Source organism: Acinetobacter sp. P37 (assembly GCF_057480965.1).
In genome coordinates this window covers 115,212-230,554 of sequence record NZ_JBLIYY010000001.1, presented here as the reverse complement: position 1 = coordinate 230,554, position 115,343 = coordinate 115,212, and the positions used below count along the sequence as shown (strand labels likewise).

Here is a 115,343-nt window from a genome sequence, read left to right as displayed (position 1 = left end):
AACGTATGGATGGTGCATCGCCAATGACAGCAAATCTATGCTTAGAAAAAGCCAAATGTTCTGCGATTAGTCGCCGGCCTTCAAAATTATTTGAAGACATTATTAAAGGCGGCCAGATGGGGTTTTTGACTATGGATACCTTTTCGGGAATGTTGGAAGGTGGTGAGCCGATTTTGTATGAAGGGCAATTGGTGGGTGCAATGGGCGTGTCTGGGGTAAAGTCATTTCAAGATGCAGAAATTGCACAAGTGGCGATTGAGAAGTTTTTCGCGCAGCAAAACTAAGCATGATCTTGAGTGAAATAGATAATTCAGCCCAATCGATATGTTGGGCTTTTTTTTATTTTGATTTAAAGGTCTAGGAACTTCGCCCATAGCATTAAATCGAAATTTTCTAAGATTGAGCCGAAGCATTCAGCATGAAATTGATAAATGCTTTGAGTTTAGAAGACTGATAGTTAGACTTTGGATAGAGTAAATAAAAAGGCCGAGTTGTTTGGCTATAAGATTTGAGAACTTCCACCAACGCGCCGCTTTGTAATTCTTGCTCCACTGAAAAGCGGTAGACCTGCATCAGTCCTGCACCAGATTTAGCTAAGATTAAGGTCGAGAGATAATCATCTTTACAGGTAATTTTTCCTTGGACATCAACCATAATTTTTTTGCCTGCATCCATGAGTGACCACGGTCCAGACTTACCTGAACTCGGTAATTCAAACAAAATACATTCGTGATGCTGTAAGTCTTGGATGTTCATAGGTGCAGGGTGCCTTTTCAAATATTCAGGTGTAGCCACAATGCATAATGCAGCATCTTCAAGTTTACGTGCAATTAAGCCAGAGTCGGTTAACTCATTACCGCGAATCGCAATGTCATAATCATCAGTCACTAAATTTACATTATGGTTGCTGACATGAATCTCGAGCTTAATATGTGGAAACAGTTCGGTAAACTTAGCCATTTTAGGCAGCAGACGATAATGTGCATAAGCTGTGGGCACGCTAATTTTCAGTAAGCCGATGGGGTGTTCCTGTTCACCGCTGATTTGCATTTCACCTTCGAGTAGGCTGTTAAGGGCTTGTTTGCAAAAATAATAATAATGCTGCCCAGCATCGGTAATTTTAAGTTGGCGTGTAGTGCGGACAAATAGCTTTACCCCAAATTTTGCTTCTAAGCGTGATATCGCTCTGCTGACTGCGGCAGGAGAAATGCCTGCTGCAATTGCTGCAGCAGAGAAACTTTTCTTTTCCACGGTTAAACAAAACAATTCAAGACTGCCGATTTGTAGATCATCATAGTGACGCAGCATAATATTTCTATTTATTAATTACACGATGTAATAAGTAAATTAAATTTGAAGGTCTTTTTCAAGAATTTATTTTCGATAAAGTGGGTTTAACAGCTGATTCAGCACTGGCTGAGAGCAATTATTTATACAACTCCACAACGAATATCGGAGATACATATGGCGATTCTCAACTACGAAACAGGCCCGATTCAGGCAGAAGCAGCGTTTACTTCAGACTTCCCAGTTGCAAGTGAAATCAAGATGCATGATTTAGTGAATATGCAGGAAATTGAACGTCGCACCATGGATGTGCGCCCGGGCATGCGCCACAAATATATGCCACTTGGTTTTGACCGTTTTAGTGGTGCGCTTTGGACTGGTGGACGCTACTTATTTGATACTTGGGAAAATGTAAAAGATTATGAGCGTTTCACCAGTGAAGAATTGGAATTTGAGCCGGATGTAAAGTTTTGGAGCCGTCCATTTTTCTTGAATGTACAGCGAAATATTTGGCGTGTTGCTGGTGCTCATGATTTTAAACCCTTAGCAACATCACATCATGTTGTGCGTTTTGAACGGTTTTCTACACAGCATGATCAGTTAGATCAGCTGCTAAAAGAGGTTTGGCCGACTTTGCGAGAGCAAGCGCAGGCGCTAGGTTTGTCCAGTGCTTGGCTGATGTTTAATCAAGATGAAAAGCAAGTCAGTATTGTGACTGTGGCTGCCAAAGTGGATACAGGTAATGCGGCTGAAGATAGCATTAAGGCTTTGGCTAAACTTGAAAGCATGAGCTCTTTGAGTGAATTGTTACCTTCTGAGTTAGAGTTAACGCCACTATTCGACCGAACCAATCCAATACTTGCACAGTGGCTGCCTCTATCTCGTGTTGCAGGCGGTGAACCTTCGGCACATCCGATGTCACCACCATTGGCGGCACCTACCGTCGAACCACAAAAATAAATACGATAAGCTGACAGGGGTCGTGCTCTTGTCAGCATTCATATTGTAGTAAAACAGTCTAGAAAATGTGGACGTTTGAAGTATCAGGGCTTATTGGAGTGCTAGCAGTGTGTTTTATAATGATCAGTTCTAGTTTGATATACTATGTAATATACAGATTTAGGAAATACATTAAAAAAATGTAATTCTTAATGCGATGTATACTAGGGAGGATCAGCTATACATATATTTTACAATTATGAGTATTGATGTATCTCGAATATTGTTTGTGAATGAAAAGAATATTAAAGAAATTATCGTAAAATAAAAAAATGATATTTGAAAATTTTTTATGTTCTTTTAAAAAGAATGGACGTTATACAAACTAAAATAAAGGGAAAGGTATGGACTCAAAAGAATTAGCATATTTACTCAAAATAGGAATTATTAACGAAAACCTAGAAATTTATAAAGGATTGTTCACAGACTGCTCACCATCAGAAATAAAAGATCCTTATTTTATTGATGCAATAAGTTTTTTTAATACTTTGCCAGACGAACATAAGAGAATTTTTTTCTCAATCTTACGACAAGTAATGATTGATTCAATTAGTAATGTATTAGGTGTTATTGATGGCAGCTCAAGTTTAGAAGAGCACGATGGTGATTTTTCTTTGCTGTATGAGGGTAAATCACTTGAATATTTACAAGATTATTTTTTATCCGAATTTGAATAAAACCAAAACTTAGGTTTATCTAATAAACTTAATAGAATTAAATAAATCTATAAGTTTAAAGTTGACCAAAAAGTAAATCATCAGTAGCCGAAAGTCACCTTCAGATATGATTCTGCGTTAGCATAACAGTTGTTCTAACATCAGTTTTGTGCCGAGCCCGTATGCTGTATCCCATGCCTAAAAAAATCCAATTTGCACCATCTCAAGCAAAATGGCAGCTGTCATCAACACAGTCAGTATTGGTACTGGTTGGCTTACAAAATTTACGCATGCAGCAGGGTATACAAGATACGCAGTTGATGGAAAATTTGATCCAGCTGACCAATAAAGCCAAAGCCTTAGAGATTCCTATTGTCGATTTATATGGCGATGATTTACTTCAAGGCATGCAGCAGCTCGGTGAATATGCAACCATACACCCTCAGCTCATCTTTGCAGGGCAAATCACGCCTATGCTGAAACAGATCTTGCTGTATCTATATAGGGTAACAGAGCAAATCTGTATTGTTGATGACGCAATTGTGCTGAATAATCAGGAACAGCATATTCAGTGGGTGGACTCCATGTCAGGCCAAGGTATTCATCATATGAGTAGTTATAATTTGATGCGGCTTTGGAATCTGTCAGCGCCAACGGAATTCGTTTTGTCAGCCAAAGGCATATTATTGGCTATTGCAGAGCAGCTAGATATGGAGGCATTGGAAATAGATCCCTTAACCGATTTACGCAGTTATGGGCTTGATTCCGTTGCCATGGTCAGCTTAATTGGTTTGTGGCGTGCCAATGGTGCAAACATCCGTTATGAAGACTTTTTAGATGATGCAAGTTTAAAAGCATTGCTAGAAAAATTGCTCAGTACAGACTAAACAAAGCCAATTGGAATTATTTTTGTTCTAAATCGGAAAATACGTCGGGAAATATGGCTTTGTGCATTGTAATTGTTGGCTAAGCTTTTTATTATTGCCGCCTTGTTTTTCGAGATCAGAACTGGATTGAACTTTGAGTAATTTTCTAACCGAACACCTGATACATCGTGACACTGACTTTATGGTGATCCATAAACCAGCAGGTTTACTCACAGTTCCGGGAAAAACAGCAGATTTACAAGACTGTGTTATCAATCGATTATTACAAATTGAGCCGAATACTTTGCTCATTCATCGTTTGGATCGTGATACCTCAGGTATTTTGGTTTTTGCATTAACCCGTCAAGGGCAAAATCGAATTTCACGCCAGTTCCAAGAACGTCAAACTTCAAAAACATATCAGGCATTGGTTGCGGGTACGCTTGAAGGTGAAGGTACTGTTGATGTACCCGTCGTGTATGACCCAAAACATCCGCCACTACATATTGCCGATCCTGCACATAATAAGCCTGCACTTACGCATTGGAAAGCCACTGAACATTTTGATATTCAGGGGCAAGCTGTAACACGCGTAGTATTAACTCCTATTACTGGTCGATCACATCAGCTTCGTGTTCATATGCAATATTTAGGTCATCCTATTGTTGGTGATACTTTGTATGCAACACCTGAGCAACAGCAGCTGATGCCGCGCTTATGTTTACATGCTGAGCGCTTGAGTTTTAACAATCCTGAAACTGAGCAAACAGTGGAATTTCACTGTCCTGTACCATTTTAGGAAAATCATTTAAATCCCTAAGAATTCTGCTCACTATTTAGTGGGCTTTATGTCAAAATATATTGCTTTATGGTCTAGATTTTTGCTCAAATAACGTTCACAGTTTGAGCATAATATTTTCAGACCGAACTTGAGAAAAAGGTGGAAAAATTGCAGCAGTTTGCTATTGGTCAACGTTGGTTATCAGATACAGAAACGGAACTGGGTTTAGGTGTTCTTATTGATGTTGATGAGCGATCGGTCAGCATTTTATTCCCAAAAAGTGATGAAACTCGTGTCTATGCCCGTCACAATGCACCTTTATCTCGTATTATTTTCAATGTAAATGACGAAGTCCAAGATCAAGAAGGTCAAATTTGGATTGTTGAATCTCTTGAAGACCGTGGTGGTGTGGTTCGTTATAACGCGGTACGTAAACTTGCCGATGGCACAGAAGAGCGTAAAGCACTGAATGAAACACGTATTGGTGCAAGTATTCAGTTAGCAAAACCATTAGATCGTTTGCTTGCAAGCCAAGTGGACTATAAAGAATGGTATGACCTGCGTATCGAAGCACTGCTTCTTCAAGCCAATATGAAGTCTAGCCCTCTACGTGGCTTGGTAGGTTCACGTGTGGGTCTCATTCCACACCAACTGTATATTGCGCATGAAGTGGGTAAACGTTTTGCTCCACGTGTATTACTTGCTGATGAAGTGGGTCTAGGTAAAACCATTGAAGCAGGTCTGATTATTCATCAGCAACTCAAAACGGGTCGTTCAGAACGTATCTTGGTCTTAGTACCTGATTCATTGCAATATCAATGGATGATTGAAATGCGTCGTCGTTTCAATCTTGAGTTCTCATTATTTGATCTAACACGTACAGCATCGATTAAAGAACACGATCCAGATCTCAACCCATTCTTAACAGAACAATGCATCATTGCGAGTGTCGATTTGATGATCGACCATGATGACTTGCGTGAACAAGCGCTTGAAGCTGGTTTTGATTTGCTTGTAGTCGATGAAGCCCATCATTTAATGTGGTCAGAAGAAGAAGGCGGCAATGACCGTTATGACCTTGTTGAAGAACTTGCTGAAAAAACGCCGGGTGTCTTGTTATTAACCGCAACGCCTGAACAATTAGGTGTGGAAAGTCACTTTGCACGTTTGCGTCTGCTCGATCCACAACGTTTTAGTTCGCTTGATCGTTTCTTGGATGAAGAAGAGCAGTATCACCAAACAGCTAAAATTGCTGAAGTGTTGATGTCTGATCTGCCACTCGAAGAAGGGCATTTGGCAGCGATTGAAAGCCTATTAGGTCATCGAATTACTGACGAGCCAGAACAACGCTTCCGTGCCATTCACGAATTATTAGACCGTCATGGTACAGGCCGTATTTTATTCCGTAATACACGTGAAGCGATTCAAGGCTTCCCAGGTCGTGACTGTCAGCCTGCGCCATTACCTGCACCAGAAAACTGGTCTAAAGATGGCAAGCTACGTGAACAAATGTGGCCTGAAGAAGCGCAGCTTGATGGCTCGTGGATGGAAACAGATCCACGTGTGATGTGGTTGATGGAACGTCTGCGTACAGACCTGAAACACAAAAAAGTGTTATTGATTGCACGTAGTGGTCCAGTGGTTGAGTCTTTAGAAAATGTACTTCGTTTGCATGCGGGTATTCGCACTGCGATGTTCCATGAAGGCATGAGCTTATTAGAGCGTGACCAAGCAGCAGCTTACTTTGCTGAAGAGTCATACGGTGCGCAAATTTTACTATGTTCAGAAATTGGTTCTGAAGGTCGTAACTTCCAGTTTGCATCGGACTTAGTTTTGTTTGACTTGCCTGCAAACCCAGATGTACTTGAACAACGTATTGGTCGTTTAGACCGTATTGGTCAAGAAAATCGTATTCAAATTCATGTGCCTTATCTGGTTGGTACTGCTCAAGAGCGTATGTTCCGTTGGTATAACGAAGCATTAAATATTTTCTGCAATATCTCGCCGACTGCGCAAACCTTACAAGAAAACTTTATCGTCAATCTGAAAGATTGTTTGTTGGCAGATAAAGGCCAAGAGTTTGAAGATCTGCTCGAAGCCGTAAGTGTGCAACGTGAAGCGCTTGAAGCTGAACTTCAAGAAGGTCGTGACCGTTTACTTGAGTACAACTCTTGCCGTCCAATCGTGGCACAAGAAATTGTGACTGCACTTGAAGACTACGACGACAATACTACTTTACCAATGTTCATGAAGCGCTTTATGGCGTCTACAAACATTGATTTTGATGAGCAAAGTAATGGTACCGTGATCATCAAGCCAACGGATCAAATGCAAGTTCAAGGTCTGACTTTGGACGAAGAAGGTATGACGGCGACGTTCTATCGTGACCAAGCACAGATCCGTGAAGATGCTCAATATTTAACACTTGAGCATCCATTCACTGAAAGTGTGATGGAAATGATTAATACGCAAGGCTTTGGTAGTACCAACGTTGCTGTATTGAAATCGGCCGCTTTACCGCAAGGTTCTGTGTTAATGGAAGTGTGGTTTAAAGTCGATGTCGTTGCACCGAAAGCATTGAATTTGCCGTCAAGTTTGCCACAACAGTTGGTTCGTGTATTACTGAGCGAAAAAGGTCAGGATTTATCGCAAAAAATTGCACCTGAAATTTTACGTCCTTATTTACATCATCTTGATGGCAACAGTTGCCGCCAAGTGGTTAAGGCGCGTCGTGATGTCATTGAACAGCGTTATACGCAAGCGCTTGAAATTGCTCGTGGTGCATTACCGGGCTTTAAACAACAAGCTAAAGAAATCTACGGTAGCAAATGGCAATATGAAATTGACCGTTTAACTTATTTGAAGCAGTTCAACCCAAGTATTCGTGAAGACGAAATTGCACGTTTACAAAAACTGCAAAAAGAAGGTTTAACACTGCTTGATGGTCTAGCGGTTACACCAGAAGCGATTCAAATTATGGTAGTGGTTAAGCCATAAGTTAAGAATCTTAAAAAAGCACCTTAGGGTGCTTTTTTTTATGGCTAAAATTATAACTGTAAAATTAATCACGACAGATTTACGCTAAATCAAAGTTTTGTATTGTTTATTTTTAATCTAAATTGTCGACATCGGCATAAAAAAAGTAACTATTCTTCAGCAATTCTACAGCTTGATCAAAATCTTCATTTTCATCCAACATATAAAATATGCCATCAAGCTTTGTATAGTCAGGATGATTTTTTGCTAACTGAATTTGGATCGTACTTCGTTCTGCTTGGCTGCGTGTTATATAATGAACACTAAGTAAATCAAAGTCGATGTCATTACATAGCGGCTGTTTTAAGGCAATGGCACCACAATAATCATGTATTTCAGGTAATAAGCGTAGAACTAAATCAGCCTCTTTGCTTTCCGCCACGATGAGCTCTGGGTCTGCAGTCTTACACAAGGCCAGTATTTCTGTTAATAGGGTTGTTTCATCTAGTGTATGGTCTAACACGATGACTTTTTGTGGTTGGGTTAAATCAAAGTCATTTATTAAAATCATAAAACCTCCTGAAAATAGAATGGTTATGCTTTATTTATCTGCGTTATAAAATGAAATGGTGCTACGTTTGGAATCTAAAATTTATAAAAATAGTTTTGAATAATGTGTTTAGTCTAAGAATGTTCTAAAGTTAATCATGGCGTAGAAAAGCACCATTTTCTGATTCGAAGCTCAGTTAAATACTGAAATTTTAAAATAGGGTCTACGCTTCATGGTCATTGCTAGACTCAATATACATGCTTTGATTAGTAAAAGAATCGGCATCGCGACATAAGCTGTCGTGATTGATGTCAATTGAATTATGAAAGTGAAATGATTAAATGTATTTGGACATATAGCGATAACATCATATTCAAATGATTGATCACGAACTGCCTTAATGTCGTGTTTTAATGCTTTAGTTAAGTAAAGTTTTGGCTTGGTTAAATTTATACGTCGATGCTAGCGAGTTGTGGGTAGTTCCGTTAAAATGCTTCAAATTTCAGCAGTTCGTTAGAAGAAAATAAAAATATGAAATCCTTAATTACCTTAGGTAGTAAAACGTCACACGGTGGTGTGGTTTCAGAATGTGAACCTTCATTTGTGATTAATGGTATTGCGGTGCATTTAAACGGCATGAAACATTATTGCCCGAAATGTAATTCGACTGTGGCTGCGATCGCGGCAGATCAAAGTACAACGGTAAAGGGGCGCGGTGTTGTGGTTGCTGGAGATAAAACCACTTGTGGCGCAACATTTTTACCGAATCAATCAATGGTCGGTTCACAAAAATAATCTGCAAACTGACTTTGGGGTCATATAGATAAACTCATTGAGTCCTGTTTAAATCGTATAGATCTCTTTATGATGGGTCATCATCAGCTGATTGGATGAGTTTTAGATGAAAAGCGCGATCCATTTTACCCATGCCAATGGTATTCCTGCTGCAAGTTATCGAAAGTTTTTATCCTACTTTACACCGCAATTTGATGTGAAGGCGATTCCGCTTATTGGTATGGATGAGCGCTATCCGATCACCAAAGATTGGCGATATTTGGTCGAACAAGTCATTGCAGATATTGAATATCAATTTCCAAAACAAAAAGTGATTGGGCTTGGACATTCTTTTGGTTCTTTAGTCACTCTTATGGCGGCTTATAAACGTCCAGATTTGTTTTCACAACTGATTATTATGGATCCACCTTTCGTAATCGGTCCTAAGTCCGCCATTTTTGAAGGTATGCAAAAATTAAAGCTCAAAGCTGTGGATAAAATTACCCCAGCGGCAATTACATTGAAGCGTAATGACCATTGGCCAAATTTGGATGAAGCCTATACGGCACTACGGAATAATCGTTTATTTAAAAGTTTTGATCCGCAATGTTTTGAGGATTATTTTGCACAAGGTGTTCGCACTGATGAAAAACGCGGTGGCGTGACCCTCAGCATTCCAAAAGCCGTGGAAGCGCAAATTTTCCGTACAGTACCTACATGGTGGTGGCGTACTCCACGTAAAGCCCCTCAAATGCCTGTACACCTTATCACCGCAGATAACAGCCATTTTTATAAACAAGGTTTGCCTGACGGAATGAAGAAAACCTATGGGATAGATTATAGTGTAGTTGAAGGTGGGCACATGTTTCCACTTGAGCAGCCGAAACAGACAGCGCTACACGTCATACAGTACTTACAGCATTAGAAAAATAAATTTTGTTCATAAAAAAGGAGACCTGAACGTCTCCTTTTTTTGACCATTAATTTTTAGCGAATCTGTGCTTCGTCTAAATGGCGAGCGCCTTCCAGGATCATACGAATCATAATCATGGTTTGTTCGGCAACTTCTTTGCGTTGTTCTGTCGGTAGATCAATGACTTTTGCACCCATGTTAAACACCAATTGGGTAATACCACGTGCCACGATGTCAGGATGAGCCAACTTGCTTTGATTTAAACGTTCAAGCACGATTAAATCTTCTCTTAATTCTTGTTGGAAATAGTTAAGTTGACGCTCAACTGCATTTTTATAGGAATGCGAACCAGTATAGCCTTCACGAAGTAAAAGGCTTAAGTTGCCTTCATCGGCATCTAGCTGCTGAATAAATACTTCAACTGAACTACGAATAATACTGCTTTGGCGTGATGCCTGAAGGCGTGCTTCATGCAAAATTTGACGTAACACACCACCAGCTCGATCAATCAACTCAATGGCTAATTCATCAATATCTTTGAAGTGACGATAAAAACTATTTGGAGCAATGCCAGCTTCACGTGCAACTTCACGCAAACTCAGTGATGAAATACTTTTTTGTGGACCAATTAAATTAAGCGCTGCCTGAAACAGTTCTTCCTTGGTAATTGTTGCTTTACGACCTACAGTGCGAACTGCAAGTGGAGTTTCAGCTTCAGAATGTAATTCTTCCTGGTACATGTTAACCATATTCGTCTGTGCAGACTGAGTCATATTTTTTAATAGATTAAAAACATTAACATATTATAGCGTCTGCTAATAGCTTTTGTGAAAATGTCGATTAAATGCACAAGCGTATATACAAATATATATACATATGTATAATAATTAAAAACCTCCCATGAGTTGTATTTGATTATGCATGTACTCGAAAAAGCGAAAAAGCCTTTAAACGCACTCAAAGACAGTGTTGTAGACGTCAATGCAGTAAATTTCTGGTTGCAGAAATTTAATCCGTTATGGTCTGGTAATCAGGCTCTCGGCAAAATTGTACAAAAAGAAAATGCAGCAAATGAGATGGTCAGCCTAACTATACAGGTGAACCGTTTGTTTAAAATGGGTGAAGCTGGTCAGCATCATCCTGTTTTTGCTCGTGTAAATGGGATCCGTTACGAACGTACTTATAGTTTGACTCAGTTAGATGATCAACACGTATTGCTAAGTGTAAAAAAAGTGAATACGGGTATTGTGAGTACTTGGCTGGTAGAACAAGCACAAGTTGGTGACATCTTAGAATTTGGTCAGCCTTTTGGTGATATGACTTTGGTGTCAAATTCTACACCGTTGCTACTATTGGCTGCGGGTAGTGGTATTACGCCAATGTTGAGTTTGTTGAAAGCGATGAGCAAAACTAAGCAAATTGCGGAGCAACCAATTCAGTTAATGTATTGGGTTAAGTATCACGATGATGCCGCATTCAAATTACGCTTCGAAGCTTTGGCAAATCAATATCCAAACTTTAAATTTCAAATTTTCTTTACCCAAGAAGAAGTTGCTGATCCACGATTAAATGCCGCTCACGCTGCTCAAATTGACGACATTGAGCACAGTACTGTGTTTGCATGTGGTCCATCGGGTTTCGTCACTCAGGCCGAAGCGTTATTTGATCATGCACAATGCTTTATGAGTGAAGCATTTAGCATGAGCCCAATTGCAACGGATGAAATTGGCTTTGTGAATGTCACGCTTACACAATCCAATAAAACCGTCAGTATCCCAAAAGGCCAATCAATTTTAGCCAGTCTTGAACAGCAAAATATCAAACCAAATCACGGTTGCCGTATGGGCATTTGTAATAAATGTGCCTGCAACAAAGTTGAAGGTTCGACTAAAAATATGGTCAATGGTAGCCAAAATACAGAACCGGGTAATTTACTCAAAATTTGTGTGAACTCAGCACAGTCAGATCTCGTTATTGATTTATAAGGTAGAAAAAAATATGAACATGCCTGTAAAAATTGAATATTTTAAAAATCCTAAAAACCGTGAGTTAACCCAATCGCAATTAGATGAACTTGCGCGTGAGCTTGACGCGATTAAGCAAGAAGTTTTAGATGACTTAGGTGAAAAGGATGCGAAATACATTCGTCGTGTGTATTCAACTATTCGATATTCATCTATGGCGGGTCGTGCATTATTGTTTGCAGGTTGGTTTCCGCCAGCATGGATTTTAGGCACAGGTCTTTTAGGTTTTGCCAAAATCATGGAAAACATGGAATTAGGTCATAATGTCATGCATGGTCAATATGACTGGATGAATGATCCTAAATTCAATGGTCAGACTTATGAATGGGATATCGTGGGTACTGCAGATAACTGGCGCCAAACTCACAATTTTAAACATCATACCTATACCAACATTAAAGGTATGGATGATGATATTGGTTATGGTCTCGTTCGTTTATTCCCTGAACAGCGTTGGAAGCCGGGCTATCTATTACAACCGATTTATAGCATTCCATTTTGTTTATTGTTCCAATGGGGTGTTGCCATTCAAAACCTTGAATTGGGTAAATACTTTAAAGGTCGCAAAACAAAACAGCAGACCAAAGAAGAATGGAAGCCAATGCAAGCCAAAATCGGCAAGCAATTATTTAAAGACTATGTGTTCTTCCCGCTTATTGCAGGGCCTGCAGCATTACCGGTGCTTACAGGGAACCTAGTGGCAAATGGTCTTCGTAATATTTGGACGTTTAGTATTATTTTCTGTGGTCACTTTACCAAAGATGTTGAAGTTTTCCCGAAAAAAGTACTTGAAAATGAAAGTCGTGGACATTGGTACATGCGCCAAATTCGTGGTTCTTCAAACCTTACCGGTTCAGAAGCATTTCATATTTTGACAGGGCATTTAAGCCATCAGATCGAACACCATTTATACCCAGATGTTCCTGCGCGTCGTTATCGTAAAATGGCGCCAAAAGTACAGGCCGTATGTGAAAAATATGGTTTGAACTATAACAACGCAAGTTTAGTGAAACAGTACGGCAGTGTACTAAAACGTATTGTGAAATATGCATTTCCATTTAAAAAGTAATAAACGCTACACTAAATTTACGGGAAAAAAAGCCATGCAATTGCATGGCTTTTTTATATTAACTTTGGGGAAAATATTTATTTCAATTTTTGATATGTAATTTGAGGATCTTAATCAAATTCATATAATTTCCTTTTTTAGCCATACGAATGACCAATTCAATTTCTTCTTTCGTCCACATCTGGCGAGTGGCTGAGAAGGCAAATTGAGCAAGGAGTACAAATGGATTTTCGCCAAATTTAATATGGAGGCCTTTGACATATTTCGGTGGATTGAATTGATTCATATTCTTTTCCCGCTTTTAATATTTGACCGCATTATTTCTAATTAATGAGAAAAATAGCACACTATAAAGTCAAAATAAAAGCAGAATTTTCAAAATTTAATCATATATTAGAGCGACTTAAATTTAAGTTTGTAATTGTTAACTTTGATTAATAAACCAAACTAAATCACTCGACTTTAGTCGAGTTCAGGTAGGCGTTTATCCTGTCCATTCATGAAATGGTGGGTGGCCAATTCAAACATAGCGAGGTCTTCATCGCTATTTCCATAGGCATAAACATGCTCATAGTCTTGAAGGTTAAATTGCTCCAAAACGCGAATTTTCTTTTGCTCGCCACTACAGTCTAAGGTTTGATACAAACCAGTCAGTATTTGGTCATTGGCTGCTGTTTCGGTACAAATCAGTTTGACCCCAAGCTTTTTGGCCACAGGTTTAAGATATAAATCGACGGATGCAGAAACCAATACGACTTCATGACCGCGTTTTTGGTGTTGCTGTAATTGTTCATACAGTGAAGGATTGAGTTCTGCCATCAAATGTTCAGCATATTGCGCTGCTTGATTTAAAACCTGCTCATGATTGGCTTGGCTAAACATTGCGGCATATAGGCGAGGACGCATTGCATGTGCAGGATATAGCTTGAGATAATAGCCTTGAATCCAAGGGAGAATTTTAATCCCTTGGCGCACGATATGCCTTTTAGGCAGGGAATAGAAGATGAACCCTGTAAAACTGTCTTTGTTACACAAGGTTCCGTCAAAATCAAATAAGGCTAGAGTTTTAGGTTTTTGATGCGGCGCATGCATGTTTGATAACGTCCATCGACTCGTGTGGCAAACCAATTGGTATTGTAATCACGGCTTAATTTCGGCCCAGAAATTACGACTTCAGGCATCATGGCATAAAATGGTTCTTTTCCGGTCTTTTCTTGGTACAACTTTTTGACCGCTTTATACGTCAAAGTATCTTCAAAGTCCTGATCTTTTTCTTTTTTAAGATCTGAACGAATTTGACGTGGAGTAGCGATCACATTATTTTCTGCAAAAACGGCAATCAGCGCGGTTTCAGACTGGCTTTTTGCTGAACGTGGAGAACCATCTTTATTATAAAGTAAGAGGTCACCATCTAAGCCGAGCTCAGCAGGGGTTAAGTCATTCAACATGCTTTGGAATGCCGCATTACGACTCGAATAACGACCCGAGTTATAATCTGCAAAACGATAAATCGGTTTGTCATATTCAGCTGGATACATCATTAAACGGTGAATGCCGTAATACAAACCGCCATATTGGCTATACATATCTGTACGTAGTGCCGCAATATTTCCACCTTGGCGTTTGTGGTCTTTGGCATAGCCTATATGGACTTGCATTGAACCCAAAGTGGTAATGGGGTTGAGCTTTTCACCAATATCTTGTCCAACCAGTTTCGCCGCGCCTGTTAATGCACTCACGTGATAATGTTTAGACATATAGTCAAAAATTTCACGATATAGCTCGTCTAGCTCACGTTCAGTTTGAACACGGCGCATTTGGCTGAGATAGTTATCTTCTGGACTCGGTTGATTTTTTAATACATCTTGGAAATAGCCAGCGACTGTACCACCGATGCCATCACCCAATTTATCTTTAAACTTTTCTTCAAGACGATCTTGAACTTCTTTGACGGCTTTTTCACCGAGTCCCGGCACATGTGGGTCAGCAACAAAATTGGACTCTTGATCGACCACAGCAACAATCGTACAGACATTTTCTTTCGTGGTCGGAATACCGAGCTGATCACTAATGTCGTAGATATCATTGGCCCATGACAGACGTTCATTCACGCGAGGTGGAATGGCTTTTTTAATCTGTTCTGCTTCCATAGTGGGTTCATCTTTGCTCCACCATGAACCATTACCACAGGCAGCCAAGCCAATGGATAAAGCCAGTACAGAAAGGGATTTAAAGCATAATGTGGTCGAAAAAGTTTTGTTCATATTTTCCAATAAACTCAGCCATATGGGGGCGACAAAGCAGGAGCAGTATACTATGCAAAATACATAAGTAATGAATAAATATGTATATGCCTCATAGGGGACTGTCAATCTATTTATGGAGATCTACGCGTGTAAAAACAAGCAGTTTGGTTGGGATGATTGGAAAAAGAATGCTTTTTGAGCTAAATAGATGAATATTCCAATATCATTTTCAACAGATTATAAAAAATGAAGGTATATACTAGTTGAAATCCATAATTTTTTAAGGGGATTGTTATGCCTGCTAAATTTTTCAGTCGTTTCTTAGGTTTGATTGCGTTAGTTATGGTATTGGGGGCAATCGTTATAAACTTTGTTGTGGCTAAACCAATGGTGGAATATTGGATCTTACTATTACTACCTTGTTTTGCAGTTCCAATTTTAACCTCAGTGATGATCACAAAGGATGAAAATCTTTAACATCATCGTTCAGTAAATTTATATTTCAATCCAATAGATGATGAATACTCAGTCTGTGCAAAAAAGCTCACATCGGGTGGGCTTTTTTATGAATTAGCCAAAAGTCTTTTATACTATGCAAATGAGAAGGTCAAAACGTCAGCAAAAATTAACAGCTTCAAAAGTTATTTGGTCAACTGAACAAGATGCCGAGTTGATCGAACATGCAGACTTAGCAATGCCTGAGTTAATCCAGCGCTTGGGATTTTGTGAAGAAGATATTTTGCAAAGAAAAGAAATATTAGGTTTAAACCGGCGGGCACGACAAATTCAACGTTTATATTTTAAATAATAGATGTCAAAGTGATTGTATACTGTGACAAACATAAAATGTCTGTGAATTTAAAAACCACACAAACTGTGGGTTTTTAAATGTTTACTCAATTATTTTGCAACGGCTTCAGAAGCAGGTGCCGCTTCAGTTGCGTCTTGAGCAACTTCAGTTGTTTGAGCTTCAGATGCAGCAGCTTCAACTTTTTGTTCTTCAGCAGCAAATGTAGTTGCAGCCGCCGTAGAGATAAGTGCAGCAAAAAGTGCTTTATTTAAAGTTTTCATGATTCAATCTTCAGTCTATTTTTGGAAAAAACAACTTAATGTATTAATCATGAGAAACGTGTAATTAAAATAGATTGTTCTGTGTCCAAATTGTGAATTTCAACGAAAAAATTATTAAAATAAATCAGTATTTTGAAGTCTATCACAAAATAATATGTGCCATTCAATTGCCGTTTATTATTTGAAAGCTTTAAAAAGAAAAACCCGAATAAATCGGGAAGTATATTTTACGTTGTTATTACAGCGAAACTTACCCACTTTTCGCTTAATTACAATTTATCGCACAATTATGACGCCATGATGAAACGGAGGTTATTCAGCAGGGCATTCAATTTTGAGTTTTTCTTTGTAATAGTCCTGTGCAATCTTCAAATCATTCAACATTTTATCTTGAGTATAGTCTTGGGCTGCGAGTTTGAGCATGGCAGGCATGTAGTTAGTTTTATATTCATGAGGGTAGTCATGACATAAGACTTGTGTTTTTTCCTTAATAGATGTGCTTGGGGCATCTAAAACATCAAGGTATTGACTGATTTGCGCATCTGACTGCTCAAATTGTTGAGTCGCTTGTTCCGTTGTTAAATCAGCGTTTTGGCTTTCAGCTGCAGCTACCTCGTCATTCGGTTGTTGGCAGGCAGTCAGAAATGTAGCGAAAAATATAAAAGAGAGAATTTTCAATTTTTTCATAAAGTTCAACTCACTCGTGTGAATTTATAGATTTAAGTTTTCAATCATTTTAGCAGTATCCCTCTATAGTAACACCTGTACAGGCAGATCTGCTGAAAGTCTGATGTTGAATCGATAGTGTGTTAACTACATGGCTGATGCATAAGTTTCAACGACTCTTAAGCAAAAGCGTAGAAATTTTTGTTTGGAATTACTAAACTATCGCATTGCAAATTTGCCGTCCAATTCCGAAGCTTCAAATTCCTCAATTCAATCGTTGAGCAATGTTGATATTCATTGTCATCATTCAATTGCATAATCATTGCCATGAAACGTTTTTACGCTCAACAGATTTTGCGAACATACATTTGAATTTAGCATTGTTAAAAGTGGCTTGGAAGATTTCGAATGTGGTTCAGGCATCATTTGCTAAATATAGCTAGAGGTTAAAACATTGAGTCAACATCCTGTCATTCAAGAATTATTCGATCGTCCCATCGAGAGAAAACTGTGGGTGGCACCTATGGCAGGTGGGTTAGATTACGTTACTATTTACAATAACATCCAATTTAATGAGTATAAATAGTGCATTATCTAACCAAAATTATTAACGGACTAACAATTTGCTTCCTAGCATCAGTGAATTGCTATGCTAAAGATGAACCATCAAATGCTAATAATGTAATTGAATTTAAGTGGTACGAAGCCAAAAATTATTACAACAGAATAATGAGAGAGTCTAGAGAAGCCAAAAGGAATGATAGTGATTGTGAGAAAAAACTGGATAGCTGTGATAAAGATATGAAAAGCTATCTTTATTACCCGAAAGCATTAGCTGACGCAAAAGCTCGCTTAGAAGCAGCTGAAAGTAAACTATATGAGAAAATATCATTAGAATTTAATGCAGAGAATGCTGGGGTTCAGAAAGATTAATACTTTTATAAGAAGCGGCGTAATCAGAAAAGTCTTGTCGCGTTAAATAATAGATATTCTTTTCAGAAATATCTAAACTAGCGATATGCTGTAGTGCTCCTGTTTTTGTCCTAGCAAAACTGTCCGCCTCATCCAAATACTGAAATATGAATTCTCTGAGTGTTTTTGTTTAAGTTGCACCTCAGGGTTCAACATTTTTTCAGGGTGCAATTCAATTTCTGCCTCTGCGCGTTTAATCCACTCATCAGCCAAAGACTTTTAGCTAAATGTTTTGGATTGCTTGAATTCTGGGTAGCCTTGAAGTTGTACGCGGACTTGAGCTCTATACCGAGTTGTACCGTCTTTTGTTTGTCGCTTAGTGACTGTACCTATAAATTTGCAACATTGAAATTTCGTGGTGCAAATAGGTTGCAACTAAAGAGCATTAAAAGTCAATACGAAGCGACTAAACGAAGTTAAACGAGGTTAAAAGATTTTGAGTAAAAACAATGTCATTCAAGAATTATTCGATCGTCCCATCGAGAGAAAACTGTGGGTGGCACCTATGGCAGGGGTTACAGATCGCCCATTTCGTACACTTTGCAAATACTTTGGCGCAGGTCATGCTGTCAGTGAAATGATGACGGCAGATAAGACCTTACGCATGAGTAAAAAGAGTCTTTATCGTGCCAATTTTGATGGTGAGATAGCACCTATCTCAGCTCAAATTGCAGGGTCAGATCCAGCTGAACTGGCTGAAGCCGCTCGCTATCAAGTGGCAAATGGTGCGCAAATTGTCGACATTAATATGGGATGTCCGGCGAAGAAAGTTTGTAATAAGTTGGCAGGTTCTGCGCTGCTCAAAGATGAAGATTTGGTGGCCCGCATTTTAGATGCTGTGGTTGATGCAGTTGATGTACCCGTGACTTTAAAAACCCGCTTGGGCTATCTCAATGGTCATGAAAACATTATGCGCGTTGCGAAACGTGCCGAAGAAGCTGGCATTGCTGCATTGGCACTTCATGGTCGTACACGTGAAGATATGTATCTGAATACGGCGCGTTATAGCTTAATTAAAGATGTGAAATCGTTGATCAATATTCCTGTGATTGCCAATGGTGATATTGATACACCTGAAAAAGCCAAATATGTACTGGATTATACTGGTGCTGATGCAGTCATGATTGGTCGTGCAGCTCAAGGTCGCCCATGGATATTCCGTGAAATAGGACATTACCTGACGACAGGTGAGCATATGGCGGCGCCAAGTATTATGGAGGTTCGTGACGTATTGCTTGGACATTTGTCTGAATTATATGGTTTTTATGGTGAATATTCAGGTTGTCGAATTTCACGCAAACATATTGCTTGGTACACCAAGGGTTTACGCTCTAGTAATGAGTTCCGCCAAAATATGTATAAAGTTGAATCTACAGCAGATCAATATAAAGTCGTCGAGGACTATTTCAATCACTTACTTGATCATGGTCAGATCATGAGTGATGTTCAGGTTGATCAGGTCAATTTGCTTGAAACCAAATAACTTAAAGCCAAACGAAATAGATCTGTGCAATTCGATGCAAAGTAAGTCGATTTAAGCTAGTTAGATTGATTTGAAATATGTAGATAATAAAAAGCCCTCAATGTTGAGGGCTTTTTTGTAAGCATTCATGTTTGAATGTCGCGTTGAGCGAGGCCTTAGTTAAAGCGCATTTCTAAAACCAATTGATTGATCAAGTCAGGTGCTTCCAATTCACGTATTTGAGAGACATTGGTTCCCGCCCAAAAAGCACCATATTCATGTACACCATGCTTGCTAGCAGCGGCATGTAATTGTTTGCCTAAATCATAGCTATATGGGTAAGCCGGGACGGTCGGGCGAGTCGGTGTGTCAATATCTGTGTGCCAGTTATTGATAATGCCACGAGCAGGGCGGCCTGAAATACTTGATGTAATCTGCGTGATGGGTGCATCAAATAATGCTTTGCGATAAGCTTCATTTGCATTTGATGTTTTGCATTGCACAAAAGCAGTGCCCAATTGAACAGCATCTGCACCTAACTCCATAATTTGATAGGCCTGATGTCCATTCATAATACCACCAGCCGCAACGATTGGACATTGAATATGGCGTTTCAAGAGCTGAACCAAGTCACGTGTCTTAACGCTACTATCAAAGTTTTCATTGAAAATGCCACGGTGACCACCAGCTTCAATACCTTGAGCAATCACGATATCAATGCCTGCAGCTTCGATCAGTTTAGCTTCTGCTAAGTTGGTTGCAGAAACTAGAGTCAAAATACCCGCTTGTTTCAAGGCTTGGATTTGATGTGGATGTGGAATACCAAAATGGAAGCTTACCGCTTTAGGGCGCGTTTCCAGTACGAGGTTTAGAAAATGGTCATTGTCTTTAAAGCTTGGATAAATACAGTTCAGTGCTTCTGGAGCTTCTGCATTATATTGAGCAAAGCGTGATTTAAATTGCATGATCCATTTGGCAGCAACTTGTTCATCGAGTTCTACTGTGTCATGACAAAAAAAATTGACCTGAAAGGGTTGTTCAGTGAGTTCTTGAGTTTGTAATATTTGTTGACGTGCATTCTCAACACTGCTTGCACCTAAACCCAGTGAACCAAGTCCACCTTGATTTGACACTTCTGCAGCAAGTTCAGGTGTAGAAACACCTGCCATTGGGGCAAGAAATATAGGGTGTTTGATGCCAAGTTTTTCTAATAAAGTCATGTGCATACTCCAATCACTCTAAATACTTTGCCCAAGCGAGTGAAATTAAGCAAATAATATTCGTTATTTCTTATCAAAATGGTCTTATTCTTAAACGAAAGTTGTACTTGAAATTAAGCGACACCTCGTGTCGTAGTAATGATGTATGACCCGACTTTTGAGGTGGATCCTTTTAAAATAATGCTGTGTTCACTTTAAATTTTATAATTCTCCCATGTCTGAACGGATCCGTGAAAAACTGCAAATTTTAGCCGATGCTGCCAAATATGATGTCTCATGTTCTTCGAGTGGTAGCAAGCGCCAAAATAAAGACAAAGGTCTGGGTAATACTGGAAACGGTATTTGCCATAGCTATACAGAAGATGGCCGCTGCGTATCATTGTTAAAAATTCTATTTTCCAATGTCTGTATTTTTGACTGCGCATATTGTGTGTCCCGTCGAAGTAACGACGTAAAGCGCGCAGCATTTACGGTACAGGAAGTGGTCGATTTGACTATGAATTTTTATCGTCGGAACTATATTGAGGGGTTATTTTTAAGTTCGGGGATTTTTAAATCGGCGGATTACACCATGGAACGTATGTTGCAGGTGGTAAAAAAACTGCGTTTAGAAGAAAATTTTAATGGTTATATTCATCTGAAGACCATTCCGGGGGCATCTCAGGAAATCATTACCGAAGCAGGTTTATATGTCGACCGTATGAGCATTAATTTGGAAATGCCGACAGAAGATGGTTTAAAAAAATTTGCACCTGAAAAAAGTCATGCCGAAGTCCAAAAAGACTTAGGTATCGTCCGAGACCGTTTGATTCAATTTAAAGATGAACGAAAAATTATACGCACAGTACCTAAATTTGTACCCGCAGGACAAACGACGCAAATGGTGGTGGGCGCACATCAAGAGTCTGACCGTGATGTCATACTGATGGCAGACCGTCATTACAAAGAGTTTAAGCTCAAGCGTGTGTATTACTCGGGTTATATTCCAATAAATGAAGAGGAGCGTGCGCTGCCAGCTGTGGGTTCTGCGCCACCGTTATTACGAGAAAATCGGTTGTATCAAAGTGACTGGTTGATGCGTTTTTATGGGTTTGAAGCGACGGAATTGGTCGATGAAGAACATCCAAATTTAGAATTGGATATTGACCCTAAATTAGCGTGGGCACTGCGTCATCCCGAGCAATTTCCCGTGGATATCAATCGTGCTGAATATCAAATGATCTTACGTGTGCCGGGCATCGGTGTGCGTTCTGCTAAAAAAATTGTTCAAGCACGACGTTTTGGTAAAATTCATATCGACCAATTAAAACGTATGGGTATTTCCTACAATAGGGCGCAGCACTTTATACGCTGTGAAGATTCACCCAAATTTATTCGTGAACAACAGCCTCATCAAATAAGACAGCAGATTTTGCAAAGTGGCCAGTCGAAATATACGCAGCAAATTTCTCCACAATTGAACTTCGGTTTTTAGGATACAGTCGTGAGTATCTATGTCTTTGATGGCACGATGACAGGACTGTTAAGCTGTGTTTTTCGGGCCTTTCAATTTAAGCAATTTGACATTCAGATTTGTACAGATGGGCAAGTGCAGGCAGGTCTTTTCGCCGATGTCATTGATGTGGCTAGTCATGATGAACAAGCACAGCGAGTATGGCAAGGATTAAAGCTTAAAGCATCTGAAAGTGCTTTAAAGCGGTTTTATTATGCGTTTTTATCCGAGCAGCAGCAGGCTTTTCAGCATTGTTTTAATTTTGCGATTTATGTGTTCCAGCAACAGCGTGATGTGTCTAAAAACTATGGCCATGCTGATGTATTAGGGATGAGCCAGTGGGCGAAGCAAGTGGGGCGTGAAAAGCACCGAATGGAAGCTTTTGTGCGTTTTAAAAAATGTCAGGATGGCTTGTTTATTAGTTTAGTCTCACCTGATTTTAATGTGCTGCCCTTGATTGAGCGGCATTTTAAATCACGCTATCAAGATCAACGTTGGCTGATTTACGATGAAAAACGAAATTATGGCTTTTATTATGATTTAAAACAGGTGCATCAAGTGGATATGGATGCCACAACTATAGATAGGCAAATACAATCAGGCCATAGTCAATCCTTTAATATCGAACTGGATGATGATGAGGTTTTGTATGATCAGCTTTGGAAAGATTATTTTAGAAGTGTCAATATTGAAGCCCGACGTAATATGAAATTACATGTGCAGTATGTGCCACGTCGTTATTGGCGTTATATGAATGAAAAAGCGATTTAGGTGCGAATCATCTAGCAATTTTCGGGCATAATGATTGCGCTTTTGATTGTTTAAGTGAGACTTTGATGAAATTATTTCTTGTTACAACCGTTCTGACGGCAATGACGCTCACGGCGTGTTCTGCAAATGAGCAAGAAAAGAAAACATTCGATCCAAAAAGTTATCAAGTTGCCGATGCTGCTGGATTACAACTACGCTTTGAACAATTAAATCAAACTCTAGCTATAGATTTTAGCCAACTGAAAAAAGTAGAAAGTTTGGCTTTTTCAGACCAATCCGCTTTAGATGTTCATAACTTAAAAACTTTAAATCAGCATTTTGTTGCCAACACCGCTTTAAAAAGCTCAAAAATTGCCTATTGCGAAGTAATGAATCATTATTTTGCCGAAATGTATCATCTCGGACATGTGAACTTGGCCTTGGTGAAAGACGTTAAACTACCAAATGCCGCAAACGAAGATTTGAGTCAGGTATTTGCGAATGCAGACCAATTTTATGATTTTATTATCAACCGCTATACTACATATAAACAGGCACAAGAAACCATGCAATATGGTTGTAATCTAAAAGCCGCACTAGCAGATTAAAAAAAGCCCCTCAATGAGGGGCTTTTTTTTACAGAAATTAGCAGCCTGTTAACTTTTCCGGTTGTGGACGTTCGCCAGGGAAGAAGATTGGACGTAGTTTGACGCCGATACCGTTCCCAATGAAGGCAAATACTAACCATAACCAGCCATGCAAACTACCTGAAGCAATACCACTGAAATATGCACCAATGTTACAGCCGTATGCTAAACGTGCGCCATAACCCAACATCAAACCACCGATCACAGCCGCTAGCAGTGAACGTTTTGGAATATTAAAGTTTGGTGCAAATTTACCAGCTAGGCTTGCTGCGAGTAAGGCACCGAGTATGATGCCGAAATTCATCATCGACGTGATATCAAACCATAATGATTCGGTCAGTGCCTTGGCATTTGCAGGTTGCTGCCAATATGCCCAAGATGCAACATCGATCCCCATAACACTTGCTGATTTTGCGGCCCAAACGGCTAAGGCAGAGGTCACGCCCCAAGGACGGCCCGCAAGTGCGAGTGTGGCAAAGTTCAGTAAAGTCAGGATAATTCCACCCCAAACCAATGGCCATGGACCACGTAGAAAGCGTTTCCAGCCGTGTTGGTTAGCTTGCGGCTCTACTTCAAGCTGACCATGGCGTTTCTTTTCAAAGTAAACTGTTGCTGCGGCAATCAATGCAAAGAGCACAAAGTTTAAAACCAGTGCAGGGACTACACCAAAGCTTTTGACTAAAGAAATCGGTTCAAAGTGGGGAAGGTCAAACCACCATTGAATATGTGAAGTTGCAATCAGCGAACCTGTACAGAAGAAGATCAGCGTTACAATCATACGTGCGCTACCTGCGCCCACAGTGTACAGGGTCCCTGATGCACAGCCGCCGCCAAGTTGCATACCAATACCAAAAATAAAGGCACCGATCATCACGGACATTGAAACAGGATTAACGTTACCTTTGACTGGGTTGCCAAATAATTCACCCGCACCTAAAGCAGGGAAGAAGAGCAATACAGCCAAAGCCAACATGATCATTTGTGCACGCAAGCCACGACCACGGCGTTCTTTAATGAAGACACGCCAACTCGAGGTAAAACCAAAAGATGCGTGATAAAGGGTCATACCCAAAGCACCGCCAATTAAAAATAGCAATGCTTGGTTAACGCCCACAACCAGATAAGCACCAATGGTGCCTAATATTAATAAAACAAAAGCCACCCAAATCGATACATTGGATCGATTGGCTGGCGCAGCAATAACAGACATGGGGAAAAAAGCTTAAAAAATGTATTTCTATTTTACGGTTTTTATATATTGTAAAAATTAATATTGTTTAGAATTCACACAATCATTGCTGTGAATAATTGATTTTCAATATTTGTAAAACTGATAAAAGAAACATTAAACTGGATTTACATTAAATAAAGAACCAATCCAACTTGAAAATAACATGGCTGCAATGCCCCACAGTGCAACACGTAGACTGCCTTTCAACATAGAAGTACCTGCCGCATAACTGGCTAAGGCACCGAGGAGTGCTAGGGAAATCACGCCAACGGCCATAACGGTTTTTTCAATATGCATGTCAGCACTGATCATGATCGCAACCATCGGAAATAGTGCACCAATTGAAAAGGCTAAAGCCGATGATAGCGCTGCTTGAACGGGTTTTGCTGCTGTATTGTCATGGATTCCAATTTCATCTCGGGCGTGGGCTTCAAGTGCATCATGTGCAGTTAATTGGACTGCGACTTCATGGGCCAGTGTAGGCTCTAAACCACGTTGAATATAAATTTGGGTAAGTTCTTTAAGTTCTAGCTCAGGGTTCTTTTGTAGTTCTTTATGCTCCATGTGAAGATCTGCTTTTTCGACGTCTTCTTGAGATTTCACAGAGATATATTCGCCCGCAGCCATAGAGGTTGCACCAGAAATGAGTCCTGCAATACAGGTAATGAGTAAGGTATGGCTAGAAGCACCACTTGCGGCCATGCCCATAATTAAACTGGTGACGGAAATAATGCCATCATTTGCACCGAGTACAGATGCACGTAGCCAACCTGTACGTTCCATAAAATGTTTTTCGGTATGATGTGAATAAGACATTCTTTTCTCTAAATTTGTTATTTATATGACGACATAAGATTGACCTGACGTCAGTTAAATTTCAAGTTAAAAATGGATTGAACCGACACGTTGAACAAAAGACAAATATAAAAAAAAGCACCCGAAGGTGCTTTTTTTATAAAATGCTTATTGCTGCGCTTTTTCTTTCACGTTTGCTGCACCTTGCTCAACAGCACCTGCTGTTGCAGCAGTCGCGTCTTTAGCTGCTTCTTTTGCATTGTGTGCAGCAGCTTCAGCATTTTCTGCAGCATTGTCAGCTGCTGTCGCAGTTGCAGTTGCAGCATTATCTACAGCAGTAGCTGTTGCAGTTGCTGCTTCTGAAGTTGCATCAGCGATGTCATGGCCTGCTTGGTCAGCAGCGTTTTCTAGGTGTTCACCAGTTGTTGCACCTGTTTCCGGCGCTTTGTCTTTATTACAGCCAACAAGTGCAACAGTTGCAGCCAAACCTAAAGCAACAAGTAATTTATTCATTTTGATCTTTCCTTTTTTTGTTATGCCCGTAGCATGGGCTGAATTTATATTAGCTGAAAAAATATTCAAAAATCGATCAAAAATTGTTGATTTAGTGTAATTTTATCCAGCTTATTTTGTAGTTTGAAAGGCGTTATATCTGCTTATGGCGTTAAGGGTTTTGACTAAATAATCCTTCAATTGAAGTCACAAGTAGATAGATAAATTCACTGTCTTCATGGCGCCATAAATATATTTCTTCCCCTAATTGCGTATCGTCTACCGTGCGCATCAATAAATAATCGCCATCGCCGTTATGCGCAATAGCAATGCTGTTTTCAGGGAAGTCTTCAATTTCACTTATAGTTTGATGTTCTGCGGCTAGATGATTCGTTGTACGTTTTATTCTTTTCACATCGCTGGTGTCTTGGAAGGGAAAAAGCCACCAAGCTTCGATGTCATCACCATCTTTAAATTCATCCGCGCTAGAAAAGCTAATGCCGAATTAGCCACCATTTTCAATTTGCATTTTGGCTTTATATTTTTGTGGAAACTTAAATCCTAATTGTTCTTCAGTTGCAGTAATAAATTTTAAGTCTAATGGAAAGGGCATGATGTTGTTCTTAAATTATTTTGGTGATTTATGAATAAGCTAGGCGTAAATTTTAGTCAATATTTTTTTACACTCGTTATTTTTATCCTAGATGTTTTTGTTATGGACATACGGGCCATAAAAAAGCCTGCAATCAATGCAGGCTTTTTTGAGAAATTAATCTACTAAGATTAAAGACCAGCAGATGCTTTAAGCGCTTCCACTTTGTCAGTTTTTTCCCATGTGAATGCGGTATCAGAACCTTCACGACCAAAGTGACCATACGCAGCAGTTTGTTGGTACATCGGTTGGATCAAGTTCAACATACGAGTAATACCGTATGGACGTAAGTCAAAGTGTTCACGTACAAGTGCAATAATCAAATCTTCAGATACTTTTGCAGTATTAAATGTGTTGATCGAGATAGATGTTGGTTCTGCAACACCAATCGCATATGACACTTGAATTTCACATTTGTCAGCTAGACCAGCAGCCACAATGTTTTTAGCAACATAACGGCCTGCATAAGCAGCAGAACGGTCAACTTTTGATGGATCTTTACCAGAGAATGCACCACCACCGTGACGAGCCATACCACCGTAAGTATCTACAATGATTTTACGGCCTGTTAAACCACAGTCACCTACAGGGCCGCCAATGACGAACATACCTGTTGGGTTGATGTGGAATTTAGTGTCTGCATGGAACATTTCAGCAGGAATCACTTTTTTCACGATTTCTTCAATTACCGCTTCTTTCAATTGAGCTTGAGTAATTTTTGGATCGTGCTGAGTCGAAAGTACAACTGCGTCTAAACGAACTGGCATGCCGTTTTCATAAGCAAATGTTACTTGGCTTTTTGCATCAGGACGTAACCAAGCAAGTTTGCCTTGTTTACGTAGTTCAGCTTGTTTTTCCATTAAGCGATGCGCATATGAAATAGGTGCTGGCATAAGCACATCAGTTTCACGGCTTGCATATCCAAACATTAAACCTTGGTCGCCTGCACCTTGATCTTCAGGTTTTTGACGGTCTACACCTTGAGCAATTTCAGGTGATTGTTTACCGATCATGTTGATCACGGCACATGTTGAGCCATCAAAGCCAAGATCTGAATGATGATATCCGATACCATTTACGGTATTACGAACAATCGCTTCAAAGTCAACATTTGCAGTTGTTGTGATTTCACCGGCAAGTACAACCGCACCCGTTTTTACAAGCGTTTCACAAGCAACCCGTGCATATGGGTCTTCTTTTAAGATTGCATCCAAAATAGCATCACTGATTTGGTCAGCCATTTTATCCGGATGGCCTTCGCTTACAGATTCCGAGGTAAATACAGCGTACTCGCGCATAAGTCCTATCACAGTTAAATTTAAAGACGCAATATGTTACATCGAGAAAGCGTTTAGGACTAGCTTAACATGACCAAATTGGATGAAATTAATTCATTTCAATGACTTTTTAATTGATATAGGCATCTAAAAAATTGATATGAGCAATGGATTTCTCAATTTAATTTTTTATGATGAGATAAAACTGAAATATTTTGTTTTGGCACAAGCAACAATGTGATTAGGCGTTAAAATGCCTAAAGTGGCATTTTAAGTGAATCAATTATAAGAAAAAATCAAATCAATATCCTGAGATTTATCAATAATGAATGTCATGAACTGCCAGAATATGACTGTAAACGACAATTATTCGTTTAATTTGAAAAATAAAACACAATAAGTATGGGCTTTTGAGACTTGGTACACAAATTGCCTATTTGTCATTACGTTGAATGGGGAAACGTAATGAAACAGTCTGGTTTTACACTCATTGAAATCATGATCGTGGTGGCAATTATCGGCATTTTGGCTGCAATTGCTACTGTATCTTACAATGGCTATGTCGCTCGGGCGCAAGTAGCTGAAGTATTAACAATGATTTCACCCTATAAATTGAAACTGATTGAAAATTATTCAGAGGAACAAAGCTGTGTAGATTTGAATACAGCGCTGAATGAAAGTATCAGTACCAAGTATATTGCAAGTAGTGAAATTACTGATGTGGCAGGAACGTGTTCAGTGGTATTTACGTTTGAAGCAGCAGATGTCAATTTTGCTCTTCGCTCAAAGCAGATCTATTTTAATATTCCTGATGGTTTAAATGGTGCTTGGAATTGTCAATCGGATGATATTTCGCAGCGAAATTTACCTGCTACATGTCGTGGTATATAAATATTGAATGTGAAACCGTGAATATATTGGATAAGTGCTGATTTCAAAGGGATGATTACGACGTTTGAGTTTCCCAAACCATAGTGGGTTTAATTATTGAAAGTATTTCATATTTCTAATGGCCATTTATCTGGATCGGCTTTGGCTGCTATTTATATTCACATTTTCCATTCGATGTATTGGACTTTTATCAATTACGAAGCGTTTGCTTTCGCCACTAAACTCTAAATATGCATTGCGCTGTCATTGATTCGCCATATAAAAGCGTCACTGTATACAAAATAAACGACATGCATAGGCTTGAAATTGAGCAATAAGCGCCCAAAATACAGGTGGTGCAGGAATAATTAGCGAAAATTTGCCCCTGAGGCTTTACCCATTCCGCTTTTTTTAAGACAATATGCGCAGCTTTGAATTCTTATTCATCTTACTCTTTTAAACCATTTGTTTGGACTCTGACCTATGACAACCCCGCTTAACGAACGTCGTATTGCAAACGCAATTCGTGTATTGGCAATGGATGCTGTGCAAAAAGCAAATTCAGGACATCCAGGTGCTCCAATGGGGATGGCAGATATTGCTGATGTGGTATGGCGTGAATTCCTCAACCACAACCCTGCAAACCCACAATGGGCAAACCGTGACCGTTTCGTATTGTCAAACGGCCATGGCTCTATGTTGCAATATGCGCTATTGCACTTAACAGGTTATGACCTGTCTATTGAAGATTTGAAATCTTTCCGTCAATTACATTCTAAAACGCCAGGTCACCCAGAATTGGGCTATGCACCGGGTATCGAAACAACGACTGGTCCATTGGGTCAAGGTATTGCAAACGCTGTAGGTTTTGCACTTGCTGAAAAAACTTTAGCGGCTCAATTCAACAAAGAAGACATCACAGTTGTAGATCACAACACATACTGTTTCTTAGGTGATGGCTGTTTAATGGAAGGTGTTTCTCACGAAGCATGTTCATTGGCTGGTACTTTGGGTCTGGGTAAATTAGTTGTTTACTACGATGACAACGGCATTTCAATTGATGGTGAAGTAGAAGGTTGGTTCTCTGACGACACAGAACAGCGTTTCTTGGCATACGGCTGGCAAGTACTTAAAGTTGACGGCCATGATGCAGACGCAATCCGTGCGGCAACTGTTGAAGCAAAAGCTGAAACTGCGAAACCAACCTTAATTATCTGTAAAACTATTATTGGTTTAGGTTCACCAAACAAACAAGGTAAAGAAGATTGCCACGGTGCGCCGCTTGGTAATGATGAAATCGCTTTAACTCGTGAAGCTTTGGGCTGGACAGAAGGTCCATTTGAAATTCCTGCTGATGTTTATGCAGCTTGGGATGCAAAAGCCAAAGGTACTGCTTCTGAATCTGCTTGGAACGACACATTTGCTGCTTATGCTGCTAAATATCCAGCAGAAGCAGCTGAACTAAAACGTCGTCTTTCTGGTGACCTTCCTGCTGACTTCGCAGCAAAAGCGGATGCTTATATTGCTGAAGTAAATGCTAAAGCTGAAACAATCGCTACTCGTAAAGCGAGCCAAAATGCCATTCAAGCATTTGCACCACAGCTTCCAGAAATTCTAGGTGGTTCTGCTGACCTTGCAGGCTCTAACCTGACTTTATGGAAAGGCGCAGAAGGCGTTGAATCTAACCCAGCGGGTAACTACGTTCATTACGGCGTACGTGAATTCGGTATGACTGCGATTGCTAACGGTGTTGCACTTCATGGCGGTTTCGTTCCTTATGTAGCAACATTCCTGATGTTTATGGAATATGCGCGTAATGCAGTACGTATGTCTGCATTGATGAAACAGCGTGTGATTCATGTGTATACCCATGACTCAATTGGTCTAGGTGAAGATGGTCCTACACACCAACCTGTAGAGCAAATTGCATCTTTACGTGGTACACCAAATCTGAACACTTGGCGTCCATGTGACACTGTAGAAGCGTCTATTTCTTGGAAATCTGCGCTGCTTCGTTCAGAAGGCCCTACAGCATTAATCTTCTCTCGTCAAAACTTGCCATTCCAAACTCGTACAGCAGATCAAATTGCTGATGTTGCGAAAGGCGGTTATGTACTTGCAAAAGAAAAAGGCGAATTGAAAGCAATCATCATTGCGACTGGTTCAGAAGTTTCATTGGCAATGGATGCTTACGCACAGCTTGACGGCGTACGTGTGGTTTCTATGCCATGTGCTGAAGAATTCGTAAAACAAGACGCTGCTTACCGTGAAGCGGTTCTTCCTGCTGCGATCCGTGCGCGTGTTGCTGTTGAAGCTGCGCATGTGGACTACTGGTGGAAATTTGTAGGTCTTGATGGCCGTGTAATCGGTATGACGACTTACGGTGAATCTGCTCCAGCAAAAGACTTGTACAAACACTTCGGTATCACAGCTGATGCTGTTGTTGCTGCAGTGAAAGAAATTACCGCTTAATCTATAAAGATTAACCGTAAAAAAGACGCCCCAGAGAAGGGGCGTTTTTTATTGCAGAGATTAAATATATTTTTTAATTGTGAAATAACGATTTGTAACGAATGAATTAAAGCATTGGTTTAAAATTAATTCATTCATGCAGTATTCAGCCACGGGTGCAATGTTGCCCCAAGTGAGGAAACGATGAGCCTTTACGATCAGATAAATGATGAAATTGTACTGATGGATGCTGGTGAACAGAAATGGATAGGCACGGACTTAGAGCTTGAAGCCATGGTTGCAGTAGAATTGATGTTGCAAGATTTGCAAGAAGACAAAGTGATTAAGATTCGCCGTAAGAACCATGAAAAGCATACAGGTTTAAAGCAGGTAGATCGGATCTTGGTTGAAAAGCTATAAGCTGAATGGTTAAAAAGTCCGAATCTTCGGGCTTTTTATTTGTCTATTGTATTTATAAAACAGATAAGAAAACGTTCTTTCAAGACTCATCATGTTTAAAAAGAGCGCATAAAATACAGTGTTTTCAACACAAAAAGCTTTATTTCAGTTATAAAAATCCAGTGATCATTTAAAAAAGACATTGAATGTGCAAATACAAATTAAAAATTTAACTGAAATTTCAAAAAGCCAATGGCAGCCGCTCTGGGAGCTGTATTTAGAATTTTATAAAAGTCAGGTGGCGGATGCAGTGACCGAGCGAACATGGCAAAGGTTACATGCTGCTGAGTGCGAACATATGTATGGCTTTGCAGCCGTAATTGAACATCAAGTGGTTGGGATCGTGCATGTCATTGAACATGAGAGCTGCTGGACATTGCAGCCTTATGCCTATTTGCAAGATTTATATACGCTTGAAGAATATCGCGGGCAGGGTATTGGCAAGGCGCTGATCGCGAAAGTGAAAGAATATTGTGATCAGCGGCAGTGTGACCGTGTGTATTGGCTTACGCATCAGGACAATGAAACAGCACAAAAGCTGTATGATCAAATCGCGAGAAAAACTGGGTTTATCCAATATCGCTGTCATTAACTTAATGTAAAAGGCCATTCCAAATCAACAGCAGCTCTTGCGTGAAGAGCTGCTGCATCTAAGTATTAAGCTGAAACTTTAAAGTTTTTAGCTGAGTCTGCATCTTGCTGAATGATCCATTCTCCGCCTACGCGGAAAGATGATGCTGAGGCATAGGTATCTTCCATGAATTGGAAATAGCTGATTAAACCATTTTGAACTTTGGCTTTAATTGAAAAAGGCGAGGTGAAAGTATTTTTTGCATAGACTGAGGTGTAGGTGAATTGACCAAATACAGCTACGGTTTCATCTTCAGCGATCATATCCGTGATTTGAAAGTCGTCGATATTCCAGTAGGTGCCGACGTTGGCAAAGGTATAAATATAGATGGCTCTGCCTGTGCCAGACCCAGCCCACGGCTCAATTTGTTTCAGTTCTGGGTTGCTGAAGTTTAGGGAAACATACGCTGCGTCTTCTGCAACCAGCAGTTGAGTTGCATTTTCGACGAGTTCTTTTGAAGTATTCATAAGAAATGCCAAAACGACATCTTTGGGCGTTTTAGTATTTAAGGCTTTTTCAATAGCCAGCGATTGTTCTGTCATTTTTGGGTACTCAGATTTTTATGATGTCTAAAAATCTTAAGTGGATTTGTATTGAAAACCTACGACTCTGATAGGTTGATGTTTCCTAAATTTAGGATAAATAACTCATGGATCAATTAAATTATTAATTATTTGAAATATATGGGAAATTTAATAATTGAGAGTAGTTGTGGATGCTGCTACAGATTTTACAAAACTATCGTTCTAAACATGCAACAAAACGTTTTATCTTTAAAGCTGTAATACGGCTAAAAATCTATAGACTTAATGGTATTCGAAAGTGAGATAAAAACATGAACTTTAAAGCATTAACAATCGGTTTGGCGGTAGCATCAGTTACAACAATTTCTATGGCAAAACCTGTTGCCTATCAAATTGATCCTACTCATACAGCAACAGTATTTACGTGGAATCATTTTGGTTTCTCAACGCCTTCTGCAAACTTTAGTGACATTCAAGGGACAATTAATGTCGATAATGCAAAACCTGCAAATTCGTCTGTGAATGTGACGATTCCATTATCGAGCTTAAATACCAATGTCAAAGCATTAGATGATCATTTAAAAACAGCTGATTTCTTTGATGCTGAAAAATATCCAAATATCACGTTTAAAAGTACAAAAGTTCAAGCGATCAGCAAAACTAAATACAAAATCACGGGTGATTTAACAGTTAAAAATGTGACTAAACCAGTGGTATTGGATGCTGTATTGAACAAGCAAGCCGTTCACCCAATGACTAAGGCGGAAACGATTGGTTTCAATGCAACGACTTCTTTTGATCGTTCAGCATTTGGTGTCGGTGCATATGTACCAAATGTAGGCGACAAAATTACGGTAAATATTACGACTGAAGCGGCTGTATCTACAGCAAAGGCAGCAGCGAAATAAGATTTAGCTCCCTCAGCTAAGTTAAGAAAGCACCCATTTGGGTGCTTTTTTATGTCTTATTTAACTGGTGTGTGATCAACTGCGATTGAGCAGCAATAGGCAGCCAAAACTGATGAAAATTCCACCGGTAATGGCGTCAATTTTTTTACTAAATTTTTGATAGTAATGGGTCATTTTAGGTGCTGAGAATAAGACCGCAACCAATGCAAACCAAATCAAACTTTCAATAAAGACTAAAGCCAATAAAGAGCTTTGATCAAAAAAGCTGACCTTTGCACTGATCCCAATGGAAAATACACTAGTGAAATAAACCAATGCTTTAGGATTGGCCATATTGGTCAAGAAACCTTGGAATAACAGCGTCAAAGGCGATTTTTTCTGTACAGCTTGCTCGGTTGGTTTCGTTATTGTGCCGAGGTCTTTACTCCATGCAGATTTTAATAACTGAGAGCCTAAATAAAAAAGATATAAGCCACCCAAAATCATGAGGCATTGTTGTAACCAAGCCATTTTTTGAAATAGAAAATGTAAGCCACTTATTGCACAAATTGACCAAACTAAAATACTAAGTGAAATACCTAATGCGGCAAATAATGCATGTGATCTGGATTGTCGAATAGCACTTTGAGTGACAAAAAAGAAGTCTGGGCCTGGGCTGATGAGAGCAAAAAAGTGGATGAGTGCAATGCTGAGTAAGGGAGTCATTCTAATGGCTTATACGTTTTGAAGTGCAACTGTTATAAGCCATTTAGCTTTAAATTAATAGCTGTTTTAAAGCTCAAGCTGTTGTAAAAATTGTTGCAAAATAAGGGGAGCAACACGTTCTAAATGAGGTGTATGTTGTTGGCTTTCCATGCGCAAATTTGGAATGTTAATTTGTGCTTTATGCAGTTCACATGTATGCCCAATTAGCCATTTTTCCATGGCCTGAGCTTCTGCTTCAATATGAAACTGTAGAGCTAGAATATTGGGCCCATAGCTAAACGCTTGATTTGGATAAATTGCTGAGCTGGCGAGTAACTGTGCATTTACAGGTAAATCAAAGGTATCACCATGCCAATGCAGTACAGGCACTTGATCTAATGGCGCTAATATATTGTCAGCAATAGCATCAAGTTCTAAGTTATTCCAACCGATTTCTTTGCTATGACCTGGGTAGACTTTCGCTCCCAATGCATGTGCAATAAGCTGAGCACCTAAGCAAATGCCTAAAGTCGGTAAGTTACTCTCTAAACGTACTTTAAGTAAGTCTATTTCTTTTTGTAGGAAAGGGTAGTCATTAGTTTCATAAACTCCGATCGGGCCGCCCAAAATGATGGTAAGCCCTGTATGTTGCATAGCTTTACTGAGGTCATCGACACCAGCTTCGAAGTATCTTACCCGATAACCCAGTTGGTAAAATACATCTTCCAATGAACCCAAATCTTCAAATGCAAGGTGTTGAATGACGTAAATGGTTTCGTTTAATGCAGTACTCATAGGGATTTTTCAGGATTAAAATTTCAAAATAGAATGTAGCTTGAATTGTCGGAGATTAAAAAGGAAAACTGTAAATTTTTCACAATTGCGAAAAGAGATAAATATAGAAGTTGGCTGAAGCGTATTGTTTTTTTCTTTGAATGATTAGGTCTGAAAATTGAACTTAGCATTTAAAACTTTTGTACTGTGAAGTAAGGGATTCTCGAAAGGCTTTATTGGCAAAATTTATGAGAAAAAGTGCATGATATTTTGATAAAGCTTTGGTTTAGTATAAAAAAAAGATGAAAAACCAATGGAAAAGCGTTTAGAGATGCGTATGATGAAATCTTCGACAAACAACAGTTCATTTTTCTTTTAATATCATCACATAATTAGATAACTGATTTTAAAAGTAAAAAAATATAAGCCAGGGAACTTGTATGCAGTCAAAACATAATCGAGATGCCAGTCTCTTGCATGCGATACATAAAATTTTATTGAAGGAATGGGACCCGTTAGGGATTCGCCGTATTCCTGCTTTACGTGATGAATATGATGATTATTTGCCCAATATTTTTAAATTAATTCAAGAGGATTCAAGTGAATCAGAAATTTTTGAATATTTATGGTGGGTTGAGCAAAAGGTCTTAGAGAAAAAAGGGCAGAAGGAACATACCCTAAAAATTGCGAAAATGTTGAAGGCAATTGAGCGCTAGTTTGCGGTCGTGTACGCATAAAAAAACCGATTCGTTGTCCGTATCGGTTTTTTATTTTAAATCTCTTAGAAGTCTCTTAGAAACGGTTTAGAATTTCTTTTCTAAGGTAAACATAAAGCTTGGAATTGCTTCATTGATACGAGATTGGTATAGCGCGCCAGAACTTTGTTCTTTTAACACTTCTTTATAATCTGAGCTGAGAATATTACGTGCATTCACCGATGCAGACCAATTTTGATCAAAGCGTTTAGTAAAACTCACATCCATATTGACGCGTTCATTGCTGGTGCGATTGTACGGTTCGTTACTCAGCGCACGTGTATATTCAGGGGTATAATTGAGATTCACACTAGTTGCTATACGCCAAGGTTGATAATTATAAGATAAACCAGCACTTGCGGTATAAGGTGCAACATCACTTGCCAAACGGTCAGAGCCGTCAGTTTCTTCAATTTTTGCACGTACAGTTGAAAGCTGAGCATTCAACATAAATGAATGACCATTCTCCGTTTGCTTCAGTGCATAACGTCCAGCAATTTCCACACCATAAGTAGTTGCACTGTCTTGGTTATATGGGCGTTCGACAAAACTGCAATCGGTATTTCCTGTTTCGCAACGACCGCCTGTAGCATTTTCTGACAGGATCGATTTTTCGATATAGTCATTAATTTCTCGATAATATGCAGTGATATTTACGCCGCCAGCAGGGGTGTTATAGCCTAGGGTTGTTTCGTAAGCATTAATAGTTTCAGGTCGTAAGTCTGGATTACCACCACGATTAGGGTTGTTTAGTGTCCCTGCATCGCTATCTGTAGAAACTGAAACCGTCGGCATCAATTGATTGCTACGTGGATTTTTAAAAGCCTGACTCAAGTTGGTTTGGAGTGACCATTGGTCATTAAAGTCAAAACGGTGTGCTAATACAGGACTCAAATGCTGATCTTGATAATCCACTAAACCTGAACGATCAATCCACTCTTGGCGTACACCTAGAGTTAAGGTTTGGCGCGGCGTATATTTCCAACTTCCTTCAACATAAGCAGCATACAATTGTTCATCTAAGGTCTCTGCAATATTGCTTTCAAGTTCATTGCTACGTAGATCAGTACCAAATTTTATTTGGCGTTTTGAGTCGAACTTGCGGACACCGTCGTAGCCTAAGCCATATTCATTAATTTGTTCATCAATATATGATTGAGAATTTCTATACTCTGTTAATTCCGTTTCATTTTGCTGCTCGATTGATAAGCGAATTTTGTCGGAATTACCTTGGTCTTTACGCTCATATCGTGTGTTGAGTCGAATGCTGTCATTTTTATCTTTTTGGACTTGGGTGCCACTTGTGCCTTTGCTTTCATTGTTGCGATAAAACATTTCAGCGACCAATTTTTGTTGATCATCAAGTTGATATTCAACACGTGGGGTGAGCATTTGCGACGTACGATTGGTGATGCGTTTCTGGGTTTTCGTTCCTGTTGCATCTTGTGTACGGGTGAGCGTATCTGAATCATTCCACATTTGGCTCCCAGATAAAATATAGATCCAAGGGTCTGATCGACCATCCATTTGAAAGTTTAAATTGGTGCGTTCTTCTTCACGTGTATTTGACTTTGTTAGACCATAACCAGCACGTACAGATCCACTCAAACGCGTGCCATTCAATGGTTCTTTTAAAATAATGTTGATGACTGCAGATGAAGCAACCGAGCCTTGAGCTACACTTGGTTGTTTGGTGATTTCAAGGCGTTCGATCATTTCCGGTGTAATGCTATCAACAACTGACATGCCACCACGAGGACCACCTTGTGCAGGTTCACCATTGATTAAAAACACGGGTGCGCCACCACCACGAAAACGCATGCCGCCAGCACCTGCACCACCACGTGGACCATCGCCGGCACCGGGGAGTTGAAACCCTGCAGCACGGCGCAGCGCATCATTGATGGACTGATCGCCAAATTTCAACATTTCATCACGGCTTATAATGGTTTTTGCGACAGCACTGATATCTGGGTCTTTGGGCTTAGTGCTTGCTGTTGGAACTTCAAATGTTAAAGCTTCCATTTGCTGAACTGCTGCAGATTCTTGAGGATTTTGAACAGTATCTGCGGCCCAAATTGATGTTGAGATCGTAAGTAATGCGTAACTTAAGCTGGTCAGTTTGAGTGTGGTGTGCGCGCCGTGCATTATTTGGTTGTCCAAATGTAATTTTGGCAAAGAATAACGGAAAATTATGGAGAAAAATTGAGGAAAATAGCCTAGATGAGCATTTCGTTAGATTATATTTTAACAGGTAGGCGAAAGGTCATATTGCAATAAGGAAAGCCTTAATCGTTGGGAAGAAATTAAGGCCTATAAACGCCGCTACAATATAATAAATAACAGATGTTACGCAGTAATATCAGAAGCGTACTTTGCTTCAAATAATAAAGATACGCGGTAATGTCATCCGCAATGGTTTGAGACAGGACGACTTCTAATCAAAAATGTTTTTGCGATACATTGAATCATTTGACGGTAGTGAACGCGTTTTGTTGGTGAGGTGCATTGCACCGCAAGATGGTTTCCTTGCGAAGCTTCGCATCTCATTTTGCCGAATGAGAAACAACGTTTCGTAAGAGTACTTCCAGCCGGAAGCTAATTCCTGTATTCAATCCCTAAATGTAAGACTCCGTCGAATAGACTTAAATATTATTTTAAAAATGCGAAATTGCTTTCATGTGCATAACATGAGTAAATACATCTAAAAATAAGCCTTTGAAGGAAAATTTAAACATAAAAAAACCCTCATCTTTCGATGAGGGTTTTTCGTATTCTGGAGCGGGAAAGGAGACTCGAACTCCCGACCCCAACCTTGGCAAGGTTATGCTCTACCAACTGAGCTATTCCCGCAATGAGGTGAATTATAGAGAATTTCACGCAACTGTCAACTCTCTATGCTTCTGTTTGCTTAATTAATCAGCGCGACGCCAAATAGTACCTTGACGTGTATCTTCCAGAACTACGCCCTGATCCAGTAAAGATTGACGAATGTCATCTGCTTTGGCAAATTCTTTGGCTTTTTTCGCATCTTTACGTTGTTGAATTAAATCTTCAATTTGCTCTTCAGAGAGACCTAGAGCTTCCTGACCGATATCAGATTTCAGGAAATCATCTACATTGTGTTGCACCAAACCTAAAATATTGGTCAAGTGACGCAATGTCGAATAATACACAGCCGCTTGTTCAGCATTTTCATCTTTTACGGCACGGTTCAATTCTTTGTTGACTTCAAACAATACCGCAATTGCTTCTGCGGTGTTGAAATCATCACGCATAGCGGCATTAAAGCGCTCAACTAAAGCATCATCCAAAGTTTCTACGGTTTTTTCACCATAGACTTGCTGATAAGCTTTAAATGAATGATAGAAACGGGAAAGGGTATTTTTCGCTTCTTTTAAAGCAGTGTCAGAGAAGTTTACTGGGCTACGGTAATGTGATGACACAATAAAGAAGCGAATCACTTCAGGGTGGAATTTATCCATCACATCACGAATAGTGAAGAAATTACCTAAAGACTTCGACATTTTTTCGCCATCGACATTAATAAAGCCGACATGCATCCAGTAATTAACATACTGTTCGCCAGTAGATGCCTCAGATTGCGCAATTTCATTTTCATGATGCGGGAAAGTTAAGTCTGAACCGCCACCATGAATATCAAAATGGTTACCTAAGCAGCAGGTCGACATCGCTGAACATTCAATATGCCAGCCCGGACGGCCATTGCCCCAAGGCGAAGCCCAAGAAGGTTCATTTTCTTTGGCATGTTTCCAAAGCACGAAGTCAAAAGGATGTTTCTTTTCTACTTCTACATCAACGCGTTCAGAAGCACCAGCCTGCATATCGTCAAGTTTACGACCCGAAAGACGACCATATTTGGCAAACTTTTCAACTTCAAAATAAACATCGCCATTTGCAGATGGGTAGGCAGTGCCTTTGTTGACTAGGTTACCAATCATATTCTGCATTTGATCGATATAGTCTGTTGCACGTGGTGCTTCATCAGGTGCTGCACAACCTAAATTGGCAGCATCTTCGTTCATGGCCTTGATAAAGCGATCGGTTAACGCAGTAATGCTTTCGCCATTTTCATTGGCACGGGCAATGATCTTGTCGTCAATATCGGTAATGTTGCGAACGTATTTAACGCTCCAGCCCTGACTGCGCAGGAAACGGATAATGTAGTCGAATGCAACCATAACTCGAGCATGACCAATATGACAGTAGTCATACACGGTCATTCCACAGACATACATGTCGATATGTCCTTCTTTGCGAGGTACGAATTCTACTTTTTTACGTTGCTCTGAGTTATATAGAACAAAAGGTTGCATAGGTCTTCAAATTGTTTCTACCAAAAGATGGCTCATCTTAACCTAAGCATTTTTTTTCATAAAGTTAAAACCCAAAAAAGCAGATATTTTTTAATGCTTGATGTAATTGTACTGCTGTAAAAAGAAGTTTAAGGCTCATTTGATTCGGGCTGAATTTCATTTGAGAGTTGAATTCAATTTATCTGTTCCTAAAATAAAAAAGAAGAAATGCATCTTTTCTGCATAATTCATGAATTCTTATACATTTGGAAACGTGCTATTTGCATAGTTATGATAAAATTGTGAAAATTTTTTTATTTTGAAAGTGAGAGCGCACCTCTCACGGCTTAAGGTATAACAACTTTGAATCCACCAAATATGCCGAATCAAGTCGATTTTCAGAAAGTCGCATTAGAAACTTTGCGTATTGAAGAGCATGCTTTACAAGTATTAGCGACGCAAATAGATGATCGTTTTAGCCAAGCCTGCGAAATCATTTTACAGTGCAAAGGGCGTTTAGTGATTACTGGTATGGGCAAATCGGGGCATATCGGTCGTAAAATGGCCGCTACGTTTGCCTCGACAGGTACGCCATCTTTCTTCATGCATCCAGGTGAAGCTGGACATGGTGATTTGGGCATGTTAGTTAAAGGTGATGTGCTCATTGCAATTTCAAACTCAGGTAAGAGTGATGAAATTATGATGCTGATGCCATTGATCAAACATTTGGGCATTCCTCTTATTACCATGAGTGGTGACAATAAAGGCCCAATGCCACAAAATGCCGATGTCGCATTGACCTTGGGTAATATTCAAGAAGCATGCCCTTTGGGTTTAGCTCCGACCTCAAGTACCACTGCAACATTAGCCTTAGGTGATGCCCTTGCGGTTGCTTTATTGGATGCGCGTGGCTTTACCTCGGATGATTTTGCACGCTCTCATCCTGCTGGAGCGTTGGGTAAGCGTTTGTTATTGCATGTAAAACATCTAATGCATACAGGTGAAGACTTACCCAAAGTGTCGCCAGAGACACCAATGAATAAAGTCCTGTACGAAATTTCAAATAAACGTTTGGGACTCACCACGATTGTCGATGAAAACGATACCTTATTGGGTATCTTTACCGACGGTGACTTACGTCGTTTGATTGATAAACAGCAAGGCTTTGATGTGAATATGAAAGTCTCAGAAGTGATGATTAAAAATCCTTTGACCATTTCACAAGAAGAACGCGCGGTACATGCTTTAGAACGTATGAACGAAAAGAAAATTACACAATTTGTAGTTGTTGATGATGTCAATAAAGTGATTGGGATTATCAGCATGCATGATTTGATTCAGGCTGGGGTAAATTAAGAAAATGGCATCGTATGTATTGCTAGAACAAGCGCGTCACATAGAAGCACTAGTACTGGATGTAGATGGAATTTTAAGTGATGGATTTGTAACGTTGACCAATAGCGGCGATGAAATCAAATCCTTTGATATTCGAGATGGCTTAGGCATGAAGTTGGTGCAAAAAGCGGGTATCAAAGTCATCATTATTACTGGCCGTAAAAGTAATATTGTTGAAAAACGCATGTCTGACTTAGGTGTGGACTTGGTTTTTCAAGGTCGTGAAGACAAAGGTGTTGCTTTGACTGAAGCTTGCGCACAGTTTGGTATTGATCCTTCAGATTGCCTATATATGGGCGATGACTGGCCCGATCTTTCAGCCTTTGCTATTGCAGGGATGAAAGTGACCGTACCGAATGGACATTTAGAAGTACGTCGCCGTGCAGATCTTGTTACTCAGGCGATGGGTGGACGTGGTGCTGTTCGTGAAATCTGCGATATGCTTTTAGTTTCTAAAGGTGTATACCAGGAACTACTTGAAAAATATGCAAGTGCACCTTATTAATAAATTGATGCAGTCATTGGATTGAATCTCCGCTTATGGATACTAAAGTTTTATACGTGACAGCTGTGGTCATTGCTGCAGTAAGCGGTGGTTTTTACTATTTCGGTGGAAAGGGTAATAAGCTTCAGGCGGACTCTTCGAAAACTATGACTTACTCAGCTGAAAACATTAACCTGACGCAGACTGATGAGCAGGGAAAATTGCATATTCGTGCGCAAGTCGATCGACTTGAGCAGGATTTGCAAAAGCAAACGTCTCATTTGGTCAATCTGAAAGCATCGACCTATCAAGATGGTGCTGTCGATGCCACGTTTTTTGCCAAACAAGCCAATGGTATGGACGATAACCAAAAAGTCGTGCTGAGTGACAATGTGGTTGCAACAAAATTGATGCGTGAAGGGCAAATGGAGTTTCGTACTGAGGAACTAACTGCTTTTCCAAAACAGCGTGAAATAGAAACGGACAAGACTGTAACGGTGATTTCACCACAAGCCGAATTTGTCAGCCAAGGTTTAAAAGCAAATTTAAACGACGGTCAATACGAATTTTTTAATATTCGAGGAAAGTATGAACCATAATTTTAATCGAAAAACTGCAAAAACTTTCCTAAAACGTACAGTGCTACTCGGTTCACTGGCGATATGTGCGGTTGCAGCTTTTGCTTTGCCTTCAGATCGTAATCAACCGATTTCATTGGTTGCCGATCGTGCAACATTTAACGAAAAAACCGGGATTACGACGTATACTGGTAATGTCATCATTGAACAGGGTTCGATGAAGCTTCAGGCAAACTCAATCGTTGCGAACTTAAACAGCAAAAAAGAGATTAGTACGATTACAGCAACGGGTGGGCCAGCACATTTCCAACAAAAAACTGACCCTGCCAAAGGCTATGCAAAAGGCCAAGCTCAGAAAATTGTCTACAATGCTGAAACGGGTATTATCACCATGACAGGTGGTGCTTTGTTACAACAAGATGGTGCAAGTATTCGGGGTAATAGCCTGAAATACAGTATGAATAAAGGTGACATCGTTGCTGAGGGTACACCAAATAAATCTGGATCTTCTTCGGGTCGTGTACAGATCGTAATTCCACCGTCAAGCACTAAGTCCTTCCCAGGAGCACGTGATTAATGGAGCAAACCTCGCAAGTTCAAACTTTATGTATTAAACATTTAGCCAAAAACTACAGTAAGCGTTGGGTGGTAAAGGATGTGTCCTTTAGCATGCAAAGTGGTCAAATTGTGGGTTTACTTGGTCCAAATGGTGCAGGTAAAACCACAAGTTTCTATATGGTCGTTGGTCTAGTGCGTATGGATAAAGGTGAGATTCATTTAGATGATCTTGATTTGTCTGACTTAGCAATGCATGAGCGCGCTCGTAAAGGTATTGGTTATCTACCTCAAGAAGCATCTATTTTTAGAAAATTAACCATTTCAGAAAATATCATGTCGATTTTAGAAACCCGTAAAGATCTAAATAAGCAACAACGTCAGCAACGTTTAACGGAATTGCTTGCTGACTTTAAAATCACTCATATTAAAGATTCTCTTGGTATGAGTGTGTCGGGTGGTGAGCGTCGTCGTGCGGAAATCGCACGTGCTTTAGCTGCAGACCCTAAATTTATGTTGCTCGATGAACCTTTTGCAGGGGTCGATCCTATTTCAGTGGGTGATATTAAAGACATTATCCGAACATTGAAAGATCGCGGTATTGGTGTATTAATTACCGACCATAATGTGCGAGAAACCCTTGCGATTTGTGAGCATGCCTATATCGTGAGCGAAGGTTCAGTGATTGCAGAAGGTACTCCAGAAGAAGTCCTTGCGGATGAAACTGTACGTAAAGTTTATCTTGGTGATGATTTTACTGTTTAATTGAATAAAATAAGAAATTTCCCGTTGAATGGCGCTAGTTTCATTCAGCGGGTTTATGTTATTGTCTGAAATGACAAAAACTGAGCGATTAATCTAAAAAATTAGCAAGAATTCAGTATACTTTAAACTAAAAATACGACCTGCAAAAATCATGCGATTACGAAAGATGAATGGTCCAGAAGTTGGGCGTCCGCGTAAAAATAAGTGCAATTTCTTTTGTATATTATTATTACCCTTTTCCATTGGTTCAGTGTATGCAGCAGATACTGGCACTACACAAAGTACCATTCAAAAGACATTAGATAAGATTTTTTTACCTAATAAGCCGAAACCTTCTGCCGAAAAAATTAACATCACAGAACTCAGTAAATATAATTTAGATACCTCACGTGTCCAAGAAATGCCAGCCGTTGCTTATGGTCGAACGCAACAAGGCAGCTATAATCCAAACACAGTAGCGAAGAATCTAAGTTTTATTGATGCGATACATATCGCCGTCCAAAGACGTCCAGAAATCACACAAAGTATTGCTACAGTCGCATCGCAAAACGCCAATATTGACCTTGCGAATGCTGCATATTATCCCCAAATTTCAGGTGGATTAAGTACCGCAGATCTGACAAAAGGCGAGCGTGGACGTCAGTTGGTATCTTTAAATGCGACGCAGATGTTATATGACTTTGGTAAAACCAAAAGTGCTGTCGGTATCGAAGAAGCAAAAATGTTACAAGAGCAGGCTAATGTACTTGTAAATTTAGATGAAGTTTCATTTGATGTTGCAAATGCAATTATCAACATTAAACGATATCAAGAAGTGGCTAAAATTGCGCAGCAGCAAATTGCCGGTGTGAGCCGGATTGCTGAGATTGCTAACTTACGTGCAACCGCAGGGATCAGTAGTCAAGCAGACCCTATTCAAGCCAAGTCAAATTTAGAAGCTGCAGAATCAAATTTAATTGTGCAAGAAACTCAACTTCGACAGTACCAACAGCGACTTCGTACCTTGTTAGGTTTTGATGTAAGTCAGATCAATTGGGTGATCCCAGATCGCATCTTAACGGCTGCAGCTCTATATGAAGATCCGGATTTCAAGATGATTCCGAGCATGATGAAAGCACAGGCTGGGGTTGAAATTGCCAAATTGCAAAAGCAACAGTCAAAATTAAGTGCTTATCCAACACTCAATGTCAAAGGCAGTCTGAGTCAGGCGGTGAATGGCCGTAATCCAAATAATGATGAAGATGATGGTTTATATAATTCAATCATGTTGGAAGCCACCAGTAATTTTTACCAAGGTGGTGCAATTGCAGCGCAAACACGTGCCGCAAGCTATGCAGAAGAAGCAGCAAAAGCACAAGTAAATACAGTATATTTGGATGTGATTGATCAAGTCCGAATGATTCGTGAACAAATCGAAAATAAAAAGCGTCAAATGTCGATATTGGTGCAGCGTCGTGAAACAACGGTAAGAACTAAAGAACTGTATCAAGAACAATATAAATTAGGAACTCGAACGGTTGTCGATCTACTGAATGCAGAGCAAGCCATACATAGTGCCGCACAAGAAATTGTGACATCACAATATGATATCTACTCAGCACTTGCGCAGTACATCCAAGTGACAGGACGTTCACGAAATATTTATGAGCTTAATAATATATCTATTCAGGGGTTTGAAGTTCAGCCATGAGTAATACAATAAATTATCAACCGTGGCTACAAGCGGTTATGAATATTGCAAAGCATTATCGAATTGAACCCTCTGAAGAACGTATACGGTTGCAGTTGGATTGGGATCAACACAAAAATGCCGATGAACTGGTCGCAGTGATGGCACGCCAAATTGGATTAAGTGTTCGTAAAAACAAATACGACATAAATCTACTTAATCCATGGCGCTTACCTGTATTGGTCGAGTTCATCAGTGGTGAAGTGGGTGTGGTAGAACGCATCGACGTAGACGGCAATGCCAGTGTTCAACTAAGCGGTGATGAAGGCCTATCTCAAGTCTTCTCTATTGAGCGATTGAGCCATGGTGTTCGCAATATTTATATTCTGCGTCCAGAGTCATCTGTACCCGATGCACGTGTCGATGAATACATCAAACCGTTTGAAAAAAATTGGTTCTGGTCGATTGTTTTAAAAGACTGGAAGCGTTATATCGACATTATGTTCGCTTCATTAATGGCGAATATTTTGGCCCTAGCCACTATTTTGTTCTCAATGAACGTGTACGACCGCGTCATTCCATCTCAATCTGTACCGACTTTATGGGTACTTGCGGGTGGGGTGTTAATTGCAGCGATATTTGAGTTTGCACTACGTGTTTCACGAATTTATTTATCGGATATTATTGGTAAACGTGCCGATTTGAAAATTTCCGATCGTGTATTTGGTCATGCATTAAGAATTAAAAATAGCGAACGTTCAAAATCAACAGGTACTTTTATTTCACAAATTCGTGAATTAGAAGGGGTACGCGAAATGGTCACTTCGACGACTGTTACCGCAATTGCCGATTTACCGTTTTTCTTCTTGTTCCTGTTCATCTTCTGGTTAATTGGCGGCAATCTATTCTGGGTCATGCTGTTGGTGGTTCCTTTGATGATTATTCCAGGGATTTTGGCGCAAAAACCATTGGCTAAACTTGCACAAATGGGTATGCGCGAGTCTTCGATTCGTAATGCCTTATTGGTTGAATCTGTGCAAGGTATGGAGGATATCAAATTACTTCGTGCTGAATCACGTTTCCAAAACCAATGGAACCACATGAATGAAGTGTCTGCTGATGTCAGCATGCGTCAACGTAAAATCGTGGGCTTAATGTCGGCATGGACACAAAAAATTCAGGGTCTAACGTTTGCAATTGTTGTACTTGTCGGCTGTTTTGCTGTGATGAAAGGTGAAATGACCACAGGTGCTTTAGTGGCTTGTTCGATTTTGTCTTCACGAATGTTGGCACCGATTTCTGCACTGGCAGGGGTATTAGGTCGTTTACAACAGGCTAAAGTGGCAAAAGCCGGTCTGGATGAGCTCATGAAGAAACCTGTCGATCAACCGGATTATTCTCACCTCATTCATCGACCATCAATTAATGGTCATTATGAACTCAATGGTGTGTCATTTAAGTATGGTGAAGATGACCCACGTCCAAGTCTTTTAATTCCAAAACTGGAAATTAAGGCTGGAGAAAAAATCGCAATTTTGGGCCGTAACGGTGCTGGTAAGTCGACGCTACTCCAATTGTTATCGGGTATGCAAACGCCAGTACAAGGCAAAGTTAAATTAGATGGGATTGAGCTGTCTTTAATTGACCCCGCAGATGTACGCCGTGATATGGGGCTATTGAACCAAAATTCACAGTTATTTTATGGTACGATTCGTGAAAACTTGACCTTGGGTGCTCCGCTGGCTACGGATGAACAATTGATTGAAGTACTGAAAATTACGGGTGCAATTCACTTTGTTCAAGAGAAAAAAGAAGGGCTAGACCATATCATTTTAGAAGGTGGTGTAGGCTTCTCTGGCGGTCAACGCCAAGCTTTGTTGCTTGCACGCTTATTGATTCGTCAACCCAATATTCTATTGCTTGATGAACCTACAGCAGCCATTGATGACGTATCTGAGAAGCAGTTGATCGATCATTTAAAAGGTTATTTACAAAACCGAACTATGGTGGTGGCAACACATCGCCGTGCGGTACTTGAGTTGGTTGACCGCATTATTGTGGTGAATGAAGGTAAAATTGTCATGGATGGACCTCGTGATCAAATTCTGAATCAGAATGCTCAGAAAAAAGTAGCTGGGGCTTAAATCATGAGTGAAAATAAACAAGAAATACAACGCTCGACCAAAGTCAGCTTTAAAGAGCCACCATTACCGAAATCGAGTTTAATCATTTGGATTATTACGATTGGTCTGGCAATCCTTTTAGTTTGGGCTTGGTTGTTTAAATTAGAAGAAGTCTCTACAGGGACAGGTAAAGTGATTCCATCTTCGAAAGAACAAATTGTTCAGTCGCTTGAGGGAGGGATTTTAACCAAGTTGAATGTGAAGGAAGGTCAAATTGTTGAACAAGGTCAAGTCCTTGCGCAACTTGATCCAACACGCTTCGCATCAAATGTTGGTGAAACCGAGTCTTTACTTGTGGCATCACGTGCGACAGCAGCACGTTTACGTGCAGAAGTGAATGGTACACCATTAACCTTTCCTGAAGATGTTCAAAAGATTCCAGCTTTAGTGAAGGAAGAAACAGCTTTATATCATTCACGTCGTGCAAACTTGGAAGAATCTGTTGCCGGCTTAAAACAAGCTTTGGTATTGGTTCAACAAGAATTGGCCATGACTGAACCTTTAGTTGCTAAGGGTGCAGCAAGTGAAGTTGAAGTACTTCGTTTAAAGCGTTCAGCGAATGACTTACAAAACCAGTTAAACGATGTCCGTAACCAATATTTGGTAAAATCACGGGAAGAATTGTCGAAAGCCAATACGGATATTGAATCACAGCAACAAGTGGTGAAAGGCAAATCGGATACACTCAGCCGTACCGTTTTTAAATCTCCAGTTCGTGGTGTGGTCAAAGAGATTGATGTGATGACATTGGGCGGTGTGATTCCGCAAAATGGTAAATTGATGACTATTGTACCTTTGGATGAACAGCTTTTGGTAGAAGCACGTATTTCACCGCGAGATATTGCTTTTATTCGTCCGGGTCAAGAAGCCTTAGTTAAAATTACGGCATATGACTATTCGATCTATGGTGGTCTAAAAGGTAAAGTGACCGTCATTTCACCAGATACGTTACGTGATGAAGTGAAACAAGATCAGTTCTATTATCGTGTTTATATCCGTACAGATAGTGATAAATTAAGCAATAAAGAAGGTAAAAGTTTTAGTATTACACCGGGTATGGTGGCAACAGTTGATATCCGCACAGGCTCGAAAACTGTACTTGAATATTTAATCAAGCCATTCAATAAAGCCAAAGAAGCACTTCGCGAACGTTAATAACGCAGTGCCAATCAAGCCTCCAGCATTGGAGGCTTTTTTGTGGATGTAAGTTTTCAAAAAACGCTATAATATCCTTTGATACAGGATCTAAAGACGTTATGCCATTTACACTCGCCGCACAGTTTGAATATGAAGAAGACATTAAAAAAAGTCGTTTTCAAGCCATCGCAGTTCCTGTGGAAAATGAACAAGCCGTTAAAGAATTTCTCGAAGCCCATAAAGATATCTCAACAACACATCAGTGTTGGGCATGGAAAATTGGACATACCGTACGTTTTAATGATGATGGTGAGCCTTCAGGCACAGCAGGTCGGCCCATTCTAGCAACCATAGAAGGGAATGACCTAACCAACGTGTTGGTCTTGGTTAATCGTTGGTATGGCGGAATTAAGCTCGGGACAGGGGGATTGGTACGTGCCTATGGTGGCTGTGCAGGTCAATGCCTTTTACAAGCTGAAAAAATTGAACTTATTGAGAAGAAAAAAGTGCAATTTAGTTGTCAGTTTAATGAATGGGCAATTTTCCAATATGAACTCAATCAGCAGCAAATTGAATTTCAGGAAGACTATACAGCGCAGGGCGTAAATGTACTTGCAGCATTGCAAATTCATCAAATCCAACCGCTACAGTTCAAGATTCAAGATGTAACTCGCGGACGTGAACAACTGTATATCGTAGAGGCTGCTGAAGATGAATGAAATAGATCCATTATTGAAATATCGAGAGCAACATAAGCATCGTTTGAATTATATGCCTTGGTTATATTGGTCACTCAAACCAAAAAATCGTGGTTGGGCTGAAGCTTGGCAACAGGAATATCAAGACTATCTCAAATCGATGGAAACCGTTGAAATTGGTGAAAACTGTTTTATATCGCCATTGGCTCATATTTTTGCCGAACCGGGACGTAAGATTGTTATTGGAGATAACAGCTTTATTGCGGCGGATTGCACCCTGCATGGCCCAATAGAAATTGGTAATGAAGTGGCGATCAATCATCACTGTATTTTAGATGGTGGGCGCGTGGGCATCAAAATTCACAATCAAGTCCGTATGGCGGCGTATTGCCATTTATATGCTTTTGATCATGGAATGGATGTCAATCAACCGATCTATCAACAAGCTGTACGATCACAAGGGATTGAGATAGAACGTGATGTTTGGCTAGGTGCGCATGTTGGAATCAAGGATGGCATTCACATTGCTGAGCAGGCTGTAGTCGGTATGAACAGTATGGTGACGAAAAATGTCGAAGCGCGTGCAATCATTGCTGGAAATCCTGCAAAATTCATTCGATATCGTGAATAAATAATCGCCAAATACGTCATAAATATTTTTTATGCTTACACAATTGCATGCACAGTGAAACAGAGTTGTGATAAGTTAAAAATAACAAACAACATTTTATAGCCAAGCAATAATAAAACGAGGGCTAATCATGAAACGAGTTATCGCCTGTATCGACTCTTCTCCATGCATTAATGCACTAGCTGATGCTGCTGCTTGGGTTGCTAAACAAACTCACCGCGAGTTGGTTTTACTACAAATACTTGATTACTATCCGGCAAGTTATCACTTAGGTGAAATCAGTGGCGTGATTGGATTTGAAAGTAATGCCATGCTCTTAAAAGAACTCGCGGAGTTAGAACAAAAACAAAGTGATTTAGCGTTAGATTATAGTAATAACTTGCTCAAACACATTTCTGAAATGATCCAAGATAAGCATGGGATTCAAACCACCCATATTCAGGAAAAGGGTGACTTCTTAGAGCAAAGTTTTAATATTTTGCAAGATGACGATATTGTTTTAATTGGTCGGGTAGGTGAACGTTCAGCAGAGCGCAATAAGCCGCTCGGTAGTAATGTTGAAAACTTTATTCGTGGTGCAAGTTGTACAGTTATGACCGTAGGACCAACGTTTAAACCACCGACTCGCTTTATTTTTGCCTATGAATATTCGCCTAAATGCGTTGAGTTAATGAAACGTGTGGCACAAAGTGATCTACTCAAACTCTTACAATGTCATTTGGTTTATGTTGGAGATCACCCACAAATCTTGGATGATCCAAAAAATTATTTAACCAATGCCGGTCTCGATGTGGTGACGGAATACCGTTATGGCGATGTTTCGGAAAATATTCTGGACTATCAACAAGAGCATGGCATTCAGTTAATCGTACTTGGCGCTTTTAGCCACAGTAAAATCCATCAGTTCTTCTTGGGCAGTATCACCACCAGTATTTTCAGAAATTCGAGTGTTCCATTGTTGGTTGTAAAATAAGTTGAGCAAACGAACAGAGTTGATTTAATAGACGGACAATTACGAGTAAATAAATAATAAGTTGTTGATTTAAAAATAATCAGAGTTATCCTCAAAAATTGTGGATAACTCTGTGTGTAGTATTTGTAGGTAATTGTTTTTAAAATAAAATATTATATTGATTGTTTTTTATACCTTTATTCGAGGTGTTTAAAAAACACCTCGATTGAGATTATTTAACGATTGCAATCGCAAAACCATCATGACCTTTGCAACCAACAGTTTGAAGTGCTGTGCAAGATAAAATTTTCGGATGATTTTGCATGGCTTTGAACATATCACGGATACCTTCAATGCTGGGTTTGTGGTTTTCAGCGTTCAGAATCTCGCCTGCACGAATTACATTGTCTAAAACAATCACTGTACCTGAATGAGATAAATTTAAGCTTAATTCTAAATATTCAGGGTAGCTCTGTTTGTCTGCATCGACAAAAATAAAGTCAAAAGGTTCGGTATCTTCAGGAAGGGCACGTAAAATATCTGCCGCACGACCACATTTCAGTTCAATCGTTTGTGTAAGCTTTGCATTATCAATATTTTCTTGACCGAGGGCCGCGTGTGTATCACGACCTTCAATGGTCAGAATGTAACCATCATCAGGTAATGCACGTGCTAACCACATGGTGCTATAGGCTGCAAAAGTTCCAAGTTCTAAAACGCGTTTACACTTGTTCATTTGGATTAACATTTGAAGCAGCATGCCTTGATTGGCCGCTACAGCAAGATGATCAGGAAAGCCACGTTCATCCGTATGTTGAAGTGTTTGGGTCAATATTGGATCTTCAGGAATTAAATGTGAATCGATGTAAGCATCAATGTCTGTCCACATTTGTTGCATGTTGTCGCACCTCGTGATTGATGCAAGCATTTTAAACCTTTCCACCAACATCGCAATTTATTGTTCTATATTTGAATATTTTATGTACAAAAAAGACCTCCGAAGAGGTCTTGATATGACGATGTAATGTTTTAGTAATTACACATTGAAGAGCGACTTGAGTGATCAGGTCCCCAAGTACGGTAGCCTTGAGTATCAATATGAATTTGTCCGCTGGCATATAAACCTAATCCCATATTGAGACTCTGCCCGTGTTGTGACCAAAATTGGCATAAACGGAACTTGGTATTTTCAATATAACTGTAGTCTTCGGGCTGCGGGTACGCAGGTCCAATACGGAAATCAATCGCCGAGTTATATAGGTGACGAGATGAACTTGCACCACCGGCACATTGGTTCAAAGGCAAATCACGATAAACCGAAGTCACTTCAAAGTCCGTTAAGATATTGGCCGCAACTAAATATTTAAAGACACGTAAGGTTGCAATTTGGTTTTGCCATAATTCACGGTTAGGCACCATATATTCTGAGCGACCACATTTTTGCCAATCACGTGCAGTACGCATCAGCTCAAATGAAGGGATGATATTGCCTACACCATTTTTCTCTAAAAAGACTTCATAGTCTCGAACGCGACGTAAATTATCAACAGACGCGACCCATGAGTTGTATGCATAAGGCACCACTTTAGGCGGGGCTTGTCTGATGGTCGTCACTTTTTCTTGAGGTATGTAAATACGTTTACCGTCGGGAGTTGTAATAGTGTGACCTTGTTTTTGTGGTGTAGTTGTACAACCAATGAAAACAAGAGGGAATATTGCAACGGACAATAATCCCTTGAGTAAATGCTTCATTATAGAAATCAATTATTTATAAACTCGTTCTATTTTAATCCAATTTGATTGAGAAAATTTGAATAATTTGCAATGAAATGTGTGCTTTAAGTATAAAAAAAGATCAGCATGTGCTGATCTTTTCATGAAAGCGTAAAATTACTTTTCAAGATATTGTAATTTATCAGCTTTACCGTTCCACTCTTCACGGTCGGCAGGTTGATCACCAATTTGAGTGATGTTCGGCCATTTTTGAGAAAGTTCAGTATTAAGTTCGATAAATACTTCTTGGCCTTCAGGTAACTCATCTTCAGAGAAAATCGCGTTAGCTGGACACTCAGGTTCACATAGCGCACAGTCGATACATTCATCTGGATTAATAACAAGGAAGTTTGGACCTTCATAGAAACAGTCAACAGGGCAAACTTCTACGCAGTCTTGATATTTACATTTAATACAGTTTTCAGTGACAACAAAGGTCATGGCGACAGCTACCTAAAAAATATGGTTCTAATAAACTAATGGTGTATTTTAGGCAAAAAATAGGGTAACTAACAATTCCTTTTATTGATAATTATTATATGCAGTGCTGTTAAAATCACTAAAAACTGAACAATTTATGTAAATTTCACAATGAATGAGAATCATACTCAAAAACTGATTAAATTACATCTGTTTATCGAACAATATTTTTAATGTGTATTTTAAGCATGAAACATTTAACAACATTAATTTTTTATCAATTTATTGCTGAATAGCCACAGTAGTAGATAGCAAATATTTACTAATTTACACATTTAAATGGAGTCAATGCAAAGAACACCTTCATAGGTGTTCTTTGCATATCTCATCTATCGCTTCTGCTCAATTTAGATCTTAAGTAAATCCTTTAAGGCGTAAAGCTGTTGTAGTGCTTCGCGTGGACTTAAGTTATCTACATCTAAATCTGCTAAGGCATCAAGTACGGGCGATGTTTTTTCAACTTCCACCACGCGTTCAATGACTTCGGGCTCTGTGAGTGCCGAGAATAGATCGGTTTGTACAGCAGTATTGAGTTGCTGTTTTTGCTGAGTTTCTAAAATACGAAGTCGATTTTGCGCTTCTTTGATCACTGCTGCGGGAATACCCGCAAGCTTTGCCACCTGTAGACCATGACTTTGACTCGCCGGGCCTTGTTGGACTTTATGTAATAGGATCAAGTTGCCATTTAGCTCACGAGCAGTTACATGATAGTTATCGATATTAGCGTCTTTGCCTAACTCGGTGAGTTCAAAATAATGCGTTGCAAATAGGCATAAACATTTAATACGACGCGTGAGATCGAGTACACATGCCCACGCCAAAGATAAGCCATCATAGGTACTTGTACCACGTCCGACTTCATCCATCAGTACCAATGATTGATTGGTCGCATGATGTAGAATCTGTGAGGTTTCAGTCATTTCCACCATGAAGGTTGATTTGCCTGTAGACAAGTCGTCTGCAGATCCTATACGGGTAAATATCCGATCGATCGGCCCTAATATGGCAGATTGGGCAGGGACAAAGCTACCACAGTAGGCCAATAAACTGATTAAGGCAGTTTGGCGCATAAAGGTCGATTTACCGCCCATATTTGGCCCTGTGATAATCGCCATACGGTGATTAAAGTCCAAACTGGTATCATTTGGAGTAAATGGTGATTTGCTCAGAGATTCCACAACTGGGTGACGTCCGGCTTTGATTTTGATCCCAACTTCAGGGGTATATTCAGGACGTGACCAATTGCGTAATCGCGCTTGATGGGCAAAATTGGCCAATAAATCAATTTGCGCTATAGCGGCGCTCATCATTTGTAAGTTGCCAATATCTGCACGTAATTCATCGAGTAATAGTTCAAAAAGCATTTTTTCGCGCGCTAATGCACGTGACTCACTTGAAAGCACCTTATCTTCAAATGATTTCAGCTCAGGGGTAATGTAGCGTTCCGCATTTTTAAGGGTTTGGCGGCGAATATAATGATCAGGTGCTTGCTCAGCTTGAGCGCGTGTTAGTTCAATATAGTAGCCACTGACACGGTTATAGCCAATTTTTAAGGTTGAAATTCCGGTTTGTTCACGCTCTTTGATTTCGAGATCGATGAGGAATTGTCCTGCATGGTCACGAATTTTACGCAGTTCATCCAGTTCAGTGTCGAAACCCTCAGCAATCACATTACCATCACGTAAAAGCACTGGCGGGTTTTCTACGATGGCAGACATAAGACGCTCATGTAAGCCGTGAAAATCACCCATTTCATCATTTAACTGAGCGATCAGCTTAGATTGGTGTGACTGAATGATCGGTTCAAGTGCATGTCGAAGATAGGGAATTTGTGCACAAGTTTGACGTAACTGAACTAGGTCTCGTGGACGAGCACTACCGAGAGCTACACGAGATAGCACACGTTCAATATCACCAATTTCTTTGAGAACTAAGCGGATCGGAGACTCATGATAGCCTTGCAGCATCGCTTGTGATGCATCTAAACGTGCATCCAATAAAGCGGTATCTCGTAAAGGCTGCATTAAGGTACGACTTAATAGACGGCCACCCATCGCAGTTTGGCAATCATTGATTAGTTGGAACAGGGAGGTACCATGTTCAAATAGGGGATCAATCAGTTCTAAGTTACGACGAGTGACGGGATCGAGCGCCACAAAATCACTACTTTGTTCGAGTTGAATGCTGCGGATATGTGGTAAAGCAGTTTTTTGAGTCACTTTTGCATAGTGAATCAAAGCCGCTGCGGCAGCTTTCGCCAAAGGTAAATGGTCAATACCAAAACCTGAAAGTGTGGCAACTGCAAATTGGTCACACAGCGTTTTTTGTGCGTTATTTAAATTGAAGTCGACGTTTGGACGTTTAGTGACAGGGCAGTCTAATTGACGTTTAATTTGTTCGACAATATTCGGATCAATAAGATCTTCATCAATCAAAATTTCGCTTGGCATTAAACGTGAAAGTTCGATTGCTAATTGTTCCAGCTGATAGTCCATTTGCTGAACTTTGAAAATACCTGCACTGAGGTCTAGTAAAGCAATCCCGATCTGATTTTGTTGTAAGCAGATCGCGACTAAATTTGAACTTTGATGAGAGGCAATTAGTGCATCATCCGTTAATGTCCCCGGTGTAATGATACGAACAATGCCGCGCTCAACCGGCCCTTTGCCAGTTACCTCACCAATTTGTTCGCAGATCACCACCGTTTCCCCTTTTTTTACAAGGCGGGCTAAATAGCCTTCAGCTGCATGGTATGGGACACCCGCCATAGGAATAGGCTCACCATTGGCTTTACCACGATGTGTTAGTGTAATTCCTAAAAGTTTTGCTGCCTTATGCGCATCTTCAAAAAAGAGCTCATAAAAATCACCCATCCGATAAAACATCAGTGAATGCGGATTTTGCATTTTGACTGACATGTACTGTTGCATCATCGGAGTCAGGGTTGAAAGGTCAACTTTGGAATTATCAGCTTGCATGAAACGAAATACCTTAAAATAAAAATTTGTGCGCTGCTAAACGAAAAACACTGTTTTGATGAAAATTGGATTTAAAAAAAGTCCTTATATTTATATTGTCTCTTCGTTCAAAACCACAGGTGTACGTTAACAAATCGTGTTGCTGATTCTAGCAAAAAAAGTAGTAGGAAAATGCCAGAAAAGGTTTGTCTGCATGTAAAAAAAGCAGACTTGAGTATTCTTTAAAACACTAAAATATCTCAGTATAAATTCAAAAAGCTTAGACTGACTCAAATGCTAGGCTATGCTTCAGCCTTAGCTAATCGATATTGGTTGCGATCGCTACCTTATGCAAGGTAAAGTGCACGATCGGCAGCCTATATAAATTTCTGAATTTTATCAGGTTTAGATGGAAGGATCGTTTCCGTAGCGATGCTAATCTTCACAAATTTAGACATATGGCTGGCTGGATGTGGAAGTTCGAGTGATTAAATTCTGCGTAATAAATCGGCTGCCAAAGGTTCAATTTTCAGCTTCAGTTAACACCCTAAAGAGGAGTAAAAAACCTTCGCTGCCATTGTGTGCAGCTAACTCACTATTTCGATTGGTGATTTGAGACAAAACCTCTGCAATTTGGGTCAGGCAGATGTCAACCGCCTGATGACCTAAATGATCAGTTTAATTTTCAAAAATTCGATATCGATCACCATGATGCTTAAAGGCTGTTGATGGCGTAGGGCATAATGCCATAGCTATTCTAAAGCTCCTTATAATGGACGACAGTCAGTGGTCATGTTCTACCAACCCGTAACCATGGCAATATAAAAACGCATACCAACAATGGCATAGATGATGACCACGGCATACTTCATGGCTGCATGTAATAGCGCATCATTGTGATCATTACAAATCATAGTAAAGATGATAAATATGATCGCAACAGCGCACATCGAGCCTAGACAAGTATAAACATTAAAATAAGGGGTTAATGCGGAAAAAAAGAAAAATCCCATGCGATCAGAGTGATAAACACTACCCAAATATACAGAGGAATCTACAAAACTGCGTTATGGAATCACTTGATAAATCCCCGTACATGACAGGGCATACAGGAGAAAAATAATGATTCCGCGAAAACAAAATTTTTTCGCCGCTTCATCGCGGTAGAGCGGTTGATAAATGGATTATAAACTTGACGTAAAATATACTTAATTTTATATAGTTATGATTAGACCCTTAATTTCACAGAAGAAGTGACTTAAAGCCTTAAAATTTCATAATTCGATATGCTCATAAAAAATTAGGAAATGGGCATAATATTTTTTCTTTATTTTTACAATAATTTATCTCCAATATAAGGTTTATGTAAAGTTTAACGAGTGCCTTTGAGTTTTAAAATAATTAAAAAAAAGCTTATATAGTAATTACCTGAATAATGGCATATTCAAGTAAATGCAGAAATAAAAAAAACCGATCCTGAGATCGGTTTTAAAATATGTAGATCGATTTAAATGCTGTATTGCCTTATGGTTTATAGAGGCCAAGTTCAATCAAATGCAAACGTAATATACGGCGTAGTTCGAGTACAGCTTCAGGGGTTTCTTGAATCGAATGACTCCCTTTAATGATTTTTTCTGAAACAGCACCCTCTAGATGAGCACTAGTGTATGGTACGATATCATCCGTCATAATATTTTTATCTTGACTGTTGGTGTTATTTCCCATAATTGAATGAAACTTCAAACCCTTACGCGGCTGAATATCTTCAGTGAGCGCGATAAATTTTGATTGATGACTTAAGTCACTTGGTCCATTTTGGATCAAGCCATGGTCAATTTCACGAAATAAATCTTTCAGGTCTTCTTCTTGAGTTAACACATCACCCATGGCCGATAAAAAAGCTCCTGGGAGTTTAATAATTTTTCGAGCGGCTTTGGTAAACCAGCGATCTGCATATTCTGTACCGCGATGAGGTGCAGCTAAAAAAATTGCACGGCTGAAATTTGGAATATCTTCAATCACCATACGCTGCTTCACGACTGGAATATTTCGGTACTGATTTAATTGACGTGAATTCATCATTTTCAAAGCTGCTTGCGTGGTATCGGCTTGGCTGACCAGTAGTCGTGCAATAATGCCGCCCATACTATGACCGACTAGAACAGCATCTTTTTTAGCTGCGGCATTGGCGTCTACTTTGCTAAAGGTCTGAGTCAAAATGGAATAAATTTGGAAGCGGCTTTCAATAATCGGCATATTCGTTGAATAGAAGACTTGCCACACTTGATAATGTTCACGTAGCACTGAATCGCCCATAATATCGTTAGTCAGACGAATCCATGCTTCAGGGCTGCTAGCAAGACCATGTACCAAGACGATAACTTTCTTGTCAGGATTATATGGTTCAAGCATGTAGAGATGCGGCATCGTCAGTTTTTCATCTCGGTCAATCAGTGATAAATAAGCTGCCTTACCCAAGTTATTTTGTGCTAACCAAAGACCATATGGAGCAGAAAAATTGGCAGCAAGCGCATAGTTTTTATTGGCAATATTGACCTGTTCATACTTATACGGGTCGTAAGCTTTAATTTGAAACTCATGTTGATTCAAAATTTGATCAACTGTAGTTGCAGCGCTTAGTGGTTCAGCCGTTAAGGTTGCAGCTAAATAGCGCGCTTGATGGATATTAGGATTTGAACCAGACGGATATTTAAAATCAATCGGGTTGATAATATATTTGGCTTTGCCTGTTTCAATCGTATGTTCTTCGGGTAAAACCACAAGAAATTCGGAGCCAAAACCATCTCGACGGGTAATTGAACGTAAACCTGAGAAGTTGAGGTTATAGGTTGACATCAATTGTTCAATTTTACGATTTTTGAGTTCTAGGTAGTGGCTGAAGTCTATGTGATAGGTGGTTTGTCCGACTTTAATCTGTTGGGTGACTTCTTGCGGCTTATAACGTAGTGCATAGCTGCTAACCAATTTGGCAATCCCTTGATTATAGAAATCACGGATTTGAACTTGACGGTTATCAAAAATACGATCAGCAGGCGCACGTTTGGTTTTAAACATGTACGCATAGCTATAGCGAATACTTTTATCGAGAAGTATCAATTGTTGATCTAAACACTTATTATAAGTGTCTTGTTCAATTTTTTGTTTTTCTTCAGATTTGTGACTACTGAGCACACCTAACTTGCAGGCTGAAGAAGATTCATATTCTATAGCTTTAGCTAAATATAATTCACTTGCTGTAGAAAGTAATTGTTCATCTTGAATCTGAGGAATTTGTTGTAACTCATCAACACAGGCTTTCGGGTCTTCTGTGCAGGCTTTGGCTTCCCGACCTGTCATCGACAAGACATTTAAACTGGCTTCGCTAAGTTTATTTCGAGAAATAATACTTTCACGTTCATTGGCAATCGAAACATTGAGTTTTTGATTTTTGACACTGACGACCTGACATCCACTCAGTACGCTTGTACTTATGATTCCAAGGAGCAGTATTTTTTTAATATTTTGCTGCATAAAGAGGCCGCGCATAAGGTTAGGTATCTTCAAATCATACGATAATTGTCAGGATTTTCAATTCACCTTAAATGAAAAAAGACCGTTAAAACGGTCTTTTTTCAAAAGAATTTTCTAAATCGTCTGATTTAAGACGCAGCTTTAGGTGGATTTAAAACTTGCCAAACATTCCAGCGACCTTGCTTTTCAATTTCTTGAATTAAACGATCAGCAACTTCTGCTTCTTGTGGATATTTAACTTTATAGTTCTTTAAAACCTGAATGGCGTTCTTTTTTTGTTCCATGGCAATATAGTTATTTGCTGCAGAAAGATACGCTTCTTGAACACCGGCTTTCATTGCTTTGTCTAAGTATGGAATCGCTTCACGTTGACCACCACCTTCAGATAAACCAAAACCGAACCAGAAGTTTGCTTCTGCATCATCTTGGTTGATTTTTAAAATACGTTGTGCGTAAGTTAATGATTTAGTTGTGTACACAGAACCCAAATCAAGGTTACGTGCCATCACACTGGCTTTAAATGCACGAACTAAAATATCAAAAGAGGCGTTGTCTTTAGACGCAAGCGTATCTAATTTTTGCGTAACTTCCTTGAGTTTAAGCTCAAACCCTTTGCGTTCTTGGCGTTGAACAAAACGTGGTGGATAGTGACGTGCTTTACCTTCAACAAGCTGTAAGAAATCATCAATTTCAGTAATGTCGATTTCATTGTCACCTGCTAAAGCAGCAAATTTCATCGAACGTTCTTTGCTGTCAACAGTGGGGATAATCAGGCGGTTTTCTTCAAGGGTTAATTGCTTAGATGGGTCGGTTGGGCTAGTTACCACCATCTTAGTCACAGGCTGTGCTGCAGCTTTTTGTAAATTTAATTCAAAAGGAGGTGGTGCATCGTAGTTAAATGGGTTGAGTGCGTAGAAAGGTGGAGTCAGTTCAGGCTCTACAAAAATCATGGCATCTTTAGGAGCATTATTTTTAGTTGGGGCGCTTCCACAAGCGGCAAGGGTTAAAGCAATACAAGCAACTGCCAAGGGCTTAAGCGTCATATTATTCATCCATTAAATTTATTTTATAAAAAAAGCATGTTGGTCAGTCTAAAAAAACTCTGAACAACATGCAAGTTAAAGGCAATTTATTCTGATTGCTTTTGGTTAAGCTTTAGATTGACTACTTTGAGCTTCGCATTCGCGGCGCACATCTTCAATGATTTTAAGTTCTTCCTGACTAAAAGGTTGTTCATTAAGCTGTTGCTTTTTGAACGTTGGGTCAAGGAGAGACAAACGCTGACACAAATTATTCATACGTTTTTCATTGTGCTGAATACGATCTAACAATACACGCATACCTTCTAACATTGGGTCAGTTTGGTCTTGTGTTGCAGCATACGGTTGGAAACCAATACTTTCTGCATAATCGCGACGACGGGTTTCCGCTTCATCTTTTGGTCTATCTTTGGTGATAAAGCGTGCTGGATTGCCCACAGCAGTAGTATTTGCAGGAACTTCTTTAGTCACGACGGCATTTGAACCGACTTTGGCATTTTTACCCACCGTAAATGGGCCCAAGATCTTTGCACCAGCGCCAACCACTACACCATCTTCCAAAGTTGGGTGACGTTTGCCTTTGTTCCAAGTCGTGCCACCTAAGGTCACACCATGGTAGAGGGTGACATCATCACCAATTTCAGCTGTTTCACCAATCACCACACCCATACCATGGTCAATGAAGAAACGACGACCGATTTTCGCACCCGGATGAATCTCAATGCCTGTGGCAAAGCGGCTAAAAGAAGACAATAGACGAGCTGAGCCTTTACACTCTTTTTTCCAAAGTTCATGTGCCATACGATGCATGATTAAGGCATGAATTCCTGGATAAGTCGTTAAGACTTCGAGCGTATTTCGTGCAGCAGGATCGCGCGCGAATACAGCCTGTATATCTTCTTTGAGCTGCTTAAGCATTAGATTGATCCTCATTGTCTGTAGATTTTTTCCATGTTCCGTTATTTAAAGCCTGTACTCGGCTAAAGATGCCACGTAATAAGTGGTATTCCATACGATCTAATTGTATACGTCCAAATAGGCGACGCAAGCGTAAAGGTAATAATCTTGGATTTTTTGGATCCATAAATTCAATCTCTGCCAGCATTTTTTCAATATGCGGGTAGAACTGTTCCATCATTTCATGGGTCACCAAAGGTTCATCCCATTCCATATCGATGTCATCGGTAACATGCATATTGGCATCAGGATTTGCAGTTAACTCAGTATGTGCAAGGGCGGCCATGCGCATTTCATAGCAAATGACTTGAATCGCTTGGGCAACGTTTAAGACGCCATATTCAGTATTCACTGGAATAGTGACATGGTAGTTGGCCATTGCCAATTCTTCATTGGTCAAACCACGGTCTTCACGGCCAAATACTACGGCAATTTCTTGTTGTTGTTCGCAGACCGCTTTGAGAGACATTTCGGCAGCAGGGCGAGCGTCAAGTAATGGCCATGGGATGGTACGACTACGCGCACTAGTACCAAAGACAATATGACAATCTTTAATGGCATCTTCTAGTGATTCAACGATATCAATTTGATCAATTAAATCGACAGCACCGGCAGCTAAGGCATTAATGTCCGGATGCGGGTAAGTCTTCGGTGCAACTAAGACTAACTTTGAAAGTCCCATGGTTTTCATGGCACGTAATGCACTACCAATATTTGCGGGTAATGTTGTGTTCACCATGACAATACGCACATGGGAGAGATGTGCTGAAACCGCAGCATTGTCAGTTTGATTCATGATATTTCCAATATGTTTATTTAAAAAAGCAGTTCAAACAGCGTTTAAACTTTAAGAAAATTGATTGGCTTCTGCTTGGTATAAATCCATGGCATCATCCATGCTCATCCCATCTGGCGGTGGCGGAACCTGCGCAGGAATAGAGGCTTGTTCATAACTTACCGCTTTGGCAGCTTTGGATTTGACATGATATTCGACATGCAAAGATTCTTTACCGAAGTAGTCACGCAGCTTAGACAGTAATTCATCTAGTGGGGCAACTTTCCAGTTTAAGCCCAAATGAATGTCAGCCGTCGCATATGGATAGTCAATATATAACTGCACAGGGATATGCGTACACATATCGACATTGCAAAAAGGCAGTAAAATATTTTGGATGTCGCGTGATAGCGTTTTACTAAAATGTTCAGGTGTTAATTTAATTTGAATGGCATTGGCACGTTTTTGACGGATTTCATTCAAACTGAAGGCTTTAGTTAAGCGACCCATTGGCCGATCAAAACCTTCACGTTCGTAAATTTCACCTTCAATGACCACCACTTTTTCGTTTTGAATCACATCTTTGAAGCGGTTAAAACGTTCGTGATTCGCAGACACTTCTATACGTGCAGTACCATCATCGAGCGTCACCATCATGCGGTTCGGGAAGTTGGCAATATCGACGACTAGGCCTGCAAATACTGTAGTGACACCACGTCGTGTAGGCGTAAGCTCATTAATGCGCTGTGAAATAAAGGCTTTTAGCTCTGATCGATACACATCGATCGGATGACCTGTTAGATAAAGCCCAAGAGTATCTTTTTCACCTTTAAGACGAACTTCATCTGACCACGGTTTAACAGGTTTAGAAGGTTTACGTTGAACTTCTTCAACTTCACCAAATAAATCCATCATCCCTGTTTCGCGGTTTGTACGGGCTTGGTCAGCCGCTTGTACAGCTTCTGGCAATTGCGCCATCAAGTCAGCGCGTTCTAATCCTAAACAATCCAATGCGCCACCACGAATCAATGCTTCAAGCGTGCGCTTATTGATTTTTTTTAGGTCAATACGATGACAGAAGTCAAACAAATCTTTATATGGGCCATCTTGGATACGTGAGTCAATCACAGACTGCATGGCAGCTTCACCGACACCCTTGATCGCACCTAAACCATATACGATGGTTTTTGGATCGCTGGCATGGAAATTATATAAAGACATATTGACCGAAGGTGGCAAGACTTCAAGACCATTAATACGACAGTCATCGATCAAGAACACCACGTTATCGGTATTCTGCATTTCCGAGGTCATCACTGCTGACATAAATTCAGCAGGGAAATGTGCTTTTAACCAAGCGGTTTGATATGCAACAAGGGCGTAGGCTGCGGCATGGGATTTGTTAAAACCATAGCCTGCGAATTTTTCCATATAATCGAAGATATGGTTGGCCGTATCTGCATCAATACCTTTGGTTGCAGCACCTTCAGTAAAGATCTGACGGTGCTTAATCATTTCTTCGACTTTCTTTTTACCCATGGCACGACGAAGTAAATCCGCGCCACCCAAGCTATAGCCAGCACAGAACTGCGCTGCCTGCATTACCTGTTCCTGATACACCATAATGCCGTATGTCGGTTCAAGGACACTTTCTAGTAATGGATGTAAGTATTCAAACTCGCCACCATGCATACGGTAAATAAAGTCAGGAATCAGATCCATCGGGCCTGGACGATATAAAGACACGAAAGCAATAATTTCTTCGAACTTACTTGGACGTGCCTCTTTCAGCATTTTTTTCATGCCGACGGATTCAAACTGGAAGACCGCTGTGGTATTTGCATCTGCGAACACAGCATAGGCAGGTTTGTCATCCAAAGGAATCAAGGAAATGTCGACAGGTGTAGTGATATCTGGACGGGCATTAATGTGCTTAATGGCATCTTCAATTACCGTTAAGTTACGTAAGCCCAAGAAGTCGAATTTAACTAGACCTGCAGCTTCCACATCGTCTTTATCGAATTGGGCTACACGGTTAGTTCCATCTGCATCACATAGGACAGCCGAATAGTCAGTTAACTTAGTTGGTGCAATAACCACACCACCGGCATGTTTACCTGTGTTACGGGTAATGCCTTCAAGTTTGAGTGCCATTTCCCAAATTTCGGCTGCATCGTCGTTATCTGGGTTAGATGGATTAGTGACAATGTCTTTGAGTTGTGGTTCGGCCTCAATGGATTCTTCCAAACTTAAACCTAAAGGCTTGGTCGGAATCATTTTAGAAATACGGTCAGCCAAACCATAAGATTTACCCAAGACACGGGCTACGTCACGAATTGCACCTTTTGCCGCCATGGTACCGAAAGTTGCAATCTGAGAGACCGCATCTCGACCATAAGTGCGTGCAACATAGTCAATAACACGGTCACGACCTGCAATACAGAAATCGACGTCAAAGTCGGGCATTGATACACGTTCAGGGTTTAAGAAACGTTCGAACAGTAGGTCATAACGCAGTGGGTCTAGGTCAGTAATTTTTAAACTATAGGCAACCAAGGAACCTGCACCCGAACCACGGCCTGGACCAACAGGGACGCCATTACCTTTAGACCATTGAATAAAGTCCATGACAATCAGGAAGTAACCTGGGAATTGCATGGTCAGGATGATCCCGACTTCATAAGCCAAACGTTCATCATAAGGCTTACGAATTTCTGGCCAGTCGTCACCACGTTGTTCGACAGGGTACAAATGCGCTAAACGTTCTTCTAAACCTTCTTTCGATAAATGTTCAAAATAGGTGTCAATTGTATGGCCTTCAGGAATTGGATAATCGGGAAGGTCATGGAAGCCTAAACGTAATGACACATTACAGCGTCGCGCAATGTGATAGGTATTTTCTATAGCCGTTGGAATGTCTGCAAACAGCTCCGTCATTTCCTCAGCAGTTTTAAAATACTGTTCAGGACTGTAATTTTTAGGGCGACGATTGTCACCGAGGACATAGCCATCGGCAATACAAACGCGTGCTTCATGTGCCTCGAAATCTTCTTTACGTATAAAATGCACATCGTTATGAGCAACCACACCAATGTTAAATTTCTTCGCAAGTTTTACTGCTTCGTGAATAAAGTCTTCTTCACCCGAGCGCTCAGTTCGTGTAATCGCTAGATAAACACGATTGCCAAATTTTTCGACCCATTCAGCTAACAGGGGTTCAGCTTTTTGCGGGTTAGAAGAGCAAAGCATTTTGCCGACATCACTTTGCATACCCAGTAAAACAATCAAGTCTTGGTGTTGATTTAAAATCCAATCTTTTTTTACGCAAGGAATATCAAGCTGTTGACCTGAAATATAACCTTCAGAAACCAACTCTGTTAGACTGCGCCAACCTTTATTGGTCATCGCTAGAAGAGTAGCTTTGTGTTCAGCATCATTCAAACGAATGGTTGAACCAAATATGGGTTTAATGCCTTTATCTAAGCACTTTTTATAGAATTTTACAGCAGCATGTAGATTTGAAAGGTCAGTAATGGCCAGAGCGGGCATTTCATCTGCAGCTGCAGCTTTTACAAGATCAGGTATACGTACAATAGATTCAGTAATGGAAAATTCTGTAAAAATACCAAGATGTACAAAGTGCATAGATGAGTCCCTGCGAAAACAGCTGATGATTTTAGCATGCTCTGAGATCAAACTTGCGTTTATTGCATGGCTTTATGCAGATTTATAAATTCACTGTTTAAGCAATAAACGCTGTATGACAAGCACCATTTAGCAAGCAATACCTTGATTCACTGAAAAGGCAGGTAATTTGCCATTTTTAAAGTTGAAGGCTAGATTGCCAATATAGGGTAAATCATAGTTATGCGGCTCTTTCAGTACGGATTTTGCATGAGTCGGTGAGAGTAAAATCACATATGCAACTTCATTTGGATTGGCTAATTTTGCACTTTTGGGAAAGTCTTTTACAAATTGTTGATAGTTATATTGGCTTGTCAGATGTTTTGACCCAATTTGAATTTTATCGCGTATTTGAGTGGATTTATGCCATTCCATCCAAACATCCCCTTTGGTCTGTCCAAGTTGGGCGAAGCTGCTTTTATTTTTATAGAATGAATCATTCTTAACTTGAGGATTGTCCTCTGCATAAATTTCAAATTTTAGAAATTTACCTTTTGATGTGACATGAAATTCAGTATTGCCGGTACATTCTGAATATTCATATTTAAGCTTTACTGGATTTTTGCTGATTAATGCATTTGCTTTTGATGCAGGCAAGGGTAAGGCTAAGTCAACATCATTTACCTTAATACTAGTGACATAGTCATAATCAGCAATGGATGCAGATGCTGCTGAAGTGATCAATATCTCAGTTGTGAAAAAAGTTAAGCGGAAAATTTGTGCTGGCAGTGTAGTTTCCATGGGGAATATAAAATCCTGTTCTTTTGATGTTTTGTCGTAATTCAAGTTTTTGGAAACGTAATATTGAAGGTTATATTTTAAATTTTATGGTGTTGCTAATTTGCCGTCAAAGTAATTTAGGGTCAAAGAAATCTTGGTTTTAGTTCTGCATTAAAAACTAAATTTTAAACACTAAAAAGCCCTCCGAGGAGAGCTTAAATATATGAATTATGCAGGCTTAGCGCAGTTTTGATAACCAGTCCCCCAGACTTTGAACAATTTGTACTAAAATCAACAATACAATGACGGTCATGATGACCACGCTACTATCAAAACGTTGATAACCATAAGAAATGGCAAGATCACCGATACCGCCTGCACCTACTGCACCCGCCATGGCTGTTGCACCAATTAAGCTAATGGTTGCAGTCGTTAAGTTTAAAATTAAAGAGCTACGAGACTCTGGTAGGACAAATTTAGTAATGATTTGCAGCGGAGATGCACCCATCGCTTGAGCAGACTCAATGATGCCGTCATTCACTTCAAGCAACGAAGTTTCAATCAAACGACCAATGTAAGGACCAACATAGATTGTGAGAGGAACAATTGCAGCCCAAGTACCAATTGAAGTACCCACAATGACTTTGGTCAAAGGGATGACCGCAATCAGGAGGATAATAAATGGCAATGAACGCAGCGCATTCACAATCGGGTTCAAACCATGGTAGATGACACGGTTAGGCAAAATGCCTTGTGGACGTGAGACATATAAAATCACGGCCTGGATAAAACCCCAAATACAGCCAAAGAGCATGGCAAAGAACACCATGTGAAAAGTTTCTTGTAGGGCAGTGACGAACTGATCCATAGACAAAGAACTTTTCCAAAAGGGTGCTGTAATTTGAGTCAGCCATTGAACAATTAAATCTCTCATTGCTGAACTCCTGCTTGAGTGACTTCAACGCCATGTTGTTCTAAGAACGCCACCGCTTGTTGAATCAATGCTGCATCACCTAATAGCTGAACGAACATTTGTCCAATCACCGCACCATTAATTTCAGTCATATTGGCAAACAAAATATTCAGGCTAATATCAAACTGTTTAATTACCGCTTGAATGACGGTTTCCTGTGCCGAACTGCCCAGAAATTTTAAACAATAAATACTGTTATGGTTTTGATTTTCTAGATTATTTAAAATATTAACAGGAAGCTGTTGCTGCAATACAGTTTGAATAAAGTTTTTGGTTGTATTGTGTTTTGGCTGACTAAAAATCTCTAAGGTTGAGCCGTGTTCGATGATTTTCCCTTGTTCCATCACCGCAACATAATCACAAACAGATTCAATCACATCCATTTCATGGGTGACCATCACAATAGTAATGCCTTGTTCTTGATTGATTTTCTTTAATAACGCCAATACCGATTTGGTAGTTTGCGGATCGAGAGCTGATGTTGCTTCATCACACAGTAAAATTTTAGGATGATTGGCAAGCGCACGGGCAATCCCGACACGTTGTTTTTGACCACCAGAGAGCTCATCTGGATAGGCATTTTTCTTATGTTTTAAGTCAATAAATTCGAGCAACTCTTCTAAACGTTTATGGCGTTCAGCTTTAGAAACACCTAAAAGTTTAAGCGGCATTTCAATATTTTCTGCAACAGTTTTGGTTTGCAGTAAATTGAAGTGCTGGAAGATCATGCCAATATTGGTTCTTTCTTGACGTAGCTCTGCCGAATTTAAAGCAGTAAAGTCTTTATCATGAATAATAATTTGCCCTTCACTAGGACGTTCTAGCAAATTAATTAAACGGATTAAGGTACTTTTGCCTGCACCACTGTAGCCAATTAGACCGAAAATACAGCCATCTGGAATGTCCAGATTAATCTGATCCAGTGCTGTAACGGTTTGGCCTTTTAGCTCAAAATGCTTGGAGATATTTTTAAATTGGATCATAGCGTCAAAAAAGGGTTCAAAAATGAAAAAACAGGCAAAGTAAACTTTGCCTGTTTATTTGAAGAAATTATATTACTATTTTGCTTCAGTGAGGTAGCTAGTTGGTTTGTTTACATCAATTTTAGTACCACCAAAATGTTCATCGATGTAAGCTTTAACTGCTGGAGTGTGATAAAGCGCGCCTACTTTTTGTAGAACTGGGTCATTTTGACGGTCAGCAGCAACAGCAAGAATGTTCACGTTCATTTTTGTACTTTGGTCGATTGGCTCATAGTAAACCGCATCTTTCAGTACGTTTAAACCACCTTCCATCGCAAGGGTATTACCCAAAACAATCGCATCAACTTCGTCTTTAACACGAACCGCAGTCGCCATTTGAATTGGTTTGATTACGATTTTCTTCGCATTTTCAGTTACGTCAGCAGGTGTACCTTTTACATCGTCAAAATCAGCTTTAAGTTTGATTAAGCCAGCAGATTGAAGTAGTAACAATGCACGTGATTCGTTTGCGCCATCATTTGGAATCGCGATTGTTGCACCTGTTTTGAACTCTTCAAGTTTTTTGACTTTGCTTGAATAGATACCCATTGGCTCTAAATAAGTAGTCGAAAGCGGTGCGATTTTATCTTTATTGTTGTCATTAAACGCAACCATATAGGCATATGACTGGAATGCATTAACATCAATTTCTTTGTTCGCTACAGCAGTGTTCATAGACACATAGTCAGTAAAGTTTTTCACTTCAAGTTTAATGCCAGCTTCTTTGGTTTCAGGAAGCGTAGCAATATAGCGCCAAATATCAGCATCTGAACCAGTCGAAGCCATGGTAACAGTTTGCACTTCTGTAGTGTCTTTTTGTTGTGCGGCGTCAGTTGCAGGAGCTTCTTGTTTACCACAGCCTGAAAGGCCAACAGATAAACCGAGAACTAATCCTAGGAGCTTTTTCATATATTCACCCGAGTAAATTTATAAAATTAATAAATTCACAAATCATATTATGGAGAGATTTACTTAAGTCTTTTATCAGACAGGCTGATAGATGCTTAATAATTTAAAATGCTACACAGACTTATACAATTAGATCTGAGTCTATTTCCAAATGGGAAAAGATAGCCATTGCAAGCTGCTGTAAACAAAAGATTTAATAAAGCAAATCTCTATATTTCGCTAGGCATCATATCAATTTTTTATTATTCAATATAGTGATTTAAAAAGTTATGCTTAGCACCAAAATTGTATATGGAATATGTTTAATTAAATAATTTAATAAGTAAAAACAATATATTATTTATAATTAAACTATTTCAGTACATCATATATATAAGTTTAGGTCTATATAACAAATTTTAAAATGTATTGCTGAAAAAATGATAAAAATGAAATAAGTCCTGTCATACACAAAATTTGTAACATTCATATGTGAAAATAACGAAGTGCTCCAATCTAATCTGCATTGAAATCTTTATTGATACATTTACAGTTCAACTCTGATTCATGGTTTTTCAAAATCTTAGATCTAAATCTGAGGAAGATTGAATCCGCTACATTGTTTAATATAAGCTGCTTTATAATTGATCATAATAAATTGCTATGTGCGGCACGCTATGTTAAATCAGTTTGATTTCGTCTCAATTGTAAAAAGCCTACAGTACATTATGGCGGTAGATCGGTGAGCCATGTTTTAAAAGTGGAAGATGGTAGCCAAAAAACCATTGGTGTATTTTTGTCATCAGAATAACCTATAACGTTTGAGCTGCATGTGAAAGAACGTGTTGAAATCACATCGGGGCAGTGTGTTGTGCAAATTGGGGAGCAGGGAGAGTTTGTAGAATATATGTCTGGCGAAAGCTTTATTGTTCCTCAAGATTCAATTTTAAAAGTGCAATATACCGATGTTGTCGATTATGTATGCCATTTTGATTAAGCATGCTTAGACAGGTTTGCAGTTGCTTCAGCTTACACCTCAAGATGTTTTAATTGCCAGTGATCGATATTGATATTTTTTCTTAACCCCGCACTTAGCGGGGGGTATATGATTCAATGAATGATTTAGCTTTCTTATGCGAAATGCTGCAGTAACTAAAATTAAGCTTTTTAACATCATCTATAGCCACTGTTTGGCAGAGTTAATGTACTTTAGTTTTGCCGTGAATAATTATTGAATTAGCAAAATGGAATGTGCAAGTAATCACTACGCTGTATTTCATAAAGCACGTGACGGTTTAGTGGGTGTGCAGCTGGTACACGTGGATGATTAAATTCACGGACTTTTTGCATACCAATTTTTTGCATAACATGTTCGGATGGTTTATTTAGACACGCTGTAAATGAAATGACTTTCTCAAGTCTTAGATTTCGAAAAGCATGTTTGAGAACTGCTTTCGCACCTTCGGTGGCATAGCCTTGATGCCAATATTGCGGCAGTAAGCGCCAACCAAGTTCAGGGGCATCAGCTATTTCGAACTCGGGTGGATGTACGTGTAAGCCGATAAAGCCAATAAATTCGCCTGTGGCTTTAAGCTCGACTGCATATAAACCCCAACCGCGTGTTTCGATTGCATCTTTTAAGCGTTTCATGAATACGGTGGCTTCATTAGCATAAAGTTTGTTAGGGAAATAGCGCATGACGTTGTCATTTGCACACATTTGGATAAATGGGGCAGTGTCGGAGTCTTGCCATTGGCGGAGGATAAGGCGAGGGGTTCTAATAGTCTGTGTCATAAAATAATGTTTCAGTATTAATTGCTTATATCATTTTGCTGGATAATATTTGACGCTGAAATAACCCACCTGTTGAGGAAGGTACAAAGTTCTAAATATATGCGCTGAATTGACTCATCATTGGTTTTACATTGGATTAAATCATCATAAATAATGATATGGGAGTATAAAGAGCCTTCTTGTATGTAATTACCTACTTCATGGAGATATTCTGAAAGAAAAATTAAATTGTGAAGATGGTATTCGTATTGATGATCAAAAGTTATAGGCAACTTCTTTTGGATATATTCTTCTAAAATGGAAAAAGCGATATTTTCTGTATTGATATTTAATAATTGGGGATTAAGTTCAATAAAATATTTCTCAATTTTATCTGCTGATTCCATAAAGCAGAAATTAAGTGCAAACTCGTTATGGATGTCTTTTGAGATCGTAGCTTCAGTCCAATCTTGAATGTCTTTTGCTGTACAAAGTTCCACAATCAATTTGAGTTTTAGAGGAAATTTTTCCTCATCATTCATATTTTTTTATTTAAATAATAACAATTGATTTCATTTTGGCATAAAAAACCCACCTAAGTGGGTTTTTGGAACTTAATTTAAATTAAGCATTTTCACGAGCAATTGCACGGTAACCAATATCTTTACGGTATTGAACGCCGTCAAACGTTACTTTTTGGCAAAGCTCTAAAGCTTTCGCTTGCGCTTCGCCAATGGTGTTACCAAGCGCAGTCACACAAAGTACACGACCGCCAGCAGTTACAATTTCACCATTTTCAAGTGCTTTAGTACCAGCATGGAACACTTTCGCATCCGCCATTTCAGTGTCTAAACCTGAAATTAAATCACCATTGCTAGAAGTTTCAGGGTAGCCCTTAGATGCAAGCACGATGCCTACAGTTTTGCGCTCATCCCATTCAGCTTCCGCAGGTAAGTTACCCGCAATCCCAGCTTCAACTAAATCAACCAAAGATGATTTTAAACGCATCATGATTGGCTGAGTTTCAGGGTCACCAAAACGACAGTTGAACTCGATCACTTTAGGTTGACCTTGTTCGTCAATCATTAAGCCTGCGTATAAGAAACCTGTATAAACATGACCGTCTTTTTTCATACCTTCAACGGTAGGACGCATCACTTCATTCATGGTTTTTTCAAATACGTCAGCAGTCACAACAGGCGCAGGAGAGTAAGCACCCATACCACCCGTGTTTGGACCTTGGTCGCCTTCAAAGATACGCTTGTGATCTTGAGACGTTGCCATTGGCAAAATGTTGTCGCCATCAATCATACAAATGAAAGATGCTTCTTCACCTGCAAGAAATTCTTCGATTACTACACGTGAGCCAGCATCGCCAAATTTGTTGCCTGCAAGCATATCATCAATCGCATCAAATGCTTCTTGATTGGTCATGGCAACAATTACGCCTTTACCCGCAGCAAGACCATCTGCCTTGATTACGATTGGTGCACCATTTTTTTCAACAAATGCTTTCGCTGCATCTACTTCTGTAAATACATCATAAAAAGCAGTTGGAATGTTGTGGCGTTTTAAGAAATGCTTCGCAAAAGCTTTAGAGCCTTCAAGCTGCGCAGCAAACTTCGTTGGACCCCAAATTTTTACACCCGCTTCACGGCAAGCATCCACAACACCATTTACAAGCGGTGCTTCAGGGCCAACCACGATTAAATCCACCGCATTGTTTTTAGCAAAGTCGATAATCGCAGCGTTGTCTAAAATATTTAAGGAAACATTTTCGCATTTATTTTCAGTTGCAGAACCCGCATTACCCGGTGCTACAAATACTTTTGCGACTTTGTCATCTTGTGCGATTTTCCATGCAAGCGCATGTTCACGACCGCCATTACCCAAAACTAAAATATTCATCGGTTCATACTCCATGAATCGAAAATGACATAAAGTCCTCAACCTGAAAGCAGGAGAGGACTTTATGCAAGATTATAAATCTAGTGTATTAAGCAAAAAACTGTGCTTAATTGTCATGATCACGTTGCCAACTTAGTGACGGAAATGACGCATGCCAGTGAAGACCATTGCAATACCCGCTTCATCAGCTGCAGCAATTGTTTCTTCATCACGCATAGAACCACCCGGTTGGATAATGCATTTGATGCCCGCTTTTGCAGCGTTATCAATGCCATCACGGAATGGGAAGAATGCGTCAGATGCCATTACCGCACCTTCAACCACTAAACCAGCATGTTCAGCTTTAATTGCTGCAATACGAGCAGAGTTAACGCGGCTCATTTGACCTGCGCCCACACCAATGGTTTGACGACCTTTTGCATAAACAATCGCGTTAGACTTAACGTATTTCGCAACTTTCCAAGCAAAGATTAAGTCATCAATTTCTGCTTCAGTTGGCGCACGTTTAGTCACAACTTTAAGGTCATCTTTCGTGATCATGCCTAAGTCTTGGTCTTGAACCAACAAACCGCCATTTACACGTTTGTAATCTAACTGAGCTTTACGTTCTGTAATTGCAGGAAGCTCACCACATACTAATACACGTACGTTTTTCTTCGCGCCAGTTACTTCTAGCACGCCTTCAGCAACGCTTGGAGCAATGATCACTTCAACAAATTGACGGTCAACAATTGCTTGGGCAGTTGCAACGTCTAATTCACGGTTGAATGCAATGATGCCGCCGAATGCAGATTCAGGATCTGTTGCGTATGCAAGGTCATAAGCCGCTTGGATGCCGTCTAAAGATACTGCTACGCCACATGGGTTTGCGTGTTTAACGATTACACAAGCAGGTTTAGCGAATGATTTAACACATTCAAGTGCTGCGTCAGTGTCTGCGATGTTGTTATAAGAGAGTTCTTTACCTTGAAGCTGTTTCGCAGTAGAAACTGATGCTTCAGTCGCTGTGTCTTCTACATAGAAAGCAGCAGATTGATGTGGGTTTTCACCGTAACGAAGATCTTGGACTTTATTTAATTGCGTGTTGAATGTACGTGCAAATTTATCTGCTTGACCTTCTTCCTTACCTACGCGAGCGCCTAAGTAAGATGCAATCATGCCGTCATACTGTGCAGTATGTTCAAATGCTTTAACCGCAAGGTCAAAACGAGTTGCATGTGATAATGCGCCTTCAGCTTTTAACTCTTCAACAACAGTTGCATAGTCAGATGCATTTACTACGATACCTACAGATGCATGGTTTTTCGCAGCAGCACGAACCATAGTCGGACCACCGATGTCGATATTTTCAATCGCATCAGCAAGTGAGCAGTTCGGTTTAGCCACAGTCGCAGCGAAAGGATAAAGGTTAACAACAACTAAATCGATTGCATCGATGTTGTGTTCAGCCATCACAGCTTCGTCTAGACCGCGACGAGCTAAGATACCACCATGAATTTTCGGATGTAGCGTTTTTACACGGCCGTCCATCATCTCTGGGAAACCTGTGTGCTCTGAAACTTCAACTACGGCAACATTATTGTCTTTCAACAATTTGTATGTTCCGCCAGTAGATAAAATTTCTACCCCTAGAGCAGCAAGTTCTTGTGCAAATTCAACAATTCCAGTCTTGTCAGACACAGAGATTAAAGCGCGTTTAATAGTCATGATCTTCGTCACAGTTTTCAAGGAACAGATTAAAACAAAATTAGCAAAATGCAGGTTAAAAAAAATGCCTGCGGAAGCCGCAAGCATTTTATCATTTATTCACTCATTAAACCGTGAGCTTTCAACTTTTTACGTAAAGTACCACGGTTTAAGCCGAGAATCTCAGCAGCGCGGGTTTGATTACCACGTGTATATTCAAGAACTACAGATAGAAGAGGCTTCTCCATTTCCGCCAGCACCATATCGTATACCTGAGATGGTTGCTCGCCTTGCAATTGTGCAAAGTAGTGGCGAACTGCGCGATCTACGTGAATACGAAGAGCGACATCAGATTGTGCAGTAAAAATAGGAGATTTGCTATTCATGCGAATTAATCCGAAAAATCAAATATCACTTGGGTAAAGTGATTTGTTAAAAGTGGTCTATAAACTTGAATGAACTCCGTTTTAGTTCCTAATGCGGAGTTCTAAAACTTGTACATTACTTGTAGCTTGACACAACTCGCGAAATTGTTCGAAAAATAAGCGTAACAATAGATTAATAATTGTTACAGCCTAAAAAACAAACAAAAAATCTACTCAATACGCAATAAATATTAAAGCGCACGGTTGGGATTGTATTTGTTGTGAAAAATTAGCGAGGAGTTTGCAGCACAAAGCTTTCGTGGCGCGTATCATACCATTGTCTAGGAAAAAGTGAGCAAGAAAACTGCATTTTTTTTATGTTTTTTTTACTTTTTTAATAGTTTTTTCCAATATTAGGGGCGAATCAACTCAATTGAATAATTATCGAAGCTTTTGCGTGCAATTGGTAGGCTAAATTGGAATTTAAAAGGACTACTTTTTGGGATCCGTTGGATGCCATGCAGACTTTTGTCCAAATATTCTTCAGGTAAAAGCGTATAGTTTGCTATTTCAGTACCATTTTCTTTTAGTGAAATTTTCATATTGGGTAAGGCAAGGCTACGGTCATGAAAATTGATCATTTCACCAGTAAAACGTGTTTCATTATTTCCAATGCTACGAATTTTGACTTTTTTGGTACTAATTAAACTGTAGTGTTCTTCGAGACGTGAACAATTGAATACATCACAGACCGCAGTAAATGCAGCACCCATCACTGGACTATTTTTTAAATATTGAGGATTGAACCAGAAAAACTGGAATATAAGTGCACCAAATAAGAAGGCATTAATACAGAACCACATAAAATAGTTCAGTGGGGTACGTTTTTTATCCTTTTCAGCCTGTTCTGCCCAATTTACTGCAGGAAGGTTGCCGATTGGTTCGGTGCTGAAATAATTTAAGTTATTTAAATAAGTTTTTAGATCGATATTAGAGTTTTCGACTTTTTGATCAAATAGTTTTAATAAATGGTGGGTTGGTGTTTCTTCAACAGTCACTGGCGTAAGCGTATTATTAAATTCGCTGACATTAATAATAGTATTGGTATTTTTTTGCGGCGCATTTTCTGGCTCAGGGGTAGAAAAAGACAACGCTTTATCTACCACCAAATGAGACAGTGCATTAAAAGATGTAGAGCACTTTGGGCAACAAACCATGCCCTGAGCGACAGTAAGCTGCGGAACAGTTACTTTATATGTTGTAAAACAAGTTGGGCAGTTAGTTAATTTGTCGCTCATAAGTACACATTTTAAATTTTAATACTGTTGGCGTTTACCCGAAATTCGGCACCATGTTTCGTCACGTTTTTCTACGTCTAATATATCAAAAAATTCAGAATAAACACTAGAAACATCAGAAACTTGCTCTTCAATTACACCTGCAAGTGCGAACTCGCCCTCAGATTTAATTAAAGTTGAGAATTCTGCAGCCAAGGCCATTAGAGGGCCTGCAAGAATATTGGCAACAAACACATCGGCTTTTTGTCCAGCGAGTTCTTGGTTGAACTCTTCAGGTAGGCCTACATACAAATTTTCCAGTACACCATTCAATTCGGCATTTTGTTGTGTTGCTAAAACGGCTTGTGGGTCAATATCAGTGGCATAAACTTTTTTTGCACCCAAAAGTAAAGCGGCAACACCTAAAATACCAGAACCACAACCGTAGTCGATTACGATTTTATCCTTTAGATCAACTTTACCTAACCATTGTAGGCATAAGAATGTTGATGCGTGGTTACCAGTACCAAAAGCCAGACCTGGGTCTAGTTTGATGTTTACAGCGTCTGCTTCTGGCGCTTCCATCCATTCTGGTACGATCCAGTATTTTTCACCAATTTGAATAGGCTCGTAAGCATCCATCCATGTGCGTTCCCATTCTTGGTCTTCGATGAATTCGCTACGCATTGGCGCATCAGGAAGTTGAGCTTTAATAAATGTTTCTAATGCAGCAACATCAATTTCTTCATCATCTTCTTGTGCATAGATACCAGTAACGATCACTTTATTCCAAAGTGGTGTTTCACCTGGAAGTGGTTCAAGTAAATCCTGATTTTCTGCATCATCTAGCGTGACACTGACTGCACCTAAAGAACTGAGCAGTGTTTCAGTGTAATCAACTTGAGCTTTTTCAACAGTAATATGAATTTGTAACCACTTCACGGACATAACCTAAATGAGTTTTATAAAAAGCTATTGTAACGGAACTCGGCAACTTGCAGCTAGCGATTATCAAAATTGACAAAAAATAAAAGGATGCACGTGGCATCCTTTTAACTTTTCAGCGACTTAACTTTTAATTGTTTCTGTTGTCGTTGTCGAGATCGGTGCGAAACGTGTAATTAGGAAGCCAAATACAGCGGCAAAGATGTACATAAAGATTGAATAAACCGCCGCAGGCATTGCAACGGCCGAGCTTGCCATCACTGTTAAGGCGATGGTCATGGCTAGCGTGCTGTTATGAATCCCGATTTCAAATGCACATGCACGTGCCTGAGCACTATTGATGCCAAATAGTCTCGGAACAAAATAACCGATACATAAGCTGAAAATACAGAATAGAACCGTTGCTAAGCCAACTTGGGTTAGATAAGCCGCAATATTATGTCGTTCAGAGTAAATAGCACCGATAATAATTAAGATGAGAAAGACCACAGCAAAGATACGGAGTGGTTTATGCAGTTTCTCAGTCAGTTTAGGTGCATAGTGACGAAGCAGCATACCTATACAGACTGGGATGATAATGATGCCGAAAACTTGGAGGATTTTTCCAAACTGTAGACTGATTTGTTGCCCTTCTTGCATGAAGTGCATGATCGAAAAATTCACGATCAATGGAAGGGTTAATGCTGCAATGACAGAGTTGATGGCGGTCAGGGTAATATTTAAAGCCAAGTCACCTTTAAATAGATAGCTAAATAAGTTAGCTGTGCTACCACCAGGTGAGGCTGCGAGTAGCATCAAGCCGACAGCAAGCAGTGCTGGTAATGCTAACAGTTTACATAGTAGAAAGGCGATACCGACAAGCAACACGAGTTGGCAAAATAATGCGATCAACACGGCTTTAGGATGTTTGGTGACACGTGCGAAATCTTTGGGGGTAAGTTCTAGCCCAAGCCCGATCATAATAAAGGCCAGTGCTAATGGCAAAAGAACCGTAATAATTCCAGAATCCATCGTATTTATTCTCCTTGAGCATATTTAATGGTTTTTCACCAAAGTCCTTATGGTGATTACGTTTGAAAAATAGTTTAGGTTTTCACTTGTTGAATTAGGTGGCTGCCACGGCGTGTCAAAATAAAACCAAATAAGGTTGCCAATAAATACATAAAAATAGAATAAACACCGGCAGGTATTGCGACTGTGGTGTTTTCAAGCACACTCAGTGCGATGGTTAGGGCGATACTGGTGTTATGAATGCCAATCTCAAAGGTACACGCACGAGCCTGTTTTTCAGGCACACCCGAGAGGAATGGAATTAAGTAACCCAAAAATAGTCCACTGAAACAGAGTAAACAGGTTGCAATGCCGACGCTGGCAAAATACGTAATAATGTTGGATTGTTCACGCAAAACTGCGAGTGTAAAGATAAGAATTAATAAGAAAATAGACAACATTCGCATCGGCTTGTTGATGTGATATGCAATGGTCGGAAAGGAGTTACGAATAAACATACCGAAACATACCGGTATCAAAATAATCAGAAATACATGGGTGATCTTATCGATAGGCATACCAATACTGGTACTTTCACCAACAAAATGCAAAATGGATAGATTGACGATAAAAGGCAATGTAAAGCACGATACAACTGAGTTAATGGCCGTTAAGCTAATGTTTAAAGCAATATCACCTTTATATAGGTAGCTAAAAAGGTTAGCAGTGGGGCCGCCGGGTGAAGCCGCAAGCAACATGAGCCCGACCGCGAGTAAAGGGGGTAACTCCAGCAACTTACACAGGAAAAAAGCAATACTGGTCAGTAGAATAAGCTGAGTAAATAAAGCGATGAAAATAACTTTTGGATAGCGTCCAACGCGTAAAAAGTCTTTGACTGAAAGTTCAAGCCCCAAACCCATCATCATAATGGCTAAAGCGATGGGTAGAAAAAATGCAAATAATCCCGAATCCATGGAATTTCCTGATATTTTTATCCTTATAGTGTTTTTGAGTTTATCTCAGTTTAATAAATAAGCAATAAATAAAAGCGAGTAAAAACTGATGTTTTACCCGCTTTATTTTTGATCTGTTAATTGGTCGATATTTTCATCGACAACTGTTTATTTAGGACGAGGAGGAGTGAACCCTAAAGCACATTTTCCTTTAATTTCTTGTCCATTAATCGTTGCAGTAGTTGCTTTTGCATCTGCACTACATGTGCTTAATAATTCGGCTTCTTCGCCATGAAGATTTGCATTTTTGGAAGAGCTAAAAAATTGTGGTTCGCAGGTACCATTCCAGATAATACCGCGATAGGCAAATGATACTTGAGCGCCTTGGCTTTTACCTTTACAGACTTGTTGATATCGCTGTGCATCATACACTTTCTCAACTTTATCATTGGCTGAGGCAGCAAGTGGTGATAAACATAAACCGCATAAAACCGTGGATAGCAAAATATTCTTATTCATGCTTATAGTCCTTATGATTCTCATGGGATCTATAACAGAATAAAAAATCATCAGAATAAAACAACAATCTTCGAGTAACATTTGCTTGAGAAATGTATATTTTTATGTGGAATATGCAAAGTATGTATGTTCATAAAGAATATATAGGCACAAAACAGTAGCCAATAACAATAAAATCGAGTTAATCAGTCAACTTATCGATGAATTTTTGCTATAATCTTCCGTCATTCTTTTTTAATCTCCTTTACCACTATGCATTATCCTAAAGTTTACGATGTCATTGTTATCGGCGGCGGTCACGCGGGTACTGAGGCAGCTCTTGCTGCGGCACGTATGGGTCGACAGACTTTACTCTTAACTCATAATATTGAGACTTTAGGGCAGATGAGCTGTAACCCAGCCATAGGTGGTATTGGTAAATCACATTTAGTACGTGAAATTGATGCGCTTGGTGGTGCAATGGCATTGGCTGCCGACAAAGGTGGTATTCAATTCCGTATTTTAAACTCACGTAAAGGTGCAGCAGTACGAGCGACTCGTGCCCAAGCTGACCGTGTACGTTTTAAAGCTGCGATTCGTCATACTTTAGAAAACCAGGCGAATTTGGATATTTTCCAACAAGCAGCTGATGACCTTATTGTTGAAGGTGATACCGTTAAAGGTGTAGTCACCCAAATGGGTATTCGCTTTGATGCGAAAACTGTTGTATTAACTACAGGTACATTCTTGGGTGGAGTGATCCACGTAGGTCTAAATAATGCTTCAGGCGGTCGTGCGGGCGATCCTCCTTCAATTTCATTGGCTGCGCGCCTTCGTGAATTGAACTTACCTGTAGGTCGTTTAAAAACAGGTACACCGCCACGTATCGATGCGCGATCAGTTGATTTCTCTGTGATGACGCCACAGCCGGGTGATTTCCCATCTCCGACTATGTCATTCATGGGTGATGCGTCGATGCATCCTGAGCAAATCAATTGCTATATCACACATACCAACGAGAAAACTCACGATATCATTCGTGGCGGCTTAGACCGTTCACCAATGTATACCGGTGTGATTGAAGGTGTGGGTCCACGTTATTGCCCATCGATTGAAGATAAAATTCATAAATTTGCCGATAAAGATTCGCATCAAGTGTTCTTGGAACCTGAAGGTTTGGACACACATGAGCTTTATCCAAACGGTATTTCAACTTCTTTACCATTCGACGTTCAATTTGAATTGGTTCGCTCGATTCGTGGTATGGAAAATGCGCACATTTTGCGTCCGGGTTATGCGATTGAGTACGACTATTTCAATCCACAATCATTGAAATTTTCTTTAGAAACCAAATCGATTAATAATCTGTATTTTGCAGGTCAAATTAACGGTACAACAGGTTATGAAGAAGCGGGAGCGCAAGGTTTGCTTGCAGGCTTAAACGCAGCACGTCGTGCATGGGATCAAGAGCAATGGACACCAAAACGTGATGAAGCGTACATGGGCGTGTTGGTTGATGACTTGATTACTCTCGGTACTAAAGAACCGTACCGTATGTTCACGTCACGTGCGGAATACCGTTTGATGTTGCGTGAAGACAATGCGGATCAGCGTTTAACTGCAATTGGCCGTGAAATGGGTCTTGTGGATGATGCGCGTTGGGATTCGTTCTGCCAAAAAATGGAAGCTGTTGAAACTGAAAAAGGTCGTTTACAACACCTTTGGGCAGCGCCAAACAATCCACTAGGCAAAAAATTCGTTGAAATGACTGGTGATGACCTGTCTAAAGAAACCAATGCAATTGATTTGTTAAAACGTCCAAATATCAACTTTGCGCAAATTGCTGAATTGACTGGTTCAGAAGTTTCAGCATTTGTTGGAGAGCAAATTGAAATTGCTGTGAAATATGCGGGTTATATTAACCGTCAGCAAGAAGACGTTGCGCAAATGAAACGTTTGGAAGATACACGTATTCCTGCTGATTTTGATTACGATGTAGTTTCTGGTCTTTCACGTGAAATCACCATGAAGCTGAAAAATGTATTGCCTGAAACATTGGCACAAGCAAGTCGTATTCCAGGTGTAACACCTGCGGCTGTTCAATTGGTGATGATTACTATCCGTAAGAATAACCAAGCGAAAAAATCTGCATAAGATTTTGAGTTAAATAAAAAACCCGCTCAGTTGCGGGTTTTTTATTGCCAATAAATTATTGGCTGTTGCTATTTGATCGGATTAAATGAATATTTTGATCATCATTAGTTTTAGCTATGGTTTGATTATTAAAACCTTTCATAAATCTAAGTGATTGATAATTAATTATAAATACAAAAAATAAGATCTAAAAACTATTGATATACAAAGTTTTAGGTCTTAATGGTGGGCTTTTGGTCGTGTGAATTCCGACCTTTGTAGTGGTATTTATTCTACCCAATAAAGCCGAAACTTCAGGGCATGGCGTACAAGTGGGTTTACGCTACATGAATGGAGTTCGATTATGGCAAATCAACAATCGGGAAAAATGCAAAAATTTCTAACAGTATTTTTGTGTTTCTGGGTGGCATTTTTTGAAGGTTTTGACCTACAAGCACCCGGTATCGCAGCAAAAGGAATCGCAGCGACATTTTCCTTAGATCAGGTGCAAATGGGTTATGTGTTTAGCTTAGGTGTGTTTGGTATGTTATTTGGCGCGTTCTTTGGGGGGCGTGTCGCTGACTATTTGGGACAGAAGAAAGTCCTGATGCTGTCGATTTTTATCTTCGGTGTATTTATGTCGATTACGGCAGTTGCACCAAGTATTGAAATTTTATATATCGCACGATTCTTTACAGGTTTAGGTTTGGGTGCTGCGATGCCAACGATGATCTCGGTGGTGGGTGATGAAGCGACGGATGCTAACCGTGGGCGCTTAAATAGTTTGATGTACTGTGGCTTACCCGTAGGTGCAATCTTTGTTGCTGGCTTGGGTATTGTCTTTAAAGATATCTCATGGCATACACTATTTTTAATTGGTGGTTTAACGCCTTTAATCTTGATTCCATTCATGGCGATTATCTTAAAAGATAAGCGTACAGAAAAAGTTCAGGCAGAAACCAAGGAAACGGTTCCACCGATGGGGCAAATCCTTTTTGCTGAACAGCGTTATAAGTATACATTGCCGCTTTGGCTGAGTTTCTTCTTTACCTTAATGGTGAACTATATTCTGATCAGTTGGTTGCCTAACTTGCTCATGGAGCAAGGATTAGAAAAGCAACAAGCTTTTATGATCATGTTGATGTTCCAAGTGGGCGCAGTGATTGGTACGCTGGGTTTAGGCTACTTGCTGGATCGCCTAAAATTATGGCAAATGGCAGTGATTATCTATTCAGGTTTGTTTGTGGCATTGTTTGTGCTGTTTACAACAAATTCCATTCCTGTACTCATTGCGGCAGGCATCATGGGCGGAATTTTCTCTACAGGCGGTCAATCGATTTTGTATGGGATCTCCCCAATTTTCTATACACCAGCTGGGAAAGTGACAGGTGTGGGGAGTGCAATTTCATGGGGGCGTTTGGGTGCAATGACAGGTCCATTACTTACAGGCAAGATTTTGGCGCTAGGTCTAGGAACGACAGGTATTTTAATTGCAAGTGCGCCGGGTATTGCTTTGTCGGCTATCGCGGTGGCTGCATTGTCAGCCTATAAGTCATCCCTCAAGAAATAGTCAAAACCAGTCATATTTAAAGGAGCTACGGCTCCTTTTTTATTGAATAAATATCTTTAGCTGAAACTAAGTTTTGTTAGAATAAATCTAATATTTATGAATAAATTTACTTTTATGTCTTATCAATTGATCGAACTTGATATTTCTCCGTCAGATAACATTCAGTGTCCACATTGCCAGCAGCAAGTGATTGATTGGTCAGAAGAACAGTATGTGCAGCCATGTGAGCATGTGCTGTTTATTGCAATGGATATTGGTTTTGAGTTTATTACCGATGAATTTGAGCAAACTATGCAGCATACAGTCGATGACTTGCATGCTAATGATGATCAGTATCATATGTTTACTGAAATTACCTCCTCGAGCTTCCCTGAGTTTCTCATTTATAAGTCTGATTTAGGGGTGGAAGGTTATTCACGTTATGTTGGCTTTACGGCATAAAATATTGCTAAAAAATCTCAAAATAAAAAAGCCAGTCAAGTGACTGGCTTTTTTAATGAAAATCAGAAAATTAACTTTCTAATTCTTCTTCGACATCATCTTCGGCACTGTCCATACCAAGTTCTTTGAGTTTACGGGTTAAAGTGTTGCGACCCCAACCTAAAAGTTCTGCTGCATGGCGCTTACGCCCACGTGTTTGCTGTAGTGCAGCATTGATGAGGGTGCGTTCAAACATTGGTGTGGCAATGTCGAGAATTTTCATCTCACCGTTTTTCAGTTTTTGTACGGCCCATTGACCAAGTAATTCATCCCAATGATGCACACCGATGCGATCAATCCCTTGAGCAGAAGGGTTGCCATCTGTACCTTGAATTGGAATCTGTTTTAATTCAGAAGGTAAATCTTCTGGATAAACTTCACGGCCTGTGATCATAACCGTTAACCAACGACAGGTATTTTCAAGCTGACGCACATTACCTTGCCATGGCAGTTTTTGCATGTATTCTTGCGTTTCAGGACGCAGAATCTTCGGACTTACCCCAAGTTCTTTACCTGCACTTGCAAGGAAGTGTTGTGCAAGCATCGGAATATCTTCACTACGATGTGCAAGTTTTGGAATATGAATACGAATCACGTTTAGACGGTGGTACAAGTCTTCACGGAAGCGACCTTCATGTACTAATTTTTCTAAGTCTTGGTGTGTCGCTGCAACGATACGGACATCCACCTTGACTGGGATGTGACCACCGACTCGGTAGAATTCGCCATCCGCTAAAACACGCAGTAAACGTGTTTGGGTTTCAAATGGCATGTCACCAATTTCATCAAGGAAAAGAGTCCCGCCATTGGCTTGTTCGAAACGCCCTTGACGCTGTGTGTTGGCACCGGTGAACGCTCCTTTTTCATGACCAAATAATTCAGTTTCGATCAAATCTTTTGGAATTGCTGCCATGTTGAGGGCAATAAATGGCTTATTGCCACGTGGTGAGTGTTTGTGCAACGCATGCGCAACCAATTCTTTACCCGTGCCTGATTCACCATTAATTAATACAGTAATGTGTGATTGAGAAAGACGACCAATGGCACGGAAGACTTCCTGCATAGCAGGTGATTCACCAATAATCTCTGTAGATTGAATCGGTTGAATGGTTTTAGCAGATTCTTGTTGTTGTAATTTGGCAATATGCAAAATTGCACGGTTTACAAGTGCTAAAGCTTCATCAATATCAAAAGGTTTTGGTAGATATTCAAAAGCACCCGTTTGATAGCTCGACACAGCAGATTCTAAATCTGAATGTGCGGTCATGATAATTACAGGTAAGTCAGGGTAGTTGCCTTTGACTTTGCCTAAAAAGGTCAGTCCATCAATACCCGGCATACGGATGTCCGTCAAAATAACATCTGGCGCATCGACACTTAACTGATCTAAAGCGGATTGTGCTTCTTCAAAACTGGTAACATCAAAACCTTCTTCTTTGAATGTTTTTTCCAGCACCCAACGCATGGCGCGATCATCATCGATGACCCAAATCTTATTACGCGACATGATCTGACTCCCAAGGTAAATATAGGCTAAATACTGTTTTTCCAGGAACTGATTGGCATTCAATCATTCCGTTATGTTGATGCATAATATTTTGTGCAATGCTAAGGCCGAGACCTGTGCCTTTCGCTCGTCCTGTCACTAAAGGGTAAAATACGGATTCTAATATTTCTTGTGGTACACCCGGTCCATTGTCCTCGATGTCAATGCGTACCGCAGAACGTTTTAATACACCGTTGATGGTGACTAAACGTTGAATACGTGTGCGCAAAGTGAGTTCTGGTTGATGCTCAACAAAGAACTCTTTATTTTCCGTCATCGCCTGAACGGCATTTACACTGATATTCAGCATGACCTGAATCAATTGATCACGATCTGCTAAAACATCCGGTAACGAAAGGTCGTAATCACGGGTGATCTTAATTTTCTTTTTGGTTTGGTTGACGATCAGTGAACGGACACGTTCAAGTGGTTCATGCACATTGACTGGCTCGTAACTTGGCAATTGTCTTGAACCCAGCATGGTGTCAGCAAGATTTCTTAATCGATCCACTTCACTAATAATAATGTCGGTGAATTCACTGTACTTCGGATCATTTAAGCTACGCGCTAAAAGTTGTGTCGCCCCACGGATACCACCGAGTGGATTTTTAATTTCATGAGCAACACCACGAATCAGTTGTCGTGCAACTTGATGTTGTTGAATCAGGTTTTCTTCTTTAGAGATTTTCAACATCCGGTCGATTTGATTCAGTTCAATCAATAGCAACGGGTGGTAGGGTTTGCCAGAGTTGAGCTGTGACACAGTGTAATCGACATGAATGTCTTTAAAGTTGACATTAATCGTTGCTTCTCGGCGCGTATAGTGTTGACCAGAAGTTAATGTATTCATTAATGCATCATGCGTATTGAATTCATCATCGGGCATATGGAGTAAATTTAATACAGGCTGACCTGATGCACGAAGTAAGCTGATGTCAAAAAGCGCTTCACAAGATGAATTTAAATAAAAAATATTCAGGTTGCTATCGACCAATAAAATGGCAGTGGTTAAATTATCCACTAAAAGCCGGTAATCAATCGTCATAGTCTGATCCATTAGCGAGAGGTTCCTGTCTTAAAATGGCGCAATGGCATCTTCATAAAGCAAATCGTTCAATCTAATAAGGTTCGAATTGATGCAAGTTATGCAAGATATAAGCCAACTATTTGAGAAATACGCTAAGTTTTGATGCTTATTTGAATAAATGCGCTTATTTAAGACTTTAAATAAAGTGTATAGCCGATTAAAAACAGGCTGTAAATATAAAATGCATTAAAATGGTGCAAATGAAATTATATGGATGAATTTATAGCATTATTTTGGTGCGTGATATAAAGAGTGGTCTTTTCACCTGTTTTTATGTTTTGAAAAGACATACAATACGCGGATTATAGTGGAGCGCAGATTCATGAAATCCCCCAAAGTCGGTTTTGTTTCTTTAGGTTGTCCTAAGGCATTGGTAGATTCCGAACGAATTTTAACTCAGTTAAAGACTGAAGGTTATGATGTAGCATCAGATTATGATGGTGCCGATTTAGTAGTTGTAAATACCTGTGGTTTTATTGAATCTGCAGTACAAGAGTCGCTAGATGCCATTGGCGAAGCGATGAGTTCAAACGGTCGCGTAATTGTGACTGGTTGTTTAGGTAAAGACGAAGATAAAATTCGCCAAATGCACCCAAATGTCTTAAAAGTGACAGGTGCTGCGGCATATCAAGAAGTGATGGAAGCTGTGCACGAATACGTGCCTGAGCCACCGAAACACAATCCGTTTATTGATCTAGTACCTGAACAAGGTATTCGTTTAACACCAAAACATTATGCTTATTTGAAGATTTCAGAAGGTTGTAATCACCGTTGCACATTCTGCATCATCCCAAGCATGCGTGGTGATTTGGTTTCTCGTCCAGTAGGTTCAGTATTGACTGAAGCTCAAGCGCTGAAAAAAGCAGGCGTAAAAGAAGTCCTTGTGATTTCTCAAGATACATCGGCTTATGGCGTAGACACCAAATACAAATTGGACTTCTGGAACGGTCAGCCCGTTAAAACCAAATTCTATGACATGTGTGAAGCATTGGGTCAATTGGGTATCTGGGTGCGTCTGCACTATGTATATCCATATCCACATGTGGATGCTGTGATTGACTTAATGGCGCAAGGCAAAATTTTGCCTTATTTGGATATTCCATTCCAACATGCAAGTCCTAAGATTTTAAAACTCATGAAACGTCCTGCGCACAGTGAAAATACACTGGAACGTTTAAAAGTTTGGCGTGAGAAATGTCCTGATCTTGTGATTCGTTCTACATTTGTTGTGGGCTTCCCGGGTGAAACTGAAGAAGACTTCCAAATGTTGCTTGATTGGTTAAAAGAAGCGCAGCTTGATCGTGTGGGTTGTTTTACTTACTCACCAGTTGAAGGCGCGACTGCAAATGATTTGCCAGATCATGTGCCTGAAGAAATCAAACAAGAGCGTTATGAACGTTTCATGCAAGTTCAGCAAGAAATCTCTGCTGCGAAATTGCAAAGCCGTATCGGTCAGAAAATGACAGTACTTGTGGATGATCTTGAAGAAGAGTTCCCAGTTGCTGTTGCGCGTTCTTATGCAGATGCCCCTGAAATTGATGGTAATGTTTTTGTTGAAGATATCGATAAGTCAGTGATTAAAGCAGGTGATTTACTTGAAGTAGAAATCACAGATGCAGATGAATATGACTTATTTGCAAAACTAATCTCGGTTAAGTCTGCTTAAACGATTCATTAAAAATAATTGAAATTAAATAATTCGGAGTTGATGATGCTTGATTCTAAAAAACCACGTTTTGGTCGCATCCTGCTTAAGCTTTCAGGTGAAGCTTTAGCGGGCAATAAAGAGATGGGTATCGATGCACAAGTGCTCGATCAAATGTCACTCGCAATTGCGCACCTTGTTGGTTTGGGTGTTCAAGTGGGTATCGTTGTCGGTGGTGGTAACCTTTACCGTGGTAGCCAATTACAAAAAGATGGTTTGGTTGGCCGTGTAACAGGTGACCAAATGGGTATGTTGGCCACTGTGATGAACGGTTTGGCACTTCGTGATGCTTTGGTACGTCGTAATATCAAAACTCGTCTAATGTCAGCTTTACCTATTGGTGCTGTGGTTGAATCATATTCTAGCCGTGATGCAATTCGTCATTTAACTCGTGGCGAAGTATGTGTATTTGTCGCAGGTACGGGTAACCCATTCTTTACGACAGATACAGCAGCATGCTTACGCGGTATCGAGATTGAAGCCAATCTTATTCTTAAAGCGACGAAAGTTGATGGCGTATACAACAAAGATCCAAGCAAATATGAAGATGCAGTGAAATACGATGCATTAACATTTGACCAAGTTTTAGATGAAAAACTGGGTGTGATGGATTTAACAGCGATCTGCTTGTGCCGTGACCACAACGTTCCACTTCAAGTATTTGATATGAACAAATCAGGTTCATTGCTTTCAGTGGTAATGGGTGAAAAAGAGGGTACTCACGTTACGAACTAATGTACGTGGGCCCTAAAGCTCTTTATACTACAAGCTATTTTAGAATTTACATCTTTTCGAATTAAGTAAGGAAGATCACATGATTAACGATCTTAAAAAAGACGCAGAAGACCGTATGAACAAATCTCTAGATTCTCTAGAGCATGGTTTTGCTAAAGTTCGTACAGGGCGCGCGCACCCATCAATTTTAAATGGTGTTATGGTTCCTTACTATGGCTCTGATGTGCCATTAAACCAAGTAGCGAACGTGGGTGTAGAAGATTCTCGTACTTTACTTGTTCAGCCTTTTGAACGTTCAATGGTTGCTGCAATTGATAAAGCAATCCGTGAATCTGACTTGGGCTTAAACCCGATTACTGCTGATGCCATCCGTGTTCCTATGGCCGCATTGACAGAAGAAACACGTAAAGACATGCAGAAAGTTGCACGTAACGAAGCTGAAAATGCAAAAGTTGCGATCCGTAACATCCGTCGTGATGTTTTAGGTGATATCAAAGCATTGTTGAAAGAAAAAGAAATTTCTGAAGATGATGAGCGTCGTGCGGGTGATGACATTCAAAAAATCACAGACAAATTCGTTGCTGAAGTTGAAAAACGTCTGGCTGCAAAAGAAGCTGAATTGATGAAGGTCTAAGTTTTAATGACCTCATCTGAAGAAACTTCCCGTCTTCCAAAACATGTTGCCATCATTATGGATGGTAACAATCGTTTTGCCAAAAAGAATCAAATGCAAAAAGGTGAAGGGCATCGTTCTGGAAAGGACATCCTAGATCCCATCGTTGAACATTGTCGTAAAAGAAATATCCAAGCACTGACGGTTTTTGCTTTTTCGAGTGAAAATTGGAATCGTCCTCAGTTTGAGGTTGATTTGTTGATGGCTCTTCTTGAAGAAACCATTCATGAACAGTTGCCACGCATGGAAAAATTTAACATTTCCCTACGTTTTATTGGTGATCGTTCTCGTTTATCTCCTAACTTACGTGACTTAATGTTGCAAGCCGAACAAAGGACTGCTAATTTCGACAGCATGACTTTAACTATTGCAATTAGTTACGGTGGTATGTGGGATATGGCACAGGCTGCAAAACAAATCGCAGCAGATGTTTTAACTAACAAAATAAATCTTGAAGCAGTGGATGCTGAAGTCTTCGGTCAATATGTCAGTTTAAGTGATCTACCTCCGGTAGATTTGTTAATTCGTACAGGTGGTGATTTCCGTCTTTCGAACTTCTTGCTTTGGCAAGCTGCGTATGCAGAACTTTATTTTACCCAGACATTATGGCCTGAATTTACCATTGAAGAATTTGATAACGCACTAGCAGTATTTGGTGGTCGTGAACGTCGTTTTGGTAAGACCTCAGAGCAGATTCAACAAGAGCAGTTTGAGAATAAATAAATGTTAGAGCGGATAATAACCGCATTGGTACTGGTTTCAGTTGTATTGAGTTGCATGTTTGCAACCGAGTCTAAATACCCAATGCTTGTGCTGATGATTATTGCATCAGCTGTCGCTGGTTATGAGTGGTTTAAACTCATGCCGCGTAATACACAAAATGTGATTAAACCTTTCGCTTGGGGCTATGGTCTAGTCACTGCTATTCTTTCAGCACTAGCATTGCATTTTACTGATGTTGCATTGCTGCTTTGGGCAGCTTCAATCTTTACTTGGATCTTAAGTGTATATTGGGTGAAGTCTTATCCTGATTACGATAACTGGTATAACCCGAGTCTGAGTGGTATTGGTTTAGTCTTAGTTCCTGCTGCGGTAACTGCTATTTTTTCTGTGTGGATGAACTCACCTTGGTGGCTCATGTATCTGTTCCTGTTGGTATGGGGGGCAGACAGTGGTGCATACTTCGTGGGACGTAAATTTGGTAAGAAAAAACTTGCACCAGATGTGAGCCCAAATAAATCGATCGAAGGTTTATATGGCGGTCTATTCACTGCAATGCTAATTGTTATTGTTGTTGAAATTATTTATCTTGATTTAAGCATCGCTGAACATATTTTATTTTTAATACTTTCAGTAATAACAGTATTTAGTTCAGTACTTGGTGATTTATTTGAATCGATGATCAAGCGTCGTGCAGGGATCAAAGATTCTGGTCGTATTCTTCCCGGACATGGTGGTGTGCTGGATCGTATTGACTCGTTGCTTGCTGCAGCACCTATCTTTGCGGCAGGTATGTATGTTTTAAAATTAATTGGCGTAGATTTATAGATGTCACAATCTGTTTGTATATTGGGTGTAACAGGATCCATTGGTCAAAGTACTTTAAAGATTCTGCAACAGCACCCCGAAGAGTATTCAGTTTTTGCAGTCACTGCACATAGCCGAATTGTTGAACTTGTCGAAATATGCAAACAATATCGACCGAAAATCGCAGTTGTTCCATACAATAAAGTGGATGAACTGCGCCAATTACTCGTAGCTGAAAAATTAACTGATATTGAAATCCTGCATGATGAAGCAGGATTAATCGCAGTAGCAGAACATCCACAGGTTGATGTGGTCATGGCCGCTATTGTGGGTGCGGCAGGATTGCTACCGACATTGGCTGCTGCGAAAGCAGGTAAGCGTGTCTTACTGGCAAATAAAGAAGCGCTGGTAATGTCGGGTGACATCATGATTCAGACCGCACGTGAAAATAATGCTTTGTTACTGCCGGTCGATTCTGAACATAATGCAATCTTCCAATGCTTGCCTGAAACTTATCTACAAGGTGAGCGTCATGGTCAGCCAAAATTGGGTGTCAAACAGATTTTACTCACCGCATCTGGTGGTCCATTTTTGCATCATAGTTTAGAAGAATTGCAAAGTGTGACGCCTGCCCAAGCCTGTAAGCATCCAAACTGGTCGATGGGGCAAAAAATTTCTGTTGATTCTGCAACGCTGATGAATAAAGGCTTGGAATTGATCGAAGCCTGTCATCTTTTTGCAGTTGAAGAACAATTTGTAACAGTTGTTGTCCATCCACAGAGTATCATTCATTCAATGGTTCAATATGTAGATGGTTCGACTTTGGCGCAAATGGGTAATCCTGATATGTGTACGCCTATTGCTCATGCATTAGCATGGCCGAAGCGTATTCAAACACATGTGCCTCCATTAGATTTATTTGTTCATTCACAGTTAAACTTTGAACAGCCTGATATACAGCGATTCCCAGCACTAAAATTAGCACGTCAAGCCATGAAGGCTGGGGGCTTAGCTCCTACGATTTTAAATGCAGCCAATGAAATCGCCGTGGCAGCATTTTTGCATGAGAAAATTGGCTTTACTCAAATCCCTCAAATTGTGGAACATGTGTTGGGGCAAGTTGAAAACTCAGCTGCAAATAATATTGATGTTATTTTGCATGCAGATAAATCGGCACGTATGGTTGCTGAAAAAGCAGTATTGAATTCAGGAAGTTAAGACATGAATGCCTTGTTTATGATTATTGCAGCAATATTGCTACTTGGACCGCTGATAGCGATTCATGAATTTGGGCATTATTTCGTTGCACGTAAACTGGGCGTAAAGGTTTTGGTGTATTCGATTGGTTTTGGCCCAACACTGCTCAAGTGGACGTCGAAGAAATCAGGTATTCAATATCAACTGTCTGCATTGCCACTGGGTGGTTATGTCAAAATGTTGGATGAACGCGAAGGTGATGTCGCAGCAGAAGACTTACCAAAAGCATTTAACCGACAACACCCTTGGAAACGTATTGCAATTGTTGCGGCAGGGCCACTCATTAACTTGGCTTTTGCAGTAGTGTTGTTTTGGATTTTATTTTTACCAGCTCAGGAACAGCTCAATACGCGCGTAGGTAAAATTTTACCGAATACGCCTGCAGCAGCTGCGCAAATGCAGTCTGGTGATAAAATTACTGCCGTAGATGGCACTCAAGTATCCACTTGGGAGCGCTTGAATTATGCCTTGGTTGATCGTGTAGGTGAAACTGGCAATATTCAAATTCAAGCTGAACGAGCAGGGCAAATTCAAAACTTCAGTTTACCGATTCAAAGTTTCTTACGTGATCAAACTCAGTCACCACTCGATGTTTTAGGTTTTACACCGTATCGTCCTGAAATTCCTGCAGTGGTTTCAAAGCTTAGCGAAGATGGTGCAGCAATACGCCAAGGGATGCAGGTGGGTGATCGAATTGTTTCGATCGATGGCGTAAAAATGAAAGACTGGTTTGATGTTGTACAAGTTGTACAAGCTTCTCCAGAAAAGTTACTTAAAATTGATGTTTTACGACAAAATAAAATTGTGCATTTAAGCGTGATGCCGCAAGGTAAGCGTGACCAAATGGGTAAAGTCACAGGGCTTTTAGGTGTACAAAGTGATCCGGGTAAAGTCAATATTCCAGCCGAATACAAACAAACCATTCAATACACGCCTGTAGAGGCGATGGGCAAAGCGGTAGAAAAAACAGGTCAGATATCTAGTATGATCCTGAATTCTATTGTAAAAATGGTGCGTGGTTTGGTTGGTTTAGATAATTTATCTGGTCCGATTACTATTGCGAAAGTGGCTGGACAAAGTGCTGAAATGGGGTGGCAAACCTTCATTTCATTTATGGCACTGATGAGTGTAAGTTTGGGTATTTTAAATTTACTACCGATTCCTATGCTCGATGGCGGTCATTTAATTTACTATTTTATTGAATTAATTCGTGGTAAACCTGTTTCTGAACAAATACAATTGGTTGGATTAAAAATTGGTATGGTATTGCTGGGTAGCATGATGCTACTGGCTCTATTCAATGACATTATGCGTTTATAAGAACGTTATACGAAATAAATTAACAGCGGAAAAGACTGGCATGCAGCACAAACATTTATTTATGCCATTGGCACTGGTTAGTGCTATGGCCGTAGCACAACAAGTATATGCAGCAGATGATTTTGTAGTACAAGATATTCGTGTTGATGGCTTAGTGCGTTTAACTCCTGACAATGTAGCCGGAATGATCCCATTCTCCGCTGGTGATCGTGTCAATGATCAAATCATTTCAAACTCAATTCGTAGCATGTTTGCGTCGGGTTTGTTTGATGATGTGAAGTCTTCACAAGTCGGTAATACCCTTGTATATACAGTGGTTGAACGCCCAGTAATTTCTAAAGTTGAGCTAAAAGGCAATAAACTTATTCCTAAAGAAGCCTTGGAAGAAGGCTTAAAGAAAATGGGTCTGTCCGAAGGTGAAGTTTTAAAGAAATCATCTTTGCAAACGGTTGAAACTGAATTAGAACAACAGTACATGCAGCAAGGTCGCTACGATGCTGATGTAAAAGTTATTACAACCGCTCAACCGAATAACCGTGTAAATGTCTTAATCGAGTTTGAAGAAGGTCAATCTGCCAAAGTATTTGATATTAATATCATTGGTAATACGGTCTTTAAAGAAAGCGAAATTAAACAAATTTTTGCATTAAAAGAAAGTGGTTGGAACTCGATCATTTCTCGTAATGACCGCTATGCACGTGAAAAGATGGCTGCGAGTTTAGAAGCGTTACGTGCGATGTATCTCAACAAAGGTTACATCAACTTCAACATTACCAATTCAAGTCTAAATTTGAGTGAAGATAAAAAACACGTCTTTATCGAAGTTTCGGTGGATGAAGGTGAACAATTTAAATTTGGTGAAACCCATTTCTTAGGTGATACGCTTTATACGCAAACTGATTTAAACGCTTTAAAACTCTATAAAGATGGCGATTTATATTCACAAGAAAAAGTGAATGGTGTGAAACAGCTTTTACTTCGTAAATACGGTAACGCAGGTTACTACTTTGCAGAAGTGAACATTGTTCCTGAAATTAATAAAGACACCAAATTGGTTGATTTAAATTACTATGTGAATCCGGGTCAGCAAGTCACTGTTCGCCGTATTAATTTCACAGGTAACTCGAAAACAGCTGATGAAGTTTTACGTCGTGAAATGCGTCAAATGGAAGGCGCCTTAGCAAGTAACGAAAAAATTGATTTGTCTAAAGTGCGTTTAGAACGTACTGGTTTCTTTAAAACCGTTGATGTTAAGCCTGCACGTATTCCGGGCACGCCAGATCAAATTGATTTAAACGTGAATGTTGAAGAGCAGCATTCGGGTACAAGTACTTTAGCTGTTGGTTTCTCACAAAGTGGTGGTGTAACTTTCCAAGCAGGTTTGAGTCAAACCAACTTCTTGGGTACAGGTAATGCAGTTTCTATCGATTTGTCTCGTTCAGAGACTCAAGATTACTACAACCTCAGTGTAACTGACCCATACTTCACTATTGATGGTGTGCGCCGCGGTTATAACATGTACTACCGTAAAACCAAGTTAGATAACGACTATAACGTTAACAACTATATTACAGACAGTTTTGGTGGTGGTATCAACTTTGGTTATCCGATCGATGAAAACCAAAGTATCAGTATGGGTTTGAATATTGATAATACCGAAGTGACAACAGGTCCATATGTTTCTACATATGTTCGTGACTACTTGTTAGCACATGGTGGTAAGCCAAAAGGGCAAGGCGAATATTGTTCATCGGGCAATACTTCTTCACAGTGGGATCTTGATTTAGCTGCAAATCCTAACCTTGAAAAACCTACTGATAAAGAAGATGAGTATTTTAAAAAGTTATGTAGAAACTCAGCAAATGAAGACATTGGTTTTACAGGATTTGATGATGAGTTTTCTGGTGATTTTTTAACATATAATCTTAATCTTGGTTGGTCTTACAACACTTTAAACCGTCCAGTATTCCCAACATCGGGCATGTCACATCGTATTAATGCAGAGGTTGCATTACCTGGTAGTGATGTTGAGTATCAAAAAGCAACATATGATGTTCAAGCTTTCTTCCCGTTGGGCAAAGACTTTGTTTTACGTGGCTATGGTAAGTTAGGCTACGGTAATGATCTACCATTCTATAAAAACTTCTATGCTGGTGGTTTTGGTTCGGTCCGTGGCTATGACAACAGTACTTTAGGTCCAAAATATCCAGGTGTAACTTATAATGAATCGCACAAAATTGATTATGACCCTGAAGAGGTTGGTGGTAACGCCTTAGTACAATTTGGTGCGGAATTAGTTTTACCTGTGCCATTTAAAGGAGATTGGGCTCGTCAAGTTCGTCCAGTATTGTTTGCCGAAGGTGCGCAAGTTTTCGACACGCAATGTGATGTTCCTGAGGGGAAATTATATTTAACAGGTGAGTTGGACGATAAAGGTATTGATGCGAAGAAATATTGTAAAGATAACTTTGGTTTCGACACGAACAATATGCGTTATAGCGTGGGTGCTGGCTTTACTTGGATCACGATGATTGGTCCAATTTCACTCAGTTATGCATTCCCGCTTAATGACAAAGCTGGCGATGAAACAAAAGAAATTCAATTCGAGATTGGTCGTACGTTCTAAGTACGACCCTTCGGGGAATAACAAAATTACAGGTTGATAAGATGAATAAATTATTTGCTGGTTTGGCCGTATTGGGTATGTCATGTTCTGCTGTGGTACATGCAGCAGGTTACGGTGTGGTTGATTTAGAAAATGTGGTGGATCAAAGCGCTTATCTAAAACAACAAAATGCTCAAATTCAACAGCAATTGAAACCACAAACCACTAAAATTGAATCACTTGCTAAAGAGCTGGAAGCAATGCAACAAAAAGCTCAGCAAGGTGGTGATAAGTTGACTGCTGCGCAAAAGCAGCAAATGGGTCAACAGTATCAAGCTAAACTTAAAGAGCTGACTGATTTACAGCAAAAAGTTCAAGCTTCGGTTCAAGGGAATATTCAGTCCTTAAATCGCACGATGGATACTCGAATCAAGCAAGTTGCAGAACAATTGCGCACAGAAAATAAGTTAGATGTTGTTTTGAATAAAAATTCAGCACTTGCGTATGACCCTAAGTTTGATTTAACTGATAAAATGATTCAAAAGGTTAATGCAATTAAATAATCAATGAGTTCTCAAAAATTCAGTTTAGAAAAGCTTGCTCAACTTGTTCAAGGTCAATGTATTGGTCAGCTAGACTTGCAATTCAGTGGAATGGCAAGTCTAGAGAGTGCTCAACCGCATCAGCTTGCATTTTTAAACGCAGATAAATATCTGAATGAAGCTCAACAGTCTCAGGCTGGTGCGCTGATTGTGACTGCAGACATGCAGTCACAAATCCCTTCACAGCAAAACTTCATTGTTGTACCCAATCCGTATCTGGCTTTCGCTATTCTAACGCATGTTTTTGAAAAAAAATCTGTAGAAACAGGAATTGAAAGTACTGCCCAAATTCATCCTTCCGCAATCATTTCTGATACTGCTTATATTGGGCATTATGTGGTGATTGGTGCGAATAGTGTGGTGGGTGATGGAACTCGCATTGAATCACAAGTGAAGATTGATCATGGTGTTGAAATTGGTAAAGATTGTTTTATCGATTCGCATGTGACAATTACTGGTGAAGCCAAGTTAGGTGATCGTGTACGTATCCATGCAAATACGGTGATCGGTGGTGAAGGGTTTGGTTTTGCACCTTATCAAGGGAAATGGCATCGTATTGCTCAATTAGGTTCTGTACGCATCGGGAATGATGTGCGTATTGGTTCAAATTGTAGTATCGACCGTGGTGCTTTAGATGACACAATTTTGGAAGATGGTGTCATTATTGATAACCTTGTGCAAATCGCACATAACGTCAAAGTTGGTGCAAATACAGCAATGGCTGCGAAATGTGGTATTGCCGGTAGTACAACTATTGGCAAAAATTGTGTGCTAGCAGGGGCTGTTGGTATCGTAGGTCACATTAATATTGCAGATAATGTGACAATTACCGGTATGTCAATGGTCACAAAAAGTATTTCCGTTGCTGGTAGTTATTCTTCAGGTACGCCAATGCTTGAAAGTGGCTCTTGGAAAAAGGCAGCAATCCGCTTTAAACAATTAGCAGATGTGCCATTGACCCAATTGGTCAAACGACTTGATCATATGCAGTCTCAAATTGAGTCCCTTGAATCAACATTTAAATTGCGTAAATAATTATGATGACAGAGTCGAATACCCCAGCTTTCACAAAACCTGAATTACCAATGACTATTCAGACTATTCGTGAATATTTGCCACATCGTTATCCGTTTTTATTGGTTGATCGTGTTGTTGAAGTGACTGACAACGGGATTGTAGGCTATAAAAATGTAACGATTAATGAAGAATTTTTACAAGGCCATTTCCCTGAATACCCAATTATGCCGGGTGTGCTGATTGTTGAAGCATTGGCGCAAGTGTCGGGTATTTTAGGTTTCATTATGAATAATGAGAAACCTTCAGCGGGTTCGCTGTTCTTATTTGCTGGTGCAGAGAAGGTTCGATTTAAAAAACAAGTCGTTGCAGGCGATCAACTTGTATTAAAATCGGAATTAGTGATGCAAAAGCGTGGCATTTACAAATATAATTGTGTTGCCACTGTAGATGGCGTAGTCGCAGCAACCGCGGAAATTATGGTTTCGCATCAGAAAACAGAGACAGCATGAGCAATAACGAATTAATTCATCCTACCGCCATTATTGACTCATCAGCAGTAATTGCTCCGGATGTGCAAATTGGACCATATTGTATTATTGGTCCTAAAGTCACAATTGGAGCGGGCACTAAACTGCATTCACATGTTGTGGTGGGTGGTTATACCCGTATTGGTCAACATAACGAAATTTTTCAATTTGCCAGTGTTGGTGAAGTCTGCCAAGACTTAAAATATGCTGGTGAAGAAACCTGGTTAGAAATCGGTGATTATAACTCGATTCGTGAACACTGTAGTTTACACCGTGGTACTGTTCAAGATCAGGGGCTAACTAAAGTTGGTAGTCACAATTTATTGATGGTGAATACACATATTGCACATGACTGTGTGGTAGGTGATAACAATATCTTTGCTAATAACGTCGGCGTTGCCGGCCATGTCCATATCGGTGATTATGTTATCGTAGGTGGTAACTCTGGTATTCATCAATTCTGTAAAATCGATTCATACAGTATGATCGGTGGTGCATCGCTTATTTTGAAAGATGTACCTGCTTATGTCATGGTATCTGGTAATCCAGCCCATGCTTTTGCCATGAACATTGAAGGCATGCGTCGTAAAGGTTGGTCAAAAAATGTGATTCAAGGTTTACGTGAATCCTTTAAATTGATCTATAAAGATGGTTTAACGACGAATGAAGCGATTGAGCGTATTCGTACTGAAATTTTGCCTGATGTGGCAGAAGCGCAATTGTTGATTGACTCACTTGAGCAGTCTAAGCGCGGTATCGTTCGTTAAATACTGCGAATAAAAATAGACACCTTATAAGGTGTCTTTTTTTTTGCGTTAAAAATAGGATTATTTTTTAACAAAGCCTGCTTCTTCAGATTTTGGATACTTTTGGATAAGCTTGCTTTTGAGCTGCGTTGCTAAACTACTATTTCGATCGACGTCTTTTGCAATGCTATACAGTTGATATAACGCTCTAGGTGCGCGGGTCGACTCAGGGTATTGATCTACCACGATACTATAGTTCTTTTTCGCTTCTGCGTAATTGGTCGGTTCAACAGCAAGGTTGAACTCAGCTAACCAAAAATATGCATTGCTAATATAAACACTGTTAGGATTATTCTTAATAAAGTTTTTCATTGGTGCAATGGCTTTCTTTGCACCACCTTGTTTGTATGCATCTAAAGCAACGGTATATGCCGCTTTCTCGAGCTCAAGTGAGTCACCACCTGCATTTACAGGTTGTTTTGCAGATGAGCTTAATGTTGCTTGGGTCGTAGGTTGTTTAACAGGAGTAGGCGCTGTATTAGCTGTTACTGGGTGCAGTACCTTGTTGGTTATCCTCCGCGGCCTCTGTGTCTTCACTTGGATCTACTTTTTGTTGGAGTAGTTCTAAACGTTGATCTAAATCTGCATAGCGGTTTGTAAGTTCACTTTTTAATTGTTCGATAATATTGTCTTGCTCTTCCATTTTACCGCGTAAGCTACGCAATTCATTTTCGAGCTGTTGGTTCTTCTGCATAAGCTGCCAATTCAAATTGGTTGGAATAGGGATAGAGCCAGCACCTGTTTGAATGGCTGTATTATTTGCTGTATACACAGTGTCATTATTAGCGCCACTCAAACCACGAGATTCAATTGGAATATTGGCAAATAATGCACCTGAGCAAGTCAATGTAAGGGCACACAATACATGCTGTTTAAACATCATAAAAATTCCATGTAGTTACAAGCATGTCCGTATAGAATAGTTTTATTACAGACAGCTTTAGATAAAACGATAAGCACATTAAAAACGCCAAAGTTCTGAATTGCAATAAGCTTTTACAATCTTGCTGTGTATTAAAGTAAAAATATAGTGATGAAGTTTCACGTTTTCTACATCATCGACCATCATATTGATTTATAAATAATCAAACAGTTTTTTCTATTCAGGAATTCTTGGTTTTAGGCTTGCATGTTTATTAAAAATCTCTATACTCTGTTCTTGCAATGGTAGCCCTGCCGGTTACTTCGCAATTGTACTCTATAAACCCCGCCAGGACCGGAAGGTAGCAACGGTAGTAGAAATATGATGTGCCGAAGTCTTGCTGGTAGGGTTGCCACCAGTTTCAACAATAATAAATTAAACGTCCTCTCATTTTTTCAATCCTATATTATTCTTTATTTTAGTTTTATTAATTCTTCATTTAGATCTATATCTTTGTTATTCGTCTTCAAATTCTTTACGTGCAATCACTTTAAAAATCGTATCGAGATCAAAGCCTCGATATTGCAAAAAACGTATTTGTTTGGCTTTTTGTTTTGGATCACGTTCAACAGCTTTGCCAAATTTTTTTATTTTGAGCTGGTAGGCTTCAGCGACCCAATCTGTTTCTTTTAATTCATCCTGAATTAATTCACTGTCTACTTTTTTATTTTTTAACGCGAGCTTTATACGATTAGGGCCTTTACCTTTACGTTTTTGACTCGATAGCACCATCTCTGCTACACGCTGATCGCTTTGATAGTTCTCACGCGCGAGTTCCTCCACCAAGTGTATGACTTCTTCTCGGCTATCCGCATACAGTGCTAATTTTTCGATTAAATCCGCTTTTGAGTATTCTTTACGTGTGAGTACTGCAAAAGCGTAGGAGCGTAGACGAGAGCCGCGCAGTCCTGGTTTTTTTTCAGCATGAACATCTTTACTATTGGTGTCAAAATGCAATGCAGTGTGATCGATCACCGAAGTATTGTCATGTGAAATGTCAGTTTGTACAGCATGATTTACGCAGGTAGTTTCTTCAGCTTCTGCAAACTGTTGTTTCAGTGCTTCATAATCAAGCAAGAGTGGAAAATGGTCTTTAGTCATGGGGGCATTTTAATACAAATTTTGAGTGCAAAACAAAACGCCCCGTAGGGCGTTTCGTCTGCTATTAAAGTATGCTGTAATTAAGCATCTAAAAAGTCTGGTTCTTCTTCGTCTTTGTCTTCTACAGGTGCTGTACCCGTAGTCAGAAGTTGTTCACGAATCAGTTTTTCGATAGTTTGCACAAGTTCAGGGTGTTCTTCTAAGTGGCGAATGGTATTGTTTTTACCTTGCCCAATCTTGTCACCTTGGTATGAATACCAAGCACCTGCTTTTTGAACAATTTCTTGTTGTACTGCGAGGTCAACAAGCTCACCTAAATGGTTCACGCCTTTACCATAAAGAATTTGGAAAATCGCTTCACGGAATGGAGGAGCCATTTTGTTTTTCACAACTTTCACTTTGGTTTCTGAACCAATGATTTCGTCGCCTTCTTTCACTTGACCAATACGGCGGATATCTAAACGTACAGATGCATAGAATTTAAGTGCATTACCACCAGTTGTGGTTTCTGGGCTACCAAACATTACACCAATCTTCATACGGATTTGGTTAATGAAGATCACCATACAGTTCGAACGTTTCGCATTACCGGTAATTTTACGCAGTGCTTGGCTCATTAGACGAGCTTGTAAGCCCATGTGTGAGTCACCCATTTCGCCTTCAATTTCGGCGCGAGGGGTCAGTGCAGCTACAGAGTCGACAACGATCAGGTCAATGGCACCTGAACGTACCAGCATGTCTGCAATTTCAAGTGCTTGTTCACCATTGTCTGGCTGTGAAACAAGAAGGTTATCAATATCTACGCCAAGTTTACGTGCGTATTGAGGGTCTAATGCATGTTCAGCATCGATGAATGCACAAGTACCGCCAGCTTTCTGACATTGTGCAATGGCTTGTAATGTCATAGTCGTTTTACCAGAAGATTCAGGACCGTAGATTTCTACGATACGACCTTTAGGCAAACCACCAATACCGAGTGCGATATCTAATGTTAAAGAACCTGTAGAGACAGCTTCAACTGCCTGCACGGTATTATCACCAAGACGCATAACGGTGTTTTTACCAAACTGCTTTTCAATTTGGCTTAAGGCCGCATTTAACGCCTTGCTTTTATTATCATCCATCTTACAACCTCAATACGATGTCACGAAACAATATACTCAAGTGGATGTATTCAGTTTAAATCTGTTCCACGAGGGTATAGTGACAGAAATCATCCTTTTGTTCTATGAAAATCACAACAGGTGCGACATGTTGTGACGCTTTAACTTAATCATCATTATAAGACCATTGCTGGTCAAACTGTTGATCATTTTCTTTTTTAAATTTACCAATATCTCGACGATCTTTTTTACTTGGTCGATGATCTGGCCGAGCTAGATTATGCAACTTTCTTTGGGATGCGAGCAATTCCCGTTTTGCAATACTGACCTCAGTTTCATCATAAAGCAGCTGAGCGGTTGGAGCAGGCCCACGAACATCAGACAATGCTTTCACCACCACGGTTTTTTTCTCAAGGCCTTGGGCAATGGTTAATTCCATGCCTACACGAACTTCACGAGAGACTTTAACGCGTTCGCCATTATGATGAACTTTACCGCCTTCAATCGCATTTTTGGCAATAGAGCGTGTTTTAAAAAAACGTGCAGCCCACAACCATTTGTCTATACGCATACCAACCGCATCTTCGGCTAGATTTGATTTACGCATATTTTTTCTGTTCCTCGGCTTGCTCAATCATTTGAGCTTTTAAAATAGGGATTAAATCTGTTAATGCGGACAACATTGGGTAATTGCAAGTCTCACGAGGCGCTTTGGTAGATGAAGGCTGCTGAATCGAATAGAGCTGTTCAATCCCAAAAAGTTTTGCACCATTAAGCACTTTTTCTGTGTCATCAATGAAATAACAGTTTTTTGCATCGAAGGGATGTTTGCTTGCTAATATTTGCCAAAACTCAATAAACTCTTTGGCATGACCGAGCGTTTCTGAACTGACGATAACATCGAAAAAATCACGAAGACCGGTTTCTTCAAGTTTGAATTGTAAGCCTGCAAAGTCGGCATTGGTTGCAAGCCAAATAGGATAGCCATTTTCTTTAAGATAGGTGAGTAGCTCAATGCAGCCTTCGCGTTTGGCTACTTTGGCTTTTTGTTCTATCTGCATTGCCAGAACATCAACGCCAACTTGTGACGTCCAAAAGCGAGAGGAGTACCATTTTAGGGTATGATTATGCTGTTGATAAAAACTAAATAGCGTTTGCTTGCTTTGTTCGAGTGAGCACTGATGCTGTTCAGCATAGCGAATTGGCAGCAGCTCATTCCAGATAAAATCATCATAAGCAAGATCGAGTAAAGTACCGTCCATATCGAAAATTATAGTCGGTTTTTGCATTCAAGATTCTCCAAAGATTTTCAAAGTTTAACAAAGCATATAGAAAAGCTTTAGATTCAATGAAATTGCTCAACTTTCGCGTTTATTAACGATGATCAAATAATTTCAAAGTTTAACAAAGTTATTTACCTTTCAAGAAAAAATATGTACATATGTGTGTACATATTTTTGCTCTGCTTGAATATGTACAGAGTATAAAGTATTTGGACTGGAAAATTTAAATGTCTTTAAGTGATAGTTGGCTAAAATCAAATAATGGGAAACCGCGAGAAAAAATCGAAGTTGTAACAGATAGAGATGGTTTGTCAGTCAGAATATCCCCAAAGGGAAAAGTCGTTTTTCAATATCGCTATCGTTTTGGTGGTCAAGCCAAAAGACTAGATCTAGGTACATACCCATTATTAGGTCTAAAAGATGCTCGTGCTCAGGTTCATAAATATAAAATTGAGCTCGATCAAGGCAAAGACCCAATGCAACTTAAGCTAAAAGGGGAAAGCGACTATCTGAAGCAGCTGACCGTCAAAGAAATATGTGACCTCTGGTTTAATACAATTGCCGTAAATAAAGTCTCAAAAGAATATGATTTAAGGGCATTTGAAATTCATGTTTATCCACGTATAGGTCGTAGAATTTGTGACGATGTCACCCTACAAGAATGGTCATCACTATTATTTGAAATTACAGATGGTGCTAAAACGGTAGCAGTGAAAATACTTGGTAATCTCAAAATGATTATGCGCTGGGGGTGTGTACACGGGAAATTAATGAATCAGCCTATTCAGCATCTTAAAGCAGCTGATTTAAACGTAAAGAAAGTGAAGCGTTCCCGTTATCTTTCAGAACAGGAAATATTCTGGGTGGTGCATGCTTCTCTGATATCCAATGCCATATCACCAAAAAACAAAGCCATTATTATTATGCTACTGTTCTTTGGCTGCCGTGTATCAGAATTAAGATTGGCTAAGAAATCTGACTTTGATTTTCAGGAAATGATTTGGCACGTACCACCAGAGAATCACAAGATGGGGGACCGTACCCACAAGCCGATTATCCGACCCCTTATTCCGCATATTGTGCCATTCATTAAGTATGTTTTTTCATTGTCGCCTGATAGCTGTGAATATGCTTTTCCAAACTTAAAAGGTAAAGCATATACGAAGCTTTCAAAAAGCTTTCAAACAACAATTCCACCATATGTGAATGATAATGTGCGTAAGCGATTTGATGTAGAGATGCAGCATTGGACTATGCATGATTTGCGCAGGACGATGAGAACACATATATCTGAATTAGCGCCACCGCATATTTGTGAAATTATGCTGGGTCATGGGTTACCTGCTGTGTGGGGAACCTATGATTTACATGAATACATGGATGAACAGGCGCAGGCTTATGAGAAGTGGTTCCATAAACTCTGCACCATATTGAACAATCACGAGCGTTTTGATATTAAAGGCTGTATTTCTAATGACTCAAGCAACCCTTTACTTCTTTCCCAAGCATCTACAGCCTTGATGCCATAGCGACTACATGAGCGCCCATGTGCTTTGATCAATGGTTCTGGAAAATCCTGTTTATCACGCCAATTGATCAAAGTACCTTTGGTAATACCGTAGCGCTTCAACAAATCAGGCGTTGAAATATATAATCCCATCAAGACACCTCCTTCAAACTTTCAAAAACTACTTGAGGCAACCCACTCAAATAACAACTAAATAAATGGTATAGCTCATCCGCATTCATTTCATTTACTTCGATCATGCCGCCTGTGCCATTCACTACACGCTGACGTGACCAACCACGCATATTGAAAGTGAACTCATTGTCGTAATCGACCGCATTCACAATCGCATTAAACAGTCCAACTTCATGCGCATCCCAATTTTCAAAATAGGGCATATCTTTAGAAGTTAAGTTGTCAATTTGGAGCTGGGCGAATTGGGGTTTTGTTAATTGAATTTCAATCATTGGCTGGCTCCTGTGCTTCGATCATGGCTTTGTATTCATCAAAGTCACAATTTTCTGGATCTGTATCAGTCAACAACTCCTGAATTTTACAAGCCAATCTCCACCATTCGATATTTCTAGGATTATTAGACTCAAATGGAAACGGCTTGGATTTGTCGCGTTGGAAGCGATTTGAACCAGCAATCAAATCAACCAATTCAATTGTTTGAGTGATAATTTCAAAATCTGATCGACCTTTTTCTTCCGGCACCGCTTGGGCTTTGGATCTACCTAACCCAATAAGCCAAGAGTCCCATGCAACCTGAGTTGGTTCATGTAAATATTCATCACACTCATCAACTTCAAAACCATATCCAGCAAACTCAACAAGACCAATGTCAGTCAGATGGTGCTCAAACGCTTCTCTTTCTTTCTGAATATCCATCACGCCACCTTCGCCAAATTATTCATCATCACAGCCTTGCGATACTTGCCAGCCATGGCCCATTTCAAGTCATCAACAAAGCTTTTCCCATTATTAAAGTACTGTTTTAAAAACACTTCATAACGCTGAGATAGGTATTCATCCAATTCGTAAAACTCTTTAATTTCGTGACGCTCGAAAGGAATCACGCTGCGTTTCATACTGTCGCTAAATTGCTTTTTCACAATCATGGCGTTTTTCTTGAGTTCGATTTTGTGACCGCCACGATCTAGCCATTCGATAAAGGCGGGCGAAATACTGTTGGGTAGTTTCATGCTGCCACCTCATACTCTGCATTCAACTCAGTCATCGCTTTATCGACGACAATGTTGAAATTAATGACTGCTTGCTCAACACCTGCAATGTCCAAATCTTTTGCAAATACCCGAATAACCACAAGTTGCAAATGCTCAGGTAGGCGAGGATCAAAACTAATAAAGTCACACCATTTGCGACGAGTACACGCCAATTGCCAAGTAATCTGCGGGATGTATTCCGCAGGCACTTCTTTAGTGAGTAACGTGTTCAAATGAGTTGTTGTAGCAGGGCACTTAACCTCAATTTGACCATCTAAATTGATTAATCCATCAGGCGATGCACCGCTTAATTTAATGACTGGATGATCAACTAACCCTGTGCCTTTAACAAAATTACCCGTCTCATTTTCATAAGCAGCAATCGCATTTTCTTCCTGATCAATACCCCATTGCATTGCTTTTGTGGTTGGAGTTTCCTCCTGAACGCCAGTAATGCGCTCAGAAAGAATTGTTAATGTTAGGGCGTTATATTTCTTACCTTTAACTGGTTTTGCGCCAATATCTTTAATGCGGCTTGCAGTCACTTTGCCGCAGCGATCTGCAAACCAACCTTCGTAGCTATGAATAAGCAGCTTGATCTACTAAGCGTATACAGTCGTGGTGTGAAGCGTGCTCGCGTATTCCAACAATGGTTTATCGATAAGGGTTTTGGTGAGCTTAAGCAAACTGAGCTTGGATTTTCTCAACCAATGTTCACAACCAAAGGTGAAGCATGGGTAATTGAGAAGCTAGTGAGTGAAGGGGTGGCGGCATGAGAGGATTAACTCACGGCACAAATAGTGGTTATCAGCACCATAAATGCCGCTGTCTTGATTGTTGTGATGCTAAGCGTAAATACGAAGCGGAACGTAAAGCCAGAAAACAAGAAAACCTTCCTGAGTTGGTGGGTCCAAAACCAGTTAAGCACGGCACGCATAGTGCGTATGCAAAGAAATGCAGATGCGAAATTTGCTGTGCATTTATGCGCGGGTACAACATGGGTTACGGACTCATTAGAAAAGAGAGCGGCTCCGACGAAGACATAGAAAGATTTGAAGAACAGATGATCGAAAGAGAAAGGGCTTGTGGAACTGCCGACAGCTATTCTTTTGGTTGTGAGTGCGACCTATGCTTAACAATCGGCCGTGATCTTTGGATGCGTCAGGTAAATCGAGGTGCAGCATGATCGACTCTCTATTCCAAGACCGTTTCAGTACCGACTTTAACTCTGTATTTGGTGTTGAGCGTGGTCACTTCTCATTCGGTGAATCAAAAGACCGTGCTGACATTCCACAGCATCAAAAGAATCGAAGCAATGCGCGCTCAATGGGTCGCACAACGTATATGCATACTAAGTCGTGCAAGGCATGTGGTGGTTTGGTGCGTAAAGTTAAAAATAATGAATGTGTGGGGTGTAACTAATGCATTACTACAAACGCAATCTAGGCGATTACGCTAAAAAAGCAGGGCGTTTATCCATGCTTGAACATGGTGCTTATACCTTACTCATGGATGCAATTTACGACCGTGAAGTGTTCCCAACTCTTGAAGATGCACTTGATTGGACTTGGGCTCGTGACGAAGCGGAAATTGCAGCTGTTAAATTCGTATTAACCAAGTTTTTTGAACTGCAAAATGATGGTCGATATATTCAAAAGCGCATTCAAGATGAGCTAATGGATTATAAAGCCAAAGCTGAAACTAACGCACGAATCGCCAAGCAGCGTGAAGAAAAACGCAAATCTAAAAACGAAGCGTCACGAACCGTGCACGAACCGTGTGAAGAAAAGCACGAACCGTCACCTAACCATAAACCATTAACCATTAACCATTAACCAAGAACCATTAACCAATAACCAATATAAATATACGTTTGACCTGAACACGGTGAACACGAAATTGAAAATGGCAGGTCGGTTTGAAGTAGATCAGAAATACATTGATCAACTGCAATCACAATTCGAGTTGTACTACGCAGATCAACACATGGTTGCCAACAAAGCACTGGTGAAATTTGTTCAATGGATTATGCGAAATCAAGATTCTGAAAAACAGAATGCAGCAAAGCCGCAAATGCAAACCTCTCAACAACGCACCGCATCTGAAATGGATCGTTGGAAGCAAGGTATTCAAGAAGCTCTCGCAGATGAGGCGATTGATGTAACACCAAAAAAGCCGTTTGTGATTCAGGAGGTGGGTAATGCCTAACATCACTACTCAGGACGTTATGCGTCTGATCAACAAAATGCGTGTGAACTACGGCAAGAAGTTTGCGGACCAGTGGACAGGTGTTGATATCGCTGAACTCGCTCAAGAGATGCTTGAAAATTACCAAGGTTTGACGGTTGAAGATTTTACTCGTGGCATGGCTCGTATGAAACGTGAAAAGTGGCCGCCAACAGTTCCTGAATTCAGAGATTGGTGTGAGCCTAAATCAGAAGAATGGCTTGATGCGCATGAAGCTTGGGCTATTGCGAAAAATTCAATCGAAATGGGTACTGGTCGCGAATTGACAGTGGTATGGACTGAGCAAGCAGCGAAAGCATTCGAGAAGTGTGCCGACTTGGTTGCTACTGGTGATAAATACCAAGTTGCTGAAGCCAAAAAGATCTTTACTGCGGTTTATGAGCGTCTAGTTACTGAAGCGAAGGACCTTGGGGTTAAACCGGTTTACACAACAAGTCTTGGTGTGGACAAGGATCAGCAGATTGCGGCAATTCAACAGGCTCAATTGGAGGGATTTCTACCTGCACCCGAGGCAGCTGCACAACTTGAATACAAGCAATCAAGCTCGGAGCTAAATCAAGACGCTCAGAAATTCAAAACAACTGCTCAAGAGGCGTTGGCGAAAATCCAAGATCTGATCAAGCGCGAACCCGTAAACAAGATGATCGAGGTTTTGAAAGATCCTCAGGAAGTTGAAGGTATGGAGTTCGAGCACGTGGATCCATTCGATAATTTTGAGCAATACCGAGCAAGTTTAAGTTTTGAAAATAAGAAGATCCCATTTGCTTTGAGATTTATGGAAGAGGATCAGCGTGTAGGAGGTGGGGTGTGAAGGATCAGCATGACAATAAAACCGGGGATTGGTGTCGTTCACAACACGCAGTAGCTCAAGGTGAGAAAATGATTGTGGTTTTAAGCCACATGTTATCCAAAAGTGGGAAATCAAGCGTTGCAGACGTGTTGGCCTTGGTGGGTGGCACTAAGCGAAGTGTGCAGCGTTACTTGGATCAATTAACCCAAGCGGGTTATGTGCAGCGCGATGATGCATCACCTGCGGGTTTTACGGCTACTAATAAAACAAAACAATTATTTGGGGTGAGGGGATGAAAGTACAGCAATTTATTGAAGACCATGGATTAGAGCAGGCACGCAATTTACTAGGGATGCTTAAAAATCTTGGCTGTCCTGATGATATGAAGTTCACAGTCATAAATGGGATGTGGCACAGATCAAGTGAGGGGTTTACGTACGATGATCTTAGTGCTGCCATCGCTGACTACGACAGAACCGACCATGTATCAGACATTCGCAATCATATAGCGCTGACGACGAGAGTGATTGAGAGAGGTGAGTCGTGATCTATAAGCACAACAAGACTGGAAATCTATACAGCTACATCGCAACAGCAAATAAGTGTAACAACGAAAAGTTTCCAAAAATGGCCGTTTATCAAAGTCTGAATGATGGGAGTGTTTATGCAAGGCCTTATCGGGATTTTGCGAACGCTTTTACGATGGTGAGCCATGACCAGCATCTCACTCGCTGAATACCATAAACAATATGCGCCCAAGACCAAACCCAAGTCTGGGCGCAGCAAATTTAACGCTCAGGGCATTGAAAAGGATGGAGTGAAGTTTGATAGCGTCAAAGAGTACAAGCGCTATATCGAGCTTACAGCGCGCATGCAGAGGGGTGAAATTTCAGAATTACGGTGTCAGGTCAAATTTGTCTTGGCACCTAAAGTGAAATTGGAAGGCGAGAAAAGGGCAAAACCCGAATTGAGGTATTACGCGGATTTTACATACATCGAAAACGGGAAATTCATTGTTGAAGATGTGAAGTCGGCGGGAACGGGAAATTTACCAAGTTATCGCAACAAGAAACACCTTATGAAAACAGTACACGATATCGATATTAGAGAAGTTTGAGGGATTGGGATGAATGCAGTAGCAGAAAAATTTGAACCGTTTGAATGGTTGACTAAGGGTATTACAGCGAAGTCACCAAACTTTGAACCACAGGCACATGGCACTGGGGAGAAGCCTTTGAATTATGAAGATCGTTTGGGTGCGATTGCGAGCATGGAAACACAGCTTGCAAAGTCAGTTACAGCGCTTATTGTCTTTGATGGGAAGTGTGAAAGTGATTATGAGCATGTGCGCAATCACTTGGTTAAAATTATGTTGGTCAATGCTAAGGATGATAAGAAGCGGGAGCCTGAGCATATTACCATGAATCATTTGGCGTACTTGGTTGCACGTATGGTAATTGACTTTGCTTTGAATCCTGAGCTTGAGGGAAATTTTACAGCGCAAGGTCGATTGTATTATGCGGGGATTAATTCGATGCAGATGACAACTAATGTGTATCGTTTAACATGGAAACCGTATGAGGATTTAATGAGTTTGGCTCTTGAATCTGCAATTGACGAAGCATCAAATGCGATCAAAAAATATAAAAAGGAAACTTACAAAGAAATGCGAGCATAGGGCTATCATTAAAATGATAACTAGGGTATCTTATTTCTATACTGGTCGTATTACACAGTTTCTGACCATGACTAAATTAAGCTCACTAAAAGGTGGGCTTTTTAATGCCTGTAATTTAATAATATGTATCTAAAAAAATAACAAACTATGATTATGAAAGAAAAAAAGACAAGTCACATAACTTGTCTTTTTTGTTAGATTTATTGGATTTATTAGTATTCGAAGTTTTCAGGCCCCTGAAGATAAAGAAGAACGGCTAGACCTTGGCCAAATATTCGTTCTTCCTTTGGTGAGGCTGCACCACCGCGATAAAATGCTGCCTCACCAGCTTCTGCTAACTCATTGATTCTTTCATCTGAGTAAGAATAACCTTTCCATAAGCCATAACCATCACCATCACGTGCTAGTTGTTTTGTTTCACTTTGAGGAATTGCCTCCCAATTTGTTGCTAATGCGTGGAAAGTGTTACAGTTGGCATTACCTTTGCAAGCCTTTACTGATTCAACGGCCACATTATTTTGGTAGATGTCTTCAAGTGTAGGGTTGCTATTTGATGTATCTGAACCATAATCAGTTCCATTGGTAGTTTCATCATTGAAGGCTCGAATATAGGCTTTGCAGTTCTTGTCAGTGCTAGTTCCATCAAAGCAAGCGTTCATATCTTTTATACAGGTTTTGGTATCAACAGTATAAGAACAGTATTCCGCAAGAACTTTTTGATCGACTTTTGATTGGGGCTTTTCTGAGTTCGGATCTGGGTTCTTATTTTGATTCCAACTACTTTCTAATTGGTTAAAAGATTCGCTATCACATTTACTAGACTTTATGTCATTTTTACAATCTTGAATTGCGGTTACACAAACAAATGGATCTTGTGAATTTGCTTCACACCACTTAGATATGTATTGCTCTTTATTCAATCCAGCGACCAATTTATTCTGTTCTACAGATGGTTGTGGTTGTGCAACTGTTGTCTTATCCTCAACTTTGAGATTTTTATAGACAAATAATGCTAAAACAATCAATACCACTAGGCTTATTAATCCAATGATATAGTTTTTTTGGCTGTTGGACAGCATGGAACCCTCATTTTTATAAAGTAATAGAAAGTGCCAATTTATCACATACTTAAGATTAAAGCTTATAAGGGAATTTAAAAAAGAGCTCTCCTCTAAGATGAATTTAAAGGTGAAATATAAGTATTAAGCTTAAGTTGCATGAGTTCCAGTGTAAGGAGATCCACATGCTCCAATTTTTAAAATGCTTATTCGGCTTCTATGGTGCGGTTGAAATTGACCACACGATCGATGGTGATGAGATAAAAGTTTGTCGAAGCTGTTTGAAAGAAGTTAAATAACTGGGCGGCCTTAGCCACCCAGCAAAGTTATTAAAGTTTACATTGGAATTAAAAAAACGTATTTTATGTTTATGAATAAACAAAATACGAACCAAATTATTAAATCAGTTAAATCTTCTATATTGGAAGGAAATCGGCTGATTAATAATGCTAACTCGGAAAATGGCAGTGCAAGCGTCCAAACTTTTAAAGCCATTTTCCGAGTAATTTTAAGTCTCACCTTAAAGGTGAATTCAAACTCCATCATCTTTATCTGATACCTCTTTATGAATGGTTATATAACTCATTAAAATAAGTTATATGAGTATTCTAACTTGCCCTTTTGTAAATTAATAGCCTATACAACTTTATTGCTGAATAAATATTAAGTATTTGAAAAGTAAATAAATTTAAATTTTATTATTTGATTTTGCCTCTTTACAATGCGCTTCCCTTTTTTTGGTTGGTGGCTCAAATAAATCGCCGAACGTATTACGGCACACAAAAGCCCCTCGCATTCTAGATGTTGAGGGGTTTTTCTTTTCTTATTGCGGGGTGAGTATGGTTGATCGAATAGAAGCAGTTAAAAACCTTGAAGTGCTTAAAGCAAACCAAGCTCGATTGATGAACTACAACCACTTGTATTCAAGCTATGCATTTCGCCAAGACTGCGGAGCTGAGTTAAGAAAGATTGGTAAGCAGATCGCAAGCATAGAAGAATTACTTCATGAGAAACCCAAAACGACTCGCTAAAATTAGAAAGCTACCTTGTGTCCGTTGTGGTAATCCAGATAGTCAGGCAGCGCATTCAAATAGCGCCAAGCATGGCAAGGGTAGATCAATCAAAGCTAGTGACGAGTTCACAGTGCCGCTATGTCATTCATGCCATAGTCAATTTGATCAGTACAAGTTGAGTAATCGTGAAGAAAGTGAAAAGCTGTTTGAGCAATGGTTGGTTACGGTTGAGTTGATGATGGGTAAGAGAGATGAGTTGTTTTAAATCAAATTTGGTATGAAAGAATTAATTGGTGTAAGGTGTGATTTTAAAACTAGCTAAAAGGATTTAGCATGCAAAAAGTTGTTTGTTTTTCTACCAAACTTGATGATTTCGGTGATTATATTTTTGATGAAGAGATCTTTCCTTCAAATCAATCACCAGCGGAATATGTTGAGAGTAATAAAGGGAGAATGATGAAACTTTTCTCTCAGATTGAAGGTGATATCACTTATGCTATCTATGGGCTTGATAATTTAACACAGTCACAAATTGAGCAAGTTAAGCGAGATTGGTTGAGTTACCTAACCTAACTAACATAACCACCTTCGGGTGGTTTTTTATGGGAGTAATAAATGAATAAGATTACTCCAAAACTCGACCCCGCAACATTTGTCATCAAGTCATTCGAAGAAGTCGGCAGGGCTATTGCATATATGCACAAACACCATGCGAATGCGCTCAATGATGGCAAGCCTTTAGTTGTTCGGATCAATCAGAAAGAAGATGACCGCAGCAAAGCACAGAATCGTTTGTATTGGATGTGGGTGAATCAATGGTCTAAACACCAAGGCACAGATAAAGATTCAGAGCATTTGTATTTTAAGAAGTATTTCTTATCTCGGATCTATGATCGCGATGATGTGGGCCAGTATCGAAAAACGTTTGAAGCAGTCAAAGTTTTAAAAGAGCAAAGTCATCCGATGTATCAGCAGGTGGTGGATGGGTTGAATGAATTAATTAGTACGACGGATGCAACGGTAGATCAATTCACTGAGTATTTAAATGACATTCATGCGTTTTGTAATAAACATGGGTGTTGGTTGAATACGCCTGATGACTTGATGTTTGCTTGGTCATAGGGTGAGCACTTGAATAACTATATGAATTATATCTGACTTTTTAGAGAGTAAAGTAAGGGCACTTTCTAGAGGGGTAGATAAGTGAAAAATTTATTTAAAAAAATTGGCGGCATCTTTGGCTTTATTATGATTTTTGGGTCAGAGCTCCATGCCGCAGGTTATATTCCAAATGGAGTGGTCCACTCCTCAATTACACCAATGACTAACCCTAAAGGGGTTGC

Annotated in this window: 119 protein-coding genes, 1 tRNA gene, 1 other RNA gene and 5 pseudogenes (2 of these 126 cut by a window edge); 68 read left to right on the top strand and 58 right to left on the bottom strand. The window is 39.8% G+C overall.

Annotated elements, in window-relative coordinates; translation table 11 throughout:
• A protein-coding gene (locus AC25JC_RS01225; RefSeq protein WP_249748748.1) for a GlcG/HbpS family heme-binding protein crosses the window boundary here: on the top strand, window positions 1-284 show its 3' portion. Its footprint begins 133 nt before the window's first position; 284 of the gene's 417 nt are visible here — the last part of the coding sequence; its start codon lies off the left edge, out of view; it ends in the stop codon at window positions 282-284.
• 109 nt (window positions 285-393) lie between these two features.
• On the opposite strand, the gene AC25JC_RS01220 is transcribed toward AC25JC_RS01225, so the two are convergent.
• The gene (locus AC25JC_RS01220; RefSeq protein WP_180119859.1) at window positions 394-1,308 is read right to left on the bottom strand and encodes a LysR family transcriptional regulator; all 915 of its coding nucleotides are present in this window, start codon (window positions 1,306-1,308) and stop codon (window positions 394-396) included.
• Between the two features lie 156 nt (window positions 1,309-1,464).
• Between AC25JC_RS01220 and AC25JC_RS01215 the strand changes: the two genes are divergently transcribed.
• The 5 genes from AC25JC_RS01215 (at window position 1,465) to rapA (ending at window position 7,586) form a co-directional block, all read left to right on the top strand.
• Window positions 1,465-2,247: a hypothetical protein gene (locus tag AC25JC_RS01215; RefSeq protein WP_180084263.1), complete on the top strand. Its 783-nt coding sequence runs from the start codon at window positions 1,465-1,467 to the stop codon at window positions 2,245-2,247.
• A 383-nt stretch (window positions 2,248-2,630) separates the two neighbouring features.
• A complete protein-coding gene (locus AC25JC_RS01210) occupies window positions 2,631-2,963 on the top strand; it encodes a hypothetical protein (RefSeq protein ID WP_486923300.1) in 333 nt (110 codons plus the stop codon).
• A 161-nt stretch (window positions 2,964-3,124) separates the two neighbouring features.
• The gene (locus AC25JC_RS01205) at window positions 3,125-3,829 is read left to right on the top strand and encodes a phosphopantetheine-binding protein (RefSeq protein ID WP_180119864.1); all 705 of its coding nucleotides are present in this window, start codon (window positions 3,125-3,127) and stop codon (window positions 3,827-3,829) included.
• 133 nt (window positions 3,830-3,962) lie between these two features.
• The gene (locus tag AC25JC_RS01200; protein ID WP_180119865.1) at window positions 3,963-4,607 is read left to right on the top strand and encodes an RluA family pseudouridine synthase; all 645 of its coding nucleotides are present in this window, start codon (window positions 3,963-3,965) and stop codon (window positions 4,605-4,607) included.
• A 141-nt stretch (window positions 4,608-4,748) separates the two neighbouring features.
• Window positions 4,749-7,586: an RNA polymerase-associated protein RapA gene (gene rapA, locus AC25JC_RS01195; RefSeq protein ID WP_249679961.1), complete on the top strand. Its 2,838-nt coding sequence runs from the start codon at window positions 4,749-4,751 to the stop codon at window positions 7,584-7,586.
• Between the two features lie 112 nt (window positions 7,587-7,698).
• On the opposite strand, the gene AC25JC_RS01190 is transcribed toward rapA, so the two are convergent.
• Window positions 7,699-8,136, bottom strand: coding sequence for a hypothetical protein (locus AC25JC_RS01190; RefSeq protein WP_486923299.1), 438 nt, complete (start codon window positions 8,134-8,136; stop codon window positions 7,699-7,701).
• Between the two features lie 510 nt (window positions 8,137-8,646).
• Between AC25JC_RS01190 and AC25JC_RS01185 the strand changes: the two genes are divergently transcribed.
• On the top strand, window positions 8,647-8,910 hold the full coding sequence (locus tag AC25JC_RS01185) for a PAAR domain-containing protein (RefSeq protein WP_078193592.1): 264 nt from the start codon (window positions 8,647-8,649) through the stop codon (window positions 8,908-8,910).
• A 106-nt stretch (window positions 8,911-9,016) separates the two neighbouring features.
• Window positions 9,017-9,814, top strand: a complete 798-nt coding sequence (locus AC25JC_RS01180) for an alpha/beta fold hydrolase (protein ID WP_486923298.1) — start codon at window positions 9,017-9,019, stop codon at window positions 9,812-9,814.
• A gap of 62 nt (window positions 9,815-9,876) precedes the next feature.
• Here the strand turns inward: AC25JC_RS01180 and fabR are convergent, their stop codons facing one another.
• Window positions 9,877-10,551 (bottom strand): HTH-type transcriptional repressor FabR, encoded by a 675-nt coding sequence (gene fabR, locus AC25JC_RS01175; RefSeq protein ID WP_372491111.1) that lies wholly within the window; start codon window positions 10,549-10,551, stop codon window positions 9,877-9,879.
• Between the two features lie 168 nt (window positions 10,552-10,719).
• On the opposite strand from fabR, the gene AC25JC_RS01170 reads away from it, so the two are divergent.
• The gene (locus tag AC25JC_RS01170) at window positions 10,720-11,787 is read left to right on the top strand and encodes a ferredoxin reductase (RefSeq protein WP_486923297.1); all 1,068 of its coding nucleotides are present in this window, start codon (window positions 10,720-10,722) and stop codon (window positions 11,785-11,787) included.
• A gap of 13 nt (window positions 11,788-11,800) precedes the next feature.
• The gene (locus AC25JC_RS01165) at window positions 11,801-12,895 is read left to right on the top strand and encodes a fatty acid desaturase family protein (protein WP_078193588.1); all 1,095 of its coding nucleotides are present in this window, start codon (window positions 11,801-11,803) and stop codon (window positions 12,893-12,895) included.
• A gap of 82 nt (window positions 12,896-12,977) precedes the next feature.
• Here the strand turns inward: AC25JC_RS01165 and AC25JC_RS01160 are convergent, their stop codons facing one another.
• The 3 genes from AC25JC_RS01160 to AC25JC_RS01150 form a co-directional block, all read right to left on the bottom strand.
• Window positions 12,978-13,181: a hypothetical protein gene (locus AC25JC_RS01160; protein ID WP_180003812.1), complete on the bottom strand. Its 204-nt coding sequence runs from the start codon at window positions 13,179-13,181 to the stop codon at window positions 12,978-12,980.
• A 176-nt stretch (window positions 13,182-13,357) separates the two neighbouring features.
• Window positions 13,358-13,987, bottom strand: coding sequence for an HAD-IB family hydrolase (locus tag AC25JC_RS01155; protein WP_180115211.1), 630 nt, complete (start codon window positions 13,985-13,987; stop codon window positions 13,358-13,360).
• A complete protein-coding gene (locus tag AC25JC_RS01150) occupies window positions 13,954-15,159 on the bottom strand; it encodes a DUF1615 family protein (protein WP_180003816.1) in 1,206 nt (401 codons plus the stop codon). Before AC25JC_RS01150 ends, AC25JC_RS01155 begins: the two co-directional genes overlap by 34 nt.
• Window positions 15,160-15,435: 276 nt before the next feature.
• Here AC25JC_RS01150 and AC25JC_RS01145 point away from each other — a divergent pair, with 276 nt between their 5' ends.
• Window positions 15,436-15,618, top strand: a complete 183-nt coding sequence (locus tag AC25JC_RS01145) for a hypothetical protein (protein WP_078193584.1) — start codon at window positions 15,436-15,438, stop codon at window positions 15,616-15,618.
• Between the two features lie 115 nt (window positions 15,619-15,733).
• A complete protein-coding gene (locus AC25JC_RS01140) occupies window positions 15,734-15,949 on the top strand; it encodes an acyl-CoA thioesterase (protein ID WP_249748744.1) in 216 nt (71 codons plus the stop codon).
• Window positions 15,950-16,041: 92 nt separating this feature from the next.
• Here AC25JC_RS01140 and AC25JC_RS01135 read toward each other — a convergent pair whose 3' ends face one another.
• Both AC25JC_RS01135 and AC25JC_RS01130 read right to left on the bottom strand, forming a co-directional pair.
• Complete coding sequence (locus AC25JC_RS01135) at window positions 16,042-16,212, bottom strand: hypothetical protein (protein WP_180054363.1); 171 nt, start codon at window positions 16,210-16,212, stop codon at window positions 16,042-16,044.
• A gap of 312 nt (window positions 16,213-16,524) precedes the next feature.
• Window positions 16,525-16,899, bottom strand: a complete 375-nt coding sequence (locus AC25JC_RS01130; protein WP_180074098.1) for a hypothetical protein — start codon at window positions 16,897-16,899, stop codon at window positions 16,525-16,527.
• 564 nt (window positions 16,900-17,463) lie between these two features.
• Between AC25JC_RS01130 and AC25JC_RS01125 the strand changes: the two genes are divergently transcribed.
• Complete coding sequence (locus AC25JC_RS01125) at window positions 17,464-17,811, top strand: hypothetical protein (protein ID WP_180040079.1); 348 nt, start codon at window positions 17,464-17,466, stop codon at window positions 17,809-17,811.
• 16 nt (window positions 17,812-17,827) lie between these two features.
• Here the strand turns inward: AC25JC_RS01125 and AC25JC_RS01120 are convergent.
• Window positions 17,828-18,183, bottom strand: a pseudogene (locus AC25JC_RS01120) (tyrosine-type recombinase/integrase); the annotation flags it as partial.
• A 103-nt stretch (window positions 18,184-18,286) separates the two neighbouring features.
• Here AC25JC_RS01120 and dusB point away from each other — a divergent pair.
• Complete coding sequence (gene dusB / locus AC25JC_RS01115; RefSeq protein WP_486923296.1) at window positions 18,287-19,333, top strand: tRNA dihydrouridine synthase DusB; 1,047 nt, start codon at window positions 18,287-18,289, stop codon at window positions 19,331-19,333.
• A gap of 155 nt (window positions 19,334-19,488) precedes the next feature.
• Here dusB and AC25JC_RS01110 read toward each other — a convergent pair whose 3' ends face one another.
• Entirely contained in the window at window positions 19,489-20,532 is a 1,044-nt protein-coding gene (locus AC25JC_RS01110) for an NAD(P)H-dependent flavin oxidoreductase (protein WP_486923295.1), read from the bottom strand.
• A gap of 214 nt (window positions 20,533-20,746) precedes the next feature.
• Between AC25JC_RS01110 and AC25JC_RS01105 the strand changes: the two genes are divergently transcribed.
• The 3 genes from AC25JC_RS01105 to AC25JC_RS01095 all read left to right on the top strand — a co-directional run bounded on the left by AC25JC_RS01105 (window position 20,747) and on the right by AC25JC_RS01095 (window position 23,382).
• Window positions 20,747-22,006: a putative DNA modification/repair radical SAM protein gene (locus tag AC25JC_RS01105; RefSeq protein WP_486923294.1), complete on the top strand. Its 1,260-nt coding sequence runs from the start codon at window positions 20,747-20,749 to the stop codon at window positions 22,004-22,006.
• Between the two features lie 9 nt (window positions 22,007-22,015).
• Window positions 22,016-22,795 (top strand): TIGR03915 family putative DNA repair protein, encoded by a 780-nt coding sequence (locus AC25JC_RS01100; protein ID WP_486923293.1) that lies wholly within the window; start codon window positions 22,016-22,018, stop codon window positions 22,793-22,795.
• Window positions 22,796-22,860: 65 nt separating this feature from the next.
• A complete protein-coding gene (locus tag AC25JC_RS01095; protein ID WP_180115205.1) occupies window positions 22,861-23,382 on the top strand; it encodes a hypothetical protein in 522 nt (173 codons plus the stop codon).
• Window positions 23,383-23,419: 37 nt separating this feature from the next.
• Here AC25JC_RS01095 and AC25JC_RS01090 read toward each other — a convergent pair whose 3' ends face one another.
• From AC25JC_RS01090 to metK, 5 genes are all read right to left on the bottom strand, one after another.
• Window positions 23,420-24,631, bottom strand: a complete 1,212-nt coding sequence (locus AC25JC_RS01090) for a YeeE/YedE family protein (protein WP_486923292.1) — start codon at window positions 24,629-24,631, stop codon at window positions 23,420-23,422.
• A gap of 135 nt (window positions 24,632-24,766) precedes the next feature.
• The gene (locus tag AC25JC_RS01085) at window positions 24,767-25,468 is read right to left on the bottom strand and encodes a VIT1/CCC1 transporter family protein (protein ID WP_486923291.1); all 702 of its coding nucleotides are present in this window, start codon (window positions 25,466-25,468) and stop codon (window positions 24,767-24,769) included.
• Between the two features lie 147 nt (window positions 25,469-25,615).
• Window positions 25,616-25,960: a hypothetical protein gene (locus AC25JC_RS01080; protein ID WP_078188782.1), complete on the bottom strand. Its 345-nt coding sequence runs from the start codon at window positions 25,958-25,960 to the stop codon at window positions 25,616-25,618.
• A 151-nt stretch (window positions 25,961-26,111) separates the two neighbouring features.
• A complete protein-coding gene (locus AC25JC_RS01075) occupies window positions 26,112-26,396 on the bottom strand; it encodes an SMI1/KNR4 family protein (RefSeq protein ID WP_486923348.1) in 285 nt (94 codons plus the stop codon).
• 326 nt (window positions 26,397-26,722) lie between these two features.
• Window positions 26,723-27,889: a methionine adenosyltransferase gene (gene metK, locus AC25JC_RS01070; protein ID WP_078188779.1), complete on the bottom strand. Its 1,167-nt coding sequence runs from the start codon at window positions 27,887-27,889 to the stop codon at window positions 26,723-26,725.
• A gap of 444 nt (window positions 27,890-28,333) precedes the next feature.
• Here metK and AC25JC_RS01065 point away from each other — a divergent pair, with 444 nt between their 5' ends.
• The 4 genes from AC25JC_RS01065 (at window position 28,334) to AC25JC_RS01050 (ending at window position 32,240) form a co-directional block, all read left to right on the top strand.
• On the top strand, window positions 28,334-28,759 hold the full coding sequence (locus AC25JC_RS01065) for a pilin (RefSeq protein ID WP_486923290.1): 426 nt from the start codon (window positions 28,334-28,336) through the stop codon (window positions 28,757-28,759).
• Between the two features lie 462 nt (window positions 28,760-29,221).
• Window positions 29,222-31,210, top strand: a complete 1,989-nt coding sequence (gene tkt, locus AC25JC_RS01060; protein WP_180127907.1) for a transketolase — start codon at window positions 29,222-29,224, stop codon at window positions 31,208-31,210.
• Between the two features lie 183 nt (window positions 31,211-31,393).
• Entirely contained in the window at window positions 31,394-31,609 is a 216-nt protein-coding gene (locus tag AC25JC_RS01055; protein ID WP_078188774.1) for a hypothetical protein, read from the top strand.
• Window positions 31,610-31,796: 187 nt separating this feature from the next.
• A complete protein-coding gene (locus AC25JC_RS01050; RefSeq protein WP_227591806.1) occupies window positions 31,797-32,240 on the top strand; it encodes a GNAT family N-acetyltransferase in 444 nt (147 codons plus the stop codon).
• A gap of 65 nt (window positions 32,241-32,305) precedes the next feature.
• On the opposite strand, the gene AC25JC_RS01045 is transcribed toward AC25JC_RS01050, so the two are convergent.
• The gene (locus AC25JC_RS01045) at window positions 32,306-32,821 is read right to left on the bottom strand and encodes a nuclear transport factor 2 family protein (protein WP_486923289.1); all 516 of its coding nucleotides are present in this window, start codon (window positions 32,819-32,821) and stop codon (window positions 32,306-32,308) included.
• Between the two features lie 293 nt (window positions 32,822-33,114).
• Between AC25JC_RS01045 and AC25JC_RS01040 the strand changes: the two genes are divergently transcribed.
• A complete protein-coding gene (locus AC25JC_RS01040) occupies window positions 33,115-33,711 on the top strand; it encodes a YceI family protein (RefSeq protein ID WP_078188771.1) in 597 nt (198 codons plus the stop codon).
• A 75-nt stretch (window positions 33,712-33,786) separates the two neighbouring features.
• Here the strand turns inward: AC25JC_RS01040 and AC25JC_RS01035 are convergent, their stop codons facing one another.
• Window positions 33,787-34,416 carry a LysE family transporter gene (locus tag AC25JC_RS01035; protein WP_486923288.1) on the bottom strand — a complete coding sequence of 210 codons (630 nt, stop codon included), beginning with the start codon at window positions 34,414-34,416 and terminating at the stop codon, window positions 33,787-33,789.
• A 66-nt stretch (window positions 34,417-34,482) separates the two neighbouring features.
• A complete protein-coding gene (locus AC25JC_RS01030) occupies window positions 34,483-35,190 on the bottom strand; it encodes a glutamine amidotransferase (RefSeq protein ID WP_486923287.1) in 708 nt (235 codons plus the stop codon).
• Between the two features lie 419 nt (window positions 35,191-35,609).
• On the opposite strand from AC25JC_RS01030, the gene AC25JC_RS01025 reads away from it, so the two are divergent.
• Window positions 35,610-35,885 (top strand): hypothetical protein, encoded by a 276-nt coding sequence (locus tag AC25JC_RS01025; protein ID WP_078193570.1) that lies wholly within the window; start codon window positions 35,610-35,612, stop codon window positions 35,883-35,885.
• 87 nt (window positions 35,886-35,972) lie between these two features.
• Here the strand turns inward: AC25JC_RS01025 and AC25JC_RS01020 are convergent, their stop codons facing one another.
• The 3 genes from AC25JC_RS01020 to cysS form a co-directional block, all read right to left on the bottom strand.
• The gene (locus tag AC25JC_RS01020) at window positions 35,973-38,072 is read right to left on the bottom strand and encodes a TonB-dependent receptor plug domain-containing protein (RefSeq protein ID WP_486923286.1); all 2,100 of its coding nucleotides are present in this window, start codon (window positions 38,070-38,072) and stop codon (window positions 35,973-35,975) included.
• Between the two features lie 629 nt (window positions 38,073-38,701).
• Window positions 38,702-38,777 (bottom strand) — tRNA-Gly (locus AC25JC_RS01015).
• 62 nt (window positions 38,778-38,839) lie between these two features.
• A complete protein-coding gene (gene cysS / locus AC25JC_RS01010) occupies window positions 38,840-40,261 on the bottom strand; it encodes a cysteine--tRNA ligase (RefSeq protein ID WP_486923285.1) in 1,422 nt (473 codons plus the stop codon).
• 357 nt (window positions 40,262-40,618) lie between these two features.
• On the opposite strand from cysS, the gene AC25JC_RS01005 reads away from it, so the two are divergent.
• From AC25JC_RS01005 to AC25JC_RS00955, 11 genes are all read left to right on the top strand, one after another.
• The gene (locus tag AC25JC_RS01005; protein WP_078193567.1) at window positions 40,619-41,596 is read left to right on the top strand and encodes a KpsF/GutQ family sugar-phosphate isomerase; all 978 of its coding nucleotides are present in this window, start codon (window positions 40,619-40,621) and stop codon (window positions 41,594-41,596) included.
• 4 nt (window positions 41,597-41,600) lie between these two features.
• On the top strand, window positions 41,601-42,140 hold the full coding sequence (locus AC25JC_RS01000) for a KdsC family phosphatase (protein WP_078188762.1): 540 nt from the start codon (window positions 41,601-41,603) through the stop codon (window positions 42,138-42,140).
• A gap of 35 nt (window positions 42,141-42,175) precedes the next feature.
• Entirely contained in the window at window positions 42,176-42,718 is a 543-nt protein-coding gene (gene lptC, locus AC25JC_RS00995; RefSeq protein ID WP_486923284.1) for an LPS export ABC transporter periplasmic protein LptC, read from the top strand.
• The gene (gene lptA, locus AC25JC_RS00990; protein ID WP_486923283.1) at window positions 42,708-43,274 is read left to right on the top strand and encodes a lipopolysaccharide transport periplasmic protein LptA; all 567 of its coding nucleotides are present in this window, start codon (window positions 42,708-42,710) and stop codon (window positions 43,272-43,274) included. The genes lptC and lptA overlap by 11 nt, the downstream gene beginning before the upstream one ends.
• The gene (gene lptB / locus AC25JC_RS00985) at window positions 43,274-44,017 is read left to right on the top strand and encodes an LPS export ABC transporter ATP-binding protein (RefSeq protein WP_078188759.1); all 744 of its coding nucleotides are present in this window, start codon (window positions 43,274-43,276) and stop codon (window positions 44,015-44,017) included. Before lptA ends, lptB begins: the two co-directional genes overlap by 1 nt.
• A gap of 166 nt (window positions 44,018-44,183) precedes the next feature.
• Window positions 44,184-45,707 carry a TolC family protein gene (locus AC25JC_RS00980; protein ID WP_180182971.1) on the top strand — a complete coding sequence of 508 codons (1,524 nt, stop codon included), beginning with the start codon at window positions 44,184-44,186 and terminating at the stop codon, window positions 45,705-45,707.
• Window positions 45,704-47,830, top strand: a complete 2,127-nt coding sequence (locus AC25JC_RS00975) for a type I secretion system permease/ATPase (protein ID WP_233944247.1) — start codon at window positions 45,704-45,706, stop codon at window positions 47,828-47,830. The genes AC25JC_RS00980 and AC25JC_RS00975 overlap by 4 nt, the downstream gene beginning before the upstream one ends.
• Before the next feature lie 3 nt (window positions 47,831-47,833).
• Window positions 47,834-49,024, top strand: coding sequence for an HlyD family type I secretion periplasmic adaptor subunit (locus AC25JC_RS00970; protein WP_078193562.1), 1,191 nt, complete (start codon window positions 47,834-47,836; stop codon window positions 49,022-49,024).
• Between the two features lie 101 nt (window positions 49,025-49,125).
• The gene (locus tag AC25JC_RS00965; protein ID WP_486923282.1) at window positions 49,126-49,725 is read left to right on the top strand and encodes an IMPACT family protein; all 600 of its coding nucleotides are present in this window, start codon (window positions 49,126-49,128) and stop codon (window positions 49,723-49,725) included.
• On the top strand, window positions 49,718-50,335 hold the full coding sequence (locus AC25JC_RS00960; RefSeq protein WP_180129428.1) for an acyltransferase: 618 nt from the start codon (window positions 49,718-49,720) through the stop codon (window positions 50,333-50,335). The genes AC25JC_RS00965 and AC25JC_RS00960 overlap by 8 nt, the downstream gene beginning before the upstream one ends.
• Window positions 50,336-50,465: 130 nt before the next feature.
• Entirely contained in the window at window positions 50,466-51,308 is an 843-nt protein-coding gene (locus tag AC25JC_RS00955) for a universal stress protein (protein ID WP_078193559.1), read from the top strand.
• Window positions 51,309-51,519: 211 nt separating this feature from the next.
• Here the strand turns inward: AC25JC_RS00955 and AC25JC_RS00950 are convergent, their stop codons facing one another.
• From AC25JC_RS00950 to AC25JC_RS00885, 14 genes and pseudogenes are all read right to left on the bottom strand, one after another.
• Window positions 51,520-52,185 carry an O-methyltransferase gene (locus AC25JC_RS00950; protein WP_180034771.1) on the bottom strand — a complete coding sequence of 222 codons (666 nt, stop codon included), beginning with the start codon at window positions 52,183-52,185 and terminating at the stop codon, window positions 51,520-51,522.
• Between the two features lie 131 nt (window positions 52,186-52,316).
• Window positions 52,317-53,039, bottom strand: a complete 723-nt coding sequence (locus AC25JC_RS00945) for a D-Ala-D-Ala carboxypeptidase family metallohydrolase (RefSeq protein ID WP_078188751.1) — start codon at window positions 53,037-53,039, stop codon at window positions 52,317-52,319.
• 138 nt (window positions 53,040-53,177) lie between these two features.
• Window positions 53,178-53,501 (bottom strand): ferredoxin FdxA, encoded by a 324-nt coding sequence (gene fdxA / locus AC25JC_RS00940; protein WP_004651686.1) that lies wholly within the window; start codon window positions 53,499-53,501, stop codon window positions 53,178-53,180.
• A gap of 386 nt (window positions 53,502-53,887) precedes the next feature.
• A complete protein-coding gene (gene mutS, locus AC25JC_RS00935; protein ID WP_180129427.1) occupies window positions 53,888-56,518 on the bottom strand; it encodes a DNA mismatch repair protein MutS in 2,631 nt (876 codons plus the stop codon).
• Window positions 56,519-57,019: 501 nt separating this feature from the next.
• Window positions 57,020-57,160 (bottom strand): annotated as a pseudogene (locus AC25JC_RS00930) (hypothetical protein); the annotation flags it as partial.
• An 861-nt stretch (window positions 57,161-58,021) separates the two neighbouring features.
• On the bottom strand, window positions 58,022-60,028 hold the full coding sequence (locus AC25JC_RS00925; RefSeq protein ID WP_486923347.1) for an esterase/lipase family protein: 2,007 nt from the start codon (window positions 60,026-60,028) through the stop codon (window positions 58,022-58,024).
• A 128-nt stretch (window positions 60,029-60,156) separates the two neighbouring features.
• A complete protein-coding gene (locus tag AC25JC_RS00920; protein WP_078193555.1) occupies window positions 60,157-61,071 on the bottom strand; it encodes an ABUW_2363 family tetratricopeptide repeat lipoprotein in 915 nt (304 codons plus the stop codon).
• Window positions 61,072-61,176: 105 nt separating this feature from the next.
• On the bottom strand, window positions 61,177-61,986 hold the full coding sequence (gene cysE, locus AC25JC_RS00915; RefSeq protein WP_180123610.1) for a serine O-acetyltransferase: 810 nt from the start codon (window positions 61,984-61,986) through the stop codon (window positions 61,177-61,179).
• A complete protein-coding gene (locus tag AC25JC_RS00910) occupies window positions 61,979-62,821 on the bottom strand; it encodes an RNA methyltransferase (RefSeq protein WP_486923281.1) in 843 nt (280 codons plus the stop codon). The genes cysE and AC25JC_RS00910 overlap by 8 nt, the downstream gene beginning before the upstream one ends.
• Window positions 62,822-62,872: 51 nt before the next feature.
• Window positions 62,873-66,445: a DNA polymerase III subunit alpha gene (gene dnaE, locus AC25JC_RS00905; RefSeq protein WP_180084291.1), complete on the bottom strand. Its 3,573-nt coding sequence runs from the start codon at window positions 66,443-66,445 to the stop codon at window positions 62,873-62,875.
• A 129-nt stretch (window positions 66,446-66,574) separates the two neighbouring features.
• Window positions 66,575-67,270, bottom strand: a complete 696-nt coding sequence (locus AC25JC_RS00900) for a hypothetical protein (protein WP_486923280.1) — start codon at window positions 67,268-67,270, stop codon at window positions 66,575-66,577.
• 172 nt (window positions 67,271-67,442) lie between these two features.
• On the bottom strand, window positions 67,443-68,138 hold the full coding sequence (locus AC25JC_RS00895; RefSeq protein ID WP_078188742.1) for a methionine ABC transporter permease: 696 nt from the start codon (window positions 68,136-68,138) through the stop codon (window positions 67,443-67,445).
• Window positions 68,135-69,160: a methionine ABC transporter ATP-binding protein gene (locus tag AC25JC_RS00890; protein WP_180084292.1), complete on the bottom strand. Its 1,026-nt coding sequence runs from the start codon at window positions 69,158-69,160 to the stop codon at window positions 68,135-68,137. The genes AC25JC_RS00895 and AC25JC_RS00890 overlap by 4 nt, the downstream gene beginning before the upstream one ends.
• A gap of 75 nt (window positions 69,161-69,235) precedes the next feature.
• On the bottom strand, window positions 69,236-70,108 hold the full coding sequence (locus AC25JC_RS00885) for a MetQ/NlpA family ABC transporter substrate-binding protein (RefSeq protein ID WP_180084293.1): 873 nt from the start codon (window positions 70,106-70,108) through the stop codon (window positions 69,236-69,238).
• Window positions 70,109-70,764: 656 nt separating this feature from the next.
• Between AC25JC_RS00885 and AC25JC_RS00880 the strand changes: the two are divergent.
• A pseudogene (locus AC25JC_RS00880) lies at window positions 70,765-71,084 on the top strand (pyrimidine/purine nucleoside phosphorylase).
• 239 nt (window positions 71,085-71,323) lie between these two features.
• On the opposite strand, the gene AC25JC_RS00875 reads toward AC25JC_RS00880, so the two are convergent.
• The 10 genes from AC25JC_RS00875 to AC25JC_RS00830 form a co-directional block, all read right to left on the bottom strand.
• Complete coding sequence (locus AC25JC_RS00875) at window positions 71,324-71,881, bottom strand: GNAT family N-acetyltransferase (protein WP_249706413.1); 558 nt, start codon at window positions 71,879-71,881, stop codon at window positions 71,324-71,326.
• 17 nt (window positions 71,882-71,898) lie between these two features.
• Window positions 71,899-72,402, bottom strand: a complete 504-nt coding sequence (locus AC25JC_RS00870) for a hypothetical protein (protein WP_249706411.1) — start codon at window positions 72,400-72,402, stop codon at window positions 71,899-71,901.
• A gap of 82 nt (window positions 72,403-72,484) precedes the next feature.
• Entirely contained in the window at window positions 72,485-73,768 is a 1,284-nt protein-coding gene (gene purD / locus AC25JC_RS00865; protein WP_486923279.1) for a phosphoribosylamine--glycine ligase, read from the bottom strand.
• Between the two features lie 132 nt (window positions 73,769-73,900).
• A complete protein-coding gene (purH, locus tag AC25JC_RS00860) occupies window positions 73,901-75,475 on the bottom strand; it encodes a bifunctional phosphoribosylaminoimidazolecarboxamide formyltransferase/IMP cyclohydrolase (RefSeq protein WP_486923278.1) in 1,575 nt (524 codons plus the stop codon).
• A 95-nt stretch (window positions 75,476-75,570) separates the two neighbouring features.
• Complete coding sequence (gene fis / locus AC25JC_RS00855) at window positions 75,571-75,840, bottom strand: DNA-binding transcriptional regulator Fis (RefSeq protein WP_001086304.1); 270 nt, start codon at window positions 75,838-75,840, stop codon at window positions 75,571-75,573.
• 392 nt (window positions 75,841-76,232) lie between these two features.
• The gene (locus AC25JC_RS00850; RefSeq protein WP_180048907.1) at window positions 76,233-77,117 is read right to left on the bottom strand and encodes a DUF3426 domain-containing protein; all 885 of its coding nucleotides are present in this window, start codon (window positions 77,115-77,117) and stop codon (window positions 76,233-76,235) included.
• Window positions 77,118-77,135: 18 nt separating this feature from the next.
• Entirely contained in the window at window positions 77,136-78,038 is a 903-nt protein-coding gene (gene prmA, locus AC25JC_RS00845; protein ID WP_180021694.1) for a 50S ribosomal protein L11 methyltransferase, read from the bottom strand.
• A gap of 126 nt (window positions 78,039-78,164) precedes the next feature.
• Window positions 78,165-79,052: a bile acid:sodium symporter family protein gene (locus tag AC25JC_RS00840; protein ID WP_486923277.1), complete on the bottom strand. Its 888-nt coding sequence runs from the start codon at window positions 79,050-79,052 to the stop codon at window positions 78,165-78,167.
• 74 nt (window positions 79,053-79,126) lie between these two features.
• Window positions 79,127-80,005, bottom strand: a complete 879-nt coding sequence (locus AC25JC_RS00835; RefSeq protein ID WP_180109717.1) for a bile acid:sodium symporter family protein — start codon at window positions 80,003-80,005, stop codon at window positions 79,127-79,129.
• Window positions 80,006-80,152: 147 nt separating this feature from the next.
• Window positions 80,153-80,503, bottom strand: coding sequence for a hypothetical protein (locus AC25JC_RS00830; protein WP_078188731.1), 351 nt, complete (start codon window positions 80,501-80,503; stop codon window positions 80,153-80,155).
• A gap of 252 nt (window positions 80,504-80,755) precedes the next feature.
• On the opposite strand from AC25JC_RS00830, the gene mnmG reads away from it, so the two are divergent.
• From mnmG to AC25JC_RS00815, 3 genes are all read left to right on the top strand, one after another.
• Window positions 80,756-82,636, top strand: coding sequence for a tRNA uridine-5-carboxymethylaminomethyl(34) synthesis enzyme MnmG (gene mnmG, locus AC25JC_RS00825; protein ID WP_180027015.1), 1,881 nt, complete (start codon window positions 80,756-80,758; stop codon window positions 82,634-82,636).
• Window positions 82,637-82,979: 343 nt separating this feature from the next.
• The gene (mhpT, locus tag AC25JC_RS00820) at window positions 82,980-84,185 is read left to right on the top strand and encodes a 3-(3-hydroxy-phenyl)propionate transporter MhpT (protein ID WP_180010134.1); all 1,206 of its coding nucleotides are present in this window, start codon (window positions 82,980-82,982) and stop codon (window positions 84,183-84,185) included.
• A gap of 114 nt (window positions 84,186-84,299) precedes the next feature.
• The gene (locus AC25JC_RS00815) at window positions 84,300-84,626 is read left to right on the top strand and encodes a hypothetical protein (protein ID WP_180115439.1); all 327 of its coding nucleotides are present in this window, start codon (window positions 84,300-84,302) and stop codon (window positions 84,624-84,626) included.
• A gap of 70 nt (window positions 84,627-84,696) precedes the next feature.
• Here AC25JC_RS00815 and glnG read toward each other — a convergent pair whose 3' ends face one another.
• Window positions 84,697-86,172, bottom strand: a complete 1,476-nt coding sequence (glnG, locus tag AC25JC_RS00810) for a nitrogen regulation protein NR(I) (RefSeq protein ID WP_180115185.1) — start codon at window positions 86,170-86,172, stop codon at window positions 84,697-84,699.
• Window positions 86,162-87,268, bottom strand: coding sequence for a nitrogen regulation protein NR(II) (gene glnL / locus AC25JC_RS00805; protein ID WP_078188727.1), 1,107 nt, complete (start codon window positions 87,266-87,268; stop codon window positions 86,162-86,164). The genes glnG and glnL overlap by 11 nt, the downstream gene beginning before the upstream one ends.
• Before the next feature lie 352 nt (window positions 87,269-87,620).
• On the opposite strand from glnL, the gene rimO reads away from it, so the two are divergent.
• The 12 genes from rimO (at window position 87,621) to lpxA (ending at window position 100,033) form a co-directional block, all read left to right on the top strand.
• Window positions 87,621-88,964 (top strand): 30S ribosomal protein S12 methylthiotransferase RimO, encoded by a 1,344-nt coding sequence (gene rimO / locus AC25JC_RS00800; RefSeq protein WP_111883759.1) that lies wholly within the window; start codon window positions 87,621-87,623, stop codon window positions 88,962-88,964.
• Window positions 88,965-89,009: 45 nt separating this feature from the next.
• Window positions 89,010-89,738 carry a UMP kinase gene (gene pyrH, locus AC25JC_RS00795; RefSeq protein WP_078193535.1) on the top strand — a complete coding sequence of 243 codons (729 nt, stop codon included), beginning with the start codon at window positions 89,010-89,012 and terminating at the stop codon, window positions 89,736-89,738.
• 79 nt (window positions 89,739-89,817) lie between these two features.
• Window positions 89,818-90,372: a ribosome recycling factor gene (frr, locus tag AC25JC_RS00790; RefSeq protein WP_078188724.1), complete on the top strand. Its 555-nt coding sequence runs from the start codon at window positions 89,818-89,820 to the stop codon at window positions 90,370-90,372.
• Window positions 90,373-90,378: 6 nt separating this feature from the next.
• The gene (gene uppS / locus AC25JC_RS00785) at window positions 90,379-91,134 is read left to right on the top strand and encodes a polyprenyl diphosphate synthase (RefSeq protein WP_486923276.1); all 756 of its coding nucleotides are present in this window, start codon (window positions 90,379-90,381) and stop codon (window positions 91,132-91,134) included.
• Window positions 91,135-91,959 carry a phosphatidate cytidylyltransferase gene (locus tag AC25JC_RS00780; RefSeq protein ID WP_078193533.1) on the top strand — a complete coding sequence of 275 codons (825 nt, stop codon included), beginning with the start codon at window positions 91,135-91,137 and terminating at the stop codon, window positions 91,957-91,959. It abuts the gene before it with no gap.
• The gene (gene ispC / locus AC25JC_RS00775; RefSeq protein ID WP_486923275.1) at window positions 91,960-93,156 is read left to right on the top strand and encodes a 1-deoxy-D-xylulose-5-phosphate reductoisomerase; all 1,197 of its coding nucleotides are present in this window, start codon (window positions 91,960-91,962) and stop codon (window positions 93,154-93,156) included.
• 3 nt (window positions 93,157-93,159) lie between these two features.
• A complete protein-coding gene (gene rseP, locus AC25JC_RS00770; protein WP_078193531.1) occupies window positions 93,160-94,515 on the top strand; it encodes an RIP metalloprotease RseP in 1,356 nt (451 codons plus the stop codon).
• Window positions 94,496-97,141, top strand: coding sequence for an outer membrane protein assembly factor BamA (bamA, locus tag AC25JC_RS00765; protein ID WP_486923274.1), 2,646 nt, complete (start codon window positions 94,496-94,498; stop codon window positions 97,139-97,141). Before rseP ends, bamA begins: the two co-directional genes overlap by 20 nt.
• A 41-nt stretch (window positions 97,142-97,182) precedes the next feature.
• A complete protein-coding gene (locus AC25JC_RS00760; protein ID WP_486923273.1) occupies window positions 97,183-97,683 on the top strand; it encodes an OmpH/Skp family outer membrane protein in 501 nt (166 codons plus the stop codon).
• Between the two features lie 3 nt (window positions 97,684-97,686).
• On the top strand, window positions 97,687-98,757 hold the full coding sequence (gene lpxD, locus AC25JC_RS00755) for a UDP-3-O-(3-hydroxymyristoyl)glucosamine N-acyltransferase (RefSeq protein WP_180115181.1): 1,071 nt from the start codon (window positions 97,687-97,689) through the stop codon (window positions 98,755-98,757).
• A gap of 5 nt (window positions 98,758-98,762) precedes the next feature.
• Complete coding sequence (fabZ, locus tag AC25JC_RS00750; protein WP_171263789.1) at window positions 98,763-99,248, top strand: 3-hydroxyacyl-ACP dehydratase FabZ; 486 nt, start codon at window positions 98,763-98,765, stop codon at window positions 99,246-99,248.
• Window positions 99,245-100,033 carry an acyl-ACP--UDP-N-acetylglucosamine O-acyltransferase gene (gene lpxA / locus AC25JC_RS00745; RefSeq protein WP_486923272.1) on the top strand — a complete coding sequence of 263 codons (789 nt, stop codon included), beginning with the start codon at window positions 99,245-99,247 and terminating at the stop codon, window positions 100,031-100,033. Before fabZ ends, lpxA begins: the two co-directional genes overlap by 4 nt.
• Window positions 100,034-100,093: 60 nt before the next feature.
• Here the strand turns inward: lpxA and AC25JC_RS00740 are convergent.
• Window positions 100,094-100,955: pseudogene (locus AC25JC_RS00740) on the bottom strand (YbgF trimerization domain-containing protein).
• Between the two features lie 291 nt (window positions 100,956-101,246).
• Between AC25JC_RS00740 and ffs the strand changes: the two are divergent.
• Window positions 101,247-101,343, top strand: an RNA gene (gene ffs / locus AC25JC_RS00735) — signal recognition particle sRNA small type.
• Window positions 101,344-101,450: 107 nt separating this feature from the next.
• Here ffs and AC25JC_RS00730 read toward each other — a convergent pair.
• The 4 genes from AC25JC_RS00730 to AC25JC_RS00715 all read right to left on the bottom strand — a co-directional run bounded on the left by AC25JC_RS00730 (window position 101,451) and on the right by AC25JC_RS00715 (window position 104,487).
• Window positions 101,451-102,095, bottom strand: coding sequence for a regulatory protein RecX (locus AC25JC_RS00730; protein WP_486923271.1), 645 nt, complete (start codon window positions 102,093-102,095; stop codon window positions 101,451-101,453).
• Between the two features lie 80 nt (window positions 102,096-102,175).
• Window positions 102,176-103,219 (bottom strand): recombinase RecA, encoded by a 1,044-nt coding sequence (recA, locus tag AC25JC_RS00725; protein WP_078193524.1) that lies wholly within the window; start codon window positions 103,217-103,219, stop codon window positions 102,176-102,178.
• Window positions 103,220-103,364: 145 nt separating this feature from the next.
• Complete coding sequence (locus AC25JC_RS00720) at window positions 103,365-103,805, bottom strand: RNA-binding S4 domain-containing protein (RefSeq protein WP_180115178.1); 441 nt, start codon at window positions 103,803-103,805, stop codon at window positions 103,365-103,367.
• Window positions 103,798-104,487 (bottom strand): HAD-IA family hydrolase, encoded by a 690-nt coding sequence (locus AC25JC_RS00715; protein WP_218948318.1) that lies wholly within the window; start codon window positions 104,485-104,487, stop codon window positions 103,798-103,800. The genes AC25JC_RS00720 and AC25JC_RS00715 overlap by 8 nt, the downstream gene beginning before the upstream one ends.
• 221 nt (window positions 104,488-104,708) lie before the next feature.
• On the opposite strand from AC25JC_RS00715, the gene AC25JC_RS00710 reads away from it, so the two are divergent.
• Window positions 104,709-106,010: a tyrosine-type recombinase/integrase gene (locus AC25JC_RS00710; protein WP_486923270.1), complete on the top strand. Its 1,302-nt coding sequence runs from the start codon at window positions 104,709-104,711 to the stop codon at window positions 106,008-106,010.
• Here AC25JC_RS00710 and AC25JC_RS00705 read toward each other — a convergent pair.
• From AC25JC_RS00705 to AC25JC_RS00685, 5 genes are read right to left on the bottom strand one after another with little or no spacing between them, the layout of a single operon-like run.
• Window positions 105,920-106,141, bottom strand: coding sequence for a hypothetical protein (locus AC25JC_RS00705; protein ID WP_168377601.1), 222 nt, complete (start codon window positions 106,139-106,141; stop codon window positions 105,920-105,922). The two genes, AC25JC_RS00710 and AC25JC_RS00705, sit on opposite strands and share 91 nt — an antisense overlap.
• Complete coding sequence (locus tag AC25JC_RS00700; protein ID WP_180115176.1) at window positions 106,141-106,455, bottom strand: hypothetical protein; 315 nt, start codon at window positions 106,453-106,455, stop codon at window positions 106,141-106,143. Before AC25JC_RS00700 ends, AC25JC_RS00705 begins: the two co-directional genes overlap by 1 nt.
• On the bottom strand, window positions 106,448-106,879 hold the full coding sequence (locus tag AC25JC_RS00695) for a hypothetical protein (protein ID WP_180115175.1): 432 nt from the start codon (window positions 106,877-106,879) through the stop codon (window positions 106,448-106,450). Before AC25JC_RS00695 ends, AC25JC_RS00700 begins: the two co-directional genes overlap by 8 nt.
• Window positions 106,879-107,193 (bottom strand): hypothetical protein, encoded by a 315-nt coding sequence (locus tag AC25JC_RS00690; RefSeq protein ID WP_486923269.1) that lies wholly within the window; start codon window positions 107,191-107,193, stop codon window positions 106,879-106,881. The genes AC25JC_RS00695 and AC25JC_RS00690 overlap by 1 nt, the downstream gene beginning before the upstream one ends.
• Complete coding sequence (locus tag AC25JC_RS00685) at window positions 107,190-107,807, bottom strand: lambda exonuclease family protein (protein ID WP_180115437.1); 618 nt, start codon at window positions 107,805-107,807, stop codon at window positions 107,190-107,192. The genes AC25JC_RS00690 and AC25JC_RS00685 overlap by 4 nt, the downstream gene beginning before the upstream one ends.
• Between AC25JC_RS00685 and AC25JC_RS00680 the strand changes: the two are divergent.
• From AC25JC_RS00680 to AC25JC_RS00630, 11 genes and pseudogenes are all read left to right on the top strand, one after another.
• Window positions 107,790-107,990: pseudogene (locus AC25JC_RS00680) on the top strand (hypothetical protein); the annotation flags it as partial. The gene AC25JC_RS00685 and the pseudogene AC25JC_RS00680 sit on opposite strands and share 18 nt — an antisense overlap.
• Window positions 107,987-108,400: a hypothetical protein gene (locus tag AC25JC_RS00675; protein ID WP_180116571.1), complete on the top strand. Its 414-nt coding sequence runs from the start codon at window positions 107,987-107,989 to the stop codon at window positions 108,398-108,400. The pseudogene AC25JC_RS00680 and the gene AC25JC_RS00675, both read left to right, overlap by 4 nt.
• Complete coding sequence (locus tag AC25JC_RS00670; protein ID WP_180116572.1) at window positions 108,397-108,636, top strand: hypothetical protein; 240 nt, start codon at window positions 108,397-108,399, stop codon at window positions 108,634-108,636. Before AC25JC_RS00675 ends, AC25JC_RS00670 begins: the two co-directional genes overlap by 4 nt.
• Window positions 108,636-109,049, top strand: a complete 414-nt coding sequence (locus AC25JC_RS00665) for a YdaU family protein (protein ID WP_486923268.1) — start codon at window positions 108,636-108,638, stop codon at window positions 109,047-109,049. The genes AC25JC_RS00670 and AC25JC_RS00665 overlap by 1 nt, the downstream gene beginning before the upstream one ends.
• A gap of 70 nt (window positions 109,050-109,119) precedes the next feature.
• A complete protein-coding gene (locus AC25JC_RS00660) occupies window positions 109,120-109,422 on the top strand; it encodes a hypothetical protein (protein WP_486923267.1) in 303 nt (100 codons plus the stop codon).
• A complete protein-coding gene (locus tag AC25JC_RS00655) occupies window positions 109,415-110,272 on the top strand; it encodes a hypothetical protein (protein WP_486923266.1) in 858 nt (285 codons plus the stop codon). Before AC25JC_RS00660 ends, AC25JC_RS00655 begins: the two co-directional genes overlap by 8 nt.
• Window positions 110,269-110,547 (top strand): hypothetical protein, encoded by a 279-nt coding sequence (locus tag AC25JC_RS00650; protein ID WP_486923265.1) that lies wholly within the window; start codon window positions 110,269-110,271, stop codon window positions 110,545-110,547. The genes AC25JC_RS00655 and AC25JC_RS00650 overlap by 4 nt, the downstream gene beginning before the upstream one ends.
• Window positions 110,544-110,798: a hypothetical protein gene (locus tag AC25JC_RS00645; RefSeq protein WP_486923264.1), complete on the top strand. Its 255-nt coding sequence runs from the start codon at window positions 110,544-110,546 to the stop codon at window positions 110,796-110,798. Before AC25JC_RS00650 ends, AC25JC_RS00645 begins: the two co-directional genes overlap by 4 nt.
• Window positions 110,795-110,986 (top strand): DUF1653 domain-containing protein, encoded by a 192-nt coding sequence (locus AC25JC_RS00640; RefSeq protein ID WP_106986610.1) that lies wholly within the window; start codon window positions 110,795-110,797, stop codon window positions 110,984-110,986. The genes AC25JC_RS00645 and AC25JC_RS00640 overlap by 4 nt, the downstream gene beginning before the upstream one ends.
• The gene (locus tag AC25JC_RS00635) at window positions 110,964-111,368 is read left to right on the top strand and encodes a DUF1064 domain-containing protein (RefSeq protein WP_486923263.1); all 405 of its coding nucleotides are present in this window, start codon (window positions 110,964-110,966) and stop codon (window positions 111,366-111,368) included. Before AC25JC_RS00640 ends, AC25JC_RS00635 begins: the two co-directional genes overlap by 23 nt.
• 9 nt (window positions 111,369-111,377) lie before the next feature.
• Entirely contained in the window at window positions 111,378-111,929 is a 552-nt protein-coding gene (locus AC25JC_RS00630) for a hypothetical protein (RefSeq protein ID WP_486923262.1), read from the top strand.
• Window positions 111,930-112,141: 212 nt separating this feature from the next.
• Here the strand turns inward: AC25JC_RS00630 and AC25JC_RS00625 are convergent, their stop codons facing one another.
• A complete protein-coding gene (locus AC25JC_RS00625; RefSeq protein ID WP_486923261.1) occupies window positions 112,142-113,008 on the bottom strand; it encodes a hypothetical protein in 867 nt (288 codons plus the stop codon).
• A gap of 818 nt (window positions 113,009-113,826) precedes the next feature.
• On the opposite strand from AC25JC_RS00625, the gene AC25JC_RS00620 reads away from it, so the two are divergent.
• The 5 genes from AC25JC_RS00620 to AC25JC_RS00600 form a co-directional block, all read left to right on the top strand.
• A complete protein-coding gene (locus tag AC25JC_RS00620) occupies window positions 113,827-114,018 on the top strand; it encodes a hypothetical protein (protein ID WP_180115803.1) in 192 nt (63 codons plus the stop codon).
• Window positions 113,993-114,265, top strand: coding sequence for a DUF968 domain-containing protein (locus AC25JC_RS00615; protein WP_486923260.1), 273 nt, complete (start codon window positions 113,993-113,995; stop codon window positions 114,263-114,265). Before AC25JC_RS00620 ends, AC25JC_RS00615 begins: the two co-directional genes overlap by 26 nt.
• A 68-nt stretch (window positions 114,266-114,333) precedes the next feature.
• Window positions 114,334-114,573 (top strand): hypothetical protein, encoded by a 240-nt coding sequence (locus tag AC25JC_RS00610; RefSeq protein WP_180115801.1) that lies wholly within the window; start codon window positions 114,334-114,336, stop codon window positions 114,571-114,573.
• Window positions 114,574-114,615: 42 nt separating this feature from the next.
• Window positions 114,616-115,122: a NinB/YbcN family protein gene (locus AC25JC_RS00605; RefSeq protein WP_180115800.1), complete on the top strand. Its 507-nt coding sequence runs from the start codon at window positions 114,616-114,618 to the stop codon at window positions 115,120-115,122.
• An 81-nt stretch (window positions 115,123-115,203) separates the two neighbouring features.
• Window positions 115,204-115,343: the start of a hypothetical protein gene (locus tag AC25JC_RS00600; RefSeq protein WP_180110113.1), read on the top strand. 217 nt of this gene lie beyond the right edge of the window; the window shows 140 of its 357 coding nt (coding positions 1-140); its start codon is at window positions 115,204-115,206; its stop codon lies off the right edge, out of view.

Bases quoted from the DNA above. Each gene is read 5' to 3' on its own strand.
- AC25JC_RS01220 (WP_180119859.1), bottom strand. From the start codon at position 1,308: ATGCTGCGTCACTATGATGATCTACAAATCGGCAGTCTTGAATTGTTT.
- AC25JC_RS01215 (WP_180084263.1), top strand. From the start codon at position 1,465: ATGGCGATTCTCAACTACGAAACAGGCCCGATTCAGGCAGAAGCAGCG.
- AC25JC_RS01210 (WP_486923300.1), top strand. From the start codon at position 2,631: ATGGACTCAAAAGAATTAGCATATTTACTCAAAATAGGAATTATTAAC.
- AC25JC_RS01205 (WP_180119864.1), top strand. From the start codon at position 3,125: ATGCTGTATCCCATGCCTAAAAAAATCCAATTTGCACCATCTCAAGCA.
- AC25JC_RS01190 (WP_486923299.1), bottom strand. From the start codon at position 8,136: ATGATTTTAATAAATGACTTTGATTTAACCCAACCACAAAAAGTCATC.
- AC25JC_RS01185 (WP_078193592.1), top strand. From the start codon at position 8,647: ATGAAATCCTTAATTACCTTAGGTAGTAAAACGTCACACGGTGGTGTG.
- AC25JC_RS01180 (WP_486923298.1), top strand. From the start codon at position 9,017: ATGAAAAGCGCGATCCATTTTACCCATGCCAATGGTATTCCTGCTGCA.
- fabR (WP_372491111.1), bottom strand. From the start codon at position 10,551: ATGGTTAACATGTACCAGGAAGAATTACATTCTGAAGCTGAAACTCCA.
- AC25JC_RS01170 (WP_486923297.1), top strand. From the start codon at position 10,720: ATGCATGTACTCGAAAAAGCGAAAAAGCCTTTAAACGCACTCAAAGAC.
- AC25JC_RS01165 (WP_078193588.1), top strand. From the start codon at position 11,801: ATGAACATGCCTGTAAAAATTGAATATTTTAAAAATCCTAAAAACCGT.
- AC25JC_RS01160 (WP_180003812.1), bottom strand. From the start codon at position 13,181: ATGAATCAATTCAATCCACCGAAATATGTCAAAGGCCTCCATATTAAA.
- AC25JC_RS01155 (WP_180115211.1), bottom strand. From the start codon at position 13,987: ATGCATGCGCCGCATCAAAAACCTAAAACTCTAGCCTTATTTGATTTT.
- AC25JC_RS01150 (WP_180003816.1), bottom strand. From the start codon at position 15,159: ATGAACAAAACTTTTTCGACCACATTATGCTTTAAATCCCTTTCTGTA.
- AC25JC_RS01145 (WP_078193584.1), top strand. From the start codon at position 15,436: ATGCCTGCTAAATTTTTCAGTCGTTTCTTAGGTTTGATTGCGTTAGTT.
- AC25JC_RS01140 (WP_249748744.1), top strand. From the start codon at position 15,734: ATGCAAATGAGAAGGTCAAAACGTCAGCAAAAATTAACAGCTTCAAAA.
- AC25JC_RS01135 (WP_180054363.1), bottom strand. From the start codon at position 16,212: ATGAAAACTTTAAATAAAGCACTTTTTGCTGCACTTATCTCTACGGCG.
- AC25JC_RS01130 (WP_180074098.1), bottom strand. From the start codon at position 16,899: ATGAAAAAATTGAAAATTCTCTCTTTTATATTTTTCGCTACATTTCTG.
- AC25JC_RS01110 (WP_486923295.1), bottom strand. From the start codon at position 20,532: ATGACTTTATTAGAAAAACTTGGCATCAAACACCCTATATTTCTTGCC.
- AC25JC_RS01105 (WP_486923294.1), top strand. From the start codon at position 20,747: ATGTCTGAACGGATCCGTGAAAAACTGCAAATTTTAGCCGATGCTGCC.
- AC25JC_RS01095 (WP_180115205.1), top strand. From the start codon at position 22,861: ATGAAATTATTTCTTGTTACAACCGTTCTGACGGCAATGACGCTCACG.
- AC25JC_RS01090 (WP_486923292.1), bottom strand. From the start codon at position 24,631: ATGTCTGTTATTGCTGCGCCAGCCAATCGATCCAATGTATCGATTTGG.
- AC25JC_RS01085 (WP_486923291.1), bottom strand. From the start codon at position 25,468: ATGTCTTATTCACATCATACCGAAAAACATTTTATGGAACGTACAGGT.
- AC25JC_RS01080 (WP_078188782.1), bottom strand. From the start codon at position 25,960: ATGAATAAATTACTTGTTGCTTTAGGTTTGGCTGCAACTGTTGCACTT.
- metK (WP_078188779.1), bottom strand. From the start codon at position 27,889: ATGCGCGAGTACGCTGTATTTACCTCGGAATCTGTAAGCGAAGGCCAT.
- AC25JC_RS01065 (WP_486923290.1), top strand. From the start codon at position 28,334: ATGAAACAGTCTGGTTTTACACTCATTGAAATCATGATCGTGGTGGCA.
- tkt (WP_180127907.1), top strand. From the start codon at position 29,222: ATGACAACCCCGCTTAACGAACGTCGTATTGCAAACGCAATTCGTGTA.
- AC25JC_RS01055 (WP_078188774.1), top strand. From the start codon at position 31,394: ATGAGCCTTTACGATCAGATAAATGATGAAATTGTACTGATGGATGCT.
- AC25JC_RS01045 (WP_486923289.1), bottom strand. From the start codon at position 32,821: ATGACAGAACAATCGCTGGCTATTGAAAAAGCCTTAAATACTAAAACG.
- AC25JC_RS01040 (WP_078188771.1), top strand. From the start codon at position 33,115: ATGAACTTTAAAGCATTAACAATCGGTTTGGCGGTAGCATCAGTTACA.
- AC25JC_RS01035 (WP_486923288.1), bottom strand. From the start codon at position 34,416: ATGACTCCCTTACTCAGCATTGCACTCATCCACTTTTTTGCTCTCATC.
- AC25JC_RS01030 (WP_486923287.1), bottom strand. From the start codon at position 35,190: ATGAGTACTGCATTAAACGAAACCATTTACGTCATTCAACACCTTGCA.
- AC25JC_RS01025 (WP_078193570.1), top strand. From the start codon at position 35,610: ATGCAGTCAAAACATAATCGAGATGCCAGTCTCTTGCATGCGATACAT.
- AC25JC_RS01020 (WP_486923286.1), bottom strand. From the start codon at position 38,072: ATGCACGGCGCGCACACCACACTCAAACTGACCAGCTTAAGTTACGCA.
- cysS (WP_486923285.1), bottom strand. From the start codon at position 40,261: ATGCAACCTTTTGTTCTATATAACTCAGAGCAACGTAAAAAAGTAGAA.
- AC25JC_RS01005 (WP_078193567.1), top strand. From the start codon at position 40,619: ATGCCGAATCAAGTCGATTTTCAGAAAGTCGCATTAGAAACTTTGCGT.
- AC25JC_RS01000 (WP_078188762.1), top strand. From the start codon at position 41,601: ATGGCATCGTATGTATTGCTAGAACAAGCGCGTCACATAGAAGCACTA.
- lptC (WP_486923284.1), top strand. From the start codon at position 42,176: ATGGATACTAAAGTTTTATACGTGACAGCTGTGGTCATTGCTGCAGTA.
- lptA (WP_486923283.1), top strand. From the start codon at position 42,708: ATGAACCATAATTTTAATCGAAAAACTGCAAAAACTTTCCTAAAACGT.
- lptB (WP_078188759.1), top strand. From the start codon at position 43,274: ATGGAGCAAACCTCGCAAGTTCAAACTTTATGTATTAAACATTTAGCC.
- AC25JC_RS00980 (WP_180182971.1), top strand. From the start codon at position 44,184: ATGAATGGTCCAGAAGTTGGGCGTCCGCGTAAAAATAAGTGCAATTTC.
- AC25JC_RS00975 (WP_233944247.1), top strand. From the start codon at position 45,704: ATGAGTAATACAATAAATTATCAACCGTGGCTACAAGCGGTTATGAAT.
- AC25JC_RS00970 (WP_078193562.1), top strand. From the start codon at position 47,834: ATGAGTGAAAATAAACAAGAAATACAACGCTCGACCAAAGTCAGCTTT.
- AC25JC_RS00965 (WP_486923282.1), top strand. From the start codon at position 49,126: ATGCCATTTACACTCGCCGCACAGTTTGAATATGAAGAAGACATTAAA.
- AC25JC_RS00960 (WP_180129428.1), top strand. From the start codon at position 49,718: ATGAATGAAATAGATCCATTATTGAAATATCGAGAGCAACATAAGCAT.
- AC25JC_RS00955 (WP_078193559.1), top strand. From the start codon at position 50,466: ATGAAACGAGTTATCGCCTGTATCGACTCTTCTCCATGCATTAATGCA.
- AC25JC_RS00950 (WP_180034771.1), bottom strand. From the start codon at position 52,185: ATGCAACAAATGTGGACAGACATTGATGCTTACATCGATTCACATTTA.
- AC25JC_RS00945 (WP_078188751.1), bottom strand. From the start codon at position 53,039: ATGAAGCATTTACTCAAGGGATTATTGTCCGTTGCAATATTCCCTCTT.
- fdxA (WP_004651686.1), bottom strand. From the start codon at position 53,501: ATGACCTTTGTTGTCACTGAAAACTGTATTAAATGTAAATATCAAGAC.
- mutS (WP_180129427.1), bottom strand. From the start codon at position 56,518: ATGCAAGCTGATAATTCCAAAGTTGACCTTTCAACCCTGACTCCGATG.
- AC25JC_RS00925 (WP_486923347.1), bottom strand. From the start codon at position 60,028: ATGCAGCAAAATATTAAAAAAATACTGCTCCTTGGAATCATAAGTACA.
- AC25JC_RS00920 (WP_078193555.1), bottom strand. From the start codon at position 61,071: ATGACGCTTAAGCCCTTGGCAGTTGCTTGTATTGCTTTAACCCTTGCC.
- cysE (WP_180123610.1), bottom strand. From the start codon at position 61,986: ATGCTTAAGCAGCTCAAAGAAGATATACAGGCTGTATTCGCGCGCGAT.
- AC25JC_RS00910 (WP_486923281.1), bottom strand. From the start codon at position 62,821: ATGAATCAAACTGACAATGCTGCGGTTTCAGCACATCTCTCCCATGTG.
- dnaE (WP_180084291.1), bottom strand. From the start codon at position 66,445: ATGCACTTTGTACATCTTGGTATTTTTACAGAATTTTCCATTACTGAA.
- AC25JC_RS00895 (WP_078188742.1), bottom strand. From the start codon at position 68,138: ATGAGAGATTTAATTGTTCAATGGCTGACTCAAATTACAGCACCCTTT.
- AC25JC_RS00890 (WP_180084292.1), bottom strand. From the start codon at position 69,160: ATGATCCAATTTAAAAATATCTCCAAGCATTTTGAGCTAAAAGGCCAA.
- AC25JC_RS00885 (WP_180084293.1), bottom strand. From the start codon at position 70,108: ATGAAAAAGCTCCTAGGATTAGTTCTCGGTTTATCTGTTGGCCTTTCA.
- AC25JC_RS00875 (WP_249706413.1), bottom strand. From the start codon at position 71,881: ATGACACAGACTATTAGAACCCCTCGCCTTATCCTCCGCCAATGGCAA.
- AC25JC_RS00870 (WP_249706411.1), bottom strand. From the start codon at position 72,402: ATGAATGATGAGGAAAAATTTCCTCTAAAACTCAAATTGATTGTGGAA.
- purD (WP_486923279.1), bottom strand. From the start codon at position 73,768: ATGAATATTTTAGTTTTGGGTAATGGCGGTCGTGAACATGCGCTTGCA.
- purH (WP_486923278.1), bottom strand. From the start codon at position 75,475: ATGACTATTAAACGCGCTTTAATCTCTGTGTCTGACAAGACTGGAATT.
- fis (WP_001086304.1), bottom strand. From the start codon at position 75,840: ATGAATAGCAAATCTCCTATTTTTACTGCACAATCTGATGTCGCTCTT.
- AC25JC_RS00850 (WP_180048907.1), bottom strand. From the start codon at position 77,117: ATGAGCGACAAATTAACTAACTGCCCAACTTGTTTTACAACATATAAA.
- AC25JC_RS00840 (WP_486923277.1), bottom strand. From the start codon at position 79,052: ATGGATTCTGGAATTATTACGGTTCTTTTGCCATTAGCACTGGCCTTT.
- AC25JC_RS00835 (WP_180109717.1), bottom strand. From the start codon at position 80,005: ATGGATTCGGGATTATTTGCATTTTTTCTACCCATCGCTTTAGCCATT.
- AC25JC_RS00830 (WP_078188731.1), bottom strand. From the start codon at position 80,503: ATGAATAAGAATATTTTGCTATCCACGGTTTTATGCGGTTTATGTTTA.
- mnmG (WP_180027015.1), top strand. From the start codon at position 80,756: ATGCATTATCCTAAAGTTTACGATGTCATTGTTATCGGCGGCGGTCAC.
- mhpT (WP_180010134.1), top strand. From the start codon at position 82,980: ATGGCAAATCAACAATCGGGAAAAATGCAAAAATTTCTAACAGTATTT.
- AC25JC_RS00815 (WP_180115439.1), top strand. From the start codon at position 84,300: ATGTCTTATCAATTGATCGAACTTGATATTTCTCCGTCAGATAACATT.
- glnG (WP_180115185.1), bottom strand. From the start codon at position 86,172: ATGTCGCGTAATAAGATTTGGGTCATCGATGATGATCGCGCCATGCGT.
- glnL (WP_078188727.1), bottom strand. From the start codon at position 87,268: ATGGATCAGACTATGACGATTGATTACCGGCTTTTAGTGGATAATTTA.
- rimO (WP_111883759.1), top strand. From the start codon at position 87,621: ATGAAATCCCCCAAAGTCGGTTTTGTTTCTTTAGGTTGTCCTAAGGCA.
- pyrH (WP_078193535.1), top strand. From the start codon at position 89,010: ATGCTTGATTCTAAAAAACCACGTTTTGGTCGCATCCTGCTTAAGCTT.
- frr (WP_078188724.1), top strand. From the start codon at position 89,818: ATGATTAACGATCTTAAAAAAGACGCAGAAGACCGTATGAACAAATCT.
- uppS (WP_486923276.1), top strand. From the start codon at position 90,379: ATGACCTCATCTGAAGAAACTTCCCGTCTTCCAAAACATGTTGCCATC.
- AC25JC_RS00780 (WP_078193533.1), top strand. From the start codon at position 91,135: ATGTTAGAGCGGATAATAACCGCATTGGTACTGGTTTCAGTTGTATTG.
- ispC (WP_486923275.1), top strand. From the start codon at position 91,960: ATGTCACAATCTGTTTGTATATTGGGTGTAACAGGATCCATTGGTCAA.
- rseP (WP_078193531.1), top strand. From the start codon at position 93,160: ATGAATGCCTTGTTTATGATTATTGCAGCAATATTGCTACTTGGACCG.
- bamA (WP_486923274.1), top strand. From the start codon at position 94,496: ATGACATTATGCGTTTATAAGAACGTTATACGAAATAAATTAACAGCG.
- AC25JC_RS00760 (WP_486923273.1), top strand. From the start codon at position 97,183: ATGAATAAATTATTTGCTGGTTTGGCCGTATTGGGTATGTCATGTTCT.
- lpxD (WP_180115181.1), top strand. From the start codon at position 97,687: ATGAGTTCTCAAAAATTCAGTTTAGAAAAGCTTGCTCAACTTGTTCAA.
- fabZ (WP_171263789.1), top strand. From the start codon at position 98,763: ATGACAGAGTCGAATACCCCAGCTTTCACAAAACCTGAATTACCAATG.
- lpxA (WP_486923272.1), top strand. From the start codon at position 99,245: ATGAGCAATAACGAATTAATTCATCCTACCGCCATTATTGACTCATCA.
- AC25JC_RS00730 (WP_486923271.1), bottom strand. From the start codon at position 102,095: ATGACTAAAGACCATTTTCCACTCTTGCTTGATTATGAAGCACTGAAA.
- recA (WP_078193524.1), bottom strand. From the start codon at position 103,219: ATGGATGATAATAAAAGCAAGGCGTTAAATGCGGCCTTAAGCCAAATT.
- AC25JC_RS00720 (WP_180115178.1), bottom strand. From the start codon at position 103,805: ATGCGTAAATCAAATCTAGCCGAAGATGCGGTTGGTATGCGTATAGAC.
- AC25JC_RS00715 (WP_218948318.1), bottom strand. From the start codon at position 104,487: ATGCAAAAACCGACTATAATTTTCGATATGGACGGTACTTTACTCGAT.
- AC25JC_RS00710 (WP_486923270.1), top strand. From the start codon at position 104,709: ATGTCTTTAAGTGATAGTTGGCTAAAATCAAATAATGGGAAACCGCGA.
- AC25JC_RS00705 (WP_168377601.1), bottom strand. From the start codon at position 106,141: ATGGGATTATATATTTCAACGCCTGATTTGTTGAAGCGCTACGGTATT.
- AC25JC_RS00700 (WP_180115176.1), bottom strand. From the start codon at position 106,455: ATGATTGAAATTCAATTAACAAAACCCCAATTCGCCCAGCTCCAAATT.
- AC25JC_RS00695 (WP_180115175.1), bottom strand. From the start codon at position 106,879: ATGGATATTCAGAAAGAAAGAGAAGCGTTTGAGCACCATCTGACTGAC.
- AC25JC_RS00690 (WP_486923269.1), bottom strand. From the start codon at position 107,193: ATGAAACTACCCAACAGTATTTCGCCCGCCTTTATCGAATGGCTAGAT.
- AC25JC_RS00675 (WP_180116571.1), top strand. From the start codon at position 107,987: ATGAGAGGATTAACTCACGGCACAAATAGTGGTTATCAGCACCATAAA.
- AC25JC_RS00670 (WP_180116572.1), top strand. From the start codon at position 108,397: ATGATCGACTCTCTATTCCAAGACCGTTTCAGTACCGACTTTAACTCT.
- AC25JC_RS00665 (WP_486923268.1), top strand. From the start codon at position 108,636: ATGCATTACTACAAACGCAATCTAGGCGATTACGCTAAAAAAGCAGGG.
- AC25JC_RS00660 (WP_486923267.1), top strand. From the start codon at position 109,120: ATGGCAGGTCGGTTTGAAGTAGATCAGAAATACATTGATCAACTGCAA.
- AC25JC_RS00655 (WP_486923266.1), top strand. From the start codon at position 109,415: ATGCCTAACATCACTACTCAGGACGTTATGCGTCTGATCAACAAAATG.
- AC25JC_RS00645 (WP_486923264.1), top strand. From the start codon at position 110,544: ATGAAAGTACAGCAATTTATTGAAGACCATGGATTAGAGCAGGCACGC.
- AC25JC_RS00635 (WP_486923263.1), top strand. From the start codon at position 110,964: ATGACCAGCATCTCACTCGCTGAATACCATAAACAATATGCGCCCAAG.
- AC25JC_RS00630 (WP_486923262.1), top strand. From the start codon at position 111,378: ATGAATGCAGTAGCAGAAAAATTTGAACCGTTTGAATGGTTGACTAAG.
- AC25JC_RS00625 (WP_486923261.1), bottom strand. From the start codon at position 113,008: ATGCTGTCCAACAGCCAAAAAAACTATATCATTGGATTAATAAGCCTA.
- AC25JC_RS00620 (WP_180115803.1), top strand. From the start codon at position 113,827: ATGGTTGATCGAATAGAAGCAGTTAAAAACCTTGAAGTGCTTAAAGCA.
- AC25JC_RS00615 (WP_486923260.1), top strand. From the start codon at position 113,993: ATGAGAAACCCAAAACGACTCGCTAAAATTAGAAAGCTACCTTGTGTC.
- AC25JC_RS00610 (WP_180115801.1), top strand. From the start codon at position 114,334: ATGCAAAAAGTTGTTTGTTTTTCTACCAAACTTGATGATTTCGGTGAT.
- AC25JC_RS00605 (WP_180115800.1), top strand. From the start codon at position 114,616: ATGAATAAGATTACTCCAAAACTCGACCCCGCAACATTTGTCATCAAG.